This window comes from Brevibacillus sp. FIR094 (genome assembly GCF_050477165.1).
Taxonomy (GTDB): Bacteria; Bacillota; Bacilli; order Brevibacillales; family Brevibacillaceae; genus Brevibacillus.
On record NZ_JBEAES010000005.1, the window covers coordinates 114,604 to 229,946 of the forward strand.

Below are 115,343 nucleotides of genomic sequence, written 5' to 3' on the forward strand. Positions count from 1 at the left end.
TGACCTCCGCAGCTTCGTTTACAGGCTGCAGCGATGTCATGGCGAACAAATAGGCGGGATTCCCTGTTGGATCGGTCACGCGCTCTACGAATATTTTGTAATTCATATCGTTCTCTTTGTAGTCCGATATGGTGCTTGTTTGCTCCACATAATCTCCGTATAGCAAATCCGCTTGAAAAGCTTTCACCCGTTCAAGAAATAATCGGTTCGTGTAGCGGGATACATCCGCGCCTTGCGGTGTCCGGACCTGTGTTATGGTTCCGTGCACCAAAACGCTAGGATAACGCTCATGGTATTCGGTGGGACTCTTGAATCGCGGGACGACCTCATACTCTTTTTTGACAAGTTGCTGATTCTCCAGTCGATTTTCCTCTCTGAGATTGGAGACACTCCTCCCGATCCGCTGCGGAAACCATTGCTTATCGATCAGGATCCCTTCCATGACAATCTGTTGCCCCGCTTTCACAAAGGTATCGGGGAAGAAGGGGTTATCGGCGCTTACATCCCCCACATCCATGACCGTGTACAGCGGAACGACAATCGACTTGCCGGAAAGAGCAGGGGTGGCGTCCGAGTGCTCCAGACGGACCTCCATCTCGAAATCGTCCGTGTATTTCAAATGGCCTCTATCATCCAATCGAGCAAACCAGGCATTCGTCTTTTGATAAAACTCCTGTTCATTCCTGACTTCATCCTGAGAAGTCCCGGCATGAGTCAACTCGTTTTGCCAATAGGATTGAAGGGCTTCCGTCACCTTTTCTACCTTTTGATGCACATAATACTGCTCGAAAAATACGGTTTGTCCGATAAAAATGCTCGCGATCACAAACAGGCATAATCCCGTCGTGAGCAGAAACAGCTTGAGTACAATGCTTGTTCTCATGGCATGTCCTCGAATTTGTAACCGGAACGAACAACAGTGACGATATGCTTCGCATGCTCTCCCAGCTTGGAACGTAAATTGCGAATATGGCTACTGAGCGTACGATCCTCGCCGTCAAAGTCGTAACCCCAGATTTTTGAAAGGAGCTGTTCTCTGGAGAGGATGATGCCTTTGTTTTTCATCAAGTAGGCCAAAATTTCGAATTCCGTGTGCGTCAGGCTATAGTTCTTTCCCTCAATTGAAACGGTTCGGGACGGCAAGTGAATCGTAATGCCGCCGCCGGACAACATATCCCCCGGTTCTTGGATTTTCCGATTTTCCAGCAACCGTTTGGCGCGTGCCAGCAGGATGGGAGGACTGCACGGTTTTACCACATAATCGTCCGCCCCGAGTTCGAATCCAAGCAACGTATCATCCTCATCTGCACGAGCTGTTAACATCAAAATGGGGACGTTGGAAACTTTGCGAATGCGTCTACATACTGACCACCCGTCCAATTCCGGCAACATAATGTCCAGAATGATCAAATGAACTTCATGCTCTTGAAATAACGTCAGCGCCTGACTCCCGTCCCCCGCTTCCAGCACTTCGTAGCCTTCGTCCATCAAGTATTCCTTCGTAATCTCTCGCAAAACCTGCTGGTCTTCCACAATCAGTATCGTTTTCTTCATGCTAATGCCCTCTCGTCCTCTATCTCTCCAAAAGATATTTTTTAGAATGTTATCATGACTTTGGGGTCGTCACAATATGGGCAGTATTGCAAAGGGTCGTAGAGGACGCCATTTTTCATAAAAATTTTCCTCGATCAGCATCTCGAATGAATCTTTTACTAATCAGTCTAAAACTTTATTATCTCTGCACAGCGGGGCGTTATCCATGAAATAGGAAAAGCAGTCGGTTCAATTGACCGACTGCCTCCTTTGTTTTTTCAATTTGTGCTTCATATTCGTTGACGATGAAGAAAAATGGAGTGCAAAGACATGAAGAACTTGAATTTATTAGCGCTTTGTGATTAATATGCTTGATGTAACGTCGTTAAATCCGTGGGGAACCAAATCGGGAATCGTGGTGCCCTCGTATAAACCTAAGCAGTAACCTTGATACCTGTCCCTAATGTAATGATTGCCAATACGAACGTTGTTAAAGCGCTTATTAACTAGACTACATCTTTCATTTTAAATTCGATATTTTTTCGGGTTTGGGCGCACAACAAAAGCCAAATCCTGTCATCTAACAAGATTTGGCTCGTTTCTACTATAAATCTACTATCTACATACTTTCCACCAAATGATAAAACCAGCATGCCCCACGAGTTGGACAGTCCTCTTCATCGCTTACTTCTCAATTTTGTAATAGCGATCCCCCGTCTTCGGATTGTAATATACACGACGCTTTTCCTGTGTTACCGGATCGATCGTCACTTCATTCGTCGACTCAAATCCGGGCGGAACGATTTCTCCGTGGTCTTGGTGCAGTCGCTTGTCCTTGATTTTCGAAATGATTAGCAAGGTGATGAAAAGCAAGATCTGAAAAACAATGTAATAAACGACATAAATCATTCATTACACCTTTTCAACGACAACTGCTGTACCGTATGCGACAACTTCCCCCATATTTCCCATATTTCCAGAGTCGTAACGACACATTACCACAGCGTTAGCTCCCATGGCAGTTGCGTTTTTAATCATGCGGTCAAGCGCTTGTTTGCGCGCGTCCTCCAGGAGCACCGTGTATTCCTTAATTTCTCCGCCAACTACTGAACGAAGACCTGCCATGATGTCTCCCCCAATTCCGCGTGCTCGAACGATCAAACCGAATGTGGTTCCTTTTACTTCAACGACACGATATCCTGGAATGTTTTCTGTAGTTACAACTATCATTTGCTTCTCCTACTTTCTATGTTTTATTTTTCAAGATCACATGTAACACGATGTCAGCGCTAAAATGACTAATAATCGCAGCTTCTAAACCGTATCGCCAATATAAGAAGCCAAACAAGATGCCCAAGATACCGTTTAGCAACAACGTCCATATAGTGACCACGTTGCCTTTCCCGTACGTCATGTAATTGGTTGGGAGATGGGATGCAGCGAAAACAATGGCGGCGACACAGATGCCCAGCCAATAGGAAATTCCCATCCATCCCATCTTCTGTGCCAAAAATACGACAACAGTCATAACCCCTAGACGCATGAGCACTTCTTCGCAAACCCCTCCGTAAAAAGACGAGAGGAAGCCGAAGAACCGTGATGAAATCGGTTCTTTACCCATTATTGTGGTCATGTGTGGTTGAAAGAAATAACGGTCCACCCATTTTACCAAGAGGCCTACCGCGACACCTGAACTAATAGATACCGCCCAAAACGTCCAGAAGGAAAAAGGCAGCTTCGCTCCGGACACCCAGTGATCGAGAATCGAGAGGCGAAGACCAGTGGAAGGCATGAGCCATAAGCCTATAGCAGTCGCCAGAGCCAGAAATACACAACTCTGAATGCTAATAATCGCAACCATGACGGAAATAGGCGGGACTTTGTTAGTAGAATAGATGGCGGCTTGCAGCTGTACATGTTGGCGAATCGTGTTGGATTGAATAGGTATAGCGCATAGAGCGCACAGTACACTAACCAACCAGATCAGCCAAAAATGTTCCATTTCTACGCCTCCTCTTTAGATTTCTGATCGTTCTAAAAAGTACCAGCCCATAAAGAAAAATACAATGTTGAGTGTAAAGACACCTGCGAGGCCAGGTAAACCTGTGATGACTGCTTGCGACAGAGTTGAGTTTTCTTGAATGATCATCATCGCAGCATTTGACAATCCACCTGGAGATACCATATCCAAAAATTTTCCTAGAAATTGTGGAACAGTGAAGATCAGGATATTGAATACCAGCGAGGCTCCACCGGCACCAACCGCATTGTTAAAAAAGCTGGAGGCGCACAGAGTTGTGGTGACGACAAGAAATAGATTCGGTATGTACATTAACGTACCTATCCATACATGAGTCCAATCTAGTTTTCCGAAAAGAATCTCTGTATAGTAGGCAGTTATCCCCATCCCGATCAGCATGCTTACAATTGTCAAAGTGTAGTAGGTAATCGCTTTGGCTAGATAGTATTTGGCTCGACTGATGGGCTTGACGAATACCATGGATGCTACCCCAGAGGCTTTCTCTCCGGCTATCGATCCCATGACGATAAGGATAAGCACAAACGTGCCGAGTGAGCTAAATTTGCTAATCGCCGTCGAGAGTACTTCCGGAGCAGACGGGGTTGGAATTTTGATGACTGCCCCTTCCGGCAGCCCAGTGGAATTGGCCAATATATCAGGAAGCATTTTCATTGTAATCGGTTGTGTAATCATTAAAGCAATAAACACAATCGGGACAATGAGAATCTTGTAGGTTTTGACCAATTCATTAAATTCTTTTCTGATCATTGGGTGGGAAGTCATCAGTTATTCACAACCTTTAGGAAAATGTCTTCGAGGGTCGATGCGGACAAGCGATAGTACGCTAGTGTCCCGCCAGATTCTAGAAGAATGTGAGGCAGGAGTGCCTTGGCCTTTTCCATGTCATCGGTAAGGACTTTGTAAATCTCTCCATCTAGGTTCCATTCCCTGATCCAGGTTTGCCCATTCAATACATCGGTCAAATCGATGTCCTGCTGATCAAGCTTGAACTCAATCAGTGGCTCCACATGGTTTGCTCGCAGCTGATCTAAACTGGACGCAAGCACCACTGTACCGTCCTTGATGATGACGATATGGTCGGCGATTCTTTCGATGTCATCCAAAATGTGGGTCGACATGAAGACAGTCATATGTTGCTTCAACTTTTCTATTAGCAATAAGACGTCATATCTGCCCATGGGGTCGAGCGCAGAAACTGGCTCGTCCAAGACGAGTAGCTTAGGGTTGTGGATGAGCGCCTGGGCAATCCCCAGACGCTGTTTCATCCCTCCGCTGTAACCGCTAATTGGGCGGTTCCTCGCCTCATTGATACCGCATAATTCCAAGAGTTCATCTGTCCGCTGCGCAATTGTGCGCTTGTCCAATCCATAAAGTCTACCCACCCAATGCATCCACTCGGTCGCTGTCATGTAGTTGTAAAAGGCTGGGATTTGTGGACAATACCCTACTTCACTTGTGACTTTATTGCGGTCAGTCACGACGTCGTAGCCTACTACTCTCACTTTTCCTCCGGTCGGTGCAGCCAATCCGGTTAGGATGCGGATGGTCGTCGTTTTCCCGGCACCATTCCCCCCAAGAAAACCGACACAACCGATGCCATCGACGGAAAAGGTTACGTTCTTTAACGCTTTATGGTCTTTATATTCCTTTGTGAGGCCTTCACATTCAATAACTCGCAAAGAATGTCAACCCTTTCCTCGGTTCTCTTGAGCTAGTCTTTTCTGCCTACAAAGAAATACACGATCGGACCCAAGGTGTTTATAAAGATAATGCCGAGAGCCCACGGCCATTTTTTTCCACCTGCAACGCGGTATGCTTCGCGTCGAGCCAAATCAATTAAAGCAATAACTGCTAGTATCAATTGAATAGCAATGATAGGTGCAAGAAGCTGAATATCGAACGGCATGGATAAAACCTCCAATTTTTATAGTTATTTTAAAGTTTATCATTATTTTGATAATTTTCCCACCCGCCGCCATCAAATGAGGTGACGGATGGGCTTTCATTTTTTTATTGTAAAGCTTGTTCAGGCAATTTTAGTTGGCCGCTTCTGATAAAGTAATCGAGTACTTTACCAAAAACTTCTTCGTCGATTTCCGCGCATTCAATGTCGTTTTGGCGCAGCAAGCGAGTCGTTTTATTACCTACATAGACTACACTGCCTCTGCTTGTGTGGCCGTCTGTGAACAGGTTGCCGAGCGGAGCAGCTGAGTTGGCCTCGTTTCCTTTTTCTTTCGCATCTTCTTGCACCGCTTCAATCCACTCATCCATGGTGACTCGTTCCAAAACAAATCCTCTGTTTTGAATCGCTGAAATCAGGTCTTCGTAATCGGTTGCGTTCGGGTTGAGCAAGTGGAAGTTTTCGCTCAAGCTCTGCTCGGTCATAGAGAGATGAACGATTCCTTTACTTGCAAAATCAACTGGCATCATGTCCAGATCGCCGCTCATGTCAGGAGCTTTGCCCAAATCGATAATCCCTGCTGCAATTCTCCACATCAGGTCGTCCTTCTGGCATGCTCCTGTTTCGCTGTCCCCAGTCATCCGTCCGCAACGGTAGATCGCCGCTGGAATGCCGCGTTCACGTGCGAGATTGACGAGATGCTCGGCTACCCACTTGCTCTGTGTATAACCGGAAGTGAGGACGCGACTGTTCTCTGGCATGTCCTCTTCGCGGAAGGCCATGGATTCTTCCGTTTCTTCGGATGCAAACGTGAAAATTGTTGAGACGAAATGCACAGGCTTGGTCTTTTTGGCTACAGCGAGGCGGAGGATTTCCTCAGTCCCTTTAACGTTTGCTTTCTTCAAGGCTGCGTACGGATAGACAAAGTTAACGAGAGCGCCGTTGTGGTAGAGCACATCCACTTTTTCCGCCAGCTCGGAGAACTGATCGTCGGACAGATTGAGTCGTGGCTGTGCCAAATCTCCGATTACGGGAATGATCCGATGCGCCTGCTCCTCATTCCATAACTCGTATAGCTCTAATGTTTTGCGTAGTCGTGCAATTCCTTCCTCTTCGTCAGAAGCTCGAACGAGGCAGTAAATGTCAGCGTTTGTCATCTGTAGCAGGTCACGCAACAAGAAAGCACCTAGGAAACCAGTGGCTCCTGTCAACAATGCTGCTTGGAACTGGCTTGGATCACCCACGTACGGATGTTCAGGCTGAATCGCTGGATCGAGTACGACTTCATCCTTGAGATCCTTTGCGTCGATGTCATGGGAAACAGCAGAAAGACCGTGTTTGAGAATTTCCTCGATGGTCTTTGCCATACCCGCAATTGTCGGGGTCTCGAACAGGATGCGCAGTGGTACCTCAAGCTGCAGCTCTTCGCGAATCTTGAAGATAAGCTGGGTAGCGAGCAATGAGTGACCGCCAACTTCAAAGAAGTTGTCGTGCACGCCGATTTTGTCCATTTCCAGTACGGCGACCCAGTGCGTATGCAACATGATCTCGACTGGCGTTTGCGGTGCTACGTATTCGACGCCTGATTCCGAGCGGTCGTATTCCGGCTTCGGTAGCGCTTTGCGATCCAGTTTACCGTTCGGTGTCTTCGGTAAGCTCTCCAAGATCATAAAGTGTTGCGGGATCATATAGGCTGGAAGCTTGTCAGTCAGGAAGTGGTTCAGGTCATTAGACGTACTTGTGTGATTCTCTTCGAACACGATGTACGCTACTAGACGTTTGTCTCCTTCTCTGTCTTCACGAGCGACCAGCACGACTTCCTTGACATCAGGGTGGCGTCTCAGGACAGATTCGATTTCGCCCAACTCGATGCGGTACCCGCGGATTTTGACCTGGTAATCAACACGCCCCATAAACTGAAGATTCCCATCTGGCAAGTAGCGTACGAGATCGCCAGTCCGGTACATTCTCTCCCCTGGCTCACGGAATGGATTTTGCACAAAGCGTTCCTTGGTCAGATCGGGGCGGTGGAGATAGCCGCGTGCTAAGCCTGAGCCACTGAGGTACAATTCTCCCGGCACGCCTACCGGAACAGGTTTGCGATGGCTATCTAATACAAATACTTGTGTATTGAACTGCGGTCGTCCGATTAGTGGTTCGCTGATGGCTCCTTTTTTCACGATGGAATGTGTTGAGTAAACGGTGTCCTCTGTCGGTCCGTAGAGATTAAAGACTTTTTCTACGTTTTCAAAGGTATACAATTCCTGCGCCAGCTTGTTAGAAAGTGGCTCACCGCATAGGTTCATGACGCGCACCGATGCTGGAATAGCATTCATACGCACAAGCTCCATCGCTGCTGACGGAACTGTATTGATCAATGTCACCTGATTGGCTGCTGGTAAGGCTGGCAATTGTAATGCATTTTCCGCCATGATCACTTTGCCACCCATGGTCAGTGTGGCGAACATTTCGTAGACAGACAAGTCAAAGCAGATTGACGTAGAGAACAGTACGCCACTCATCTCCTCTGGTGTGAATGTGTCGTGTGCCCACGATAGGAAGTAGATGACACTGCGATGTTCGAGTGCTACACCTTTTGGATTGCCTGTTGAACCTGAGGTGTAGATGACATAAATCAAATTGTCGGAAGTCCCAAGCTTGGTCGGGTTCTCCTCGCTTTCGTCGGCAACTGCTTCCCAATCACTATCTAGGCAGATCACTTTGGCGTGGTGCTCAGGCAGAGTTGGTAGCAGATTTTCTTGCGTTAATAGGACTGGAACCTGTGAATGCTCGATGATGTAGGCAATGCGGTCTGCCGGATAGCTTGGGTCGATTGGCACATAGGCGCCGCCAGCTTTCATTATGGCCAAAAGTCCAATCATCATCTCGGTTGTCCGCTGTGCGCAGACACCGACGAGCACTTCGGGTCCTACTCCTTGCTTGCGCAAATAATGAGCCAGCTTGTTCGCTTGTCTGTTCAATTCACTGTAGGTAATCGTTTGATCTCCTACGATGAGAGCGATGTTGTCCGGGGCTTTCGCCACCATGTCCTCAATCATTTCATAAACGCATTTTTCTTTCGAATATGGCGCTTCTGTACGATTCCATTCGGTAATGAGTCGTTGCTCCTCTTCCTCACGCATGAGCGGTAGCAAGGTGATTGACTGATCCGGGTTGGCAATGATTTCTTGCAGAAGCTTGTGGAAATGATCAAACATTCGAACGATCGTACTATGATCAAACAACGCCTTGTTGTACTCCAAGGTAGCGATGAGACCGTCTGATGTCTCCACCATGGTCACCGTCAAATCGAACTTCGAGGTGACAGCTTCCGCGCCGACGTCAAAGCTGCTTATCTGAATTTCATCGACAGGATCTACCTGCATCGGGATGTTTTGCAGAATAAACATCACCTGGAATAGTGGCGAGTAGCTCATGCTACGCTCCAGCTGCAGTTCATCTAACAGTTTTTCAAATGGAACGTCTTGGTGTGCATAAGCTCCCAGAGCAGTCTCACGAACGCGCGCAAGCAATTCGCGGAAGCTTGGTTGACCTGACATATCTGTGCGTAAGACGAGTGTATTGATAAAGTAACCGATCAACTGCTCCGTCTCTTGTTTATTACGTCCCGCAATCGGAGTTCCGACGAGAATATCTTCTTGATTCGTATAGCGGTACAACAGAGTTTGGAAGGCTGCAACCAATGTCATGAAGAGTGTTGTCGTTTCTTTTCCGCTTAGATTACGCAATGCTTCCAAGAGGTCGGCTCCAAACTGAATGGTGAGCTTCTCTCCTTCGTATGTCTGTACAGGTGGGCGTGGTCGATCTGTTGGCAGTTGCAGTAATGGTTCGCTGCCCTTGAGTTTTTCTCTCCAGTACTCGAGCTGTCCATCAAGAACCTCTCCACTTAACCATTCACGCTGCCAGACGGCAAAATCTGCATATTGGATCGGCAATTCCGTAAGTGGCGATGCCAATCCTTGACTAAACGCTTTGTAATTGGTCATTAATTCGCTCATCAAAATTCCCATCGACCAACCGTCTGCAGCAATGTGGTGCATCACGAACAGGAACACAAAGTCTTTTTCGTCAAGCTGAACCAGATTTGCACGGAGCAACGGACCTTTGGTCAGGTCAAATGGCTCGAGTGTGGCCTGCTCGGCAAGGCGTTTGACTTCTGCTTCCCTTTCAGCAGGGGCCATAGCTCGCAGATCGGTTTGGTTCATTACCCAATCGTCCTGAGGGTGAACCACTTGAACAGGTCGTCCGTCATGAACCTCAAAGCGAGTACGCAAGCTCTCGTGACGATGTATGATGGCTTTCAAGCTTTCTTCCCACGCGAATGTGTTGAGGTCTCCTTGGATACGTAGGAAGGATGGGATATTGTTGACAGAGCTTCCTTGCGTGAACTGCTCCAGGAACCACAAACGCTGCTGGGTAAATGACAATGGAAGCGGTTCTTTGCGAGATACTTTCACAATCGGCGGAGCCATCTTGATGGATGTTTGTTTGGTGAGCATAACCAGCTGTTCACTAAGCCCTTCGACTGTTGGGTATTCAAACAACGTTCGAATTTGCAGCTCTACCCCAAAGATTTCCCGCAGGCGAGAAACTGTCTGCGTTGCGAGTAGGGAGTGTCCGCCTAATTCGAAAAAGTTGTCGTGTACGCCCACTTTCTCTATGGAGAGGATTTCAGAAAAAACGTTGGCGACCATTTCTTCCACTGGTGTACGTGGAGCGACATATATGGCTGTAAGCTGGGCCCAATCGGGCGTAGGTAATGCTTTGCGGTCAATTTTTCCGTTGACCGTAAGGCGAATTTCCGCAAGCCACATGAAATGCGTCGGGATCATGTACTCGGGAAGTTTCTCTTTGAGCCAGAGCTTGATTTCGTCTGTGGCCGTCTCCTGCTCCAAAGCATTGGTCAGATACGCTACCAATCGTTTGTCACCAGGTCTAGCTTCTCGCGCAATAACGACTGCTTCTTTGATTGCTTCATGTTGTCTCAATGCCTCTGCAATTTCGCCTAACTCGATACGGAACCCACGGATTTTTACCTGATCGTCGACACGACCGATGTAGTCCACGTTGCCATCTGGCAGATAACGAACGAGGTCGCCTGTTCGATAGAGTCGTTCTCCCGGTTGACCGAATGGATTCGGAATAAAACGCTCTGCTGTAAGCTCTGGACGATTCCAATAACCACGCGACAGACTCTCGCCACCAATGTACAGCTCTCCCGGAACACCGATAGGAACTGGCTGGAGATTTCGATCTAACACGTACAGCTTGGTATTCGGGAATGGACGACCAATAGTCAGGGCATTGTCAGCGTCTGTTAAAAGAGCGATGACCGTACCAACTGTTGCTTCCGTCGGTCCGTAGCAGTTATAAAATTTTCGTCCTTTTGCATAGTGGGCAACCAGTTCACGGCTGCATGCGTCTCCTCCCACCTCAAGGCAGACTAGATCCGGGTACTCTTCAACTGGTAGTGACGCGAGTACCGAAGATGCCATCGATACCTTGCTGATGCGACGTTCACGAAGGGTGCGAACGAGGTCTGGGCCTGGTAGCAGAGACTCACGATCTTCGATGACTAACGTTCCTCCAGAGAGCAGAGCCTGTAGCATCTCAGAAATGGAAACGTCGAAACCAAATGACGTAAATTGCAGGACACGGCTGGACTCGTTTATTTCGAAGTAGTTCATGTAAGCCTGAACCATATTCATCACACTGCGATGTTCAACAGCTACCCCTTTTGGCAACCCAGTGGTACCGGATGTGTAGATGACATAGGCGAGATTAGTTGCTACGACACCGCTTTGTGCGTTTTCTACGGAAATCTGCTCGTAGAACAGTTCTTCTTCATCCAAGCAGATGACTTTCGCGTTCGTTTTTGTGAATGGCTCTGCAAGTCTCTCTTGTGTTAACACGACAGCTGCTTGTGAATCTTCCAAGATGAAGGCCATTCTTTCTTCAGGATGAGCTGGATCGATCGGGACATAGGCTGCTCCCGCTTTTAATACACCAAGAATGCCAACGATCATTTCCATGGAGCGTTCCACGCAGATCGTAACCGTCGTATCAGGTTGCACGCCTTGAGCGAGAAGCAGATGCGCTAACTGGTTGGCTCTTTGGTTCAGCTCCGCATAAGTCATGTCTTGTTGTTTATACTCAAGGGCAATATGTTCAGGAGTTTTCGCGACTTGTTGTTCAAATGCCTGATGGATGCAAAGTTCGCGTGGATACTCCTTCTCCGTGCGATTCCAACCGATGAGTACTTGCTCGCGCTCGACATCGTCTATCAATGTCACGTCACCAAGATGCATCTCTGGAGTCTTGCTCATAGTGACCATCAGTTGGGTAATTTGGTTCAAGACCCTGTCGATCATCGTGTCATCAAAACGGTTTTGTTCATACTTGAGCTTGATGGCCACTTGCTTGCCTGGCGCTGCCACCAAGGTAAGTGGATAATTCGTTTGTTCGACTGCTGCTACGTCGTGGATTTCCAAAGAAACACTGGACGAAGCTGAACTGGACTCTTCTGTTTCTTGCACTGTTGCTTGTACAGCCGGATAGTTCTCGAATACGAGTATCGATTCAAACAGCGCAGATCCACGCGGCAATTCGCTCCATCCTTGGATGTCGAACAGCGGAGTGTATTCATATTGGCGTATCTCTAACTGTCTATGCTGCAAGTCTCTCAGCCACTCTAGCACCGTCGCGTTCGGCTGCAAGGATATCCGAACAGGTAAGGTATTGATGAAGGAGCCTACAATCGTCTCAACATTGGAGAGGTCTGCCGGACGACCTGAACCTGTCGCACCAAAAATGACTTCCTCTTCCCCGCTGTAGCTTCCCAGAATCCAGCCCCACGCCGCTTGTACCACGGTATTGAGTGTTAACTGGTGTTCGCGTACGAATTTTTGCAAGTGCTCGCTTGTCTCTTCTGACAGGAGGACGCTCTTCTCTTCGTATTGCTTCGGCCCCGCGGTGACTACTGCTTTGCTCATTCCCAAGCTGGTTGGCTCGTGGAAGCCTTTTAGTTGGTTTATCCAGAAGCGCTTGGCTTCCTGCATATCCTGACGTTTCAACCAAGCAATGTACTGGGAAAACGGCTGAGGATGTCCAAGTTTAACTTCTTGGCCTTCGCTGATCGCCGCATAATAGGCAAATAGTTCATTCAATACCAAAGGAACACTCCAACCATCAAGGAGAACGTGATGGAAGCTCCAAACGAAACGATACCTTTCTTCTCCTGTTCGGAAGACAACCCATCGTGACAAAGGTACATGTGTAATATCGAAGCTTCGTCTACGGTCTTCCTCTAGAAAAGCGATAAACATCTCATCCTGTACATCCGAATGCAGATGGCGCCAATCTTCCTGACGAAGAGAAACTCTAACCTCTTTGCGTACAATTTGGTGTGCTTGATTCAAACCTTCCCAGACGAAGTGAGTTCTTAGAATGGAATGGCGGTCCATCACTTTTTGCCATGCTTGCTCGAATACCGGCACATTCAGGTTTTTGAAATCAATCGCAAATTGGACGACGTAATCCCCGCTGTCGCTTGCATACAGGGAGTGGAACAGCATCCCCTGTTGGAGCGGAGAAAGTGTATAGATATCCTCGATGTGTCGGTCAGAGCCGATATGCTTGTCGATGCTCTTCTGATCCAATTCAGCCAGAGGAAAATCAGATGGGGAGTAACCGCCAGCTTCCTCAGTTGCACAATGGGCTATAATCTCACGAAGCGCATCCATGAAGTCCTTCGCGACTGCTGTAATCGTGCTCTCTAGATGAATCTTCTCACTGTATCGCCAAGTCATATGCAGTTGTTCCCCTGCAACGACACCATTTACGTCGATCAGGTGGTGTCGCCCCGCGTCCGAACTCAGGTTGGAACCGCTGGACTCAGGTGCCCCGCCAAATAAGGAATCGCCATCGACAATTTGATCGATTTTGCCCATGTAGTTAAACAGCACTTGTGATTGAATGCGGGCAATTTCATCGACAATATTCTGATCTCCATGGAGGTAACGAAGAACGCCATAACCAAGCCCTTTGTTTGGGATCGCACGCAGTTCTTCTTTGGTCGTCAAAAGTGCTTTTCCTACGGAGAATGTTTCGTCCCATTGAAGATGCACCGGATACATGCTGGTGAACCAGCCGATGGTACGGGACAGATCGATTCTCTCTGACAACTCTTCACGGCCATGCCCTTCTACGTTTACGAAAACAGAACGATTACCCGTCCATCGAGTAAGTGACTTCGCCAAAGCGGTTAGCAGGACGTCGTTGATCTGGGTGCGGTAAGCCTGCGGGACGTTTTGCAGTAGTGCTTTGGTTTCTTCTTTGGTCAATGTAGCGCTGACGGACTTTGTCGTTGCTTCTGTATTTTCACCAGCCTCTGTCACGTCCACAGGTAGTTGTGCTGAATCGACAGAGGATTTGCTCATCCAGTATCTTTTTTCGTTTTCCAAAGCATCTGAATTCGCGTAGCGCTCCAGTTCATCAGCCCATACTTTGTAAGATGTCGTTTTCGCAGGTAGTTTCACCTCTTGCCCTGCGGCAATTTGTTGATAGGCGTTTTGCAAGTCCTCGAGAATGATGCGCCACGATACCCCGTCTATGACTAAGTGATGGGCGACGATCAATAGACGATTGCGTTGGTCTTGACCCAAATCGAAATAAATGGACTGAACTACATGCCCTTCAAACAAATTCAGACTTGCCTGCGTCTCATCTGCAATCTTTTCGATGGCCTTGAACTGCTCATCTGGTGTAAGGTGGGACAGATTTTCGATCCGGAATGGAATCGCATCACTTGGCGCATCCATCTCTTGCTCCCAGCCGAGTTCTGTCTGTGTATAGCGCATGCGTAAAGCATCATGCTGAATGAGTAAGTGCCCTACCGCTTGTTTCAGTGCTTCCTGATCAATGCCTGCCTGGATGGAGAGCAGCACGGATTGATTCCAGTGATGTCTGTTCTCCAATGGAAGCTGGAAGAACCACTTCTGAATTGGCAAGAGTGGCAATTCGCCGATAATAGGACCTTGCTCAGCAAGGATCGCTTCTTTTTCCTCTACGACCTCTGCTAATTCAGCAATAGTTTGGTACTCGAATAATTGCTTCGGAGTGAGCCTTAGACCTGATTGATTCGCACGTGACACAATCTGGATACTGAGAATCGAATCACCGCCCAGCTCGAAGAAATTATCGTGTATGCCAACTTGATCAATACCGAGAACTTCTTTCCATATAGCGGCAAGCTGTTGCTCCTTCTCTGTAGTTGGTGAGACAAATTGTCCTTCCAACTCAGGACGATTGAAATCGGGTGCAGGCAAATTTTTACGATCTACCTTGCCGTTTGGTGTAAGCGGCAGATAATTTAACGGGATGAAAAACGCAGGAACCATGTAATCAGGCAGTACTTCCTTTAGTGCTTTGCGGATGTCACTTGTGGCAATCTCCGTGTCCTCTTCTAAAACAAGGTAGGAAGTAAGACGTTTCGTTCCTTGTTGATCCGTGCAGACAGTGACCACTGCTTCTTTTACCGCAGGATGTGCGAGAATGGCTGTTTCTACTTCCCCCAGTTCGACGCGGAATCCGCGAATACTCGTCTGATCATCTGCACGACCGATGAACTCAATGTTGCTGTCCGCCAGGTAGCGCACCAAATCCCCTGTACGATAGAGACGTGCTCCTTCTATTCCGCTAAAAGGATGAGTGACAAAGCGCTCTTGTGTCAGTTCGGGACGGTTCAGGTAGCCGCGCGCCAAGGAACTTCCACCAATGTATAGCTCACCAGTGACTCCTACGGGAACAGGCTGCATACGCGCATCGAGAATATAGATTTGCACGTTGTCAATCGGACGTCCAATGGATGGTGCAAAGCTTTGTCCTGCCCCTATCGGAACGATACCAGCTGTTGCTACGACTGCGTTCTCGGTTGGGCCGTATTGGTTCACCAGCGTAAACGGCAGATTCACACTTGAATAGTGATGGAGCTTGTCTCCTCCTGTCAGCATGTAACGAAGCTTGGTATGGCTCGGCCAATCCAGAGCCAGCAAGCTCTCTGTTAAAGGCGTCGGCAAAAAGCTGAGGGTGATCTCTGAATGGATGAGCCAATCACGGAGTTTATCCGGTACGAGACGGATTTCCTCTTCTGGCAAATAAAGTGTGGACCCTTTTGTTAAATAAGGCCAAATTTCCCATACAGAGGCGTCAAATGCTGTCCCTGAGATCTGCGATGCTCGATCTGCGGACGTGACATTATATACTCGTTGATGCCAAGAAATTAGATTGAGAAGCGCGGCGTGCTCGATCTCAACCCCTTTTGGCGTACCTGTCGAACCAGAGGTGTAGATGACATAAGCAAGCTGGTTCGTCGTAGTCATCAAGTTCATGGGAGTTGTCGTACTTTCTTGGGCGATCGACTCCCAATCTGAGTCTAGGCAAATCAATTGGCTCGTACCCGCAGGGAGTTTTTCTGCGAGACTGGCTTGTGTAAGTACAATCGACATGCCTGCATCCTGCATCATGAAGGCGAGGCGATCCTTGGGATACGCTGGGTCCATTGGTACGTAGGTACCGCCAGCTTTCATGATAGCCAGTTGACCGATCAGCATCTCGATAGAGCGCTCAACGCAGATCCCTACCAGATTTTCCTGACCGATTCCCTGTTTCTGCAGATAATGCGCCAGTTGATTCGCTTTGGTATTCAATTCCGCATAGGTAATAGATTGGTCGCGTGTGAGAACAGCCGGCTGGTTGGGCATTTCATACGCGATCTGATCCACCAGTTCATGCACGCAATGCTCCTTGGAGTAGGCAACTTCGGTGTTGTTCCATTCAGTTACTACCTGCTGCTGCTCCGTTTCTCCCATCAGTTGTAGAGCGGTGATGGCTTGATTTGCGTTGGAAGCAACGGCTTTGAGCAGCTGTGTAAAGTGTTCGATCATTCTTTCTACTGTGTTCTGATTAAAGAGAGATGTGTTGTACTCGAATGTAGCGGACAGGCCTTCTGCCGTTTCAGCCATCGTCAAAGTGAGATCAAACTTGGTTGTCTCTACCTGTTGACTACCTTTTGGTGGCAAAATGCGAATCCCTTCAAGTGCTTCTACCTGAACCGGAATATTTTGCAGAACGAACATCACTTGGAACAATGGTGAGTAACTGAGACTGCGCTCTAATTGCAGCTCGTCTACGAGCTTTTCAAAGGGGAGATCTTGATGAGAATAGGCTCCCAAGGCTGTTTCCCGCACAAGGCTTAGTACCTCTCTAAAGCTAGGGTCGCCTGACAAATCTGTTCGCATGGCCAATGTGTTGATGAAAAATCCAATTAATCCTTCTGTCTCTTGGTGACCGCGTCCTGCTACAGGAGTACCGACGAGAATGTCATCCTGTCCCGTATATCGATACAGGAATACTTGGAATGCGGCGAGCAACGTCATAAACAACGTCGTACCTTCGCGTTTGCTCAAAGAAAGCAGGTTCGTCATCAATTCTTTGTCATACATCAGTGTGATGCTGTTTCCTTCATAGGACTGAACAGCAGGACGCGGACGATCTGTCGGCAAAGCGAGTAACGGTTCTGCTCCGCCCAGCTTTGCACGCCAGTAGGACAGTTGTTTTTCCAATACGTCACCTGTAAGCCATTCGCGCTGCCATGCCGCATAATCTGCGTATTGTATAGGCAGGTTGGTAAGTTGCGGTACTTCTGATTTGCTAAATGCCTCATAGCAGGTAAATAACTCGCTGAGTAGAACACCCGCTGACCAACCATCAGCGATGATATGGTGTACGTTCAGCAGAAAGATAAAATCCTGCTCTCCTGTTTGAATAATCGTCGCACGCATGAGCGGCCCTGTGACGAGGTCAAACGGCTTTTTCGCATCTTCTTTGGTCAAGCGTTGTCCTTCGTCGTCTCGTCTATCATCTGGCAGCTCTCGTATATCCATTCTGCTCAGTTTCCAATCAACCTCTGGATGAATCACCTGAACAGCTTCTCCGTTAATGTCGGTGAACGTTGTACGCAAGCTTTCGTGACGGCAGATAATCATTTGCAAACTTTGCTCGAGGGCTTCAATGTTTAGCTCTCCTTGCAAGCGAACGGCAGTTGGGATGTTGTAGAGCGCACTGTTTGGCATCAAGCGGTCAAAGAACCATAAACGCTGCTGTGCAAACGAGAGCGGCAAATGTCGATCTCGTGCAACGGGTACGAGCGGAATACTGGAGAGTCCAGATTTGTCCTCGTTCATGGTTACAATCAATTCGCTGAGTCTGTTGACTGTCGAATGTTCAAATAAAGCACGGAGCGGTAAATCTACGCGAAACGCTTCTTTTAAGCGGGAGATGGTTTGCGTAGCCAAAAGAGAATGGCCTCCAAGCTCAAAGAAATCGTCGTAGCTACCGACTCGTTCTACCGAGAGAACCTGCGACCAGATGTTGGCTACCAGCTCCTCTGTAGGAGTACGGGGGGCAACATAAATACGCTGTGTGGAAAGTTGTCCCCAATCTGGTACTGGTAGTGTTCGTCGGTCTACTTTTCCATTAACCGTGAGTGGAATCGTCTCTAGCCATACAAAGCCTGCTGGTATCATGTATTCAGGTAACGATTCTTTCAGGAAAAGAACGAGCTCCTCCGCGGTTGGCATATCTCTCTTTGCTACCAGATAAGCGGCCAAGCGTTTGCCTCCCGCTTTTTCATCACGGACGATGACCACAGCTTCATAGACGGCAGGATGCTGTCTGAGCGAATTTTCAATTTCCCCCAATTCAATACGGAAACCGCGAATTTTGACTTGATCATCCATACGTCCAAGGAATTCGAGGTTTCCGTCTTCCAGATATCGAACCAGGTCACCCGTCCGATACAGTAGCTCTCCTTCTTTTCCGAACGGATGAGTGATAAAGCGCTCCTCTGTTTGTTCTGGACGATTCCAGTAGCCGCGAGCCAAGCCTTTTCCTCCGATATACAGTTCACCTGGTACGCCGATAGGCACGGGCTGCCTATTTGCATCCAAAACGTACATCGTCGCGTTGGCAATTGGACGACCGATTGGCGGATTGCTCATTCCAGCCTGGCAACGCATCATCGTGGAGCAGACCGTTGCTTCCGTTGGACCGTAGCAGTTGAAGAACTGGCGATTCGCCGCATAGCGTGCCACAAGTTCACGGCTTGGAGCTTCTCCGCCCACAATCAAGGTGCAAAGGTCAGGCAGGTCAGCTTCAGGTAGTGCTGCCAGTACGGAAGAAACCATGGATACGGTGGTAATGCGTTGTTCTTGCAAAACCTGGATCAGTTCAGGGCCTGGCAAAAGGGACTCTCGATCCTCTATGACTAGCGTCGCACCAGCGAGTAAGGCCATCACAATCTCAGACACCGATACGTCGAAGCTAAACGAGGTAAATTGCAGGACACGACTCGTTGGCTGAATATCAAACGCATGGATCAAGGCGTGAGCCATGTTTATCACACTGTGGTGCTCTACCATAACCCCTTTTGGCTGTCCTGTTGAACCAGACGTATAAATTACGTAGGCAAGGTTATGTTCTGTGACCTTGCAAGCAACGGTAACGATAGGTTCATTCGTTACATGATTGCTGTCTATACAAATGACATTCGCCTGTGTTGCTGGCAAGATATCCACAAGAGACTGCTGGGTCAGCAAAACATTTGTTTGTGAATCCTCGATCATATAGTCGATGCGCTCTTGCGGGTATGCCGGGTCAATTGGTACGTAGGCAGCTCCCGATTTTAAAACACCGAGTATACCGATGATCATCTCGGGGGAACGATGCACGCATATGCCGACGAGTGTATCTGGTTTTACCCCTTTACTTATGAGCTGATGGGCCAGTTGGTTTGCACGCTCGTTTAGTTCCTTGTAGGTTAGTTCTACGTTTTTATAGGTAACGGCAATTGCATCTGGTGATTTCTCCACTTGTTGTTCAAACGCCTGATGAACGCACAGTCCGCTCGGATATTCCTCCGCCGTCTGGTTCCACTGAACGAGGACCTGTTCACGTTCGTTTTCGCTGATCAGCGAAAGGTCAGCAATCCGTTGCTTGGCGTTTTTGGAGATGGAGATTAGTAGTGAATGAAGCTGATCAAGAACTCGCTCAATAGATGAAAGCTCAAACTGACTCTCATCAAATTTGACTTTGATATCGATTGTTTTGCCTGAAGCTGCAACCAAGGTAAACGGATAATTGGTTTGCTCCTCGGATTGTACATCTACGATCGAAAGCTCACTCTCTCCACTACCACCGCTAGAATTACCGACAGGCGTATTTTCAAAGACGAGAATACTCTCAAACAGAGATTGTCCACGCGGCAAGTCGCTCCAGCCTTGGATTTCCACTAATGGGGTATATTCGTACTGGCGGAAGTCGGCTTGCTGTTGTTGCAGAGATTTGAGCCAATTGATTACGCTCTCCTCCGCTTTTACCTGCACGCGGACAGGGAGCGTATTAATAAACAGACCGATCATCGTCTCGACTCCAGGCAAATCGGCAGGACGTCCGGATACAGTGGCACCGAAAATAATGTCGTCCTGTCCACTGTAGCGATTCAACAGGAGTGCCCATGCGCCTTGTACAATCGTGTTGACCGTCAGGCGATGTTGACGAGCCAATGTCTGTAATGATTTGGAGATTGCCTCGGAAACGGTCAGATCTAGCTCCCGATAATTTTTCTGATCCAGGTACGGGTTTTTGTACGCTCGACCGAATGAAAGTGGCGTGGTTTCCGTAAAGCCGTGTAGATTCGTGCGCCAAAACGCCTCCGCTTGATTCAAGTCCTGCTTTTTCAGCCAGACGATGTAGTCACGGTAAGATTTAACCGGAGGAAGTTGTACAGGCTGCCCTTTGCATAGCATGTTGTACGCCGCAAACACTTCCCCGAAGACTAGCGGCATACTCCATCCGTCTATCAGCACGTGGTGTAACGTCCACGAAAAATGAAAGGTATTCCTATTTAAATGGAATAGATTTAATCTCATCAACGGCGCTTCTTCGATATTGAAACCACGTTTGCGATCATCTTTGGTAAAGGTATGAAGAAACGATTCTTGTTCGGAGGAGGAAAGATGAATAATGTCATGTTCCACCAGGGAAACCTTCAGCTCTTTCAAGACAACCTGGACGTATTCTTTTACTTTACCGCCAATAAACCTGGTGCGAAAAATAGCGTGTCTGTCTACGAGGCATTGCCATGCCTGTTCGAATAACGGAATGTTCAAGGGACCTTGCAGCTTCAAACCCATCTGTACGATATAGGCTCCAGACTCTGGTTCCAACAAGCTGTGGAAAATGAGTCCTTGCTGCAAAGGAGTAACGGGATAATACGTTTCAATGTTATTCATCTTCTCCTGCCCACTCCCATAAAAAATTTGCCATAGAGGCGCCGTGTTTGACGCCTCTATGCATTTCGTATTCATTACTTGTCTTGGATGAGATCAAGTAAGTCGGCAATCTCTTCATCATCCCAACCGAATTCGGACAGATCACTTGTAGTTGGTGTTGCGGTCTTCTCCGTCTGACCTAGCTCGATCAATTGACGTAGCGCGTTTACGTAGTAATCCGCCAAATCTTTGACCGTTTCTTTGAGATAAATCTCTTCACTGAAGGCGATCGTGACAATCAATTGTCCCCCAACGACGGAGCTACCGAAATCCAGTAGGTGCTGACGTTCTGAGTTACGATTAAAGTTGTCGCCTCTTGCTTCGTTTGCAAAGCCAAACAAGGATTCTGTGTCATCGACTGCCTGATCAAGCTGACCGAGGTAATTGAAGCTAATCTCTGCTTTTGGCAAAGACTTGAACTTTTCAGTCATTTTTTCGTTCAGGTAGCGGAGAATTCCATAGCCGATCCCCTTGTTCGGAATGCTACGCAGTTGTTCTTTGGTCGTTTCTAGCGCTTCTTTGAGAGAGGTAGTTCCCCTCGTATCCAAGAGGATGGTATACATGCTCGTGAACCAGCCCAAGGTACGGGACAGATCGACATCGTCGAAGAGCTCTTCACGTCCGTGTCCTTCTAAATGGACGAGGGAGGTTTGATTTCCAGTCCAGACGAAGATCGCTTCTGCCAATGCGGTGAGCAAGACGTCATTGATCTGAGTTTGGTAGATCGAAGGCAATTCCTGTAAGAGCACTTTGGTTTCTTCCTGCGTAAGTGCAACAGAAACCATCTTAGCGGTAAGCTCTCGGTTCTTCCCGTTCTCATAATCTTTTGGCAGCGCGTTTACTTCTGTATCGAGGCTGCTTAGCCAATAATCGGCTTCCTCTTGCAGGCTGTCCGATTGAGCGTACTCCTTCAATTTTTCAGCCCAATACTTGTAGGAGCTGGTCTTTGGCGGCAGTTGCACCTGCTTGCCATACAGCAGTTGGGTGCTGGCCTTACTCAAGTCTTCCGTGATGATGCGCCAAGACACACCATCGACTGCCAAGTGGTGTATGACGATTAGCAAGCGTCCTTCCAGTTCACTGCCCAAATCGAAGTAAACGGCACGGAGCAACGGACCCTCCGAGAGATGCAAGCTTGCCTGTGCTTCCTCCGAGATTTCCTCAATTCGCTTCACTTGCTTTTCATACGGCAAATGACCCAATTCCTCTACGGTAAATGGAATGATATCAGTCCACTCATCGTTGATTTGCTTCCATTTTCCATCTTGATGGTAGAAGCGGAGGCGGAGGGCATCATGATGTCCGAGCAGGTGATAGAAAGCTTGTCTCAAAATTTCTGGATCGATCGGTTTGACAGTGAAAAGTACAGATTGGTTCCAGTGGTTGCGATCTGCCAATTTTTGCTCGAAGAACCAGCGCTGAATCGGCAGGAGTGGTACTTCCCCTGTGACAATGCTTTGCTCGGCGAAAATGTTAACCGACTCCCCGATCGCATGTGTCAACTCGGCAATCGACTGATTTTCGAACAAGAGCTTTGGTGACAAGCGGATTCCAGATTGGGCTGCGCGGGCCACAATCTGAATGCTTAGAATCGAATCACCACCGAGTTCGAAGAAGTTATCGTGAATGCCGACTTGCTCTACTCCTAGAACCTTTTTCCATATTTCGGCCAATACTCTCTCGACAAACGTGTCTGGTGCAACGAACTCTCCATTACTCACTCTGTATTCCGGTATAGGTAATGCACGACGGTCTACTTTGCCATTTGGAGTGAGTGGCAGAGCATCCATGATTACGAATGCGGCTGGTACCATGTACTCCGGCAGTACTTCTTTGAGGTAGCTGTCGAAGTTGCCAGCTAGATCCTCTCCCCCTACTTCTAGCACGACGTACGCGGCCAGTCGTTTCACACCTGGCACATCTTCACGGGCAAGAACTATCGTTTCTTTGACAGAAGGGTGAGTGTACAGGGCGGTTTCAATCTCGCCCAGCTCGACACGGAAACCACGGATACTCACCTGATCGTCGGCACGACCGATAAACTCGATGTTGCCGTCCGGCAGATAGCGGACAAGGTCTCCTGTGCGGTACATTTTTGCCCCTCGAATGTGAGCGAACGGATTTTCGACGAAGCGTTCTTGTGTTAGATCAGGACGTTTTAAATACCCGCGACCCATGCTGTTTCCTGCGATGTACAGTTCGCCTGCAACACCGATCGGCACCGGTTGCAGCTTTGCATCAAGAACGTATACTTGCACATTGGCGATTGGTCGTCCGATTGTTGGTGCAGCTATCTGACCAGCTTGTACAGGAACGATGCCTGCTGTAGCTACGACCGCATTTTCCGTTGGCCCATACTGATTTACCAATGTAAATGGCAGATGAGCCGATGGATAGTGATGCAGTTTGTCACCGCCTGTCAGCATGTAGCGCAAATCTGAATCGGTCGGCCATTCAACAGACATCAAGCTCTCTGCTAATGGCGTTGGCAGGAAGCTGATGGTGATTCCTGAGTCGACGAGCCAATCACGCAGTTTTTCTGGTAAGAGACGAATCTCTTCTTGTGGCAGATACAACGAAGCTCCAGCCGTCAGATACGGCCAGATTTCCCAGACAGCAGCATCGAAGGCTGTTCCGGCGATTTGTGATGCTTTATCTTCTGGTGTGACGTTGTAAGCGTGCTGGTGCCAATAGATGAGATTCAATAGAGCGCGTTGCTCGATTTCCACTCCTTTTGGTGTTCCGGTAGAACCGGAGGTGTAAATGACATAAGCGAGATTGTTCGTTGTCGTCGTGATTTCGGGTGATTCCGTGCTCTCACTGGCAATCAAATCCCAATCGATATCGAGACAAATAAACGTTGCTTCACCTGTTGGCAATGCTTCAAGCAAGCGCTCTTGGGTCAATACGATGGGCATGTTCGTGTCATCCATCATGAAGGCAAGGCGCTCCTTTGGATAAGATGGATCCATCGGAACAAATGCGCCGCCTGCTTTGAGAATCCCTAGTTGGCCGATAAGCATCTCGACGGACCGTTCGACGCAAATACCAATGAGAGTCTCTGACGTAACCCCCTGTTGTTGCAAGTAGTTCGCCAGTTGATTCGCTTTCGAATCCAGCTCTGCGTAGGTGAGCGAGCCTTCCTTAGAGGCGACTGCCAGTTGATTCGGCATTTTCCTTGTCATTTCGGCGACTAGCTCGTGTACTGTCTTTTCATATGTGTAATTTGCAGCTGTGTTGTTCCACGCAGTTATAAGCTGTTCACGTTCATCCGGACGAAGCAATGGTAGAGCCATGATCGATCGATCAGGTTGGGCGGCGATTCCCTCCAGTACATGATGGAAATGATTTACCATTCGCTCCATCGTTGTTTGATCGAACAAATCTGTATTGTAATCAAACGTAGCGATCAGGCCGTTTGGCGTTTCTGCCATAGTCAAGCTGATGTCGTATTTGGACATCACTTCTTGGCTTTGGCTTTCAAACGGAGCAATCTGAATGCCCTCCAGTTCATGCGTCTGCATTGTGAAGTTTTGCAGAGCGAACATGACTTGATAGAGCGGCGAATAGCTTAGGCTACGTTCCAACTCCAGTTCATCTATTAACTTTTCAAAGGGCAGGTCTTGATGGGTATATGCTTCCAGTGCAGACTCGCGCACTCTTGCCAATAGTTCACGGAAGGTTGGAGCGCCAGACATATCGGTTCTCATCGCCAGCGTGTTGATGAAGAAGCCAATTAATGACTCTGTTTCTTGTCTATTGCGTCCAGCAACCGGACTTCCGACGATAATGTCGTCTTGACCGCTGTAGCGATGAAGCAGGATTTGGAATGCCGCGAGCAAGGTCATAAAGAGCGTGGCGCCTTCTTGTCGGCTGAGCGTGTGTAATTTTTCCACAAGCTCAGTTGGGAAACTCGTCGTGTATAAGGCTCCATGATATGTCTGTACAGGTGGACGCGGACGGTCTGTCGGTAAGGCCAATAGTGGCTCACTGCCACTCAGTTTGGCTTTCCAGTATGCGAGTTGTTGCTCCAGCGCCTCTCCTTGTAGCCATTCACGCTGCCAAGCTGCAAAGTCTGCATACTGTAGTGGCATATCGGTGAGTTGCGGCGTCTCTTCCTTGCAGAGCGCTTCATAAATCGCAACCAGCTCTCGTATGAAAATGTTCATCGACCAGCCGTCAGATACGATATGGTGCATATTTAGCAGGAAGACGAAATTCTCTTCGCCAATCTGGATGATCGTGGCCCGCAGTAACGGTCCTGTACTCAGGTCAAATGGCTTGGTTGCCTCTTCTCTCTCTAGGCGATGTACCTGGGTGTCACGCTCTTCTTCTGGCAGATCACGCAAATCAATCTTGCCCATGTTCCACGCGATTTCTGGGTGAATGACTTGTATCGCTTCCCCGTTGATGTCAGTGAAGGTTGTTCGCAAGCTCTCGTGTCGTTCGATGATCATCTGCAAACTGCGTTCCCATGCATGTATGTTGAGTTGTCCTTGCATCCGCATGGCAGACGGGATGTTGTACAATGCGCTGTTCGGCATTAAGCGATCCAGGAACCACAAGCGTTGTTGTGCAAATGAGAGCGGTAGATGCTGGTCGCGAGAAACGGGTGCGAGTGGAATGCTGGCAACCTTTGATTTGGCTTCCAGTAGTCCGGTTAACTTTTCGCTCATTTGTGCCACGCTAGGATTTTCGAACAAGGCACGGAGTGGTACTTCCACACCAAATGTTTCTTTCAGGCGGGAAACAGTTTGGGTAGCTAAGAGCGAATGTCCACCCAGTTGAAAGAAGTCATCGTGGATTCCAATACCCTCAACGGAAAGAACCTGCGACCAAATATGGGCAACGATTTCCTCTGTCGGTGTACGCGGTGCCACATATTCCTCCTCTGTCTCCCCTTGTCCCCAATCCGGTGCTGGAAGGGCGCGGCGATTTGCTTTCCCATTGACCGTGAGTGGAATCTCTGCCATCCATACGTAACCTGTAGGAACCATGTACTCCGGTAGGGTCTCTTTCAGGTAGTGGATAAGCTCAGCATCACCCGCTTGTTGTTCGTTTGTTGCAACGAGATAAGCCGCCAAACGCTTGTCTCCTTCTCGATCCTCACGCACAATAACGACGACATTTTGAACGCCTGGATGCTGTCTGAGTCTATTCTCGATTTCGCCCAGCTCGATTCGATAACCACGAATTTTGACTTGGTCGTCGATTCGTCCGAGGAATTCGAGCTCCCCGTCTTCCTTATAGCGAACCAGGTCCCCAGTCCGGTAGAGGTGTTCTCCTTCCTTGCCGAACAGATGATTAATAAAGCGTTCTTTCGTAAGCTCAGGACGATTCCAGTACCCTCTGGCTATTCCTTTTCCACCGATGTACAGTTCGCCTGGTACACCTATTGCCACAGGTTGCTGGTATGCATCCAGTACATACACTTCCACATTGGCGATAGGTCGGCCGATTGATGGATTTTGGCCGTTATTCTCACAACGTACGAGAGTAGCCGTGACGGTTGTTTCTGTTGGCCCGTAGCAGTTAAAGAACTGGCGATCCGTGGCGTGACGGGCAACAAGCTCACGACTTAACGCTTCCCCACCGACAATCAGAGTCTTCAGGTCTGGCAAATCTGCTTGTGGCAAGGCCGATGCTACAGAGAAAGCCATTGTCACAGTCGTAATGCGTTGTTCCTGCAGGACTTGGATCAACTCCGGACCAGGTAAAAGTGATTCGCGATCCTCAATGACGAGCGTGGCACCAGCGAGTAGGGCCATAGCGATCTCGGAGACAGAAACATCAAAGCTAAATGATGTGAATTGCAAAACCCGGCTCGTCGGATCGATTTGGAACGTATGGATTAGGGCATGTGTCAAGTTGATAACAGAGTGGTGCTCGACCATTACTCCTTTAGGCAATCCGGTTGATCCAGACGTATAGATGACGTAGGCGAGATGATGCTCATTGACGCCGCTATCCACGTTTGTGGTAGGCTCATCTGCCAGTTCATCGCTATCAAGGCAAATGACCTGTTTAGAATGAACTGGTAACATGTCTTTCAGCGATACTTGCGTCAACAAAATGTTCGCTTGCGAATCTTCGATCATGTAGGCAATGCGATCTTGCGGATGCGCTGGATCAATAGGCACATATGCAGCGCCTGCTTTCATCACACCGAGGAAAGCGATGATCATCTCAAAAGAACGCTCGACGCAAATGCCAACTAGCTTATCCGGTTGTACACCGCGTGCAATCAGCCTGTGTGCCAACTGATTTGCACGGTTGTTTAGCTCGGCATAGGTCAACTCCATCTTTTTGTAGACGAGTGCAATAGCATCAGGTGTCTTTTCCACTTGTTTCTCAAATGCCTGATGTATGCAAAGCTGGGTCGGATAATCCACGCTTGTGTCATTCCATTCGACTACTACCTGCTGGAGCTCGCTTTCACTGATCATCGACACCTCTGCGAGGCACTGTTCAGGTTTTGCCATCATGGATTCGAGCAAGTATGACATCTGGTGCAGGACACGTTCGATATTTTCAGACGCGAATCGGCTTTGGTCGTATTTGATCTTAAGGATGAACTCTTTACCCGGACCGCAAACGACGGTGATTGGATAATTCGTTTGTTCCATCGTCTCCACGTCAGATAACTGCAGCTGATTATGTTCATCTTTTACCGATTCACCAATCGGGTAGTTCTCAAAAATGAAGATGCTCTCGAACAGGGCAACATTACGCGCTAGTTCACTCCAGCCTTGGATGTCAACCAACGGTGTGTACTCAAACTGGCGAAGTTCGACTTGATGTTCTTGAATCTCGCGTAGCCATTCCCGCACCGATTTGTTCGCATCGATCAAAACACGAATTGGCAGGGTGTTGATGAAGAGACCTACCATTCCCTCTACGGTAGGCAGATCAGCCGGACGACCGGAAACTGTTGCACCGAAGACGACATCATCCGTTGCGCCGTATCGGCTCAGGATGAGAGCCCATGCCCCTTGGACAAGCGTATTTAATGTCAACTGATGTGTACGGACAAAGGCTTGCAAACGCGAAGTCATTTCTGCCGATAAACGAATTTCTTTCTCTTCGTACACTTTCGGCAGATTTTCCCTGCCGCCTGAGTGGTTACTCATCGCTAATGGTGTAGACTCGTGGAAGTCTTTAAGCTGTTCACGCCAAAAATGTTCGGCAGCTTCCAAGTCTTGGCGCTGTACCCAATCGATGTACGCAGAGAATGGTTGGACGAAGTTGTACGAAACCTCTCTATCTTCTGCTATGGACACATAAGCACTAAACCAGTCTTTTAGTACAATGGGGACACTCCAACCATCAAGCAATACATGATGAAAACTCCAAGTGAAGCGGTAAATTCCATCACGTAAGTGGAACAGTGTCCAACGCATGAGTGGTGGTGAAGCAATCTCGAAATTCCGTCTACGGTCAGCTTCTAGATAGTGAGCCAGCTCCGTTTTTTGCTGCTCCGTCGTCAAATGACGAAGGTCGATCTTTTCTACAGATGCTTTTACTTGTTTGCGTACAATCTGATGAGCCTCTAAACCTTCCCAAACAAAGTAGGTACGTAGAATCGGATGACGATCCACTACCTTTTGCCACGCCTGCTCAAACGCATCGACGTGCAAGCCCTCCATCGTCATGGCAAAGTGAACAATATAGTCTCCCCCCTCTTGCTCGTACAGGGAGTGGAACAGCATGCCACCTTGCAATGGACTGAGTGGATAGACGTTTTCGATCAGGCGATCCTGTCCCAGATGCTTATCGATAGTACGTTGATCCATTCGCGCTAGAGGGAAGTCAGATGGCGTATAGCCGCCTGCTTCTTCGGACTGGCAGTGCGCAATGATCTCGCGCAAAGCTTCCAGATAGTTGCAAGCAAGCTCTTGAATCGTGCTTTCCTCGTGAATGTTTTCGCTATATATCCATGTGACATGGAGTTGTTCTCCGGTTATGACACTATTTACATCAATCAGGTGTTGACGTATGGTGTCTTTCCCTAGATTGGAGCCTCTTGATTCTTGCGCCATGCCAAATCTCGATTCGGCTTGAACGATCTGATCAAACTGTCCGAGGTAGTTGAAGCTGATTTCTGGTTTCGGCTTTTCACCTAGGAATTTTTTCAACTCCTCATCCTGACTGAGGTATCGGAAAATGCCGTATCCGACACCTTTCTTTGGAATGTGACGAAGCTGTTCCTTGACTGCTTTTAAAGCGTCACCCCACGGCTTCGAAGGTTCAATCGAAAGCTGTACCGGGTACATGCTCGTAAACCAGCCAACCGTGCGAGATAAGTCTGCTCCTTCGATAATTTCCTCGCGTCCGTGCCCTTCCAGATGAACGGAAACGATCTTTTCACCTGTCCAACGATTCATTGCTTTAGTTAAAGCGGAAAGCAACACATCATTGATTTGCAGGCGGTAAGGCGAAAGCGTATCTTGCAACAACGCGCGAGTTTCTTCAATGGTAAGCGCAAGACTGACTTGTTTGGAGGTTGCATCTGTGTTTTGACTTGGCTCGAAGGCACGGTCAATTGGAAGTGGACTCACTTCATTGCTCAGGCCCAACCAGAACGCTTTTTCTGGCTCGAACGCTTCGGAATTCGCATAGGATTGCAATTGTTCTGCCCATGACTTGAATGAAGTCGTCTTCGCTGGGAATTGCACCTCTTGATCGTTTACAAGTTGCTCGTAAGCAGTTTGCAGATCCTCTAGCAAAATGCGCCAGGACACACCGTCTATCACCAGATGGTGGGCAACAATCAGCAGACGACCAGGTTGGTCCGCTCCAAGATGGAAGTAGACAGCTTGGAAAACGGGTCCCTCACTCACATGTAGACTTGATTGCACCTCGCTTGCGATTTGTTCCAGACGATCGGCGTGTTCTGCTTCTAGAACAGCGGACAGGTCCACACTACGGAATGGAATGGTCTCAGGACGTCCCTCCATATGTTGGGTCCAGCCTTGCTCCGTTTGGTTATAACGCATACGTAATGCGTCATGATGTGTGAGCAAACTCTCGATGACACGCTCTAGAACAGTCAGGTCAACGGGTTGTTGAACCGTCAAAAGCAAGGATTGGTTCCAATGATGGATCGACGGTTGTTCAGTCGTGAAGAACCACGATTGAATTGGCGTGAGCGGCACCTCTCCCGTCAAAACGCCTTGTTCTGCTTGGATTTTTCCTGTTTGTATGCCGCCAGTCGCTGCTACGACACTTGCCAGCTCCGCGATGGTTTGATTTTTCAAGAGCTGTTTCGGTGTCAAGCGAATTCCAGCCTGATTGGCTCGAGAAACAATTTGGATACTCAAGATGGAGTCTCCACCCAGTTCGAAAAAGTTGTCATAAATACCAATCTTGTCAATGGCTAGCACTTTTTTCCATATGTCTGCAAGCGTAGCCTCAATAGCAGTTGTCGGAGCTGCAAAACCGGCTTCTGTTTCTCTGTGTAATAAATCAGGAACAGGCAATGCTTGTCGATCTATCTTACCGTTTGGGGTCAGCGGCAGGTTACCCATGATCACAAATGCAGCTGGCACCATATACTCAGGCAGCTTTTCCTTTAGATAGCTACGGAAGTCACTTGCTTGAATCTCTTGTTGTTCTCCAAGTACGACGTAGGCAGCGAGTCGTTTTACGCCCGGAATATCCTCACGTACGAGTACGATGGTTTCATTTACCGCTGGATGCGTGTACAGAGCCGTTTCAATTTCACCCAGTTCGACCCTGAATCCTCGAATGCTCACCTGATCGTCTGCACGACCAATGAAATCTATGTTTCCATCTGGCAGATAACGAACCAGGTCTCCAGTTCGGTACATGCGCGCTCCCGGTTTTTGTGAGTATGGATTGGCTACGAACCTCTCTTTGGTTAGATCAGGGCGGTTCAGATAGCCCCGCGCCAAGCTGTCTCCTGCGATATAGAGCTCTCCGGCTACACCAATCGGCACTGGTTTTCGCTTTTCATCAAGGACGTATACCTGAACATTGTCTATTGGACAACCGATTGATGGTGCGAATACATGAGTAGCTTCTGTCGGAACGATACCTGCTGTGGCGACAACCGCGTTTTCAGTTGGACCGTATTGGTTCACAAGAGTAAACGGCATTGTGGCTGGTGGGTAATCATGTAGCTTGTCGCCCCCTGTGAGCATGTAGCGGAGCTTCGTATTGATAGGCCATTCCAAGGTAAGCAATCTTTCCGCCAATGGCGTTGGCAAAAAGGTGATCGTGATACCCGATACAACAAGCCAATCTCTGAGTTCCTCAGGTACAAGACGAATTTCTTCAGATGGGAGATAAAGTGTTGCTCCCTTTGTTAGGTACGGCCAGATTTCCCAAACAGATGCATCAAAGGCGGTTCCTGCGATTTGGGAAGCTCGATCATTTGAATTTACGCTGTACGACCGCTGGTGCCAGGAAATGAGATTTAACAAGGCGGCATGTTCGATCTCTACCCCTTTTGGCGTTCCAGTAGAGCCAGACGTATAGATGACATACGCTAGATTCTCCGTTGTCATTGCCATGTTCGGTGCCTGACTGCTCTCTTCCGAAATGATAGGCCAATCACGATCCAAACAGATGAATGATGCAGTTCCTTCCGGCAATCGCCCTAACAGTCGTTCTTGGGTTAAGACAACTGGCATATTAGCATCTTTCATCATGAAAGCCAGACGCTCTTGTGGATACGCCGTGTCCATTGGGACATAAGCACCGCCAGCTTTGAGTATTCCCAATTGACCGATGAGCATATCAATGGAACGTTCTACGCAGATACCGACAAGTGTTTCGGAGGATACTCCCTGTTTTTGCAGGTAGTTCGCTACCTGATTCGCTTTGGCATTCAGTTCTGCATAGGTGATCTGCCCTTCTTCGGAAACAACTGCTAATTGATTTGGCAACTCTTGTGCAATCCGTGCAACCCTTTCATGCACGCATGTTTCACGTTCAAAAGGTACATTCGTATCATTCCATTGAAGGAGAAGTTGCTCCTTTTCCCTATCGCTCAAGAGAGGTATGGCTGTGATCGGTTGTATCGGATTTACTGAAATTGCCTCCAGCAGGTTGGCAAAATGGTTCCCCATGCGCTCGATCGTTGCTGGATCAAAAAGATCGGTGTTGTACTCGAATGTTGCGATAAGTCCATCAGGTGCTTCTACGGTGGTCAAGGTGATGTCAAACTTAGCGCTTACGCCCTCCTGACCTCTGTGGAAGGGCTCGATGCGAATCTGTGACAATTCTTGTACTTCCATCGGGATGTTTTGCAGTACGAACATCACTTGGAACAACGGTGAGTAGCTTAGGCTTCGTTCCAGCTCCAGTTCATCTACCAGTTTTTCAAACGGCAGGTCTTGATGCGCATAAGCTTCCAGTGCGGTCTCGCGTACTTTTGCAAGCAAGTCTCGGAAAGTTGGTTCCCCAGACATATCCGTACGCATTACCAAGGTGTTAATGAAGAAACCAATAAGTGACTCCATTTCCTGTCGATTACGTCCTGCAACCGGACTTCCGACGAGGATGTCTTTTTGACCACTGTAGCGATAGAGCAGGGTCTGAAAGCCAGCTAGCAAGGTCATGAATAAGGTTGATCCCTCTTCACGACTGAGCGCTTTTAGATCGGCAAGCAGTTTTTCTGGAAGCCGAATCGTATGCATCGCCCCATTATGGCTCTGTACCGCAGGGCGTGGACGATCTGTCGGCAATCTCAGAAGTGGTTCTGCATCGCCTAATTGATTTTTCCAGTACGCCAATTGTTGCTCCAATACCCCACCTTGTAACCAATTTCGCTGCCATGTGGCATAGTCTGCATATTGCAGCGGCATTTCGGTAAGCTGTGGTGTTTCTCCAGCAGATAACGCTTCGTAGATAGAGACTAACTCACCCATGAATACACTCATGGACCAGCCATCCGCAATGATGTGGTGTAAATTGAACAAAAATACATACGCTTGTTCATCCATACCAATCAGTTTTGCGCGCAATAACGGGCCTTGGTTCAGATGAAACGATTGTTCTGCATCTTCTATGGCGAGACGCAATGCTTCCAGTTCTCGCTCTTCTTCATTCAAGTCTCGTAGGTCGATTCGTCCCAGGTTCCACTCGATCTTCGGGTGAATGACTTGAACTGCTTCTCCATTGATATCGGAAAAAGTTGTTCGCAAGCTCTCATGACGTTGGATGATCATCTTGAGACTGCGTTCCCACGCCTCGACGTCTAGCTCACCATTCAGACGAACAGCAGATGGGATGTTGTATACGGAACTGTCTGGCAACAGCTTGTCTAAAAACCACAAGCGTTGTTGCGCAAACGAGAGCGGCAAGCGTTCATCACGCGACACAGGCACGAGCGGAATGTCAATGAGACCCGCTTCCCCTTGTAACAATGCCGAAATTTTTTCGCTAATCGCAGCCGTTGTCGGATAATCAAACAGCGTACGAAGCGGCATGTCTACGCCAAAAGCTTGACGCATACGGGAAATCGCTTGGGTAGCTAGGAGGGAATGTCCCCCTCGTTCAAAGAAATCGTCGTGAATCCCGACTTGCTCAACGGAAAGCACCTGTGTCCAAATGTTAGCCACTATTTCTTCTGTTGGTGTGCGAGGTGCGACATACTCTTGTTGTATGGTTAAAAGTCCCCAATCCGGTGTAGGCAGTGCCCGGTGGTCTACTTTCCCGTTGACCGTAAGCGGAATAGCCTCCATCCAGACTATGCCTGCTGGTATCATGTAATCTGGCAATGTCTCTTTCAGATAGAGAGCGAGCTCCTCTGTAGCTGGCTTCTCTTCACCCATTGCAATCAGATAAGCAGCCAAACGATTTTCTCGTACGGTAATGATCGCTTCCCGAATCGCATCGTGCTTTCTCATTGCGTTTTCGATTTCGCCTAATTCGATGCGGAAGCCGCGAATTTTCACCTGATTATCGATACGTCCGAGGAATTCGAGGTTACCGTCTTGCAGATAGCGCACCTGATCGCCTGTGCGATAAAGACGTTCGCCTTCCGTTCCAAACGGATGAGCGATAAAGCGTTCCGCTGTAAGCTCTGGACGATTCCAGTAACCGCGTGCCAAGCCTTTTCCACCAATGTACAGCTCACCTGGTACGCCTATAGGGACAGGCTTCAGATTGGCATCTAGTACGTAGATGGTCGCATTGGCGATGGGGCGGCCAATTGGCGTGTTCGTCAGATTCGTATCCATCAGCATGAACGTGGTGCCGACGGTTGCCTCCGTTGGTCCGTAGCAATTGAAAAATTGACGATGATTTGCATAGCGAGTGATGAGCTCATAGCTTGGCGCTTCGCCACCGATCACTAATGTTTTCAGATCAGGTAGGTCGGCGTCAGGTAATGCCGCAAGTACAGCGGGCACCGTCATCACTGTTGTGATTTGTTTTTCTTGCATGACAGAGATGAGTTCAGGGCCTGGCAAGAGCATTTCCCGATCCTCGATGACTAAGGTCGCACCCGAAATCAATGCCATGACGATCTCAGCTACAGATACGTCGAAGCTGAACGAACATAACTGCAAGACACGGCTAGACGGCTGGACTTGGAACAAGTCGATCAGGTAATAGGCCATATTCATCGCACTATGGTGTTCGACCATTACGCCTTTGGGCAAGCCAGTGGAACCAGATGTGTAAATGACATAAGCAAGATTTTGTTCTGTCATCCCAGTTACTGCATCGTCTACAGGTTTATTCTCCAGAACATTACTATCAAGGCAAATTACTTGAGCCTTCGTTGTAAGCAAATGGTTTGCCAGAGATTGCTGGGTCAACACGATGTTTGCCTGCGAATCCTCGATCATGTAAGCAATACGCTCTAGCGGATGTGCCGGGTCGATAGGAACATAGGCGGCACCTGCTTTCATGACACCGAGAATCCCGATGATCATCTCAGGAGAGCGCTCGATGCAAATACCGACGAGTGTATCTGGTTGCACGCCTTGGGCAAGGAGATTATGCGCCAATTGGTTCGCTCGCTGGTTCAGTTCGGCATACGTCATTTCCATCTCTTTGTACATGAGTCCGATCGCATCTGGCGTCTTTTTTACTTGGTGCTCAAAGGCTTGATGAATGCAAAGCCCGGTTGGATAATCCACCTTCGTTTCGTTCCACTCGACCAAAACCTGCTCTTGTTCGATCCCGCTAATCATGCGCACATCAGCCAGAAGTTGATCAGGATTTGCTGTCATCGATTGGAGTAGGAGATTCATTTGCTCTAGGACACGTTCGATACGTACATGATCGAATCGGCTTTGATCAAAAACGATTTTGAGGACAAATTCTTTGCCAGGCCCACATACTACGGTAAGTGGATAGTTTGTTTGCTCCGCAGAGTCAATATCAGAAATCTGAATACGGTTGTCCACTTCTTTTACAGACTCGTCAATCGGGTAGTTCTCAAAGATAAAAATACTTTCGAACAGAGAGGTGTTACGCTCGAATTCGCTCCAACTCTGGATGTCAACCAGCGGCGTGTACTCATATTGGCGAATCTCCAATTGCATTTCTTGCAATTCACGCAACCATTCCCGAACGGTTTTGCTTGGATCGAGTGTGATTCGAACTGGAAGCGTATTGATGAACAGACCAACCATATTTTCTACACCGTGCAAATCGGCTGGACGTCCTGAACCAGTTGCTCCGAATACGACATCTGCTTCACCACTGTACGCTCCGAGGATCATGCCCCACGCACTTTGTATGAAGGTGTTCAGCGTTACCTGATGCTGACGGGCAAATGATTGCAGATGTTCGGTAAACTCGGGCGAGAATCGGATAAGGCGCTCGTCGTATGTTTTTGGTTCACCAATGGATTGGAGAGCTTGTCCGAGATTGATTTGTGTCGGCCCGTATATCCCTTTCAAATGGTTGCGCCAGAAGCGTTCCGCAGCTTGCAAGTCTTGACGCTGGATCCACGCAACATACTGGGAAAAAGGCTGTACAGCCCCAAGCTGAATGTCTCTGCCATCTGCTAGCGCTAGATAAGCGGCAAACCAGTCTTTCAGGACGAGCGGCAAGCTCCAACCGTCCAGTAATACGTGGTGGAAGCTCCAGATAAAGCGATACGCTTCGTTGCTCATCCTGAACAAAGTCAAACGCATGAGAGGTGGTTCTGTCATCGAGAAGTTCCGCCTACGATCCTCTTCCAAAAATGCATCTAACGTTGCTTTCTGCCTATCAGTCGGTACATGTCGCAGATCTCTTTCATCAACTGTCACCCGTACGTGCTTGCGGACAATTTGATGTGGATTGACTACTCCATTCCAGATAAAGGAGGTACGCAGAATAGAATGACGATCGATGACTTTTTGCCATGCTTGTTGGAGTGCATCGACTTGCAAATGATGGAGCGTCATGGAGAATTGAACTACATAGTCTCCGCCCTCTTGTTCGTACATTGAATGGAAAAGCATTCCTTCCTGCAACGGCGTCAGTGGATATATGTTCTCGATGGCGTGATCTCTACCCACATAGGTGTCGAGTGTACGCTGATCCAGACGAGATAACGGGAAGTCAGAAGGAGTATAGCCCCCCGCTTCTTCGGAGCGGCAATGTGCCATAATCTCACGCAAGGCGTCCATATAATCACGAGCAACTGCTTCCACCGTATTTTTCTCGTGGATGTTTTCGTTGTAAAACCAAGTGATATGCAGTTGTTCTCCGGAAATGACGCTGTTGACATCGATTAAATGCGCGCGAATGGAATCAGGTGCAAGATTCGAGCCTCTCGATTCAGCAGCCATGCCAAACGTAGCGTTTGACGAAACTACCTGATCAAACTGGCCGAGGTAGTTGAAGCTGATCTCTGGCTTCATTCGAGACTTCAACTGCTCTTTCAGCTCGTCATCCTGACTTAAGTAGTGCAGAATACCATAGCCGATTCCATTTTGCGGAATGGCTCGAAGCTGTTCTTTGACCGCTTTCAGCAATTCACTCCACGGTTTCGTCTGATCAAGTGTTAGCTGTACAGGATACATACTCGTGAACCAGCCAACGGTGCGGGATAAATCTGCTCCTTCCAAAATATCCTCGCGTCCATGCCCCTCGAGATGGAACGATAACGTCTGCTCCCCTGTCCAACGGTGCATCGCTTTTGTTAAGGCAGTGAGTAATACATCGTTTATTTTCAAACGGTAAGGAGAAAGTGTTTCCTGCAACAGGGCACGAGTTTCTCCTGTATTTAAAGAGAATGTTACTTGTTTGGTTGTCGCTTCCGTGTTCTGACTCGGCTCATAAAAGTGATCAATCGGGATCGGGCTTACCTCATGATCTTGTTTGAGCCAGTACTCTTTTTCTTGCTGGATGGCGTCCGAATTGGCATACTCGACTAATTGCTCTGCCCACATCTTGAACGAAGTCGTCTTTGCTGGCATTTGTACGTCTTGGCCGTTTGCTATTTGATCATAGGTATGTTGCAGGTCCTCCAGCAAAATACGCCACGATACACCATCAACAACTAGGTGGTGAATGACGAGCAACAGTCGGCCAGCTTGCTCTTCGCCCATGTGAAAGTACACAGCTTGTACGACGGGACCTTTTGTGATACTTAGGCTCGCTTGTATTTCTTGGGAGATTTCCTCCAGCCTGGACTCCTGTTCCTGTTTCGTGAGGTTAGATAGATTCACGCTACGGAATGGAACGTTCTCTTCAAGACCTTCCATCATTTGTGTCCACATAGCGTCATGATGTGAAAAGCGCATTCGCAACGCATCATGATGGGCCAGTAGGCTTTCGATTGTTTGCTCCAGCACAACAAGGTCTACTGGTTGCTGAACAGTCAGAAGTAACGACTGATTCCAGTGGTGCAGCGACGGTTGATTGGAGTCAAAGAACCATTTTTGGATGGGAGTGAGCGGTACAATTCCAGTAACAGTGCCCTGCTCATTTTTCCATGTTGTATCTGTTGTTTGGCTCAAATCAGTAACAACGCGTAGCAATTCTGCAATGGTTTGATTTTCAAAAAGTTGCTTGGGTGTGAAACGAATTCCGGAATGATTGGCCCTTGCGACAATCTGGATACTGAGAATGGAGTCGCCGCCCAATTCGAAAAAGTTGTCGTAGATGCCGATGTTCGCAACACCCAGTACACTTTTCCAGATTTCCGCCAATTTCATTTCCAGTTCCGTTGCAGGTGCTACATAACCGCTATCCGCCTCATTTCGGGAATAGTCAGGGATTGGTAGCGCCCGGCGATCCACTTTTCCGTTTGGTGTCAGCGGGAAGCTGTCCAACTTCACGAAGGCGGATGGGATCATGTACTCTGGCAACTTATCCTTGAGATAGGATCGCATCTCGATGTGATTAACCTCTTTTTCTTCTGCAAAAACGAGGTAGGCGGCTAGGCGCTTATCTCCAGGAGTCTCCTCTCTCACCATGAGTAATGTTTCTTTTACAGCCGGGTGGCTCTGCAACACCGTCTCGATTTCGCTTAGCTCAATGCGGAAGCCGCGGATTTTTACCTGGTTGTCGATCCGACCGATAAACTCAATCGTGCCATCAGACAAATAACGAACCAAGTCACCAGTACGGTACAGGCGAGAACCTCCTTGTGGGTCAAACGGATTCTCCACAAACCGTTCTGCGGTTAACTCCGGATTGTTCAAATAGCCAAGAGCGAGACCATCTCCGCCGATATATAATTCGCCTGCTGCACCCAGAGGGACAGGTTGTTGATGTTTGTCCAATACGTACACCGTAGTATTGCTGATCGGTTGGCCGATTGGGAAGGAGTTGACGCCTTCTGGAAGCTCCGTGACGGGATTGCAGCAAGTAAACGTCGTGTTTTCCGTCGGGCCATATCCGTTTATCACCGTGATACCGTCAAGCAAAAGTACCTTGCGTACATGTGACGCGGAGACAACATCCCCACCGACAAGTAGTTGGCGCACACCGCGCAAGTACTCCACTTTGTGGTCAACCATGACCGTAAACAGACCAGCCGTCAGCCAAAGTGTCGTCACCTTGTGATTCTGAATCGTCTCTCCCAGTTCATCGAGTGACGGCTGATGTGGCGGCATCAACACCAGCTTCGCTCCGTTTAACAGCGCCCCCCAAATTTCAAAGGTAGCAGCATCAAACGATATGGTAGAGGATTGCAGAAATACGTCCTCTTCCGTAATGGTCACGTAGTTCGTGTTTTTGATCAGGCGAACAATCCCGCGATGGACGACCAGGACTCCTTTTGGTGTACCGGTTGAACCAGATGTGTAAATGACGTAGGCGAGGCTGTCAGCGGTTATCTCTACTTGGGGTGCAAGTGTGCTTTCTTTTGTCCATTTTTCCCCAGCATGGTCGAGAGAGAGAATGGTAAGCTCTCGTTCTTGCCAATTTTCAGACAAATGCTCCTGAGTCAATAAAATGGAAATCTGGGCATCTGCCAGCATGAAAGCAAGGCGCTCTTGCGGATACGCAGGGTCGAGTGGCACATACGCTCCACCTGCTTTGAGAATCCCGAGCATACCAACAAACATATCTAACGAACGCTCTACGCAAAGTCCGACAAAAGTACCCGTTTCTACTCCTTGCTTTTGCAAGTAGTTGGCAAGCTGATTGGCTTTTGCCTCCAACTCGGCGTAGGTCAACTGTTCTTCCCCCGCAACGATAGCGATACGATCTGGATATTGGGCCGCTGTTTCGGCAAACAGTTGTGAAACGGTTTTATCCCGAGGATAGTCGCTCGTTGTGTTGTTAAGCTCTACCACCTGTTGATTTCGTTCGCTCTCCCTCAAAAGATCAAGTTTTTCAATCGACTGTTCTGGTTGGGCGATGATAGCCTCAAGTAGATTTTGCAAATGTCCAGTCATTCGCTCTATCGTCGATCTGTCAAACAAGTCTGTATTGTACTCAAAGGAAGCCACAAGTCCGTCTGACTGCTCTCTCATTGTCAATGTGAGGTCAAACTTGGAAGTCGTCAAATGTCGCTCAGAATCCAATGGTGTGAGCTCAATGCCAGACGTTACTGCTTCCTCCAGCGGGAAGTTTTGCAGGACAAACATGACCTGGAACAACTGCGAGTAGCTGAGGCTACGCTCTAGCTGTAGCTCATCGACCAATTTTTCAAAAGGTAAATCTTGATGTGCATATGCCTCCAAAGCAGTTTCGCGAACGCGTGCCAGTAATTCTGTAAATGTTCCGTCTCCTGTTACGTTGGTTCGGAGTACCAAAGTATTGACGAAGAACCCAATCAAATTCTCAGTTTCTTGACGATTGCGTCCAGCTACGGGACTTCCCACAACGATGTCTTCTTGACCACTATAGCGGTATAAAAGGATTTGGAATGCAGCCAGCAACGTCATAAACAAGGTAGAATTGGACTCCTGGCTAAGTACTTTCAATTTACCGAGCAAGTCCGCAGAAAAGGTCTTGGTGTAAATGGCTCCTTTATAGGATTGCACAGCAGGGCGCGAACGGTCTGTCGGCAGTGCGAGAAGTGGTTCTGCTCCACTCAGTTTTTCTTTCCAATAAGTAACCTGTTGTTCTAAGATTTCGCCTTCCAGCCATTCACGCTGCCATGAGGCAAAATCCGCATATTGAATCGGCAGCTCTGCTAGCTCTAGTGTTTCTTGTTTACTGAAGGCTTCATAATTGGCAAGCAATTCGCGATAGAATATGCCCATCGACCAACCATCAGAGATGATGTGGTGCATGTTGATCAAGAAGACATATGCGTGATCATCTGTTTGGATCATCGTCGCGCGTATCAGGGGTCCTTGTCCAAGAGAAAAAGCTCGGGCCGTCTCGGCTTCAGCCAATTGCTCTATCTTTTGTTCTTTCTTTTCAGCTGATAGATCGCATAAGTCCAGAATGTCCATTTTCCAGTCCATATGCGGATGAATCACTTGTATGGATTGTCCGTCTATTTCCTGGAATGTGGTACGCAAGCTTTCGTGCCGCAAAATGATCGCCTGTAAGCTCTTCTCCCATGCCACTACGTCGAGTTCGCCTTGCAAGCGAAGGGCAGATGGGATGTTGTACATCGGACTTTCTGGCATGAATTGATCAAAGAACCACAATCGCTGTTGGGCAAAAGACAACGGCAGATTACTCTGTCTTGACACAGGCTGAATCGATCCACCTATCGCTTTTCTCTCTCCCGAATGAAGTGCTGCTCCCTGTTCACTCCATGCTGCAATGGTCGGATGTTCAAAAATGGAGCGCACCGTCTGCTCTATTCCAAACGCCTCTCGTAGGCGTGAAATGACTCGTGTCGCCAAGAGTGAATGTCCACCCAGCTCGAAAAAGTTATCGTGAATCCCCACTTTTTCGACTACAAGCACCTGCGACCATATGTTGGCAATCAGCTCTTCTACCTGATTGCGCGGTTCCATGTAGCCTTTTTCGGAAGCTGGATTTGTCCATTCCGGTTCCGGCAGTTGTTTGCGATCGATTTTACCATTTGCTGTCAAAGGCATCGCATCAAGGAAAATATAAAATGATGGCCTCATGAATTCTGGTAACTTCGTTGTTGTCCATTCACGCAAATCAGAAGTTTCGAGCGTGTTATCTCCTGAAACGGTAAGATACGCCGTTAAATGCTTCTCGCCCGGCTTCATCTCACGGACCATGACGACAACTTCGTTCACAGACGGATGCAAGCCGAGTGCTGCTTCCACCTCACCTAATTCGATGCGGAAGCCGCGAATTTTTACCTGATTGTCGATGCGACCGATAAACTCAATCGTGCCATCAGGCAAATAACGAACCAAGTCACCGGTACGGTATAAGCGAGAACCTCCTTGTGCATCAAACGGATTCTCCACAAAACGTTCTGCGCTTAACTCCGGATTGTTCAAATAGCCAAGAGCGAGACCATCTCCACCTATATATAATTCGCCTGCTGCACCCAGAGGGACAGGTTGTTGATGTTTGTCCAATACGTACACCGTAGTATTGCTGATCGGTCGGCCGATCGGGAAGGAACTGACGCCTTCTGGAAGCACCGTGATGGGATTGCAGCATGTAAACGTCGTGTTTTCCGTCGGGCCATATCCGTTTATCACCGTGATACTGTCAAGGGAAAGTACCTTGCGTACATGTGATGCGGAGACAACATCCCCACCAACAAGTAGTTGGCGCACGCCACGCAAGTACTCCACCTTGTGGTCAACCATGACCGTAAACAGACCAGCCGTCAGCCAAAGTGTCGTCACCTTGTGATTCTGAATCGCCTCTCCCAGTTCATCGAGTGAAGGTTGATGTGGCGGCATCAACACCAGCTTCGCTCCGTTTAACAGCGCACCCCAAATTTCAAAGGTAGCAGCATCAAACGATACGGTAGAGGCTTGCAAGAACACGTCCTCTTCCGTAATGGTCACGTAGTTCGTGTTTTTGATCAGGCGAACAATCCCGCGATGGGGAACCAGCACTCCTTTTGGTGTACCGGTTGAACCCGATGTGTAAATGACGTAGGCAAGACTGTCGGCGGCAATCTCTACTTGGGGAGCAAGTGTGCTTTCTTTTGTCCATTTTTCCTCAGCATGGTCGAGATAGAGCATGGTAAGCTCTTGTTCTTGCCACTTTTCAGACAAATGTTCCTGTGTCAATAAATTGGAAATCTGAGCATCTGCCACCATGAAAGCAAGGCGCTCTTGCGGATACGCAGGGTCAAGTGGCACATACGCTCCACCTGCTTTGAGAATCCCGAGCATACCAACGAGCATATCTAATGAGCGTTCTACGCAAAGCCCGACAAACGTACCCGTTTCTACTCCTTGCTTTTGCAAGTAGTTCGCAAGCTGATTGGCTTTTGCCTCCAGCTCGGCGTAGGTCAACTGTTCTTCCCCCGCAACAATGGCGATACGATCTGGGTATTGGGCCGCTGTTTCGGCAAACAGTTGTGGAACGGTTTTATCCCGAGGATAGTCGCTCATGGTATGGTTTAGCCCAACTAGTAGATGCAGTCTTTCTTCTTGACTGAGAAAAGAGATAGAGGACAGACGTTGTTTCGGATTCTCGACGATTGCTACAAGAATGGATGCCATTTGGTCAAGTGTCCGTTCGATTGCCGCCTGCTCAAAGCGGTCTGTCCTATATATCATTTTGATGCTAAATTGCTCGCCCGGAATCCCGACAATCGTGAGCGGATTATCGACTTCTTGGAAGTGCTGTACCTGAGAGATGGAAAATCCGAACTCCTTCTCGTCCCCTTCTCCCAGCGGATAGTTCTCAAATACGAAAATACTTTCAAACAGTGGTAGTCCACGGGGTACATCCGTCCAGCCCTGGATGTCTACCAATGGAGAGTATTCATATTGTCGGACTCTAGATTGCTGGTCCTGTAACTCTTTGAACCACTGATCCAACGTTTGCTCAGGATCGATGTTCGTTTTCATCGGCAACGTGTTGATAAACATTCCGATCATCTGCTCTACACCTGGCAGATCACTTGGACGCCCGGAACCAGTTACCCCGTATACCACGCTTTCTTCTCCGCTCAAACGGCTGAGGAGAATGGCCCATGCCCCTTGCACGATGGTATTGATCGTAACCTTATAAGTTCGAGCTAATTTTAAGAGGTCTTTCGAGACTTCATTAGTCAAGGCTCGAGTCGATTCATGTACCCCTTTTTCCTGCTCTGAACCTCTTAAGGGAGAAGATTCAAAGGGAAGAGGCGTGGGACTCTCGACGGACGCTAGGAACTCGCGCCAGAACTTTTCGGACACCGTCTTGTCCTGACGGCGAAGCCAGGAGATATAATCTTTGAATGGCTTTGGCTGTGGAAGTCTCAAGTCCTTGCCTTGGCAGTACGCTTCATAGAAATCGAGGACTTCTTGAAAAAGAATCGGGCTGCTCCATCCATCCAAGAGCAAATGGTGGAAGGTCCAGATGAACTGGTGCACATCTTTGGCCTTTTTGATGACAGTGACTCGCATGAGTGGGGCTTCGCTCAAGTCGAAGCCCTCCTCTTTTTCTTGTTGCAAAAACGATGTCAGCATGGTTTCTTGCTCTTCACTGGTGTGATGTGACCAGTCATCCTGTTGTATGGAAAAAGGAACACTTTCGAAGACGACCTGAAGCGGCTTCTCTACCTCTTCCCAAAGGAATCCAGTACGCAAAATGGAATGTCTTTGAACCACTTTATTCCAGGCTTTTTCAAAGTTGACGATATCGAGCTCGCCTGTAAGAATGGCAATGTTCTGCACCATATAAGCTGAACCCTCAGAGTACAGCGAATGGAACAACATCCCTTCTTGCAGCGGGGATAAGGTGTATAGATCAGTAAAATCCCCCATTGGATTAATTCCCCTTTCTTTTCTTCAGCTTGGAGAGAACCTTGTTTAACGCCGCCTGACTCAAGTCTGCATCCTCGAAGTCTTCGACTCTATAGCTTTGTTTCTCCGCTTGTATCAGTGAACGCAGGATTTCCGTGAAATGATGGGCGAAAGTCTCGACGCTCGCTTCGCTATGCAATGTCTCGCTGTATAGGAAGCTTAGGTTCAGCTTGCCTCCTGTGACTGCCCCTACCACATCAATCAGATGAGCCCGTCTATTGTCTGGACTGATGTTGGATCCTCTTTCTCCTGCCGCAAATCCAAACAGGGAATCTCCATCTCCCGCCTGATTGAATTGTCCCAGATAGTTGAAGCTAATCGGTGGCTGCGGAATAGCCGCTAGCTTTTCGAACACTTCGCTATCTTTCGTCAGGTAGCGCAGGATGCCGTATCCAAGGCCTTTGTTAGGAATTTGTTGAAGCTTCTCTTTGACTCTTTCCAGCGCATTTTCCTGAGACATGCTCTGATCCAGTCGAATCAGGAGTGGATACATAGACGTAAACCAGCCGACCGTGCGGGAGAGATCGACCTCCGCGAACAATTCTTCTCGACCGTGACCTTCTAGGTTGACTAGTAGGGCTTGTTCTCCCGTCCATTTGGCGTGTGCAAATGCTAACGCGGTTAATAGAACATCATTGATTTGCGCGCGGTAACGGGACGGTACTTTTTGCAGCAGGGTTTCTGTCTCTTCTTCCTCCATTGAAATCGTAATCGTCCGGCAGTTTCCTTCTGTGTTCAACTCAGTATCATCGAGTGGCGTTGTAATGGACATCATCTCGTCTGCTGCAGCTGTCCAGTACTCCTTTTCAGCGACAATACGTTCAGAAGATGCGTACTCATTCATTTTTACTGCCCATGCCTTGTAGGAGGTTGTTTTTGCTGGCAATTGAATCTCTGTTCCCTCAGCAGCCTGCCTATATGCCGTTTGCAAGTCTTCGATCAGAACTCGCCACGATACACCGTCTACCGCCAAATGGTGAATGACAATCAATAAACGGCCCGGTCGATCATAGCCGAGATCGAAATACACGATCTTCATGAGCGGTCCGTTTTCCAAATCTAGGCTCGCTTGTGCTTGGTGTGAAAGTTTTTCGATTCTTCTCATGTGCTGAGCTGGCGAGATCATGCTCAGATCCTCCACGATGAGCAACACTTCCGATTCGACTTCTGCGTGTGTTTGCTTCCACTGTCCATCTGTGTAGGTATAACGCAGACGGAGCGCGTCGTGGTGAGTAAGCAGGTGGGTAATGGCTTGCTCCAGATGCTCTACGTCCAGTTGTTCGTTCACTTGCAGGAGCATCGATTGGTTCCAGTGATGTGGTGTTGGTTGCTCTTGCTCGAAGAACCATTTTTGGATCGGCAATAGTGGAGCTTCACCTGTCACCATTCCTTGCTCTGCTTCCATTTTCGTGCTTTGGCCTGCAACCTTTGCCAACTCTGCAATCGTTTGATGGTCAAAAAGATTCTTCGGAGTTAGATGGATGCCAGCTTTGTTTGCACGCGCGACGATTTGAATGCTGAGAATGGAGTCGCCCCCAAGCTCAAAAAAGTTATCGTGAATGCCGATGCGATCCATTCGCAGAACGGCGCACCAGATCTCCGTCAGTCTTTGTTCGACTAGACTGGTAGCCTGTGTAAACGAATCAACAGTTTGGCTGCGATCATAGACAGGGACTGGAAGTGCTTTTCTGTCTACTTTTCCGTTTGGCGTAAGCGGCAATTCATCCAGCATGACGAAAGCAGATGGCACCATATAGTCCGGAACATGTGCTTTGAAGTGATGGCGCAGTTCGGCTGTGTCAACCTCTTGTTCGGCTTCCTTGACCGCATAAGCAACGAGCTGTTTCTTGCCTGGTTCATCTTCGCGGACAATGACTATGGATGCGGCAAGAGCTGGATGTTTAGCTAAAACGGACTCTACTTCACTCAGCTCAATGCGGAATCCACGGATTTTTACCTGATTGTCCATTCGGCCGATGAACTCGATCAGACCCTCTGGCAGGTAACGAACCAAGTCACCAGTCCGATAGAGTCGTGCCTGCGGATCGGTTGAGAACGGGTTTGGTACAAAGCGCTCTTCCGTCAAATCAGGACGATTCAAATATCCTTTTGCCAGACCATCTCCGCCGATGTACAGTTCACCTGTTACACCAATCGGGACGAGCTGCATTGTGCTATCCAGTACATACACAGTCGTATTCTTGATGGGACGGCCAATCGGGAAAGAACTGATCGTCTCTGGCAACTCCGTGACCGGATAGCAGCAGGTGAATGTCGTGTTTTCCGTTGGACCGTATCCATTGATAATCGTTACTCCCTCGATTTCCAACGCTTTTCTTACGTGGGGAACCGAAACGACATCTCCACCAACGAGCAGTTGCCGAACCCCCGTCAGGTACTCTTTATGATGATCCACCATCAATGTGAACAGTCCCGCCGTCAACCAAAGCGTCGTAACCTGGTGAGTCTGAATGGCTTGACCCAGTTGTTCCAGGGAAGGCAGATCAGGCGGCATCAGCACCAGCTTTGCCCCATTCAGCAAGCTACCCCACATCTCAAAAGTCGCCGCATCGAAAGATACTGTCGATGCTTGCAGGAAAACATCCTGATCGGTGATCGTCACGTAGTCGGTTTCTTTGACGAGACGGACAATGCCGCGATGGATGACAAGCGTTCCTTTTGGCAACCCGGTAGAACCAGAGGTGTAAATCACGTAAGCGAGACTTTCCGCTGTGGTTTCAATGTCAGGTGCCAGTTCGCTTTCTTCAGCAATCATCGCCCAGTCGCGATCCAGACAAATCACGGTATGCTCTCCCGATGGGACTGACGGTAGAAGTTGCTCCTGCGTGAGCAAAACAGTGACTTGTGCGTCGTCCATCATGTATGCCAGACGTTCTTTCGGATAATCCGAATCGAGCGGTACATACGCCCCACCAGCTTTGAGAATCCCGAGCACCCCAATCAGCATTTCGAGAGAACGCTTCACGCAGATACCGACGAGTGAGCCTGAGCGAACGCCTTGTTTTTGCAGGTAGTTGGCCACTAGGTTGGCTCGTGTCTCTAACTGGGAGTAGGTGAGACTCTGATCTCCCGATACCACTGCAATGGAATTCGGGTAAAGCATTGCGGTCTGCTGGAACAATTCATCCACGCGTTGATCCCGTGGGTAAGCCGTCGTGGTGTCGTTCCAATCCACCAGCAGTTGCTCCCGTTCTGCCTGAGGTAAAAACTGCAAGTGGGTAATAGTCTGCTCCGGCATCTGAACGATGGCTTCGAGTAAGTGATGGAAGTGCTGTGACATACGCACAATCGTCGTTTCATCAAACAGCGCTGTATTGTACTCAAATGTTGCGATCAATCCGTCTTGTTTTTCCGCCATCGTCAACGTTAGGTCAAACTTGGCCGTGACGAGGTGTTTGTCCATATCGAATTCCGACACGCGAATGCCAGCTTTTTCGTCTAAATCTAGCTGGAAGTTCTGGAGGACAAACATCACTTGGAACAGCGGCGAGTAGCTGAGACTACGCTCTAACGCCAGTTCATCGACCAGTTTTTCAAAAGGAAGATCTTGGTGGGCATAGGCTTCTAGCGCCGTCTCTTTCACTCTTGCCAGTAAGTCACGGAATGGTGGGTCCCCTGACATGTTCGTGCGGAGCACCAATGTATTAATAAAGAACCCAATCAATTGTTCCGTCTCTTGTCTGTTGCGTCCTGCGACAGGGCTTCCGACGAGGATGTCTTCCTGTCCACTGTAGCGGTGGAGCAAAGTTTGGAAGGCAGCCAGCAAGGTCATGAACAGCGTCGATTCTTCTTTACGGCTAAGTGTTTGTAATTTGTCGAGTAGTTCACCTGCGAGCGTCGTTGAGTAAATCGCTCCCTCGTACGTTTGTACAGCAGGACGTGAACGGTCTGTCGGCAAGGCGAGAAGTGGTTCAGCACCACTTAATTTTTCACTCCAGTAAGAAAGCTGTTCGTCTAAAACCGAACCTTGGAGCCACTCGCGTTGCCAAGCTGCGTAGTCAGCATACTGCACAGGTAAATCACCCAATGCTGGTATGGCGTTTTGGCTAATCGCTTCGTAGGAGGTGAACCATTCGCGAATGAATACACCCATCGACCAACCGTCAGAAATGATGTGATGCATGTTCAGAAGGAAGACTGTTTCTTGCTCGCTTATACGAATCAAGGTGGCACGGAACAACGGACCTTCGCTCAGCTTGAATGGCGTAGCTGCCTCTATTCCTGCCAAACGCTGTGTTTCTGCTTCTCTCTCGTCCGCTGGTAACTCACGCAAGTCGATGACACGTAGAGACTTTTCTTGGTAAGGGTGAATCATTTGCACAGCTTGCCCATCCTCGTGGCTAAAGGTTGTCCGCAAGCTTTCATGGCGCTGGATCAGTACCTGCAAGCTCTTGTTCCAAGCCTCGATATCCAGATCCCCGTGTAATCGCATCGCTGACGGGATGTTATACAAGGCGCTGTCTGGCATCAGACGATCCAGGAACCACAGGCGCTGCTGCGCAAAGGACAATGGCAGATGACCTTCTCGTGAAACTGGTACGATCGAAGCTCCTGTTGTTTCTTGCAAAAAGCTTCCGAGTGCTTCGGACAGTTCTGCAACGATCGGATTTTCGAAAAGCGTACGGATAGGTACTTCTCCTGCAAACATGTCACGAAGACGGGAAATGACCCGTGTCGCTAAGAGAGAATGCCCGCCTAGCTCGAAGAAGTTGTCATGAATCCCGACCTTTTCGATACCGAGCACTTGTGACCAGATCGTGGCGACCTGCTCCTCCTTTTGGTTGCGTGGCGCTACATACTCTTGTCTAGAAGCTATCTGCCCCCACTCCGGCTCTGGCAGTTGCTTCCGGTCGATCTTGCCGTTCGGTGTGAGTGGCATAACGTCCAGCCAGACAAAGACAGATGGAACCATAAACTCCGGCAATTTTGCTTTTGCCCAGACGGCTAAGTCAGTGGCTTCTTCCCTACTGTCCTCTTTTGTCGTCACATACGCCGCCAGACGTTTGTCACCCAGCTTGTCTTCTCTTGCCGTCACCACGGCTTCCTTGACAGCTGGATGGGTTCGAAGGACAGCCTCCAGCTCTCCCAACTCGATCCGATAGCCACGAATTTTCACCTGATGGTCAATGCGTCCCAAATACTCGATTTGTCCATCTGGGAGATAGCGGACCAAGTCGCCGGTGCTGTACATCCGTGCATGCGGGTCAGCGTGGAATGGATTGGATAAGAATCGTTCTGCTGTTAGCTCTGGACGATTCAGGTACCCACGAGCCAATCCTTCACCACCAAGATACAGTTCCCCAGGTAAGCCCATCGGTACAGGTTGCAGGTTGGCATCGAGAATATACGCTTGTGTGTTGGACAACGGACGGCCAATCGTTGGTTCTGACGTGGCGCCTTTGGTGACCTGTACATACGTGGAGTAGGTCGTGTCTTCAGATGGACCATAAAGATTAAAGACTTTTTCCACATGCCCCAGTGCATATAGACTTTGCACCAATGTGTTTGGTAGCGGCTCTCCAGCTAGGTTGACCACTCGTACGGTCGACGGGATTGCGTTCATCCGCACCAGTTCTTTTGCCGCAGAGGGAACGGTATTGATTACTGTCACTTCGTTGACTGCTGGCAAACTCGGTACATGCAAGGCGTTGTCAGCCAAGATGACTTTCCCGCCGTAGCTTAAGGTCACGAATATTTCATAGACAGATAGATCGAAGCAGATGGAAGTGGAAGCGAGCACCCCACTCATTTCTTCCGCCGAAAAGACGGTTTTCGCCCAAGCGATGAAGGCAATAACACTACTGTGCTGAATGGCTACCCCTTTAGGAAGACCTGTCGAGCCAGAGGTGTAAATGACATAAGAAAGGTTAGTCGGTACCGCCAAATTTGGCAGATTCTCTTCGCTTTGCTCTGCGATAGTCTCCCAGTCACGATCTAAGCAGATCACTTGAGCTGTATGTTCGGGCAGCATCGATAGCAAGCTGCCTTGTGTCAACAGGATCGCCGCTTGCGAATCCCCCAGCGTATAGCCGATTCTCTCTTGTGGATACGCGGGATCAATCGGTACGTACGCGCCACCAGCTTTAAGAATACCCATCATCGCTACGATCATTTCAGTTGTACGTTCCATGAGAACAGCGACCAAGACCTCTGGGCCTATCCCTTTCGCCCGCAGATAGTGAGCCAACTGGTTTGCTCGGCGGTTCATCTCCGCGTACGTCAGTCTTTCTTCTCCGACGATTAAAGCCTCCGCATCTGGTGTTGCGACTACTTGTGCTTCAAATAGCTGGTGTATCGTGGTGTCACGAGCATAATCCGTTTCCGTTGCGTTCCATTCCACTAACAGCTTGTGGCGTTCCTCGTCCGTAATAAATGAAAGTGTAGTCAGCGGCTGTTCCGCTTGAGCAGTTAGGGCATGTAGCACCTGAGACATCTGTTCCAATACTTTCACAATCACTTCCGTATCAAAACGTCCTTGCTCATAGATCAATTTGAGAACAAGCTGATCGCCAGGAGCCGCCACCAATGTCAATGGGTAATTGGTTTGCTCCACTGCTTGGACTTCACTCAGCGACACTTCCGAATCTGACTCCTCGCTGGTGCTATTCAAGTAGTTCTCAAAAACGAGAATACTGTCAAACAACGATTGTCCATGTGGAACCTGGCTCCAGCCTTGGATGTCTACAAGTGGTGTGTATTCGTACTGGCGGATGTCTAATTGAGTCTTTTGCAATTGTTGTAACCATTCCTGTATCGTTTGGCTTGAGTCAAACAGGACACGGACAGGTAACGTATTAATAAAGAGTCCTACCATGTTTTCCACTCCTGGCAGCTCTGCTGGTCGACCAGAAACTGTCGTTCCAAAGACAACATCGTCTGATCCGCTGTAACCGCTCAGGATGAGTGCCCATGCCCCTTGCACCAACGTATTTAGGGTCAACTGCTGCTTGCGGGCAAAAGCTTGCAGATGGGCCGTTACTTCCTTGGATAAGTAAACAGTTCGATCTCTGTAGACTTTAGGTTGTATGGCATGACTGCCTGCTTTTCCCATAGCAAGTGGTGTTGACTCGTAGAAGCCTTTTAACTGCTCGCGCCAATAGCGCTCTGCAACTTGTTTATCTTGCTTATTGAGCCATGCGATATAGCGACTAAATGGTTGGACTGCTTCTACTTTTTCTTCTTCGCCTTTATAGATCGCATGATAACTTGCCTGCCAATCTTGCAAGACAAGTGGCATACTCCAGCCATCTAGCAAGATATGATGGAAGCTCCATAAGAAGCGATACGTATTTTCGTTCGTGCGAAACAATGTCCAACGCATCAATGGCGCCTGATTAAACGGGAAGTTTCGCACCCGGTCTTTTTCCATGTACGATTGGATTTCAGCTTCCTGCTTATCGACAGCCACATGGCGTAGGTCGATTTTTTCTACGCTTACTTTTACTGGTTTTCGAACGAGTTGATGCGGTTGTTCCAAGCCCTCCCAGATAAAGGAGGTACGAAGAATCGAATGTCGGTCAACTATTTTCTGCCATGCTTGCTCGAATGCTTCCAAGCTAATATCTCGCACTGTCATGAGGAACTGTACAACATAATCGCCACCCTCTTGTTCATACAGGGAGTGGAACAGCATCCCCTCTTGCAGTGGAGTCAGCGAGTATACACTTTCGATTTGACGATCCGAAGCAATGTATTTGTCGATAGACTGCTGATTTAGATTAGCCAGCGGGAAGTCTGACGGTGTATAGCCCATTTCTTCTGCCGATTGAGTGTAAGACATAATCTCCCGCAGTGCTTCCATGTAATCATCAGCAACGGCAGCAATCGTCTGTTCGTCATGGATGTTTTCGTTGTACAACCAGGTGACGTGTAGCTGATCCCCTGTAACCGCACTAATGATATCTAGCAAGTTCTCTCGAATCGCATCAGGGGCAAGATTGGCTCCACTGCATTCAGGCGCTATGCCAAACGTAGAGGAAACCGCCACGGACTGATCAAATTGCCCAAGGTAGTTGAAGCTGACTTGCGGTTTCGGTTGGGCGTTCAGTTGGCATTGTAGTTCAAGATCATCACGTAGATAGCGCAAAATTCCATAGCCAACACCCTTATTTGGAATCTGGCGGAGCTGTTCTTTGACTGCCTTTAGCGTATGCCCCCAAGATTTTTCTCGCTCGATAGAAAGCTGTATCGGGTACATACTTGTGAACCAGCCAACCGTATGGGATAAATCTGCCCCTTCGATAATTTCCTCGCGTCCATGTCCTTCCAGAAGTACGGCCATCGTCTCTTTTCCTGTCCATCGATTCAGCGCTTTTGCTAAGGAAGCAAGCAATACGTCGTTGATTTGCAGACGGTAGGAAGAGAGCGTTTCGTGAAGTAAGTTGCGCGTCTCTTCGGCAGTTAGTGTAAGCGTAATCTGTTTCGTGAATGCCTCAGTGTTTTGAGCTGGCTCATACGTACGGTCGACAGGAAGTGGATCCACTTCATACGTTTGATTTGCCCAAAAGACTTTTTCCTTTTCGAGCACATCAGAGTTGGCATAAACGTGTAATTGTTCAGCCCATGCCTTAAACGAGGTCGTTTTTAATGGGAATTTCACCGCCTGACCATTTACAGCTTGCTCATAGGCCAACTGCAAGTCTTCCAGCAAAATGCGCCAGGATACCCCATCGACTACCAAGTGATGAATAACCAACAGGAGTCGTCCCGCGCGTTCTTTTCCAAGGTGGAAGTACACTGCTCGGAACAATGGGCCTTCTGTGATGTTGAGACTTGCCTGCTTCTCGCCTGCAACTTCTTCCAATCGCGCGAATTGTTCCTCTGGTGAGATACCAGACAAATCAACCAAATGGAAAGGTACAGGTTCGTCCAAGCCCTCGATGTGTTGTGACCATAAACCGTTGTTGTTGGTATAACGCATGCGCAATGCATCATGGTGTGCAAGCAGCTCGGTAATGGCACACTCCAATGCGTTCGTATCAACCGGTTCCTCGACTGTCAACAAGAAGGATTGATTCCAGTGATGGATAGACGGTTGATTTGCGACAAAGAACCACTTCTGGATTGGCGTAAGCAACACATTTCCGGTCACGATGCCTTGCTCCGCCAGTTGAATAGCGTTTTCCCCGTTTCCAGTTGTTGAAACGAGAGCTGCTAGTTCAGCGATTGTTTGGTTTTCAAAGATCTGTTTAGGTGTAAGACGAATCCCTGCTTGGTTAGCCCGAGAGACGATTTGAATACTCAGGATCGAGTCTCCCCCGAGTTCGAAGAAATTGGAGTTGATACTCACTTCTTCGATTCTGAGAACGTCTTGCCAAATCTCAGACAATTTGCGCTCGATAAAGGTATGTGGTGCAACATACTGCCCATCACTTGTGTTTGCATAGTCAGGTTTTGGCAGGGCCCGACGGTCTACTTTCCCGTTTGGCGTAAGCGGCATTTCATCCAGCATGACAAAAGCAGATGGCACCATATAGTCCGGAACATATGCTTTAAAGTGTTGGCGCAGTTCGGCAGTGTCAACCTCATGCTCGGCTTGCTTGACTGCATAAGCGACGAGTTGTTTCTTGCCCGGTTCATCTTCGCGGACAATGACTACGGATGCGGCAAGAGCAGGGTGTTTGGCTAATACTGCCTCTACTTCACTCAGCTCAATGCGGAATCCACGGATTTTTACCTGATGATCCATTCGGCCGATGAATTCGATCAAACCCTCTGGCAGGTAACGAACCAAGTCACCAGTCCGATAGAGTCGTGCCTGCGGATCGGTTGAGAACGGGTTTGGTACAAAGCGCTCTTCCGTCAAATCAGGACGATTCAAATATCCTTTCGCCAGACCATCTCCGCCGATGTACAGTTCACCTGTTACGCCAATCGGGACGGGCTGCATTTTGCTATCCAATACGTACACGGTCGTATTCTTAATAGGACGGCCAATCGAGAAAGAACTGATTGTCTCTGGCAACTCCGTGACCGGATAGCAGCAGGTGAATGTCGTGTTTTCCGTTGGACCGTACCCGTTGATAATCGTGATCCCTTCGATTTCTAAAGCTTTTCTAACGTGAGGGACCGAGACGACATCTCCTCCAACGAGCAATTGCCGAACCCCCGTCAGGTACTCTTTGTGATGATCCACCATCAGTGTGAACAATCCCGCCGTCAGCCAAAGCGTCGTAACCTGGTGCGTCTGAATGGCTTGTCCCAGTTCTTCCAGGGAAGGTAGATCAGGCGGCATCAGCACCAGCTTTGCCCCATTTAGCAAGCTGCCCCAAATCTCAAAGGTTGCCGCATCGAATGATACTGTCGATGCTTGCAGGAAAACATCCTGCTCGGTGATCGTCACGTAGTCGTTTTCTTTGACGAGACGGACAATGCCTCGATGGATGACAAGCGTTCCTTTTGGCAACCCGGTAGAACCAGAGGTGTAGATCACGTAAGCGAGACTTTCCGCTGTGGTTTCAATGTCAGGTGCCAGTTCACTTTCTTCGTCAATCATCACCCAGTCGCGATCCAGACAAATCACGGTATGCTTTCCCGATGGGAATGCCGGCAGAAGTTGCTCCTGCGTGAGCAAAACAGTGACTTGAGCGTCGTCCATCATGTATGCCAGACGTTCTTTCGGATAATCCGAATCGAGCGGTACATACGCCCCACCAGATTTGAGAATCCCGAGCACCCCAATCAGCATCTCGAGAGAACGCTTCACGCAGATACCGACAAGTGCACCTGGGCGAACGCCTTGTTTTTGCAGGTAGTTAGCCACTTGGTTGGCTCGTGTCTCTAACTGGGAATAGGTGAGACTCTGGTCTCCCGATACGACTGCAATGTGATTCGGGTAAAGCATCGCGGTTTGCTGGAACAATTGATCCACGCATTGATCCCGTGGGTAAGCCGTCGTGGTGTCATTCCATTCCACCAGCAGTTGCTCCCGTTCTGCCTGCGATAAAAACTGCAAGTGGGTAATGGTCTGCTCCGGCATCTGGACGATGGCTTCGAGTAAGTGATGGAAGTGCTGTGACATGCGCACAATCGTCGTCTCATCAAACAGCGCTGTATTGTACTCAAAGGTTGCGATCAATCCGTTTGGTCTTTCCGCCATCGTCAACGTCAGGTCGAACTTGGCCGTGACGAGGTGTTTGTCCATATCGAATTCCGATACGCGAATGCCAGCCTTTTCATCCAATTCTAGCTGGAAGTTTTGGAGGACAAACATCACTTGGAACAGCGGCGAGTAGCTGAGACTACGCTCTAGCGCCAGTTCATCGACCAGTTTTTCAAACGGAAGATCCTGATGGGCATAAGCTTCTAGCGCTGTTTCTTTCACTCTTGCCAGTAAGTCACGGAATGTTGGGTCCCCTGACATATCCGTACGTAGCACCAGTGTATTAATGAAGAAACCGATAAGCGATTCGGTCTCCTCCCGATTTCGTCCTGCAACTGGGCTTCCGACGAGGATATCTTCCTGTCCACTGTAGCGATAAAGCAAAGTTTGGAAGGCAGCCAGCAAGGTCATGAACAGCGTCGATCCTTCTTCACGGCTGAGCATACTCAATTTTGCTAACAGTTCAGCTGAGAGCGTAAAGGTATACATCGCGCCATCATGACTTTGAACAGATGGACGCGGACGATCTGTCGGTAAAACCAGTAGTGGTTCGGCATCGACTAGCTGTTCTTTCCAGTACGCTAGCTGTTGCGTAAGCACATCTTCTTCCATCCACTTTCGTTGCCATACAGCGTAATCGGCGTACTGCAGTGTCAGATCGGCTAAAATAGGTTCTTTGCCGTGAACAAATGCTTCGTATAGTTCTCTCATCTCTTTGATGAAAATACCGATAGACCAGCCATCGAAAATAATATGGTGCATGTTAAATAAGAAGACGGCCTCTTGCTCGCTTATGCGAATCAAGGTCGTACGGAACAACGGACCTTCGCTCAGCTTGAATGGCGTAGCTGCCTCTCTTCCTGCCAAGCGCTGTGTTTCTGCTTCTCTTTCGTCCGTTGGTAGCTCCCGCAAGTCGATTACATGTACCGACTGCTCTTGGTATGGGTGAATGATTTGTACGGCTTGGCCATCTACGTGACCAAAGGTTGTCCGCAAGCTTTCGTGGCGCTGGATCAGTACCTGCAAGCTCTTGTTCCAAGCCTCCATATTCAGGTCCCCGTGCAATCGCATCGCTGACGGGATGTTGTACAAGGCGCTGTCTGGCATCAGACGATCTAGGAACCACAGGCGTTGCTGCGCGAAGGACAATGGCAGATGACCTTCCCGTGAAACAGGTACGATCGAAGCTCCTGTTGTATCTTGCAAAAAGCTTCCAAGTGCTTCGGACAGTTCTGCAACGGTCGGATTTTCGAAAAGCGTACGGATAGGTACTTCTCCTGCAAACATGTCACGAAGACGGGAAACAACCCGTGTGGCTAAGAGAGAATGTCCGCCTAGCTCGAAGAAGTTGTCATGAATCCCGACTTTTTCGATGCCAAGCACTTGCGACCAGATCGTGGCAACCAGCGCCTCCGTTTGGTTGCTTGGCGCTACATACTCTTTTGTAGAAGCCATCTGCCCCCACTCCGGCTCTGGCAGTTGCTTCCGGTCAATCTTTCCATTCGGTGTGAGCGGCATAGCGTCCAGCCAGACAAAGACGGATGGAACCATAAACTCTGGCAATTTTGCTTTTGCCCAGACCGCTAAGTCAGTGGCCTCTTCGCTACTTTCGTCTTTTGTCGTCACATACGCCGCCAGACGTTTGTCACCCAGCTTGTCTTCTCGTGCCATCACTACGGCTTCCTTGACAGCCGGATGGATGCGAAGGACAGCCTCCAACTCTCCCAACTCGATCCGATAGCCACGAATCTTCACCTGATGATCAATCCGGCCCAAATACTCGATTTGTCCATCTGGGAGATAGCGCACCAAGTCGCCGGTGCCGTACATCCGTGCATACGGGTCAGCGTGGAATGGATTGGACAAGAATCGTTCTGCTGTCAGCTCGGGACGATTTAGGTACCCGCGAGCCAATCCGTCACCGCCAAGATACAGTTCCCCAGGTAAGCCCAACGGTACAGGTTGTAAGTTGGCATCGAGAATATACGCTTGTGTGTTGGACAAAGGACGACCAATTGTCGGTTCTGACGTCGCGCCTTTGGTGACCTCTACAAAAGTAGAGTATGTCGTATCTTCAGACGGACCGTACAGATTAAAGACTTTTTCCACATGCTCCAATGCATATAGACTTTGCACCAATGTGTTGGGCAGTGGCTCTCCAGCTAAGTTGACCACTCGTACCGTCGACGGAATCGCGTTCATCCGCACGAGTTCTTTTGCCGCAGAGGGAACGGTATTGATTACTGTCACTTCGTTGGCTGCTGGCAGGTTCGGTATATGCAAGGCGTTGTCAGCCAAGATGACTTTCCCGCCGTAGCTTACGGTGACGAATATTTCATAGACAGATAGATCGAAGCAGATAGAAGTCGAGGCGAGCACCCCACTCATTTCTTCCGCCGAAAAGACGGTTTTCGCCCAAGCGATGAAGGCAATAACACTACTGTGCTGAATGGCTACCCCTTTAGGAAGACCTGTCGAGCCAGAGGTGTAAATGACATAGGAAAGGTTCGTTGGCTCTACCTGATTAAGCAAGTTCTCTTCGCTTTGCTCTGCAATAAGCTCCCAGTCACGATCCAGGCAGATCACTTGTGCCGAATGTTCAGGCAGCATGGATAGCAGGCTTCCTTGGGTCAGCAGGATCGCCGCTTGCGAATCCTGCAGCGTATAGCCGATTCTCTCTTGTGGATAGGCGGGATCAATCGGTACGTACGCGCCGCCAGCTTTGAGAATACCCATCATCGCTACGATCATCTCAGTCGTACGTTCCATGAGAACAGCGACCAAGACCTCTGAACCGATCCCTTGCGCCCGCAGATAGTTAGCCAACTGGTTTGCTCGTCGGTTTAACTCCGCGTACGTCAGTCTCTCTTCTCCGACGATTAAAGCCTCAGCATCCGGTGTTGCGACTACTTGCGCTTCAAATAGCTGGTGCATCACCGCGTCACGCGCATAATCCGTTTCCGTTGCGTTCCATTCCACTAACAGCTTTTGACGTTCTTCGTCTGTGATGAATGAAATGGCAGAGAGATGATCCGTAGGCTGAGCCATCATTGACTCTAATACTTTGATCAATTGAGCCAACACCTGATCCATGGTGATCTGCTCGAATCGATTTGTTTCATAAATCAGCTTGAGCAATAGCTCTTCGCCAGGTGCCGCCACCAATGTTAATGGATAGTTCGTCTGCTCAACTGCTTTGATTGTGTTTAACGACATGTCTGTATCATCCTGTGTTTTTGTACCAGACATGTAGTTCTCGAAAACGAGTATGCTGTCAAACAACGCCTGTCCAAGCGGCACTTCGCTCCAGCTTTGAATGTCAACGAGTGGTGTGAACTCGTACTGACGTATCGCACTCTGTTCCTGTTGGATGTTCTGCAGCCAGTCGATCAGCGTCATTTGTTCCGAGAAAAGCACGCGAACAGGCAGCGTGTTGATAAACAGACCCACCATGGAGTCCACTCCACGCAAATCTGTAGGACGTCCCAGATTGGTTGTCCCAAATACCACTTCCGACTCACCTGCGTAACGACTTAATATCAACGCCCACGCACCTTGGACCAGCGTATTCATCGTCAGTTGATGCCTACGGGCAAAAGCTTGCAGACTCGCAGTTGTTTCCTTCGATAAAAGAATAATATGATCCGCGTATTCTTTTTGTTGTACAGCCCTTCCACCCGGTTTCCCCATGCTAAGAGGAGTTGGTGTACGGAAGCCACGCAGATGTTTTCGCCAATACTGCTCTGATGCCTCAAGACTCTGCTGCTTTAACCAGGCAATATAAGAGGAAAACGGAGGAGCGACAGGCAATTTAGCTTCGCTACCATCAACAGATGCCTGATAATAGGCCAACCAATCGTTTAGGACGATCGGTGTACTCCAACCATCCAACAACATATGGTGAAAGCTCCAAACGAGCTGACTGGTTTTCGAATCGAGACGAATCAAGGACCAACGCATCAATGGCGGATGAGCGAGATCAAAGCCTAGCTTGCGATCTTGTTCGAGATAGGTTTGCAAGTTCGCTTCTTGCTTTTCTTTCGTTACGTGACTCCAATCCAGTTGTTCGACATGTGCTTTTACTTTTGTATGAACAACCTGATGCGGTTTTTCTAATCCGCTCCATAAGAAGGAGGTTCGGAGGATGGCATGACGCTCGACAACTTTTTGCCATGCTTCTGAAAACATCGCCACATTCAAGTGATCCAAATTCACGACCAGTTGAACGACGTAGTCCCCGCCTTCTTGCTCATAAAGAGAGTGGAAGAGCATCCCCTCTTGTAACGGGGTGAGCGTGTAAATGTTCTCGATCAGACGATTGTTTCCGATGAACTTGTCGAGGCTTTTTTGATCCAACTCCGCCAACGGGAAATCGGAAGATGTATAGCCACCTGCCTCTTCAGAGCGACAATGGGCAATAATCGCTTGCAATGATTGCACATAGACACGAGCTAGCTCTTCAATCGTTTGTTGTTCGTACATATCGCCGCTGTATGTCCAAGTCATTTCTAACTGATCTCCCGCCACCATGCTCTGGAAATCAAGTTTATGGAGTCGGGCTTCATCCTTGCTCAGATTGGACGCTGACCAGTTCGGAATGATCTGGAACAAGGAAGCATCAGCCGTTTGATCCTGATCAAATTGTCCTAAATAATTGAAGCTAATCTCAGGTTGTAGATAAGCTTGCAGAGTATTTATTGTTTGTTCATCTTTGCTTAAATAACGATGAATGCCGTAGCCAATCCCTTTGTCAGGAATCGAGCGCAATTGTTCTTTGACTGATTTTATCAGGGAACTCCAAGGCGTCTGTGGCTCCATTTCCAACAAGACTGGATACATGCTTGTGAACCAGCCTACTGTACGGGAAATGTCCACGCCATCGATGATCTCTTCACGCCCGTGTCCCTCAACTGAAACATAGAGTGTCTGTTGCCCCGTCCAGTCGTTATAGGCTCGGATCAAAGCACTGAGTAACACGTCGTTAATCTGAGTACGGTAAGCGGCTGGTACCTCCTGCAACAAAGCACGTGTCTCGTCAGTGCCCAGCTTTACCTTTACTTGAACGGCCAGACTTTCTGTGTTCTTTCCATTCGGGTGGTCAACAGGCAGGTTTACTACATGACTGGTATCCAGATTCGCCCAGTATTCGTCGACTACGCTTTGTTCAGCGTACTGTGTCAACTGTTCCGACCATCGCTTGAAAGAAGTCGTCTTCTGAGGCAATTTCAGCTGTTGCAACTCTGTCAATTGTTGATAAGCCGTTTGCAAGTCTTCCAGAATAATTCGCCAAGAAACACCATCGACAGCGAGATGATGAATCGCAATGAACAGAAGCTGTTTGTCCCCGCATTGGAAGTATGCAGCACGAAGCAATGGTCCTTTTTCGATATCCAGACTTGCTTGTAGCTCGTCTGCGATGGCTTGCATTTGTTCCTCTATTTCCGTTTCAAGTACAGCCGTCAAATCTACTACCTGAAACACGTCCTCATCCGAAACGACATCATGATATTGCTCCCATTTTCCGTTGACGTTCCGAAAACGCAGACGCAATGCATCATGGTGAACAAGAATCGTCGCAAAAGCTTTTGCTAATAAACTCGCATCCATTTCTTCACGCACAGCAAGCATGACGGATTGATTCCAGTAGTTTACATGGCAAATTTCCTGCTCAAAGAACCACGTCTGAATGGGTGTCAGAGGCAATTCACCTGTAACAACACCCTGCTCCATATCCACTTGTGGTGCATCCTCAAGAACAACGACACTTGCGGCCAATTCTGCCAATGTTTGAGAGTCAAACAAGTGCTTTGGTGTAAATCTGATACCCGCCTGATTGGCACGCGACACAATCTGAATAGTCAAAATCGAGTCGCCACCCAGTTCGAAAAAGTTATCGTGAATCCCGATTGAATCTACACCTAGAACTCCTTGCCAGATTTCGGCCAGCCTCTGTTCGATTTCCGTTTGCGGGGCAACAAAGCTCTCTTCCCATTGAGCTCGCAAGGCATCGGGTATCGGCAAAGCACGGCGATCTACTTTTCCGTTTGGAGTGAGTGGCAGAGCATCCATCCGTATGATGACAGATGGCACCATGTAGTCTGGAAGTCTATCTTTTAAAGACTGACGCAATTCATTCGTCTGTACCTCTTCTCCCTCATGAAGCACGGCATAAGCCACCAGTCGTTTCACTCCAGGCGTCAAATCTTCCCTGACGATCACCACTGCTTCCGAAACAGCTGCATGTGCATACAAAGCCGACTCTATTTCCCCGAGCTCAACCCTGAATCCGCGAATGCTTACTTGATCATCGGCCCGTCCAATAAACTCCAAATTGCCATCTACCAAATATCGAACCAAGTCGCCAGTTCGATACATCCGTGCCCCTTCATCTGTAGAGAACGGATTGGGTACAAAACTGGCTTCCGTCAGGTCAGGACGGTTCAGATAGCCGCGTGCCAAGCTTTTCCCCGCGATGTAAAGTTCCCCGACAACTCCCACAGGCACAGCCTTTTTGCTTGCGTCGAGTACATAGACAGATACGTTGTCAATGGGCCGTCCAATGGAAGGAGCCGCTTCTCGTGCTTCCTGCACAGGCACGATGCCAGCAGTAGCAACGACTGTATTTTCTGTTGGGCCATACTGGTTTACCAGCGTAAACGGTACATTCGCAGACGGGTACTGGTGCAAAGTATCACCACCCGTCAATATGTAGCGCAATGCTGATTCTGCTGGCCAATTCAAAGTAAGCAGGCTCTCTGCCAAAGGCGTTGGTAAAAAGCTGATCGTGATGCCTGATTCGACTAACCAATTACGCAGTTTTTCTGGTACGAGACGAATCTCTTCCGGTGGCAGGCAAATCGTAGCCCCCACCGTCAAATACGGCCAAATCTCCCACACGGAAGCATCAAAAGCTGTACCAGCTATTTGCGATGCACGGTCCGCAGCGATTACCTTGTACGCTCGTTGATGCCAATTGACTAGATTCAAGAGTGATCCGTGTTCGATCTCCACTCCCTTTGGCGTTCCTGTAGATCCTGACGTATAGATGACATAGGCGAGTTGATCTGCTTTGGTCGCAACCGCTGGCGCAACCGAACTCATCTTAGCCATTACATGCCAATCTCGATCCAAGCAAAGGATTGTTGCAGCGCCTTCTGGTAATGAATCTACCAACCGCTCTTGGGTTAAGACCAGAGACATCTGTGAGTTCTTGATCATAAAAGCGAGTCGTTCTTGCGGGTATGCAGGGTCCATCGGCACATAAGCAGCACCTGCTTTGAGAATCGCGAGTTGACCGATCAACATCTCGATGGAACGCTCCACGCAGATTCCTACCAAGTCTTCCGATCCAATCCCTTGTTTTCGCAAGACATGAGCGAGCTGATTGGCCTTCGCATCCAGGTCTGCATAGGTGATTGCACCTTGCTCACCCGAAACGGCAATCTGATCAGGCAACTTTTGTGCCATCTGTGCAACACGTTCGTGCACGCAAAGATCGCGGGAATAATCAACCTCAGTATCATTCCAACCGACGAGTAGCTGATCTCGCTCCCCATCGCCTAACAGTTCAACTTCCGTTATTTTCTGCGCTGGATTGGTCGCAATAGCTTGCAAAAGATTGCGGAAATGCTTTGCCATGCGCTCAATCGTCGTACGATCAAATAAATCTGTACTGTATTCAAACACACCCTTGAATCCGTAATCCTCGTCTTCAATCATGGTGAGAGTCAAATCAAATTTGGTCGTCTTGTTGAGATTGACTTCATTAGGTGTAATGGATATCGTCTCGCCTTTCCGTACACCCGTTGACATTCCCTGTACGGAGAAAAGTACCTGGAATAGCGGCGAGTAGCTGAGACTGCGCTCAATTTGTAATTCATCGACTAATTTTTCAAAAGGAATATCCTGATTGGCAAACGCATCAAATGCCGTCTCACGGACACGTCGCAACAGCTCAACGAATGTAGGGTCATTAGACAGGTCCGTACGAAGAACCAGCATGTTGACAAAGAATCCGATTAGGTTTTCTATTTCCTGACGATTACGTCCCGCAACAGGTGTACCGATCAGAATATCTGTGGTATGCGTATAGCGGTACATGAAGTGCTTGAATGCCGCTAAAAGCGTCATGAAAATTGTCGCGCCTTCTTGTCGCCCAAGGTCGCGTAGCTTTTGCCCCACTTCACTCGGCACGTAGAAAGAATAATTGTCACCGCGATAGCTTTGTACGACTGTACGTGGACGATCAGTTGGAAGTGGCAAAAGCGGTTCACTCTGCCCCAGCTTCTTTTTCCAATAGCTGAGCTGCTGCTCCCAAACATTGTCTTGCCAGTTCTCTCGTTGCCAGATTGCGTAATCGCGATATTGAATGGGTACATCGGCAAGCGGTACGTCTTCTTCTTTGACTAAGGCTTCATACACTGCACTTAGCTCGTTCACCAATACATCCATAGACCAACCGTCTGAGATGATGTGATGCATATTCATCCAGAGAACAGACTCTTGTTCCTCCAGTCGGATCAGCGCTGCCCGCATCAACGGCCATTGATCCAATTGGAAAGGAGTCGCACCATCTTCTTCCACGATGCTCTTCCAGATAGCCTCTTTTTCCGCTGCTGGCATGTCGCGCAGGTCAGTGACAGGAAGTGACAAATGCACATGTGTATGAATCACTTGGACCGCTCGTCCTTCAATGTCCTTAACCGTTGTTCGAAGTGATTCATGTCGGTTGATGATTTCATTCAAAGCACGTTCCATTGCATTCGTATTGACCGCTCCACGCAGATGGAATCCGACCGGAATGTTGTACATCGCGCTATTCGGGATCAGTTGATCAAGGAACCAAAGACGTTGTTGCGCGAAAGACAGTGGCAACTCTTGAGAACTGTCCAATGAAAGCGGTTTGATCGGGCTTTGCTTTATCGGCTCCGCACCTTGGCGAGTGAATTGAATACGTTCCGCCAATTCTGCTACCGTCTGATAGGTAAAAATCTCACGCATCTGAAGCTGCGTCTGAAATAGTTTGGATGTACGGGACAGCAATTGTGTCGCTAAAAGCGAATGCCCTCCCAATTCGAAAAAGTTATCGTGGATCCCGATTCGTGATACTCCAAGAACCTCCTCCCAAATCCGGGCGAGCAATTCCTCAATTGGATTACGCGGCGCACTGTGCGCGTTGCCTGTTTGCACATTGCCGTCTGGTAGCGGCAAAGCTTTGCGATCAATTTTGCCGCTCGAGGTCAGCGGGAACTCTTCCATTTGAATAAAATGAGACGGAACCATGTAATCTGGCAGCGTTTGTCGAAGCAGTGTACGTAAGGAGGCAACCGTCCACACCTGATCTGCTATGATATAGGCGCATAGATACGCTTGATGGTTATGATCTGTGTGTGCCACTACTACTACATCGCGAATCGATTTTTCTTCGATCAACCGGCTACGAATTTCGTTCAACTCAATCCGAAAGCCACGAATTTTCACTTGATGGTCGATGCGTCCGAGGTATTCGATGTTTCCATCCTTGCGATAACGAGCCAGGTCGCCTGTTCGGTACATTCGTTTGCCTGCTTCAAATGGATGGGGAACAAACTTTTCGTTCGTCAATTCTTCATTATTTAGATATCCTCTCGCCAATCCAGCTCCGGCAATACATAATTCACCAGGAACTCCGATTGGCTGAAATTGTCCATATTGATTGAGGATATGCATTTGATAGTTGGACAATGGCTTTCCAATAGGCACAGGATTTTCTATCAAGTCTGCCGTGAGTGAGAAGCTGGAAGCATAAATGGTAGCTTCTGTCGGACCATAGATGTTCTCCACTTTCACTTCTGGCAATACGTTATATACTTTTGGCGCTAGATCATTCGGCATGGCTTCCCCGGCAGCCATGATGTATCGCAGTCGGTTATCCTCTTTTCGCCCCTCGAGATACTCTACAAACGGAATGAGCATAGATGGAACAAAATTGACATGCGTTACGTCATAATTTACAACAGATTCCCAAATTTTGTCAGATTCTTTCTCCGCGCCAGGTTCGAGAATCACCAGTCTGCCACTGCCGAGAATCCAGCCGAAGATTTCTGCGACGGATACGTCGAAGGTATAGGTCGTTTTTAACAAATACGCATCTTTTTCTTGTAGCGGATATTTCTCTTGCAGTGCGAAGATTTGATTCAATAGACTCGCATGCTCGATCATGACGCCTTTCGGTTTGCCTGTCGAACCCGATGTATAGATGACGTATGCAAGATTACTGGTTTGGGCTACATTCGCAAGATTTCCCGATACTCCCCGATAAAGCTCATCCGCCTCTAGATCAAAGATCCGATCAGCAAAATCAATTGTCTCTAAAAAGCGTTTTTTTGTAAGAAGTAGCACACTTCCGCTATCCTGTAAAATGTATTCGATGCGTTCCTTCGGATGAGCCGGGTCGATTGGTAAATAGGCTCCGCCTGCTTTAAAAATCGCAAGAATGGCAATGATCATTTCCGCTGAGCGTTCTGTGAGCAAGCTGACAATACTTTCTGGTCCGACCCCTTTTGCACGTAAAAATGTAGCAAGTTGGTTTGCCTTTTCGTTTAGCTCACGATAAGTAAGCTTTTGCTCTCCCATGATCAGCGCAATGAGGTGTGGTTGTTTCTCAGCACGCTCTTCAAAAATTTGGTGAATCAGATAATCAACAGGATAATGGCGATATGTATCATTAAAAGTATGGAGCTGAAGGTGCTTCTCTTCGGAATGTACCACTTCTAGATTTTTCAGAAGGATATCCGGTGTATTTGTCACTTGCGTCATGATCGTTGTAAGTTGTTGATTGAAGTGGTGGAGTTGCTCTTCCGTAAATACGGATGCATTGTATAGATACGTAACAGTGAGGGTATCGTCTGAGGTGACCATTATGTTTAGGTCGTAGTTGGTTTGTTCAAAAGCATGCAGATTTGTGAGATTGAATTCTTGGTTATATTGGTTCAGACGGGTCAAAAGCTCTGCGCCCATCGGATAGTTTTGGAACAGAATAATATGATCGATCAGTTGTTGATTTTTCTGAATGTCCGCGAGGGATAGATAATGATATTTTTCCAGCGAGCCCGACTCTTCTTGTACTTGCTTCACCAGATCAGAAAACGTTTGATTGTCTCTCACCTGAACACGGATAGGTACGGTATTGATGAAAAGTCCAACCATCTGCTCGACGTTCGGTATATCGATTGGACGGCCAGAGACAACCGATCCGAATACAACATCATCAGTATTGCTTTGGCGCTGCAGCATGAGACCCCAGATTGTACGAAAGAGATTGTTTACAGTTACTTGCAATTGTCTTGCGATTTGATTCAAGTCGCTCGTCAACGTCTGACCTATTGTGAAGACCAGCTCTGCTTGATTATATTTGATTCCGGTACCTTGCTTTTGAATAAATGTGCTCTGCTCATAGCCACTTAAATACCGTGACCAGTTGACTTTTGCCTCTTCTGTATCCTGTTCCCCTAACCAGCTTATGTACTTGCTGTACGGATAAACTTGGCCGAGATTTACTGGTCGTTCGTCTTTTAATTGTTGATAGATTTGGAAAAAGTCATGTAACACAATCGGAATGCACCAGCCGTCGAGCAAAATGTGATGGTGGCTCCAGATCAGTGTATACGCATCAGAAGCAGTTTGGACAAGAGTGAGGCGAATGAGCACATCTTTTGCCAAATCAAAATTTTTCTGACGTTCTCTTTTTGCAAAGTCCTCCAAAAAGACGGCTTGCTCGCCTTCAGAAAGGTGTGTGATATTTATTACCTGAACGTTTGTCTTTCTTTCCTTGAGTACAATTTGTCGCGGCTTTTGAACCTTCTCAAGGATAAAGACGGTTCGGAGAATATCGTGTCGCTCGATCAGCGCGTTTAAGCTAAGTTCGAGAATAGCTGGATCGATGAGCCCTCTTATGGTAAAGCGCAATTGTTCAAAATAGGACTCTGTTCCTTCGTCCAGGAGGGAATGAAATAACATTCCCTCTTGCATGGGAGATAACGGATATATATTGGCGATCTTTTTACTTGACACGTCTACTCTCCTCCTGAGTTACATATACTTATAAATCGCCTATCAAGTCCATAATGTCATCGAGTTCTTCCAGAGAGAGCTTCTTGTCCACAAAATCACTCGGTGTTAACTCAGAATCTTTCTTTTGTATACAATGTAAAATAATAGCGTTCAAATGAAATTGATAGAGTTCCATGAGCTTGTCTATCGTCGTTTTGTGATACTCATGGCGATTGTAATTCATATAGGTAACCAGCTCTCCACCAACAATCTTGGCATAGATATCTAACGGGTGCATGCGTTCGGCATGAGGTCCTAGCACTCTACCCTCTGGTAGATTCGATGGCGTGAACAGATCATTGTCCAGATCGGCATCGTACTGTCCCAGATAATTGAACACAACCTCGGGTTGGAGTGTGAAATGGATGCCTCGTTTGTGCTCGGTATCTGTAAGATGCTTTAAGATGGAATACCCGATTCCTTTAGAAGGAATGGCACGCATCATTTCTTTGACCAGCTTGATCTGCTCCGCCAATTGGCCCGATTTGGTAGCAGGTAGGACGACCGGGAAAAGTGAAGTGAACCAACCTACCGTACGGGAGACATTCAAGCCTTTGACAATCTCTTCACGTCCATGCCCTTCCAAAAAGACCCTAACATCGTTTGTCCCTGTCCATTCCTGCATCGCCATTCCCAAGGCAGTCAACAGGATCTCTTGCGTTTCCGTTTGGTAGGCGTGATTTGTATGGCGCAGTAATTTTTCAGTCTCCATTTTGGAGAAGTGAACCGATGTTGTTATCGTCTCCATTTCGGTCTGGTAAATGGTCTCTTGATCCTTTGGCAATGGACGGGTTGGAGTGGATTCGACTTTTTCCCAATAAGCTAGTTCGTTTACAAGCTTCTTGCTATTGGCTACGTTTTTTAGCTCTTTCGCCCATTTTTGATAAGAATGTGTTTTTTCCGGTAACGCGATTGGATTACCTGAGGCTACTTGTTGATAGGCGGTTCGGAAGTCTTCCAGAATAATGCGCCAGGAAACCTCGTCAACAACCAGATGGTGAATCGCAAAAAATAGATGGTCACCTACTCTTGTCTTAAAGAGCGCTACTTGAACCAGGGGTCCCTCCTGTAATTTCATACTGGCATGCAGGCGGTTTACTTCTTCTTCCACTTTGTTTTGAGCGTCCAGCTCTTCTGTAAAATCAAACACTTGGAATACAAACAGATTACTATCATCGCCCCGATTAAACTGGACAAATCCCTCATCCGATTCGCTAAAACTCATGCGCAGGGCATCATGATGAAGCACAAGTGCATGTAGAGACTCCATCAGTCGTTCGCTATGGAAGCCCTCTTGGCTGAAAATCATCACTGCTTGATTCCAGTGATGTCTGCTTGATCTAATCCGTTCAAAGAAGTAGTGCTGGATTGGTGTAAGTAAGACAGGCCCTGTTACGAGGCCCTGATCGATCGTGATCCTCGCGGAAATGACAAAAGGTGCCATTCGTTCGATCGTCGGATATTTAAACAGATGATTGACTTCCATCATGAGATTCATCCGTTGCAGACGAGACGCGATCTGCAAACCTTTGATCGAATCTCCACCAAGCTCGAAAAAGCTGTCTTGAATCCCTACCCTCTCGATGCCAAGTACTTCTCCACAAATTCCGGCAAGAATCTTCTCCATTTCAGAGCGCGGTGCTACGTATTCCACTTCGCTTCCCACACTTCCGTCCGGTTCGGGCAGGGCCTTACGATCCAGCTTACCGTTGGATGTAAGCGGAAACTCCTTCATGAGAACGAAGTGGGCAGGTATCATATATTCTGGCAATTCACGGCGAAGCAGGTCGCGCAATTGACTGACTGACCATTCCTTCATTGAAAGCAGATAGGCGCACAAGTATGCCTGATTGTTCTGGTCGGTTCGGGCCATAACCACCGCATCATGAATGGTCTCTTCCTGAATCAGTTTGCTACGAATTTCATCCAACTCGATGCGATATCCACGAATTTTTACCTGATGGTCCATCCGTCCGAGATACTCGATATTGCCATCCTCACGATAGCGTGCCAGGTCGCCTGTGCGATAGATACGCTTACCAGCCTCTAATGGATGGGCAACAAATTTTTCCGCTGTCAGCTCTTCGTTATTCAAATACCCTCTCGCCAAGCTGATTCCGGCAATACATAGTTCGCCCGGAACGCCTATTGGCTGCAATTGTCCGTACTGATTGACGATATGCATTCGATAGTTCGGCAGTGGCTTTCCGATGGGGACAGGATTCTCCAGTGAGTCTTTTGCGAGCGAATAACGCGAAGCATATATCGTCGCTTCTGTTGGCCCGTAGATGTTTTCCAATTTCACCTCCGGCAGTACTTCATATACTTTTGGCACGAGATCATCCGGCATCGCTTCCCCGCAAGCAAGGATGTACCGCAATCGGTTGGCTTCGTTTCGCCCCTCCAGATATTCGACGAACGGATTCAACATGGATGGCACGAAATTGATGTGAGTTATGCCTTCTTGGACTACCGCTTGCCATATTTCTTTGGGATTCTTTTCCGCCTCTGGCTCGAGAATCACCAGTCTGCCATTCCCAGGAATCCACCCGAAAATTTCCGCTACAGAGATATCAAAAATGTAGGTCGTCTTCAGCAGGATTGCATCTTCACATATAAGCGGATATTCATCCTGCATGGCATGGAGTACATTGAGCAGCCCCTCGTGTTCAATCATCACGCCTTTGGGCTTCCCGGTTGATCCCGATGTGTACATGACATACACGAGGTCATCCGGCTTGTTATTCAGCGGTAGATTACTTGTATCTGGGGAAAAGCTACTCTCGCTGTTCAAATCAATAACAACCGCTGTAAAGCTTACTTTTTCAACGAAACGGGACTGTGCTATCACCATCTTGGCGCCGCTATCTGTGAAAATGTAGGAAATTCTGTCAGTTGGACTGCTCGGATCGATCGGTAGATAGGCTCCACCTGCTTTCAATACGGCGAAAATGGCTACTATCATCTCGAAGGATCGTTCCGATATAAGCATCACTAGATCGTCTGGTTTCACCCCTTTTGTGCGGAGGGTATGTGCCAGTTGATTTGCTCGTTCGTTCAGCTCTCGATACGTCATGCACTGTTTGTGGAGTACCAATGCGATCTTGTCAGGTGTAGCAGTAGCCCATTCTTCTAGCAACTGCATGATCAATTTGCTGGGATATATTTTGGATGTATCGTTTACCCCTAGAAACAAATCGAGGCGTTGCCCTTGAGTCATGAGTTCAAACGCTTTAACTTGCTGCTCCAAACCGTGAACAGCTTGCAATAGAAGGTGTTCAAACTGCGCAATCATACGTTGGATCATGCTTTCATCAAACAACCGTGTGTTGTATTCAAAAACAATGTGCAGCTCGTTCTTCCGCTCCTCTGCTTCTAGTGTCAGGTCGAACTTGCTAATCCTGTTGTTGATATGGCGCATGTGGTTTTCCAACCCAGTCTCCGGTGAGCTTTGCATCATGAACATCACATCAAACAGGGGATGACGATTCCCGTCGCGTTTTGCGCCAGAGCCTTCGAGAATTTTATCAAAGGGAACGTACTGGTTTTGCAAAGCAGACAAAAGCTCTTGCTTTACCTGTTGCAGGTTATGTAAAAAGCTTGCTTCATGGTCAATTGAGAGTAGGAGTGGCAAGGTATTAACGAACATTCCAAGTATCTCTCGCGTATCTGGATGCTGTCTTCCATCAGTTACAGTACCGAGTATGACTTGCTTGCTGTCGTTATTCATTTTGGATAGCCAGACAGATGCGATGGTGAGCATCAGCATATAGAGGGTGACATCATGTTTTGTTGCTGTGGTCTTGAGTTTTCTAGTGAGTTCTTTGTTTGCGCGATACGTGATCGTAGCTCCATCAAATGTCAGTTGCGGCGGACGTTTTCGTGTAGGAAGTTGGACAACGGGAAGCTCGCCCTCTAGAAGGGTTTTCCAGTAAACCGCTTGCTGTTTGTATTCGTTGCTTGAATGCCACTCATTTTGCCATCGTGCAAACGACTTATAGGTATTCTTTAAAGGGAGAAGCTGCTGTCCTTCGAGTAAAGTCTGTAATTCCTGTAACAAAATCGACTTGGATAAACCATCCATGAGGATGTGATGAGAGTCGAGCCAGAGAACCTGTTTGTCAGGAGTTTCAATGATTCCGGCCCGGAGTAATGGCGCTTTCGCCAGATCGAATGGCTTAATGTGCTCTGCAAGTAGGCTGAGTAGCACCTCTTCTGTACCCGTTTGACGGACAAATGACAGCTCGGAGAATGTGACAATTCGTTTTACAATTTCGTCTTGATACATGTGATACGTGCTTCGTAATCCTTCGTGGCGCATCACCAGTTGCTGCAAGGCCACCTGGATGTGCTCCACATCTACGGATTTGGGAAAGTCAACAGTGAATGTCACATTGTAAGCGATCGACTCAACATCCTGCTGCTGGATGATGTACATTCGTTTCTCCACTGCGGATGTTTCGTATTCCTGTTGTTCGATTAGCTCTTGCAATGGGTGTATGTTCGTCTGCTCTTGCTCTGTGAGCAAACGTTTCAATTGGCGAATCGTTGGATGCTTAAAAAGCTGGTCATATCTCAAATCGAATCCGATATTCTTGATCTGGGAAATGAGCTGCATGGCCTTGATCGAGTCCCCACCACATTCAAGAAAATGGTCGTCGATTCCCACCTGCAAAATTCCGAACACGTTGCTCCATACCTGAGCCAATTGTTGTTCAAGCTCATCAGTAGGCGCGACATAATAGTCCCTCAGCAGTTCCTCATCTTCCCGTACATCTGGCAATGCCCGCCTGTCCACCTTTCCATTCGTGGTGAGCGGTAGAGTCTCCATGTGAACAAAGTGCGTCGGGATCATGTAATCAGGAAGATCATTTCCGAGCCATTCCCTCAACTCGTGAAAAGGGATTTCATCAGGAGCAACATAATAGCCAACTAAGTATTTGCGGCCATCCTCCCGTTCTTTGGCGATAACGGTTGCCATTTCGATCAATGAATGATTCATGAGGAAAGGTTCAATTTCTCCTGGCTCGATCCGATATCCGCGAATTTTAACCAAATTGTCGAGACGACCCAAAAACTCGATGTTCCCGTCAGGCAACCAGCGTGCTCTGTCTCCCGTACGGTACATGCGCTCGCCCGCCTGCGGATGAATGATGTATTTCTCAGCGGTTAAATCTGGTCGGTTCACATATCCTCGTCCCAACCCTTCACCGAGGATAAATACCTCACCTACTACCCCAATCGGTTGTAATGCCAGCTTCTCGTCCAAAATGAAGAGGTAAGTATGAGCGATAGGCTTGCCAATCGGAATGCTCTGGTATTGCTTGTCCACCTCAAAAATAGTAGCAGCAATTGTGCACTCTGTCGGTCCATACATGTTGTAAAGCTTATAAGCACCGCGCCGATCAACCTTTTTTAACACATCCCCGCCTGTTAGCATCGCTCGAAAAGAACGATTATCCATCTGCATGAACTGTTCAGCTGCTCCTGTCGGAAAAAAGCTGATCGTAATACCTTCTTGGTTGCAATAATCATTCAAGGCAATCAGATCATACTTCAGTGCAGTTGGCACGATGTGTAAGGAAGCGCCAGTGAGCAGATAAGGGAATATTTCCAATGTAGACCCATCAAATGAAAAACTGGAATAGACAAGGGCTTTGTCTTCAGGCCTTAATTCAAAATACTGGCTATGCCATTCGCAAAAATTTACCAAGTTGCGATGCTCGATCATTACGCCCTTGGCCAAACCTGTAGATCCCGATGTATACATGACATAGACGAGATCTGTTGATCGATTGACGTGCGGTAGATTTTCTTTTCTGTCAGTGAAGCTACCAGGGTCACACACGTCGATCACTTCTACTTCGCAGATATTTTTCGCCTTCTCAATAAGGGGAGTCTGTGTCAATAAAACGGGTGCGCTACTGTCGTTTAGCATATAATCAATTCGTTCATTCGGATAATCCAGATCGATAGGAAGATATGCTCCTCCGGCCTTTAGAACGGCGAGAATACTCACTAGCATGTCCAGTGATCTGTCCATCATGAGCGCCACTTTATCGTCAGGCTTAACTCCTTTAGCACAAAGGTAATGGGCTAACTGATTGGCTCGCTCATTAAGCTGTTTGTATGTCAGGGACTGATCTTGACAAATAACTGCTAGACTGTCCGGTGAGACTTCGACTTGTCGTTCAAACAACTGATGGTAGGTTCTATCGCTCTGTATCTCAACTTTTGTTTGTTCTCCACAATAACGCTTTAATGCCAGCAGCTCTTTTACGGTGGTCATATTCAGGTTTTTGTAGAATTCTCGGTCTTTTTTGTAGTGAATCGATCCACCGGATGGTTGCGGAAATGGTGTGATCCGCCCACTTATAAAATTCTCCCACTCTCGGATGAACAGATCTTCAATCACCTGGTTCGCTTTGTTGTAACAATCAATCAGTGTATCTTCGTCTTCAAAAGCAATCTCTTCCTGAACAAGGATATTGCCCGTATCTACGTTCTCGTCGATAAGGTGTAGCGTAACCCCTTTTGGTGTCTCATCCCAAATGCTCCAGAAAACAGGGTCTCTCCCCTTATTCCAGGGCAAGAGCGATGTATGAAGATTGATAATGCGCCCTTCGAAACGGGAAACGATTTCCTTACCGAGAATATAACCGTATGCGTAACTGATAATATAGTCGATTTGTTCGAAATATTCCGTATGTTGATCCCATTTTTTCTTGCATACAATGACTTCGTGGTTTCTTGATTCCAAGTACTGCACAATCTTGTTTTCTTTGCTCATGAATGTTGTTAGGAATAATATTCTCAAAAAAACATCACCAGCATTTCTCATAATTTCGTTGACAAAAAGTTGACTTCGATTGAAAATTGTTTTAGATGGAATTGGTTCCACTTTTTTACTTTTTGTTACATGATTTTACATATAACTCAAAAATATGGTTTTCTGCAAGTGGTTGTATGTAAATTTTTTTATTTTTTGTGCCCAACAATTAGAGTAAAGAATGCCAAAAGGCAATACTCTGCTGGTTTTGAGGGATGAAAGGAGGTTTTTTATAGTACTGGTAAAAAGTGACAATTTTAGACAGTTTCCATTTTCAATGCTTCACCTCTTTCAACATGACATATCGCTCTGATATGAAATTGCCTCTGTGTATTGGGGAAGGGAAAGTTATGCCCTCATCTCAGTATTTCACCTTCACCAGTCAAGGAATTTCCTTCTCCATCTCCCGTTGTTTCTGCCCATTTTTGAAATAAACACATCGTATTTACAAGACCTTAATATTCTGAATTGGATAAAAAGTTAGTATAGGAGCTGTACACTCAATCGGAGTCACAGAAAAGTCTAGAAAAGGGGATTTTTTATGGAGCCTGCAATCGTAATTAAGGATCTCAAAAAATCGTTCGGAGACAAAAAAGTTCTCGATGGCATTTCTCTCTCGATTCCCAAAGGTAAAATTTTTGGTCTACTTGGACCTAATGGAGCTGGAAAAACAACCTCCCTACGAATCCTGTCCTGCCTCATTGAGCCTACGTCAGGAGAAGTCTCCATCCTCGGTCATCAAATCAGCAAGAATAAAGAAGAGATTCGCAAAAAAATTGGTTGTGTAACAGAATCTCCCGGGGTGTATGACAAGCTTTCTTTGTTGGACAACCTGGAATTCTTCGCCTCCTGCTACCAGATTCCCAAAGCCAAGCGTGCTTCACGCATCGAGTATTTGCTTCGCCAGTTCGATTTGTGGGACAGGAGAAACGATCCTGCTGGCAGATTGTCAAAAGGAATGAAACAAAAACTGTCGATTGTTTGCGCGATTTTACACGACCCCGAAGTGCTTTTCTTAGACGAGGTCACAGCCAATCTCGATCCTGTCAGTACTCGGAAGCTAAAAGATCTGATTCGCGAGTGGGCTGCGTCTGGAAAAACGATCATCTTTTGTTCACATATCCTGGCAGAAATTGATGAGTTATGTCATGAATTCGCCATCATTAAGGGTGAAGTGATCCGTTTAACCACCCCACAGAAGTTCCGTGAAGAGTGGACCACCTACAATGTGCTTCTTGACGTAGGAGCGGATTCTCAGAAGTCGGAACAGATTATTAAAGCCTCCGAGGAAGTTGAGTCGTATAAGCGCACCGAAGATCAGTTCCACCTGAGGGTAGCCAATCCGAAGACCTCGAACCCACAGCTGATCAAAAAGCTGGTCGCAGCAGATATTACGGTCAATTACATAGCACCCATCTCCGTGTCACTGGAGGACTCCTATCTCAGCCTGTTGAATCAAGAAAAGGAGGCGATCTAGGATGCCAGGATTTGTTATTCTCCGGGAATGGAAAGAGCTTTTCGCTGCCCGCTCTGTTTTGATTACGAATCTTGCTGCACCATTCGTTATATTGGTTGTCGCTCTGATCACCACTGTATTTGCTCAAAATGGTAAGATGGAGTTCATTCTTAACCTGATGAAATTGACCAATCCCCTCCTGAACATGGCAGGTGCAGATGGTCATATTGCCATAGCCCGCTTCTATTTCCTCTTGTTCCTGATCGTACCGGCGATGATCCCCTTAACATTTGCCACGACGAGCATCATCATGGAAAAAATGACAGGAACATTGGAAAGCGTGCTGGTCACCCCAATTTCCACCAAGGAGTTTTTGCTTGGTAAGGTCCTAGCTTACTCCTTACCTTCCATCGCTCTGACCTGGGTTGTCCAGCTCATCTTTCTAGGGTTTATCTTTGCAACCTTTGACAATGCTAGCGAGTATTTTTCCATCGTATTTATCCTCGTGATGATGCTGCTGGTCCCATTTATTTCGATCATCAGCGTATCCATGAGCGTCATTGTTTCCTCGAAAGTTGACAACGTCGCAGCAGCCCAACAATTTGGTGCCTTACTGGTTCTGCCGATCATCGGACTTGCTGTCAGTCAGGTCATTTTCCTCTCCATGATGAGCAATCCTGTAATCTATCTGGGATTGGTCACGCTTTGTGCGGTGGTTGCCCTGATCTTGTTCCAGATTAGTATTAAGATGTTTGATCGCGAGCATATCATCAGCAAGTGGAAATAACCGAAAGGTATAAAAAATAACCACCTTATGGAATCGTTGTTGTCACACGATCCATAAGGTGGTTTTACTATTTGGGTAGTGTTTTTAGCCAATAATCGTTTTTAGGGTTTGGGTCATTGTGTGCCAGTCTTCTTCTTGCATGATCGTATCCAAAGGTCTCTTCAATTCCATGAGTACATCATCTACATAATGCTCACGTCTCATCCCCACGAGGACGCTGTGTACCTCTTGAGTGGCGCGCATCGTTCTAATCGCTGTTTGGCTGAGGTTATCTGTTGTCATTAAATGCGGTTTCACCCTCGTCAGCTCTTTCGAGATATCCAGTGAACGCTGGTAGTCTTTGGGGGCGTAGTAGCTGTTCAAGGCTTCAGCTGTCTCCATGAGAGCTGCCTTGTAGGTATCCAGCCATTGCTCCGCCTGGTCGTCCAAGCCCTCATGTTTTTTAATCGTATTGCGAATATCTTCAATGACCGGCTCAAACAAGAAGCTTCTCACATTTTGCACATTTGTGGCAGAGTATAGCTTTTTCCAGTATTTGCGCAGTGTAGCTCCAGATGATATTTTTTTCTTCAGCTCTTTCACATCTTCTTTCTCCATGTTAAGCAATGGCAAGACGCGATAGACGATCTGATCCTCTACATCATCTACACGATTGAGACAATCCTTGATTCGACGAGTGGCTTCTTTTTCGTCAATGACCGTACTCTGATCTAGTTGGATGTTCGTCAGGCGGAAAATTTTTTCCTTGGCTGTCACATCTAGCGTTCGGTTGGTCATTACACCAAGTCCTTTTTCCTTGGCAAATAACAAGGCACTCTTACCTTGCGCATGGCTTTTTTCCAGCATCGCACCGGATTCGTACATGTTCATTGGAAACTGGATGACGCGAAAATGGTGATTCGGCGTAATCTTCTCTGCAATCTCCCAGAGGGTATCCAGCGCAACAAAATCAAATTCCTTGACATTGCTGACAAACGAATTGGCACTGACTCCATAGCATTGAATCCGACCTGACTCTACTTCTTTTTCCAGATGTCGAAAAGCCTTCTCAATTCGCTCTACTAATTCCACATGCGCTTCCTGTTGTTTGATCTTTTTCATTTTTGCCCATAGCAAATACCACTCTGGATTGTGCAGCATGTAGCAATCAATCGTGTCTACTTGCAAGCGCTGCAGGCTACGTGTCAGCTGGTCTTGAAGGTATTCTGGGTGGATACATATTGACATTCCGTCATATACCGTCGTGAAGTCTTGATACGGTTTACCTTGCTCTGTCCTCTTCATCGTCTCGTCGGAATCTTCTCCTTGGACGATACCGGCCTTGGACACGATGACAAGCTCTTCCCGCTTTATTTTTTCTTCACTGATCAGTTGCTTCAGCACATGTCCGATGACTTTCTCAGCGCTACCATTTGTATACATACTACTCGTGTCAATCAGGTTAATTCCTTCGAGCAGTGCCTTACGGAGTGCCTGCTGGTACTGCTCATCCTGTTCATCAATCCGGTACGTTCCGAATCCAACCTGACTGATCGACACATCGAAGCTGCCAAATTGCTTATAGAAAAGATGGGGATTGGCCTGTGCTAGGCGCTGTGTCCCCTCTCGCGTTGCTTTTCCTGTCATCATCCTATCCCCCTGTACCCTGCAAGATAATTTTGAAGAGTTGACCCGACAATAGTAAGGACTTGGTCCTGTTGTGAATGGATGAAAAAATGGTCCCCTTCCAGTATGTGCGTTTGAAAAGAAGCGTTCGTGTGATCTCTCCAGGCTTCAATATGGGTTACGGAAAAATCGGGGTCCTGCCAACCGCCAATGGCCGTCAGTCCGAACTCCAACGGTTCCTCGTCTTGATAGCGATACGTCTCGCATATCGTGAAATCGGCCCGAAGCGTAGGGAGAAGCATGTTCAGAATCTCCTTGTCCTCAAAAATTTCCTTTGGCGTGCCATTCATTGTTCGTACGCCCTCCAGAAACTCTTGATCTGGGAGATGATGGATGGCTTCGCCCGGATCTGGCAGATGCGGGGCATGATATCCGGATGCAAACAGATGTTGCGGCTTGAGGTTGTAATGTTTGCGTAAATATCTGGCCAACTCAAAGCTGACCAGCGTTCCCATGCTATGTCCAAAAAAGGCAAACGGTCGATTCAGATAGGGAAGTAGCGCTTCTGCCATTTCACGAATCATTACAGACAAATCCGTGTAGCAAGGCTCTAAAAAGCGGTTACTTCTGCCTGGTAGCTGCACAGGACAAACGCCAATCTGAACGGGTAGCTTTTTTTGCCAATCCCGATAAATACCAGCATGACCACCAGCATAGTGAAAGCAAAATAATAGCACTTCTGCCTCCGCCGTCATTTTTGCTGAGAGTAGCCATCGGTTCTGGGAAACGTACATCTTTTGCATAGGTATCCTCCTCAATATTACTTAGGGAACAATGCGAATTTTTGCACCATCTTTTAATTGTGATTGTCCTTTGATAACTACTTGGTCTCCAGGTTTCACGCCTGAGCCGATAAGCGTCTTCTCCGTTCCTTTTGAAGAGATTGAGATTTCTTTTTCAGCTACTCTTTCTCCATTCACGACGTAGGCTACCGATTTCCCATTTCGCTCCAGGATGGCATCTGTCGGTATGAGAATACCTGCTTGTCCTTTGATTGAAGACACTTCCGCCTTCATTCCGGGAAGTAGCGTACCTTTTGGATTTGGCACTTCTATTTCCACGGGGAAAAGCTTAGATTGCTCAGAAGCCTTTAGTCCCACGTAGGCAATACTGCCATTGACCTTGATATTTTGAGAGGGTACCTGCAAATTTAGTTGTGTTCCTTTTCGAAAGCTTGCCAACGCTTTTTCTGACACATTCACCTTCACAATCATCGGGTCAAGGTTAATGACCGTTGCAATAGGCTTTTGGGGGTTGAGCGTATCACCTTCTTGGACTTGGATATCGGTGACAATGCCGTCTACTGTCGATTTGATCAGTGTGTTTTCCAACGCATTTCTGGAAATATCCACTTCAACCTTTCCTTGTTGCACATTTGCTTGCGTGACTCGTCCATTTTTATCGGCTGTATTCACTTGCGTCCGAGCATTAATTAAAGCGATTTGCGCCTGATCTAGCTGGCTTTGATACTGGTTTTTTGCTTGCAGATATGCGTTCTCTGCATTCTCAAGCTCACTTTTGGACATAGCTTTCTCTTCAAACAGCTTTTTAGCGCGGTCGTAATTTGCTTGCGCCAGCGTCAATCCTTGTGCAATCGTACGCTGGGCATTCGCATAGGTTTGCTCAGCCTGCTTCAGTTGACTATTTGCCAATTCGCTGGACGTTCCCATTTTGTTGGAATGCTCTAAATTTGCGTTGGCGACTGCTAATGCCGCCTCAGCATGACGCAGTTTCAATTGCGCTTCGGTTTGATCCAGCTTGCCGATGACTTGCCCTTTTTTTACTGTGTCCCCTTTTTTCACTAGGATTTGCGAGACGGTCCCGGTAGTTTTGCCGTAAATACTCACATCCGTGTTTGCGAATACCTCCGCCAGTAACCTGTCGGATTCTTTTAGTTCTCCTTCTACTACTTCCTCTACTTGAACATCAACGGAATTCTCCACTTTAATGGTTTCAATCTCCGTACTGGACTGGCTTTCGAGTTGTGTTCTTCCTTCATTAGAATTGGTCTTTTCTGCGGATTGAGAATTGCATCCCGAGATCATCGTCAAGCCTATAAGACATGCCACACCTGAGCTGACTAGCTTCGTCTTCTTCATTTTTAGTAGATTCCTCCCTCTGCCTTACCCGGACTTTTTCATATCGCGTAAACTTCTCAGCACAGAAATAAACATATCCTCACTTGGCTCGATCTCCGCTTCTTTGGTATCAGGGGCAAAAAACTCTTTTTTGATCCGATACAGTAATTCATACCCGATAGGAACCACGATTAAGGTCAAGATCGTCGAAGTAACGAGTCCACCAATGACCACAATCGCCAAGCTTTTGGTCATCAAGGCTCCTTCAGAAAAGCCGAGGTAAAGTGGCAAGAGCGCGCTGACTGTCGCAACTGCTGTCATAATAATGGGGCGTAATCGGGTAACGCCAGCTTCGACAACTGCCTCACGCATAGAAGTCCCTTCCAGTCTTCGATGCTGGATATTGTCCACATACACGATTGCGTTGGTAACAACAATTCCGACCAGCATCAAAAAGCCGATAAGTGCCGTTATATCGAGAACGGTATCCGAAATGAACAGGCCAAATAATCCGCCGATCACAGCAAGTGGCAGGGACAGTAGAATCGCGAGCGGAGCCGTAGCATTGCCAAAAGTGATAAGCATGACAATATAGACGATAAAAATCGCTGCACCAATGGCTAAGAGCATATCTTTAAAGCTTTTTTCCATGTCGCTTGAGACACCTTCAGATGACAATGTAACGCCAGCAGGCAATTTTTCCGCTTGCAGCATCGCAAACAGGAAATTACTCGCTCCTCCTTTGTTATCACTCGTGATATCTGCTGTAATTTGTACGAATTGTTTTTCGTCCTTGCGCATGATTTGTGATTGAACTTTTTCTTGGTCAATCTCGGCAAAGTCCACCAAACGCACTTGCTGCTTGCTTGGCGTTTGAATGTAGATATTGTTCAGTTCCTCAAGCGATTTCGCATGGTTTTCTCCGAGTCCAAAGAAAAGACTATAGTCTTTGTCGTCGACTTTGATCTTGCCAATTTGGGTATCCGAGACCAGGAGGTTGACCTCTTGAGCCACCTGTACTGGAGAAACTCCCAATTCCGAGGCTTTGTCTCTATCAACTTTGATGACAACTTCATTTTTGAAATCGTTCAAATTGTCTTTCACGTTAGTCAACAGAGGACTTACTTTCAAGTTTGATTTGACAATTTCGCTTGCCTCTTTCAAACGATCCAGATCTGGCCCGTACAGAATCACCTTAAACTTGTTGGTATCGCTGCTACCAGGTTTAGTCAAGGCCATTTCAGATCCTAGTGGAATCATTGGTTTGACGATTCCCTCAAATTTCTTGATGGCTTGGTCGAGGTTCACATCTGGCCCTGTTTTGATTATTAAGAGGGCTTGGTTCGATTGGCGTATTTCCGCTTCATTTTCAGAGCCAAGATTGATTTCTATGTACTCTACTTCAGGCTGCTCCAGCAATTTACTTTCGACCTGGGCAACCGTTTGATCGAGACCATCTAGTTGAGTACCTTTTGGCATCGTTACTTGCGCGAATATGTACTTCGCTTCCGGATCAGGAAACAATCCGTATTTCATATACGGGAGAAGCGCTAGACTTGCGACAAATAGAACAAGTGACAGAAATCCGATAGCGGGCTTGCGGTTGAGTGCCCAGTGAAGTAGCTTCCTGTACGTGTCAGACCCTTTACCATGTTCATATTCCTTGATATTGTGGTCTTTTAGGATCATCAGCTTGGCTAACAGTGGAACAATCGTCACGGCTACTAATAGTGAGGCAAACAACGAGCAAACGACGGTTAGTGCAAATGGGCGGAATACTTCCCCGATCATCCCTCCAACAAACACAATGGGTAAAAAGACGGCAGTTGTCGTAAAAGTCGATGAGGTAATGGCATGTAGCATTTCGTGGGTGGCAATTTGAATCAAGTTTTCCTTGCGTTCTTTGTTCAATTGCAAATGGCGGAAAATATTCTCGATAACGACGATACTGTCATCCACAACTCGTCCTACAGCCACTGCCATCCCGAACAGTGTAATCATATTGAGAGTGATGCCCATAAAGGACATGAAAATTAGACTTACTAGGATGGATGTTGGGATAGAGACTAGGACGATGAGGGTTGCCTTTACATGACGCAAAAACAGTAAGATGACTATAGAAGCCATAATAGCTCCGAGCAAGCCTTCCTTGAGCATGCCGTTAATCGAATTCTTGATATCGACAGAGGTGTCATAAATCGTGGTAAAGGTTAACTTCGGGTACTCTTCTTTTAAAAGGGATAGTTTTTCATTGATGGCATCACCGGTTTCTACCGCATTGGCATCACGTGTTTTGTAAATATTGATGTTAATTCCATTCTGGCCGTTGAAGCGGCTGATCGAATTAATGACCTGATCAAAATTAACTTCTGCGATATCGCCAAGCCTAACGTAGGTAAGCCCAGCTTTGGGGTCACTTGGAAGGAATATCTTGGTGTTACGAATATCTTCTACATTGAGGTAACGGCTCACCACGCGAATGATGCGCTCTTCCCCATCCTCGGTGATCGTACCGATTGGCAGAGCTACGTGATTGTCAAGTAAAAGCTGTTTCAACTGCAACGGAGAGATTCCGTAGTAGTTTAGCGCATCTATGTTTGGCAGAATTTTCATTTCTTTGAATTGTCCGCCTATTGTCGATACTTTATCAACACTTTCAATACCTTCTAACTCTTTGATCACGGTTTCTTTTACATCGTTGTCAAAATGGTCTAGTCCACTCTCCTTGTCCTGTCCTGTCACAAACAGATAATAGACGGGTTGATTGCTGAAGCCCTGAATCATAACTTGCGGTCTGCTTACTTTGCTAGGAAGCGCGATACTGGAGATTTTTCTTTCCAGCTCGTCCCTGACAGCTTGTACATCTGAACCAGTCTCCAAATAGACCTGTAGCGTGGAACTATTATTGCTTGAGTATGACTCCACTGCCTTAACGCCTGTTACATGCCCAACTTCACGTTCCAATGGCTTCGTTACATCATCGAGAACATCTTCTGGTGATGCACCCGGATAAGTAGTATTGACTAGAAGCACAGGGAAAGTGATATCCGGCATGTTCTCTACCTTGAGAGACATGGCGGCAATGATTCCACTGACTACGACAAGCAGGCTCATAATAATAATAGCTGTTGAGTTTCTGAGAGAAAAATTCGTTAGAAAACGCAAGGCATGCCCCCCTCATTCCTAATAAATTCCATTCTCTATATTACGCCTCATTTTTTCGGTATTCAATAAATTTCCATAAAAATTAAAATTTGTTTTATATTTCACTTTTTGACTAAACGGAAAGAAGACCAAAAACCACCTTACGACGGCGTTTTTGATCTACTGACTCGAAAAATCTCTCGAAATGTCGAACAATTGTATGGTTCTACACTCACAACGGTATCATGTGCGAAGCGTTTTTATTTAATGAAACCATGAAGGATGATATCCCCTATCGCGTGAGCAATCATTGCGTACTCCAGCCCACGCTTCCAGTAGAGGTAACCGAATAGTATTCCTGCCACCCCGTTAAGAGCGATCGTGCGAACGAACAACAACGGGGTAATCTCACCAAAATAAACAGCTGCAGCAGGGAGATGACCAAGCCCGAATATAAGGGCTGCCCCAATGATGCCTGCCCAGTACATCCATGGCTTAGGGGAGGATTTACGTCCCAATAGCTTACTCAAAATCCACACGATCATTGTCATCATGAACAAACGAACCATGACTTCCTCGTATACTCCGCCTTGAATGGCTGTCAGCATACCTGCCCAAACCGACACTTCTAAGTCTTGGGCCTTTTCGGCCAGAATTGGCAGTAATGGTTGGAAAACGGCGAGTTCCAGTAGGAGGAGAAGAGCTGTTGCTACAAATCCAAAGATGACTGCTTGAATGATTCCCTTTTTGTTGAAGGATTCTCCACCCGTTTTATATAACCACTTCCGAAGGACGGGGGCATCCAGCCCTACCTTGACTGCGAAGGTCAATCCAATCCACGAAAACAGAAATGCCATGATGCTTCCCTGCAAGACGAAAATTGCCATTGCAATTGGTATCGGGAGAGGAATCACGGATAATGCATCCCCGCTAATTGCCAGCATATAGGGAATAGCTGAGATAAAACCGATAGCGCTCACCAATGATAACAGAATTGCTATTTTCAAGTTTTTCATTCTACTTTCCCCTTCCTGTTTTTTTGTAATAGTAATGGCTACTTCCGAAAGAAATCAGAATTGTCACCAAGACAATGATCAACATCAAGATATAATGAATGGTTGTTGGCAAAAATGAGGTGAGAATGATGAGGATTCCTCCGATGAAGAACACACGGGAACTCAATAGGTGGGTATTTTTCCAAACCTCTTCGCTGGCGAGTGTCCATGGCGTGCGTATTCCAATCAAATAGTTATGTCGAAAACGAGGCATAAAATTCCCTATCGTTACAAAGAGAATTCCTAAAATAAGCGTGACAAATATCCCAATATTTAACATATATCCATATCCATATGCGATGATCACGCCATGAATGACGAGAAGTACGATCATTAACGTATTCAAGATTGTATCGTGACTGCTTTGGAACTTTCGGTAGTACTGTTTTTGTCTGCGAACAGCCACGAAAATAAATAGCATCACAAATGGAATAAAGGATACACCCACAAGTTTAGGCGCAAAACCATTCGGTTCGCCACTTGGTCCCCAATGAATTACCATCTGATCTGGCATGGAGGGATAACAAACTACGCCCAAGATAACGCTGATGAAAAAAAATAATATAGACAAATTGGATTTATTCATGTGATTACCTCACTTTCTAACGGAATTGGATAAACCATTTTAATAAGTCTTGAAAAACGGTCGTATTAAGTGAGTAGTAGATGTTTTGCCCTTTTCGTTCGTCGTAAACCATTTGTGCCTGTTTCAACAAATTAAGATGGTGGGAGATGCTGGGCTTTGTCATTTGAAAATGGTCGGCTATTTCTCCAGCCGTCATGTCTTTCTCCCTCAACAGGTCAAGAATCTTTCTTCTTGTGGGATCAGAGAGTGCCTTAAATGCGTAATTCATTGACATAATCAATCGATCCTACTTTCATCCATCATTTTTAGATATTTAGGAATTTATCTAAATATTGGGTAGAGAAATACCTTGTGCTAGCTCGTAAGACACCACTAGATGGAGGGAGTTTTAGGATAATTCGTGTAGTTTAGGATTTCTAGAAGTGTGCGTTAGGTTGCTTTGCGAATCATTCATCCTTTTATTGATTCTACCAAAAATACTAAATTCCTCCAATCACTCAAAATTTTTTTCGGCTTGATGAAATTTGATGGAAAGCACACGTAACGTCAAATTAAAGTGTCGTTGCATGAGGAGATTCCATTTCATCGGTCAATTACATAGCACTTTTCGAAGTATGTATAATGTCGAGTGACATAAGCATTTTCTGGCAACAAGCAGTTCGTATCCTTGGTTATACCACTCGACGTGAATCAATCTAAGCGAGCAAACTCTTCATGTATTTGCCACTGACTTTCATGAACACAATTTGTCAATTACGATTCGAAACGTGAATATCTAAATGTATGCCAAATTTCATTATCATCCTTAATGGTAAGATAGATTTGCCCCGCTCCATAATCCGCCATGCTACGTATACTTTGCCAGGGGTATATTCGCCTACATATTTACCATAATAATCGCTATCAAATGTTAATCTTCTATCCGATATCTCAAAGGATACCGATGTCCCTGTCGTTGCAATACATTTGACATTTACTTTATCTACTGCTGGCTGTTGATAGGTTTGATCATTTTGAGTTTGTATTGGGCTTTGCTGTCTAACAACTTCTAAATCCTTTTTTAATCCGTCATTTTTTTTCGTACATGCTGACAAGCCTTCTTGTACTTCCGCCAAACGTCGCTCTAATCTGGCAATGTGTCTCAGTAATTCGTAATCGTTGTAGTGTCTGCCTTCGCCCGCCGAAATTGGATAATAACCCTCTTGTGGATACCACCCGTACATAAATTCCCTCCTCCATTGGCTTTAATACACTTTACGTTATGGATTTTCCGCCTATTCGTTCGCCTATTTTTCCATAAATTGGTTTTTGGCTGGCCGCTGTTCTTATTGTACAAACGTTTCCGTTAGATTTATGTCATAACGGGGTAAGGCATCTTCAATATGTTGACTTATCGCTTATCAAACTCCATTCCGTATTTATGGAAGATGGCCGTGTATTTATTCTCGAATATGGTCCATCGCTTTTCTGTTCCGTACTTTTCCTGCAAAGCCTTCCAATAATGTTTAGCCGCTACTACATCATTGGATTGTAAGAGCAAATGAAAGCTTTCTTCGCTCAGATGTAAAAATGGACCTGAAGTGTAATAATCAACAATCGATCTGGCACTAGTCATCGTATCAAAGAAATGAATAACCTCTTCGAATCCACTTAGCAGCGTTTTTCTAACATCATCCATATTCGTATCAGGAGTGATTGAAAATCGATCCGGAGCAGACTCAACAATTTCACCAATTCTTGCTCTGAAGTGACACTCCGCTTCTTGGGGTGCTGTTAGAATCTCTCTCGATTGTATTTGTGCCAACTCCGCTGCATAAATACCGCAGTTCACATAAAACATGACATTGTCCGCTGAATTGCCAGCAGATTTTTGAAAGTTGAACATGTAGATGAGGTTTTCTGTACTCTTATGGAAATTCAAACTCTTCTTTGCGAAGCCACGCTTGGAAAGGAACGGCTTTATGTCCTGTTTAATCATATCGTTAAAGAGCTGCTGCAACATAATCCCTCCTAGAAGTTTACGATAGATTTTTTGTTTCAAATATGTATTTGTTAAAGGATTCTGCTGGCGTTGTTCCGCCAAAAATCACGAGGGCTTACGCCAAGGCCAAGCGAGGTCGAGCAGAGAAGCGACGGCAACTCCAGCAGTGTACCGCACAAGGTCTGCAGTCAAAAATCCTTTTCCTAATACCAACGCCCCAATCGTTGTCTGCCGGAGGTAATTAATCCAACCGGCCTGATACAATTGGCTGCCCTCGATCGCAAAGCAAAACGCGAGGCTGCACCACAGCGCGAAAGAAATCTTTTTATGAGCAAAACAAGTGCGAAAGCCGAAGTAGATCATGCACGCCCATAAAGCATCGCCAAAATGCTCAGCTACAAAGACAGGCAAGACATCGGCGAAAGCCCTGGACGCTAAGCCCAAAGCCATGACAACAAAAACGGCCACGATATAAGTGACTCTCTCTTTCCATCGACACGCGGAGCGCTGGTTACATATGCTCACAGGTATCGTCCGGTAGTACTTCCATTCGGCTTTGTTCATACACCATCAATCTTCCTCTTATATTTATCAATTTTTTTCACAGTCTAACATTTTATTTTTGAGTCTCAAACATTATTTTCAGTGAACAACAAGAGTGAGCTACATTCTCGCCACTACATTTTTTCTTCGCTAACACTACTCACAGAACTGATTGTCAGAAGAAGATATAAACCGGCTGCAAGCATGCGGCCGGTTTATGTTGAGTCGTGTCAAGCAGGGTTCAGTTTTCGTATCGAATGCGGTTATTATTCCAACACCGTTTCAAACTTGCCGAACCATGCGCTCCAGCCATACTTGGCGCCTTCGAGTCCGTGAACATTTGAGAATCCAGTTTGTTCGAGATGAAGGTTAACCTTTCCGTCCCCTAAATCTTGCAGCGTCCAGGTGACCGTATGCCGTTCGGCTCCAGAAGCCCAAGAATAGGACAACCGGTGCGGTGCTTCCACGACAAGCACTTCGCCGTCAACGATTCCATCCCAATATTCGGATGGCTGATGGCGAAACTGAAAACGATGCCCCACGACGGGTTTAAAATCATTTTCGGTGATCCACTTTGCCAACTTGCCTGAATCAGTTAAAGCGGACCAAGCCTTCTCGATCGTTGTCGTGTACTGAAAATCCAAGGATAATGTTAAACTCATTCTTCTTCCTCCTCTAATAGTTGGTTCAAGCGCAACATATTCATAGTCCAGTACTTGCTGTAGAAAGCCACCCAATCTTGAATTTCTTTGAGTGGTGAGGCGTTGAGTCTAAATCGCGTTTCTCTGCCGACTTTTCGATCAAGTACCAGTCCGGCCTCTTTGAGAATCGTCAAATGCTTGGATACCGCTGTACGGCCCATTTGAAACTGTGGCGTTAACTCATGAAGTGGCAACTCGCCTGCCTCTGCTAACAGATGAATCAGTCGGCGCCTAGTTGGATCCGCAATCGCGACAAATACATCCCGCAACTGGTTGTTCTCGCTCACAACACCCGCTCCTAAATATTATTAACAAGGGACAGCCGTTAATGTTTTCGGACCTAACCCCTACAGGCGATGCCCCCTAAATGGACGACTATTCGTGTCTCATTGATTATAGGACACCATTTGGTGTTGTGTAAACTTATACTGTCGTTTCAGCTTTGTGCGTGAACTATTGGTATTATGCCCCACTTGTCTTCTTGAAATAGAATCTCCCCTTTCCAAAATGATTAGTTGCTAATTAAACACTATTTGGTGACGCTTTTAATTTTAGGACACCATTTGGTGTCGTGTCAACAAGGTTTTAAATTCCATATGAAAACTGTCAATGGAAGGGTAAGCGCAGTTAAAATGCAAAAAGGCAGCCATTATGGGCTGCCTCCAGCTCTTCTATCCATAAAACACTTTCGGACAGTCAATTAAGCGTAAGGAAGAATCTAATTTCTCCACTACTCTTCTTCTGCTGTACTTAAAACTTCATGAATGTAATCGTAAATTTTGTAAAGCTGTCTTTCTCACTCTCGACTTTAATCAAGGCATGATGTGCTTCAATAATCGCTTTGACTAGCGCCAATCCAATCCCAGTCGAATCATGCTTTTTAGAACCTGTTGCTTTGTAAAATCGATCAAAAATATGCCATAATTCCTCAGGTGCAATTCCTTCTCCAAAGTCTTGAATGACCAACTCCGTATAGATAGGCGTATCTTTTACTTGAATCATGATTGCACTTGTAGGTTTGGAATGCTCGATCGCATTTTTCAGCAGGTTTAACAAAGCTTCCTGCATCCATAGTTTATCGTGGACAACGACGATTTCCTTGGGCGCCTGCAAGTCAATCACTATATGCTTTTCACTGATCATACTAGCCAAGCGATCCAGAACTTCCTCGACGGTCTCCACCAAATTGGCTGGCTCTTTATCAAATGAAATAGCTCTGGCGTCGATTTTCGCTACCTTTAACAAATTTTGAATTAAGACATTCATTCTGGCGATTTGAACTTCATTATTTTGCAGGAGTTGAACTTGCTGCTGACGAGGCAGCTCTGCATTCAACAACATTTCATTGTAGATGGATATCGTTGAAAGAGGCGTTTTTAATTGATGGGAGATATCTTGCAGCATTTGTGCTAAAAACTCTTTCTCTTCTAGAAGATCCTGCATGCTTTTTCGAATAATATCTTTCATGGAGCGAAAGGAAGCTGCTAGTTTGGCGAGATCCCCTTCTTTATTTTCATTGATGACTACCGTGTAGTCCCCATCAATTATTTTTTTTGCTGCGGAAGTAAGTTGTCTAATTTTATGGAAAACAATCTTGTATTGCATGTAGCTTGCCCCGAGTAGCACCAATCCGAAACAACTCAATCCCCAATAAATCAATTGATTATGACTGGAAATTTGTTTATTTAAGAGGGGAAAAAGCTCTGACTCTAAATTTTCATGTACTCCATATTGTCTAAAGATCTCTCTTCCTTTTTCCTGATACTCACTTGAATTCGATGCGTGACTCGTTAAGACTTTCATAATTTCCGCTTCATTCTCGGGATTTTGTTCAACCAGTCTAGCTGTAATCTCACCCCAGGTTGTAATGGAGTCACTTTTCAAAGCATCGTAAAACAGTTGATGTGTACTACACTGGTAAATGGTAAACAGAGATAACAGAACGGCCAGTATCGTCATATACCCTTTCAATTCGGTATTCTTCATCATCTTACTCTTTACTCACATCCTTATTCCATCGGTAACCCAATCCTCTTTGGGTGACGATAAACTGTGGATTTTTGGGGTCATCTTCCACTTTATCTCGTAGACGCTTAATGTAGACTGATAGCGTGTTTACATCAAAAAAAGCATCTTCTCCTTCCGATACTTGCATCAGGAGATCATCTCTTTTTAGTGCCTTATGGGCGTTCATCATAAAAGTTAAAAGAAGCTTGTATTCAAGATTGGTTAATGGAATGCTTTCATGATTTTTGTAAGCCTTGACTAGATTCGTATCTATTTTTATATTTTCAGATGCTAAGGTGATAGAAGAAGCTTCCAACCGACCACGTTTGCGCAATTGTACTTTCACTCTGGACATGAATTCCTTAACTCGGAAGGGTTTTGTTATATAATCGTCCCCGCCAATATCCAGGCCCATTACTACATTTGCTTCTTCATCCAAGGCCGTTAAGAAAATAATAACCGATGAATCGTTTTGTTTTTTGAAATGCAGACATAAATCATAGCCGTTTCCATCTGGAAGACCGACATCTAGGATAGCCAAATCAAAAGTATGCTGATCAAACTGCTGTTTCGCTTCTTTTATACTAGAGGCTCTGACCACCTCATAGCCCTCATTTCTCAATGAGAATTCGATGGCTAGACCAAGCGCCTCATCATCTTCTACAAGCAATATTTTATTCAAGGTTGTCCTCTCCCTATCCGCATTCCATTTCAGTCATGGACCAATCAGAATAGCCCGACTATAAAATAGCCAGGCCCATTCTACTATTGTTCTCTGATCACATCGATGATATTATCTTTTTGGATTTTTCTCAGTGGGTTCAGAACAGATAAAAAGCTGATGAACAAAGCTGAAACAAACGTAATGAGACAAGCTTGGTAGGGGATCGTCCATTCGACCCTCAAGACACCGGAAGCCGCCAAATAGATAATATAGGAAAGTATACACCCGAAAAAGATCCCTTGCAAACTTCCAGAAACACCGTAAATCAGCGTTTCATAGATGATCATTTTTTTCAAATTCCTTTGTGACATGCCTATGGATTTTAACGCAGCCAGTTCTTTTCGTCTGATGATGATGCTGATCGTAATCGTATTAAGGATATTGAGACTGCCAATCAACGAAATGACAGTGATAAAACTGTATACCAGCACTTTTATGACGAGCTCCGAATCTTTCTTCACTTTATTCTCTTCGATGCGATTCACGATGGTAATGTCGTGTTTTTTTCCAATAGACTCCTTGATATGAGCAACAGTTGTAAGAGATTGAGTTTTATCCTTCAAATCGATTTCAAAACGGCGGTCCTGTCCTTTCACTCCGGATACATTTTCAACCGACTTCAATAGCTTCAAAATTTGCTGTCTTTCTGCTGAAAAATCATCATTATCTGGTTGCAGAGTGATGGAAAGATCTGATTTCGTGGATAAATCCTTCACATATTGGTGTGCAAGTGCGATATCCATCATAGACGAGAAAGTAATAAACAATACACTGGATATAATGATGGATAGGATCGTAATGGTATAACGATTTTTATTTCTTTTGACATTTTTCAAAGCTAGGCTCAAGGGGAAAGATAACGGCTTTTTCAACGCGTTATTCTTGTGTTTTTTGAGCGCCTCTTTTTTAATGGACAGCCTGCTGCTGATGGCCAGCAGTGGGGATATTCTGCCCGCAAAAAAAGCCGGGTAATAACTGGATGCTAATACAGCCGCCAGTGTAATGATCGAACTGATGAATAAAATCCACCAATCGATATGAAAGAACGAAACATATGTACGATCTTCTAAAATGAGCGAGAAAATGGATTGGAGAGCAGCAACCGCCAATATGCTACATACAAGCCCAATCGGTATAGCAATGACAGCCAGCACAGCAGCTTCTCTCATCACGATTTGTCTAATTTGCTTTCGCGTAGCACCGATGCTTCGGAGCAAGCCGAACTGCTTCATTCGCTCTACGACGCTGATTTGAAAAGCGTTGTAAATCACCACAACGGTCGCGGTCACAACAATACTGACGGCGATGATGAGCACGGCCAAAATCGATTGATTCGATTCCGGTTTCAAAACTTTGATCAATCGCTCATTGATCACAAGATTCTCGTCTTCCGTAAGTGATTTCATCTCCTCTAAAACCTCTTTAAAGTCCGCATTCTCGTTGATTTCGGCTAGGATCCTACCCTCTCCCATGGCAAAATCATGCTTATAGGTTAGGAAACGGCCCACTTTATTTTCCTGAGTGAACGCGCGATTATCCAGTAAACCAATCAGTTGATAGGTTTGACCATCGAATGCAAATGAGTCGCCGATCTGAAGATCCTTTTTCAAGTAAGGAAGCGTCCATGAATCGACTGCTGCTTCATGCTCATTGGCTGGTAATCTGCCATCAACGAGACTGTAGGTTAAAAACTCCAAGGCGCGATGATTAGCGAAATTCTTTTGAACAGAAACCTCTCCAACCGGAACGATGACGCCCTGAGACATCAAACCAAACGAAGCAATTTGAGGATTATATTTGATTTTGTTTACGAGTGCTTCATCGTAATTTGAAATACCGAGATGAAATGAAGACCCGTTTAACTTCTTGATGCTCTCAATTTGTGATAGTTGTGATCCTTTCATATAAAGGCCGACTGTGGAAATTAACGCTACAGAGAGTATGATTCCGATCAAAGTCAAAATCGTTCGTTTCATATTCCCCTTTAAATACTTGCTGCTTAATTGTTTATAGCTGCTGATCAAAATCATTCTCCTCCAGTCTTTTGGCTAATTCGCAGCAAGCCGTTGATCTGAAATGATCGTACCGTCTTCTATCGTGATGATCCGGTCAGAAGCCGAAGCAATCGCAAGATCGTGCGTAATCAAGACAATGGTTTGATTGTATTTCCTGGCAGTCAATCGTAATAAATCCATGACTTCCTTCGTATTTCGCGTATCCAAATTACCTGTGGGCTCATCCGCTAAAATCAAGTGCGGACGATTCATTAAGGCCCTACCGATAGAGACTCGTTGCTGTTGACCCCCCGATAATTCGGAAGGCAAGTGGTCTTTTCGTTCATGGAGACCCAGGATTTCAATCAGTTCATCCAAATACGTCATATCTATCGGTTCATCATCCAATAACATGGGCAACGCGATATTTTCCTGCACATTCAATACCGGGATCAAATTAAAAAACTGAAAAATAAACCCGACTTTTCTTCTTCTGAATATGGAAAGTTCATCATCTGTATAATCGTAAATATTATGATCCCCAATGAATACTTGTCCTGAAGTTGGACGATCCAACCCGCCTAAAATATGCAGCAGTGTACTTTTACCAGAGCCGGAAACACCAACGATGGAAACAAACTCACCTTGTTCGATAGAAAGGTGAATCCCTTTTAACGCATCTACCCTGCTATTTCCTTCCCCATAACTTTTTACTACGTTTTCCATCCGTACAACTTCCATACAGTTCATCCTCTCATCACTCAAACTCAATCTTGTACGTCTACGAAATTTACTTTGTTTGCGCTATCTGCATAAACGGTCTCGATTTCCTGTAAGACTTGGTTTACCTTATCTTTCTTTTTATAATCGAAGCCGCCATTTTTAAACTGGATCAAGGAGAGCGTTGACTCTGCTTCGGTTAATTGGTTGTAGGTCTGGTCGTCAGCGATAACAAGATCCGCTTGTGGGATATACCCGATCCACATCTGATGGTTCACATACTCTACAGGTACCATCTGACCGTTCAAATCGATTTGGTTACTCTTCATTTCTGCATCATTTAGAGAGTAAAACAAATTTTGACCATTCGATAATTCTTTTATGCTAGTAACAGGGTCTGTAATAATGCTTGTACTGTTTGGGTCTTGTCTAGCTCTGAGAATCCCCTTTTTGATGAATTGCTCAGCTGTGGATCGAGTAACAACCGAATATTTGATTTCTCTTGTTTCAAATTCTTTACCTAGTTCTTTTTGATCTTCCTCTGCCAATTTCGTCATTTTTGTCGTTGTAACCAATTTCATTTTGTAGTCAATCGTCTGTTTGGTGTTATCTTTATACAACTCTTTGACCTGATACGCATCCTTTTCTGTACCAATAACAAGAACGCCATCGACCGCTTGCGATGGACCTTCTACAAAGCGGTTTACTCCGAATCCAATCCCTGCAAAGATGACAATAACCAACAAGAAACCTATTACTTTCATCATCGTAACTGCTCCCTTATAAACTATTTATGTCTGGATTATAGACGAGATTTTCATGTAATTGAATGACTCTTGTCTAACGATTTGACGGTCTTTCTTACAATTTAGTAAGAATGTAGCCAAACTAAACCTTGGGTTTTCTCCCGCAGGGTAAACAAAAAAAAGACTGCTTCACCAGCAAGAAGCCGAAGCAGTCTTTTCTCTTATACAGATGTAGTTGTGCTTTCTTCTCTTTCAAGTAATACATTTCTCATTTCAAGCATCACTGCTGGTCCCTGTGGCAAGACGAAGTTAGGCTGCGTGGTACCAGATGCTACTTCATAAGCCATAGCTTCTACTGGATTCACAACGATGTGACCGTCCTCTCGGAGCTGGTTTACATTTCGCTGAACCACATTTTTCGTCCACATGAGGCGATTCATATTTGGAAAAAACATAACGGGTTTTGGATGCGCTAGAATAGTGGAGGTTAGCAAGTTTGAGGCAATTCCGTTTGCAGCTTGTCCAATTACATTTGCCGTTGCTGGCAAAACAGCGAACAAATCTGCCCAACGCGCTAACTCAACATGATTCATTTTTTTCTCAAGACCAGGCTCTTCATCTATAAAGATCTCGTCACAGTAAAACAAAATCGAAGACGGCGGGATCAGCGTTGCGGCCTGTTCTGTCATCACTACTTTTACTTCTTTGAACAGGGCTCGAAACATACTAAGATAAGCAGACACTCCCATAACGGCAATTGAGCCTGATATTCCGACCAAAAGTTTCTTCTCCTTCAGAAATGGATCGTGTATCATCTCTCGATTTCTCCTCTTTTAGGCCAACAGGAATGGCTGATCCCATAGCGGCTCTTGATTACTACTTGCAGAAAGTAGAGCAAGACCAATACCGGCTGCACCTTCAAGTGCACCTGCCTTATTGAGCCCTACTTTTCCATCACCAGTTGGTTCTATATCTTGATAGCCAAAAGGAAGCGACGGATTAAAATTATCTACTAGGCACTTAGCTAAATACTCGATATGTGGTTGATAGCGCTCGTCATCTGTTATCGTTGCCATTCTAAGCGTCATTTGCAAAAGTCCTGCTTTTCCATGACAAAACGTATCTGCGTACAGATTCCAATCGCTTTCTGATCTCTTGAAAACATCGTCGTAAGCTTGAATAGCCAGATGACAATAAGATGAATCTTGCAAAGCTTCACCCGCTAGATAGAGTGAACGAGCTACCCCTGGTGTACCATAGCACCATGCATCACGTCGAAACGGCTGTTGGGAAAGCACTTCTTCCCCTATCTCTTCTTCTAATTTCACTCTACCTCTCCACATAATCCCATGAGCGTCGTTTTCCTTCCACCGCACCAACCATTCTGCTATGTTACGTATGGCCTCCCTCTGACCAGGTACTTCTACTCCTTCTTTCAAAGCAAGTGACAATAAGGCGAGTGGTCCAGGAATCCCATGAGCAAGACCTACGTTAAAATTGCCTTTCGGATACATCTCTTTATCAATGTCTAAATACTGCATCTCTTGAGTCAAGTACCACCCTGGTATTTTTCTACCATCTTCATAATCTCTTGGCTGGCTTACATATACGAAATATCGCAAAACATCCAGTAAGGCAGAGTGGAGAGCATCGATTTGTTTACTTGCTAGTAAGTATCGTCCAATGCCTGCTACACCATTAATAGCATCATAGATATGAGGATTACTTCCCCCTCTTTTTTTATCAAGGACATACTCGTCTTGAAGTATGACAGCTGTTCTTGTAGCGAGCAATTGATCCAGTTGTCCAAGAAAACGTTGGTAATGCACACGATTGCGTGAAGCTACCAGCGTAGCGAAGCAAATACCTGCTACTCCGCCACACATAGATTCATTTGAAATCCCTACTGCCTTAATTTTTTCTTGAAGAGCAAGAAGATGTTCGTGAGCAATAATATTCCAACCTTTATCAGGGAAATGTCGATCCAGCTCAGCAAAAAAGAGGATCGTACCTGGATATCCATGAGAAAGAGTAGCAGCCCCCCAAGGATGTTGATGAATCGGTCCTGCGACACTTATGTTATTTTTGTCCATTACGACTTTTTCTACCTGAATGGGATCTCGCAAACACGCGGCTACCTTGAGTGCAGTAGATAAAACCTTTGTTCGTAACTCTTCATTGTTAATTCCTTTCCATGCATGCTTACTCGTTCCCACTGTCTTATTTGTCTTCATACTTTCCCTCCCTCTCTTTTACATTTGTCCGACCATCTGTCTTGTCGATTCATCCGTTTCTTCCAGATAAAAAGAAGCCTGCATATGAAAAAGAGATGCATAAACGCCGTCTTCTGCGATTAGTTCCTTATGAGTACCCGTTTCAATGATCTCTCCTTGTTTTAGGACAAGAATCTGGTTGGCATATCGAACAGTTGAAAATCGATGGGAAATAAATAATCCCATTTTATTCTGGGTCAATTCACGGAATCGAGTGAATACTTCTTGCTCTGCTTGAGGGTCTAGTGCTGCTGTCGGCTCGTCAAGAATGTATAAATCCGCATCGCGCATGTAAGCACGAGAGATGGCAATACGTTGCCACTGTCCCCCTGAAATCTGATACCCATCCGCAAACCATTTGCCAAGCTGTGTATGAAATTGCTGCGGAAAACGTTTAATCATTTCATCTGCTCCGGCCAGTTTGCTTGCATCGATTATTGCTTCTTCATCATCAGCTTTTAGATAGTTACCAAAGCCAATGTTTTCACTGACTGCCATCTCATATTTAATAAAATCTTGAAACAAGGCGCTAATTTTTTGACGCCATTCATTCTCCTCATAGTGGTTAATTGGCTTACCATCAAACAAAATTTCGCCTTCTGTCGGTTGATACAATTGCGTAATTAATTTTACGATGGTCGATTTTCCTGAGCCGTTCTCTCCTACTAATGCTAGCGTTTCCCCTGGGCGAATGGCGAAGCTTACATTCCGTAACGCGTAGGCATTGACACCTTGATATTTGAACGAGACATTGCGAAACTCTAAACCAGACACGTTCTTCTCAAAAGGATCATTTTCTGCTATTGCTATTCTTTTCTCATCTGGTACAGCTAGAAATGTAAATAACTGACTAATGTACAGATTGTTTTGATACATGTTAAAGATTGTTTGCATAAGATCTGTGGAGGTAGTTTGGGTGTAAGAAATTGCTTGGATAAACGCGATTAAGCTACCTACTGCTATCGTACCTAATATCGTTTCCCACACGACATACGACTGCATCGATACTACAGCAATAAGTGACAGGGCTTGAAACCCTAGCGCCACTTTTGTTCTTTTTATCACCATTGCCTTGTCTTGATTAAAAAATCGCTCGTAATATTTGCGATATCTATCGACCAGAAATGGGCCAAGTTGAAAGGTTTTTAGTTCTTTTACTGATGAATCGCTAGTCAATAAATTCATCAGATAATATTGCTTGCGACGATCAGAAGCTCGGTTGTGGTCAATCATAAATTCCTCTTGTCCTAATCGAATAAATGAGAAAGTAGAACAAATAGGTAGTAAGAGCAAAAATAGTGCTAGCCACCACTTCCAAGTGATCAGCATAGCGGAAACAGATAGTAATACAATCACATTACTAATAATACTTATCACCTGTTGAAATAACTGATAGGGGCGAAAAGTGGAATCTTGCTTTGCCCGTTGAAGCTGGTCATAGATTCCTGCATCCTCAAAACTTGAATAAGGAAGTCGCGTAGCTTTATTCATGATCAACAGGTTTACATGATTGGATAGCAGTTCTTGATATAACGTTTTATAGACCAGATCAACATGTTTGAGAATATCGCGGATCACGGCGAGAAACGCGAACAGACCAAACGCGATGATAAGCGGAACGATTGCCCCACCCGCAGAGATGGCGACTGCCGCATTAATTAATGATTGCGTGGCAATAATCACTCCTACAGGAATCAAGCTACTCAGAATCGTCAATATCATAACAATCGCAAAGTAACGAGGATTCGTTTGATACAGTAAACGAAAAACACTCGGCCAATGAGAGAAGGAAGCGAATACATTTCGAATCGTTTCTAATCGATTGCTGTTTTCCTTAAATGGAGTCACCAACATTCTCCCTCCAGTGAAGCTGGCTGTGTAAAGTATGGCGTACAAAGGCCATCGCTTTTTCCTCCAGCTCTCGCCTTACTCCAAATAAGCGATTGCAATGCAAATGGATCAAGCTACCCATGATCATCGATGGGGAACTCCAAAGAGAATGGTTTTGTTCACCTTCAGCTACAAGCCTCCCGAAATCTTCCATTACATCCGCTCTCAAGGCCATCGCTTCACAAATGGCTTCCCCACTTGGATGTCTGCGCAATCCTTGCCAATCGTTCCGTGGATCAGCCAGAGTAAGCAATGGTTTACGCCATTTTCGGAATTCTTCTCTCTCGGCATCCTTTTTCACACGCATTTCCATCCAAGCCAGTTGCTGTTCAAAACTAAGTCCGAATCTAGTCATCATGTCAATAATGCTAATCGTAGCCAAAACATAGTCAGGTAGATTCGTTTGACGGAACCGCAATAACCTCAAAAGATTTGCAGTCGTCTGACTATCTTTGGCAAATACTCGTTCCGCATCACCCATGATCGATGGTCCACCGTATCTTTCTACTTCGCGATCATATGTATCAATAACCATTCTTTGAATGAATCCTTCTCGCTGACACTCTTGAATCCAAGGGTAAAGTTCTGGAATAATCTCCTGCATAAGCTTTTCGGGCTTGCCGTGAAAACGGAGGCGAATATGATGGTCCGGGTCTATGTATCGCATGAAAAACCATTCGTCTGCCGCTCCCTTTTTTACCATGGAATCCGCAAACGCACGGATCTGATCAACGATAAATTCATCCTGTCTCTGGTGGCCTCCATACAGTTTTAAAAACAGCCAATCACTTCCAGGCATTTTTATGTATTGCTCCTTAGATAGAACATTTTCATTTCTATAGGAGGGGATATTTTTTTTCTTCTCAATAGGTGATCTTCTCAGTATTGGAACCACACATTCCATCGAAAAATGCCCTTCTGGTCCAGTGACCCAATACTCTTCTCTACCTCCGATTTTTTCACGGAGTTGAATGCTTCTTGACTTGAACAATTCTGTACGCAACTCTTCTACGTGATAAGGATTATCCAAATCTAACAAAATACGGTTGTCACCGAAAGCCATGTACACATATCTTGGTAGATCCCACGCCATTCTCCATGTAGCAAATGCCTCATTCCAGATCTTGTCTTCTTTCGGATCTCCCTTCAGCCCTAGAGAATCTGGTGTCACCTTCCATATGGCAGGCGATAAGATGGTTTTTCCATAGCGAACACGTGGCAGATACGGCGAAGCATCCATATTCCCCCAAGAGAATGGGCTCCAAAGACGTACATTTTCCATAGAGACTTCACGCAAGAAACGATAAATATTTGGAGCATTCTTGAAATTAAGCATATTATCCGACGAAAAAATTAGTTTCTTTCCATGTGTACGGGATCTCAGATAGAAATGCTCTATATTGGCACCTACCACAATATCCTCAAGTTGAAGCGAATGTAGAGTCTTCTCTGAGCAATTCGTACCAATGGCCAGTTCATATTGGCTAAGGGATGGGTGGAGTACGATATTGGCATGACGTCCAGCGGATGAAAGATAATTGGCATCAACAAAGATCACATCTTCATACTGTTCCTGTGCCTGATTATGAATCTGTTCATGTTTCGCTAGCGCTTCTGGTCCAAGTATATCGAGGAATCTTCCAAATGATTGACCCACCTTAGCTGAACCAGGCATGGGTGCTACCTCTAGCAGATATTCTCCTTGATCGATTGCTTCCTGTGAGAGTGCGATTACCTCTACATACAATTCCGCGGAATCTGGTGCGTATCTCGTATCAACTGGCTCTGTATCTAGCTGATCGAGAATATCATTCGTAATTTCTATTTCCCTCGTTTTTGTTGCAATCGCATGAACTACTTTTCTCATCAAACTAGCTTCGCGCTTATCGGAATACTTGAGAGGGGATACTTGCTCTCTTCGACTGCTTTGTGGAAACATATATCCTGCTGGAGCCCCTAAACCAATCTCATCGCTAAGAAGCTCCAAAACGGGGACTTCTCTTGACGTTCCGTATTTTTCCAAAAAGTCCTTATGATAGCTTCTTAGATGGGCTGCTCCTCGCTGTGGTAAGGACAGGCGCCACAGACATTCCACCGCTTTTGCTACTTCTTCACCTATATTCTTATGTAAAGATACATTGTGATTACCTACATGGAGGTCTACTTGTACGGGCATCATGCTAGATTCAAGAACCTTCATCCGCGCAATCAAGTCTTGAAAGTCTAGTTTACCCGTTCCTATAGGAAGTCCGTCGTATTGGTTCATTTTTGTTTGAATAGCAGCTAATTCCAAGTATGTATCCTGTACGCCATCAAGTAGCGCAAGGCGCTCCATCACATAAGCAAATGGAGTGGCTACTGTGAGTGGTGGACGTAATTCGCTAATCAAAAACTCTTGAGAAAATAATTGCCATAGGAGTCCGGTTACTTTCTGTTCCCCCGCCTCAGGGTACTTTTCCATCAACTTAGCAATTAATTGTTCAAATAGGATCGGCTGTTTTGCCAGATCAAACACGGCGTGCACCACTTCTGTAGCACGGATAGAAATCCTCTCTTTTTGTTTACCATCTAACCGATTCATTTGACCGTATTCAGTGGTAAAAGCAAGCTCCATTCGCCCGCCTACCTGCACCGAAGCGTGATTTCGTTGTACTTTCAACTGTTTTACTACATCAAGTCGTTGCTCAATTCTCTGAATGATTGCAAGCAACCATTCCATGTCTGGACGTGTACGTTTTTGGTGAAAAAGTGAGTCTTTCAACAAAACATTTGTCTTGTCAGTGAATGAGCCCACAGCTACACCAGCGAATAAGCCATATGGAGTGGAACGGGTACTCATCCTTAACAAAAAACGAACAAAACTAGATAATGCCTGCTTGGTCTTTCGAGAAGTAGGATCGCCTTCTAGATTCGGCAATGCTTCGTACAGCGATGGACTAGAGATGAGAATAGCTTCTCGTACCTTCTCGTCCTTCGCATATTCCTTTATAGCAGCCAGATAATCACTGGTTTGATTTAATTCATAGAAGATATCTATTGGATACAGTGGTACCCGTAGCATAAAAAAGTCAGCTGAGGCAAACAGGTTTCCCTCCTTCTTGTCCTCTGGGTAGCGAGTAGTCAGCTCCCTCTCTAACATTTGCTTGGCCATTCATACCCCTCTTTCCCATACATGAAGTGAGACTATAAAGGAAGAACATCGCTTATCGCGATGCTCTTCCAGTGTCAAACTAAATTTTAGCAGCAGTTGCTTTGGCACCAAGTAACTGAGCAGAATGTAGTGCAAATGAGGTCGCTCACTACTGAATCCGATTGTACTTGATTTACCTCTTTTACTTGAACATCCAAATCAAACAGATCTTTTTGCATTTTTTGTTCCTCCTCTAATTTTATTATTCGTAGCCAGAACTTCACGCGCGTATGTAAGTATTTGGTTACGCTTACAATATTAAAATAGAAATTATTCCCAGTAAAGGATATTTTTTAAAATTTCTCAGAGTTTTCACATTTTTTTACCCGTAACGTTTTTAAAACAGAAAAAACCATATCTCATTGAAAAAACTCCAATGAAAATGGCTTGTCTCTCGTAATAAAGAAATCGCCTCAAGTATTTACTATAGGGAAGCAAAAGAACAGTATTTAACAACAAATACTGTTCTTTGCTTTACATATTCAGATTGCGCTTTTAGTTGAGGTCGAAACGATCTGCATTCATTACCTTCACCCATGCCGCTATGAAGTCACACACAAACTTTTCTTTGTTATCGTCTTGCGCATAGACTTCTGCAATAGCACGCAGAACAGAGTTTGAACCGAACACGAGGTCAACAGCAGTCGCTGTACGTAAGACTTCACCAGTTTTACGATCACGGCCTTCAAATACGCCTCCGTCTACAGGCTTCCACTGGACTCCCATGTCTAGCAAGTTAACGAAGAAGTCGTTCGTGAGTGTGCCTACACGATCCGTGAATACACCGTGTCGTGTGCCATCGTGGTTGGTACCAATAACACGCATACCGCCAACGAGTGCAGTCATTTCTGGTGCAGTAAGGTTTAATAGCTGTGCTTTGTCTACCAGGAGCTCTGCAGGACTTACACGATACTGCTTCTTTTGATAGTTCCGGAAACCATCAGCGATTGGCTCGAGCACAGCAAAGCTTTCTTCATCTGTCTGCTCTTGTGTTGCATCGCCTCGTCCAGGAGCGAAAGGAACCGTTACATCAAAGCCAGCATCTTGTGCAGCTTTTTCGACTGCGGCACTACCGCCGAGTACAATCAAATCAGCCATGCTAACTTTTTTACCAAAGTCCTCTTGAATGACTCCTAGGATCGTAAGCACTTTTTCAAGTTTTTTAGGCTCATTCACTTCCCACTCCTTCTGTGGAGCAAGACGAATACGAGCACCATTTGCGCCGCCACGCATGTCCGAGCCACGGAAGGTACAAGCGGAAGCCCAAGCCGTTGTTACCAGTTCGCTGACGGTAAGTCCCGAGTCTAAGATCCGTGTTTTCAGATCTGCTACATCGGCATCTGTTAATTCATAATCAACAGCGGGTACAGGATCTTGCCAGATAAAATCTTCTGCTGGAACTTCTGGGCCCAAATATCTTGAGCGAGGTCCCATGTCACGATGTGTGAGTTTGAACCATGCACTTGCAAATGCATCTGCAAACTCCTCTGGATTTTCATAGAAACGACGAGAAATCTTTTCGTAAGCTGGATCCATACGCAAGGCCATATCCGCAGTGGTCATCATCGTTGGAACGCGAACGGATGCATCTTCTGCATCTGGTGCAAGATGCTCATCAGCAGGATTTACAGCAGCCCATTGGTGTGCACCTGCAGGGCTCTTGGTCAGCTCCCATTCATAGCCGAACAATAGTTCAAAGAAACCATTATCCCATTGTGTCGGATTCGCAGTCCAGGCACCTTCAATACCACTACTGATGGCGTCGCTACCTTTACCGGAACCATGTGTGCTCTGCCATCCTAAGCCCATTGCTTCTAAAGGAGCGGCTTCCGGCTCTGGGCCAACAAGAGCAGCATCTCCTGCGCCATGAGCCTTACCAAATGTATGACCACCTGCCACGAGTGCAACGGTTTCTTCATCGTTCATTCCCATGCGTTTGAAGGTTTCGCGAATGTCCCGAGCACTTGCAAGCGGATCAGGATTTCCATTCGGACCTTCGGGGTTCACATAAATCAGCCCCATCTGAACAGCAGCAAGCGGATTCTCGAGCTCACGATCACCGGAGTAACGCTTATCTCCTAGCCATTCCTTTTCAGCACCCCAGTAAATATCTTCTTCTGGATGCCAAACGTCCGCACGTCCGCCTCCAAAACCGCTTGTCTTCCCACCCATGGACTCAATCGCAGCATTACCTGCTAAAATAAGCAAATCCGCCCAAGAGATCTTGTTTCCATATTTTTGCTTGATTGGCCATAGCAGTCGACGAGCTTTATCAAGGTTGGCATTGTCTGGCCAGCTGTTAAGAGGAGCAAAACGCTGTGTGCCAGTTCCAGCACCGCCACGTCCATCGCCTGTACGATATGTACCAGCGGAGTGCCACGCCATACGGATAAATAATGGCCCGTAATGTCCGTAGTCGGCAGGCCACCAATCTTGGCTGTTTGTCATAAGATCATAAAGATCCTGTTTTAGAGCCTGATAGTCCAACTTTTTGAACTCTTCTGCATAATTGAACGCTTCGCCCATAGGGTTAGATTTTCTGTCATGCTGATGCAGGATGTTCAAGTTCAACTGGTTGGGCCACCAGTGTTTATTCGACGTAGCACTAGGGTTGTGATTCGTAGTGCTACCGTGCGAAAACGGGCACTTTCCAGTGTTAGCGGTTGCCATAGAGTCCATTTGCACCTCTCCTGTCACTTTAAATTAAGTATTAAATAATAATACTTCTAATTAATTTATATAGCAGTTAACAAGAGAAATCAACATCTTTTTGCTCTTTTCATTTTCACAATAAAATATATGAACTCTTTCATTTCCGATTTTATGCTGATTCTAACGTATGCATGGACCATGTAGATTATGATTTTGTCACCAGCTCCTTAGCCTCTTTTCCTGGTGGGTACAGCTTGCGGTCAAGCTCCATTGTTCGGAAAGAAAACAAAAAGCCCACTATTCTCTCCCCGTAACGGGATGTGTGGGCATTTTGTGTGTAATTGTTTCGACTTCGCTTCCTTGTTTATATTGATTATGTCCTCCTGCCATCTGATCAAAAAGAATGATCCAAGCACTTGGAGTCAGGACTTGGAATTCTCAGTCAATAGAGTCCGGAGAAATCACTTCCCATTTTCCAAACAGTGTGAAACCCGCTGCTTTAGCCAAGGCAGTAGACGCATGGTTGTCCAGTTGGCATCGGTACTGCGGTTCGAATCCCTGACCATTGGCGTATTTGCAGATAGAGCGCACTACTTTTCGTGCGTGCCCTTTTCCTCTAAAGGACGTCAGCGTCAGTACACCGAGATCCGCAATTTGCGAACCCGCCTTCCATGGATACATACTTGCGGCGCAGACCAGGCGATTTTGCTCAAAAGAGCCGAACACCACCCAGTGATCCAATTCCACGTAAGCGTCATCCAAATCTTGTTCCGAGGCGGAGGACTCGAACTCGGAGAAAACAACTTCATCTTCCTCTGTTAACCGGCGCAAGTCACCTTCAAGGTTTTCTTGTAGCATTACGTTCATATCCGCTTCAGAAAAATAAAAAAGATAATCTGCGCCATGCAGGGTGACTCCCGCTTCATTCAATTTCTGGCGAAAGATCGACTCAGATAGGTCTTGTTGTTGGGATAGGCCTACCTTATTGGCCAGCGCTGGTGTCAGAACCGTCATGACCCGGCCATCGGAGGTTTCCAGCACCATGACCCTACTGTCTTCGTCAAGATCAGGGTTGATGGCAACAGTAAAGAATTCATCGGTATAAAGGAGGTTACCGGTCAAAAATTGCTCGCGCCAAAAGTCAGTGATCGTATGTGAAAATACAGGCATACGGTTTATTTTATTTGTTTGATTTGTCATTATGTTCACTTCCTTATACGTTAGACTCATCAAAAACACGAAGCATAACAGTTTCTACAAACGCAAGTTACCTCGTTGTGTTGAGAAGAAAGAAGATTCCTCATCATTTTCGTAGTACAAGCTGAATGACATGGGCTAATCCATTGTACGCTTTACCTGCCACACGCTCTTGTTCACCATAGAAGAAATGGATCACTTCATGACCTTCGCACCAAGCAAGGATATCTTTGGGATCATATAACATTTCAAGTTCTGGAGGGCCGCCCGTACCATACTTTACTTGTTCCTTGGAGAAGACCTCAAGCATGAGAATTCCTTTGGGCTTTATCGCCTTTTTCATTTTATTAAGAACCAAGGTCTGCGCATCTTTATAAAAATGGCCATCTATTATAATGGCGGCGTCATATTCCTCCGGCGGGACCTCTTCCTCCAAAAGGTCAATTTTTTGGGTATGTACGTCAACGCCATGCTTCCGAGCTAGTTTTTTCGTTTTCTGCAATCCGCTCTCCGCGTAGTCAATCGCTGTCACTTCATGATTTCTTTTTGCTAAAAAAACTGCATTCCGACCTTCACCCTCTGCAAAAGCGATCACTTTTTGATCTTGTTCTAACCGAAAAGCCTGTTGTTGAATAAAAACGTTTGGTTCTTCTCCGTAATAATATTCTTCCGAATGAAACCTCTCATTCCAAATATTCCCCATATTCACCAACCTCCTTTGATTAAATATTGCCAGATGCAACCATGATGGTAGATTTCTGTTGCATGGGTGCAGAGAAAGCCTTGGCTATTTTATTTGACTATTATAGAGTTATTATATCCATGATATCTTCGTAATGGGTGGTGTGTCAAGGTCAATGACAGATCGGCATCACCTACAAAATAGCCTTTTTTTGAACGCACCTCTTGACCATAGGTCTGACCTAAGGTGTATGGTTAAGATATTCCACCACATCCCTAGGGAGTAACGTTTATGAAGAGTGAAATCACCATTAGCGAATTAGCCAAGCTTATGAATGTGTCAGTTCATCAGATTCGTTATTTTGAAGAGAAAGGAGTTCTTCTACCTGCTTACGTAGATAACAATCAGTACAGGATGTACAGCATGGATCAAGTTTACCAGCTAGCCCATATTCTGTTGCTGCGCAAATTGGGAGTGCCTGTCCAGTCGATTAAAGAATGCATGACTTCCTTTTCTGCTGATCAATACGGGAAGCTACTCAATCATTCTTTGAGAGAAATACATACAGAGATACTTCGACTTCAAGAACTTCAGCATTTCATAAACAGAGTATTGCATGAACAAAAGAATTTTATTTCGCACTCCAATGACTACCAAGTAAAGTGGCGCGAAACCACCTATTTGGCACGATGGATGGAAATGGGTTCACAAATGACGCTAAGCGCCAAACTGTTGGCTGAACAGGCCAAGTCTGTCCCGAACTTGTTCGAATCAGACATTCATTTTATCGAGGATGGTTCCGGTACGATTACGTTATACACGGAAACAGAAGCGCCTGGCGACTATTCATTGCCCAATGGCAAATATCTTTCTACCCAGAAGCTGATCCATGAAGATGATGAGCTAGAACAAGTGATTGAACAGTTTTACGCCTATGCTGCAACACAGCCTTATGATATCCAGGGACCCTTAATCCTCATTGAAAGATCTTACTTATCGCTTTTTAGTCCAAGCCAACTGCACTATGAACTACAAGCTTTGATCGAACCGACTCAAAACCCTTACGAAGCTCAATGACGGCGATCTCGCCCTCTTTTTCGAAAAATTATTTGATCATGTTCCTACAGATCCTGCGAGTCAACGAATGGTCGCGCTACAAGAGGGAGAAGTTATCGGGACGATATCCATCAAGTGGAAAACCGAATTTGCTAGTAGACAAATATTTCCTGCATGGAAGAACTTCTATCGTTTTGGCAAATGGAATCTGATGAAAATGTTCATCGGGTTATCTTTCTTAGACCATGAACCACAGGCTGGAGAATGCTATATTGCGAGAAAGCAGCTTCCTATCCCATATATTATTCAAAGAGAAAACATGGAACTACATGGTAAAGAGATTGAAATGAATCATGACAAAGGGCGAATCGTCTCTACTAGACATCCGCCCTTTCGAAAGTATCGCCTCTACCCACTAATTCACTTCACATGAAAATCTGATTAGTCGGCAGCTCTGCTACAGTTCTTCTTCTATGATTTGCTGCCGTTTTAATGGTTGTTTACGAGACTCTTCATTATCTATAGAGAACTTCCTAAATCAGCTCTCCTGCCTGAAAACATCCCCTAAGCAAATTCTACCCCTAGGGTAATCTCAAGTCTTTTTGATTGGAAGATGAGTTTTATTAAGGATCCCCCGTGATCAGGATCTTTGCTCATACAGCTTAACGATTTCGATGATGGCGTTTACAGCGTGCACCATGGTGTCAACGGAGACATACTCGAACCGCCCGTGGTAGTTTTCCCCGCCTGTGAAAATATTCGGTGTTGGCAAACCCATGTAGGATAGCTGGGAGCCATCTGTACCACCGCGTATCGGCTGAATAATCGGCACGATTCCGAGGTTTTCTAGTGCTTGTGTAGCGATGTCAACTACTTCCATTACAGGCTCGATCTTTTCCCGCATGTTGAAGTATTCGTCTTTGATTTCGAGCTCAATTCGCTTCTCTCCGTATTTTTGCTGTAATTCTTCTACGATGCAAGCTAGTTCGGACTTTCTCTCCTGAAACCGATTGCGATCGTGGTCCCGGATCAAATAACGCAGCTGAGTTTGTTCGACGTCACCTTGAATGGAAGACAGATGATAGAAGCCTTCGTAGCCTTCCGTCTCCTCAGGAGATTCATCAGCTGGCAGCCTTCCATGCAGCTCCATGGCTATTTTAGCAGCGTTGACCATTTTACCTTTGGCCGAGCCGGGGTGAACGTTCTTCCCTTTGCAAGTAATGATGGCCGATGCAGCGTTAAAGCTCTCGTACTCGATCCCGCCAAGAGCACCGCCATCCATCGTATAGGCATACACTGCGTCGAAGGCGGACACATCAAACTTGTCTGGGCCTCTGCCGATTTCCTCGTCCGGGGTGAAAGCTACTCTCACTTTCCCGTGTTTTAGTTCTGGATGTCGAATCAGATAAGCCATAGCGGTCATGATTTCGGCAATACCGGCTTTATCATCAGCCCCAAGTAATGTGGTACCATCTGTCGTGATAACGTGTGGCCTTCGTAGCCAGCCAACTCTGGAAACTCACGTGGCGAAAGGACAATATTCAGTGCTTCACTCAAGACAATATCTTGTCCGTTATACTTTTCAATGACTTGCGGCTTCACACCAGCACCAGTAAAATCGGTAGCCGTATCCATATGAGCAAGAAAACCGATTGTTGGAATCTCTTTATCTGTATTGGACGGTAGCGTTGCCATTACATAACCGTTCGAATCTATCGTAACTTCCTGCATACCTATGGCTTTCAGCTCGTCTACGAGCATTTGCGCCAGCACTAGCTGCCCTGGTGTTGAGGGGCAAGTTTCGCTGTTCTCATCGGATTGTGTATCAACTTGTGCGTAAGAGATGAATCTTTTCATGATTTCCGTTTTCATGGTCTTATCTCAACTCCAGTACAATTAGTCAAACCTATTTAAGAAAGAGGCAATCTCGTGACAAATTCTACCACGATCCCCGTCTATTCTTCAATCCGCAAGTCATATTGCACTGCTGTCTCCGCTTATTTATTCTTCCTCATGGTCAAGAAATGCCTCCAGCTCATCCAGCTTGCTCGACCAGAAGTGACGATATGACGCCAGCCATTGATCGACTTCTTGGAGAGGTTCAGGCTGTATCGAATAGATGCTTTTTTGTGCAACTGATCGCACAGTAACCAAACCTGCTTCCCGCATGATTCGCAAATGTTTGGAAACACCCGGTTGACTTAATACTTTATTTTACAGTCTACAACTTTATTTTTACGGAACAGAAGTAATCTCCATCCTCATAAAAATTGGTTTTGGAATGGCTGTGAAAAATAAAACAGCGACGCTCCAGACCAGAAAATACAGTCTTAGACTCACCGCTGTTTTGATTGAAATAGCTAGCCTCGTTCGTTGAAGAAGTGACATACTATCCAGTCACTTATTCCCCATTCAAATGATAGATGAGTTGCACAACGCCAGAGGAGAACGTTTTTGTATTCACCAATTTTACATTCACCCTTTGCTTTATATCCATAAACAGCGGTTTTCCTTCTCCTAAAATAACAGGGTGAACAGATAATCGAAATTCATCTACAAGCTCTAAATTGATAAACGTTGTAATAAGACTAGCTCCACCATATAGCCAGATGTCTTTACCAGGCTTATTCTTTAATTGATTGACTACTTCAAGAATATTATCGTTGATGAATATTGCTTTATTATCAGTCCCTTTTTGTGTCTTGGAAAACACATATTTTTCTTTACGATGAACCAATCCCCAAATCTCTTTTTCCTGATCCGTATGTTCCATTTCTGGTGTAAATTGTCCCCATAAATCATAACTTTTTCTTCCATAAAGAATCGTGTCGATTTGATGTAAGAAATGAACAAAGCCCATTTCAGCGTCCATTATGCACCAATCAACTTCCCCATTTTTCCCTTCAATAAAACCATCTAAGGTAACGGCTAAATCTAAAATGATTCTTCGTTTCATAAATAGTGACTCCTTTCGTTGATCATCTACTCCCATTTTAGACCTTTAAATATGTCACCTTGTGTCTTATTTATAAATGAAGGATTATCACTATGAGCAACCTTTCATGTCCATGCATCGGGCAACAAATGTCCTTCTGCTACCAGCTTTGAGTTGCCTTCCAAGTAAACGGATTCGGCAGCATAATCTGTGAGATGGTAAGATATTTTAAGTGGTCCCCCTCGAGTAAGCAGGTTTACAGAGGTGTCTACATGACCTAAAATACCGGCAATGATTGCTGTAGCAGTCGATCCGGAACCGCACGCATAGGTCTCTGCCTCTACTCCACGCTCATAGGTTCTGATGCTAAGCGTTTGCCTATCAATTAGTTCCACAAAATTTACATTGGTACCATTGGGAAACTGCTGCTGATTATTTCTGACCATTCGTCCCCATTCTCTGAGTTGGTTGTCCGCTATCCCGAAAACATTTTCGACAAACCAGACCGTGTGGGGAACTCCGACAACACCGTAGTGGTAGACACCGCTCGGTCCGTCCCACTCATATGGTTGATTCAGCTTCAGTGCTTGCAATTGAACGTCGGGGAACTTGACCTTCACGCCGTTCTGATTGAGCTCTGCCTGATAGATGCCGGCCATCGTTTCGAAACTCATCTTTGTCTTGGCTGCTCCGATGTGGTAAGCAAAGCGCGATATGCACCTTGCACCGTTGCCGCACATTTCTCCTTCACTGCCATCTGCGTTAAAATACCTCATCTTAAAATCGGCGATGTTGGAGTTCTCCAGCAGCATGAACCCATCCGCACCGATTGAAGTGCCTCGCCTGCATACATTTTGGACAAAGGTTGAAAGCGCAACCTCGTTCAACAGGCCATCGCGATTGTCTACTACAATAAAGTCGTTGCCACAGCCATTCATTTTTTTAAACGGGATTCCAAGATCAAACATTTCGTTCCTCCTTTTATCCGATGATGTAAGAAGGATCGATTGCAGCGAATGATTGATAGAGATGGCAAGCGACCGATTGCCCTTCTATTTCACGAAGCTTTGGCAACTCGACTTTGCATATTTCCATGCTGGAACGGCAGCGAGGATGGAATTTACATCCCTTCGGCGGATTAGACGGAGACGGGAGATCTCCCGACAACACAATTTGCTCTCGCGTATCATCAGGATCGGTAATGGGTTTGGCTGAAAGCAATGCCTGTGTATAGGGATGCAGCGGTCTTCCAAACAGTTTTTCTTTCTCAGCATACTCGATGATTTCACCTAAATACATGACCGCCACTTTATCGGCAATGTGCTCAACTACGCTCAAATCATGCGAAATGAAGACATAGGTCAAGGAAAATTGTTCTTGTAGATCCTGCAGCAAATTAAGAATCTGCGATTGAATCGACACATCTAGTGCGGACACAGGCTCATCTGCGATAATCAGCTTTGGCCGAAGAATCAGGGCGCGGGCGATGCCAATTCGTTGTCTTTGCCCTCCGGAAAATTCGTGAGGATAGCGAGAGAGATGCTGCTTGCTCATGCCGACAATCTCAATCGTTTCTTCCAGTAGCGCTTGTCGCTGCTCTCGGGGAATACAGTGCGAAATCAGCGGCTCCGTCAAGATGTGCCCGATCGTTAGTTTCGGGTTCAATGTTTCAAATGGATTTTGGAAAACCATTTGCATATTTCGCCTTACTGCACGCATTTCATTTTTGTTCATTTTTCCTATTTCGTTGCCTTGGAAACGAATTTCGCCTTGGACCGGCTCCAGCAAACGCAGTATACATTTTCCCAATGTAGACTTTCCGCAGCCTGACTCACCGACAATCCCCAGCGTTTCTCCTTCATAGACGCTCACATCAATCCCGTTTAGAGCATGAACATAATGCGGTTGTTGAAACCACCCTTTTTTCATGCGAAACAGCTTGCGCAGACCTTTCACTTCCAGGATTGGCGTCGTCATCCACTTACCACCGAGCTTTCCTGTTCATGATCCTTGTCTTGGGTAAATAACCAGCATCGACAAGAAGAATGCTGATCCACTGGACGGAGCACAGGATTCCTCTCCCAACATATTGCCATCACTCTATCGCATCGCGGGGCAAACCGGCATCCATTGGGTTTGTTTTCCGGTGCGGGCACACTGCCTTTTATGCTGTGAAGCCTCTTTGCACGTTGCCTTGGTGTCGATTGGAGCAAACCTACGGTGTACGGGTGCTTCGGATTGCGCAGCAACGACCTTACGTCCGCTGTTTCAATCGCTTGTCCCGCATACATCACCATGACGCGGTCGCACACTTCAGCGACGACCCCTAAATCATGCGTAATCATGATCACTGACATGCCGATATCCCTTCTGATTTTTTTGATCAGATTCAAGATTTGCGCTTGAATTGTCACATCTAATGCGGTCGTCGGTTCATCAGCGATCAGTAATGACGGATTGCATGCGATCGCCATGGCAATCATCACCCGCTGCCTCATTCCTCCTGACAAACGGTGCGGGTAATCCCTGTAAATCTCTTCCGCTCGGGAGATGCCCACAACGGTAAGCAAATCCAGTACCCGTCGCTTTACTGCCACTTTGCTTTCACCCTCATGCTCGTGCAGTACCTCACTGATTTGTCTGCCGATCGTCAACACCGGATTTAACGAATGCATCGGTTCTTGAAAAATCATCGCCATTTCCTTGCCTCTGAGACTGCGCATCTCGGCTTCACTCAGTCCAAGCACTTCTTTCCCGTTGAATAGAATGCTTCCAGTCAAAGTAGCATTATTGTCCAGCAGTCGCATGAGCGAGAGTGAAGTGACACTCTTGCCGCAGCCCGACTCGCCGACAATTCCCAGCGTCTCCCCTCTTTTCACATGTAAATCAAGCTGATCAACAACCGTAATCGTCCCCGACTCTTTCGAGAACCGGGTTGTCAGCCCTGTCACTTCCAATACATTGTCCATAAATGGAATCCCCTCTCCCATCCTCTTATTGCCCTTTTACTTTTGCGTACGAGGATCAAAAATGTCACGCAAGGAATCTCCCAGCCGGTTTACTGCCAACACGACAATGGTGATGGCCAATCCCGGGTATGTCGCAAGCCACCAGGCATCGGTCAAATAATCTTTTCCTTCATTCAACATGGTCCCCCATTCGGGAGTCGGCGGCTGCGCGCCTAAGCCGATAAAACCCAATGCGGCCGTATCGAGAATCGCTCCCCCGACGAACAGTGTCATGTATACGAACAATACATTCGTAATATTGGGGAGAACCTGAAAAAGAATGATCCACCAGCTCGGCGTCCCGATCGATCTGCTGGCTTCCACATATCCAGAAGACATGATGACGAGCGTCGCTGCCCTGATCAGACGCGCAAAGCTGGGAATCGAAGAAATGCCGATTGCGATCATCGCATTGGTTTGACTCGGTCCAAGCGCCGCGACAATCGCCAAAGCCAAAATGATCCCCGGCAAGGCGAGCAAAATATCCATAATCCGCATGAGCAGGTGATCAATGAATCCTCCCACATACGCACTGATGACACCAATCATCGTTCCAGCCGCAACTGTGATGCCGACCGCCATGACAGCAACCACAAGCGTAACGCGCGTTCCGTATAAAATACGGGAAAACAAATCGCGGCCGATCGCATCCGTTCCGAGAACATGCTTGGCAGACGGGCCTTGCAAAAAGGCTTCGTAGTTACTTTCAGTAGGGTCATAAGGGGCGATCCAAGGCCCGACGATTCCGATCACAGAAATGAGTAATAGCACCACCAAGCTTAGTTTTGCCGCTCGCTGTTTCTTGATTTTTCCCCAAAATGCAAGCTTGGGAAAAATCGGGGATTTGGCTTGCGTCGCCCCATGTGCAACGGTTTTGTTCACCTCATTCAAGTTACCGCCCCTCCTTAACCGTAATGAGGTCGACACGCGGATCAATCAAACCATAGAGGAGATCGACCATCATATTTACCACGACATAGACGAAGCCCATAAGTAGTACAATGCCCTGAATCATCGGAAAATCACGGGATGAAATCGCACGGATAGCCAATGTGCCGATTCCAGGCCAGTTGAACACTTGTTCGATGATAACCGCCCCGCCCAACAGAGTCGCGATTTGCAAGCCTACCACCGTAACAACAGGAATCATGACATTGCACAAGGCGTGTCGGAATAGGATGATCGACTCCCTCAATCCCTTGGCTCGTGCCGTTCGAATGTACTCATGGGAAAGCACTTCGACCATACCTGAACGCGTCAGTCGGCTGATCATCGCGGAAGACAAAACGCCCAAGGTACAAGCAGGCAAAACAAGATCCTTCCATCCCGTACCGCCCGCGATTGGAAACCAGCCTAATTGAACGGAAAATAACATGATTACGATTAACCCCAGCCAGAAGCTCGGCAGCGATAATCCGATCGAAGCTGCCGCCATGAGCATAAAGTCCAAGAGCGTATTCTTGTATTTTGCAGCGATTATTCCCATCGTTAAGCCAATCACGACCGCGATGCCAATCCCAGCGAAGGCTAGCTTGGCCGTTGCCGGAAACCGTTCCATTATTTCCACGATGACAGGTCTTTCTGTTTGTAAGGAAGTCCCGAAATCTCCTTGGATTACTTTTTCCATGTAGGTCAGGTACTGATGAGGAAGGGGCTGATTTAGCCCCATTTGTTCACGTAACTGTTCCACTTGTGCTTTTGTAGCCTTTTCCCCTAACATGATCCGTACCGGATCTCCAGGAATAAAATGAACGAGCGCAAACGAAAAGATGGAAATGCCGAGGAGGACAATCACTCCCGATAGCATCCGATTCAACAAATACTGTTTCATGATTCGTTCACTCCTCTCTTCCAGAATGCGTATTCATTGCTTACGGCTAAACTCGCTTGGGAGTTTGGCGATAGGAGCCCATCATTCGAATAACCTTTTGACTTCCGTCTCGTATAAAGCGTACGGTTTGATCCGCCCCTTCAACATTCGCGAGAAAAACGTCTTCGTCGATCGCTTTTAAAGAGAATGAGTCCGAATGATCGACCGTTACGATCAGCGTGCCTGCCTC

General features: G+C 46.6%; 47 protein-coding genes and 2 pseudogenes (2 of these 49 only partly in view). 3 read left to right on the forward strand and 46 right to left on the reverse strand.

What is annotated here, in order from left to right; genetic code table 11:
- From ACQ5DJ_RS05850 to ACQ5DJ_RS05905, 12 genes are all read right to left on the reverse strand, one after another.
- Positions 1–883: the start of a sensor histidine kinase gene (locus ACQ5DJ_RS05850; RefSeq protein WP_429841607.1), read on the reverse strand. Its footprint begins 941 nt before the window's first position; only the first 883 of its 1,824 coding nucleotides appear in the window; the start codon lies at positions 881–883; its stop codon lies beyond the left edge, outside the window.
- Positions 880–1,554, reverse strand: a complete 675-nt coding sequence (locus ACQ5DJ_RS05855) for a response regulator transcription factor (RefSeq protein WP_429841608.1) — start codon at positions 1,552–1,554, stop codon at positions 880–882. The genes ACQ5DJ_RS05850 and ACQ5DJ_RS05855 overlap by 4 nt, the downstream gene beginning before the upstream one ends.
- A 663-nt stretch (positions 1,555–2,217) precedes the next feature.
- Positions 2,218–2,442 carry a hypothetical protein gene (locus ACQ5DJ_RS05860; RefSeq protein ID WP_429841609.1) on the reverse strand — a complete coding sequence of 75 codons (225 nt, stop codon included), beginning with the start codon at positions 2,440–2,442 and terminating at the stop codon, positions 2,218–2,220.
- Between the two features lie 3 nt (positions 2,443–2,445).
- Positions 2,446–2,763, reverse strand: a complete 318-nt coding sequence (locus ACQ5DJ_RS05865) for a heavy metal-binding domain-containing protein (protein ID WP_007729137.1) — start codon at positions 2,761–2,763, stop codon at positions 2,446–2,448.
- Between the two features lie 16 nt (positions 2,764–2,779).
- Complete coding sequence (locus ACQ5DJ_RS05870) at positions 2,780–3,535, reverse strand: CPBP family glutamic-type intramembrane protease (protein ID WP_429841610.1); 756 nt, start codon at positions 3,533–3,535, stop codon at positions 2,780–2,782.
- Positions 3,536–3,550: 15 nt separating this feature from the next.
- The gene (locus tag ACQ5DJ_RS05875; protein ID WP_429841611.1) at positions 3,551–4,336 is read right to left on the reverse strand and encodes an ABC transporter permease; all 786 of its coding nucleotides are present in this window, start codon (positions 4,334–4,336) and stop codon (positions 3,551–3,553) included.
- Complete coding sequence (locus ACQ5DJ_RS05880; protein WP_429841612.1) at positions 4,336–5,253, reverse strand: ABC transporter ATP-binding protein; 918 nt, start codon at positions 5,251–5,253, stop codon at positions 4,336–4,338. The genes ACQ5DJ_RS05875 and ACQ5DJ_RS05880 overlap by 1 nt, the downstream gene beginning before the upstream one ends.
- A 32-nt stretch (positions 5,254–5,285) precedes the next feature.
- Positions 5,286–5,480, reverse strand: coding sequence for a PLD nuclease N-terminal domain-containing protein (locus tag ACQ5DJ_RS05885; RefSeq protein WP_007729128.1), 195 nt, complete (start codon positions 5,478–5,480; stop codon positions 5,286–5,288).
- A 104-nt stretch (positions 5,481–5,584) separates the two neighbouring features.
- The gene (gene lgrD / locus ACQ5DJ_RS05890) at positions 5,585–20,845 is read right to left on the reverse strand and encodes a linear gramicidin non-ribosomal peptide synthetase LgrD (RefSeq protein WP_429841613.1); all 15,261 of its coding nucleotides are present in this window, start codon (positions 20,843–20,845) and stop codon (positions 5,585–5,587) included.
- Positions 20,846–20,919: 74 nt separating this feature from the next.
- Positions 20,920–44,133 carry a linear gramicidin non-ribosomal peptide synthetase LgrC gene (gene lgrC / locus ACQ5DJ_RS05895; protein ID WP_429841614.1) on the reverse strand — a complete coding sequence of 7,738 codons (23,214 nt, stop codon included), beginning with the start codon at positions 44,131–44,133 and terminating at the stop codon, positions 20,920–20,922.
- 4 nt (positions 44,134–44,137) lie between these two features.
- Complete coding sequence (locus ACQ5DJ_RS05900; protein WP_429841615.1) at positions 44,138–67,345, reverse strand: non-ribosomal peptide synthase/polyketide synthase; 23,208 nt, start codon at positions 67,343–67,345, stop codon at positions 44,138–44,140.
- A gap of 28 nt (positions 67,346–67,373) precedes the next feature.
- A complete protein-coding gene (locus tag ACQ5DJ_RS05905) occupies positions 67,374–74,201 on the reverse strand; it encodes an amino acid adenylation domain-containing protein (RefSeq protein ID WP_429841616.1) in 6,828 nt (2,275 codons plus the stop codon).
- A 553-nt stretch (positions 74,202–74,754) separates the two neighbouring features.
- Between ACQ5DJ_RS05905 and ACQ5DJ_RS05910 the strand changes: the two genes are divergently transcribed.
- Together ACQ5DJ_RS05910 and ACQ5DJ_RS05915 are read left to right on the forward strand one after the other, a co-directional pair.
- Complete coding sequence (locus ACQ5DJ_RS05910; RefSeq protein ID WP_429841617.1) at positions 74,755–75,690, forward strand: ABC transporter ATP-binding protein; 936 nt, start codon at positions 74,755–74,757, stop codon at positions 75,688–75,690.
- A 1-nt stretch (position 75,691) separates the two neighbouring features.
- The gene (locus tag ACQ5DJ_RS05915; protein ID WP_429841618.1) at positions 75,692–76,456 is read left to right on the forward strand and encodes an ABC transporter permease; all 765 of its coding nucleotides are present in this window, start codon (positions 75,692–75,694) and stop codon (positions 76,454–76,456) included.
- Between the two features lie 84 nt (positions 76,457–76,540).
- Here the strand turns inward: ACQ5DJ_RS05915 and ACQ5DJ_RS05920 are convergent, their stop codons facing one another.
- From ACQ5DJ_RS05920 to ACQ5DJ_RS06040, 25 genes are all read right to left on the reverse strand, one after another.
- Positions 76,541–78,085: an aldo/keto reductase gene (locus ACQ5DJ_RS05920; RefSeq protein ID WP_429841619.1), complete on the reverse strand. Its 1,545-nt coding sequence runs from the start codon at positions 78,083–78,085 to the stop codon at positions 76,541–76,543.
- On the reverse strand, positions 78,082–78,864 hold the full coding sequence (gene lgrE / locus ACQ5DJ_RS05925; protein ID WP_429841620.1) for a linear gramicidin aldoreductase LgrE: 783 nt from the start codon (positions 78,862–78,864) through the stop codon (positions 78,082–78,084). The genes ACQ5DJ_RS05920 and lgrE overlap by 4 nt, the downstream gene beginning before the upstream one ends.
- Positions 78,865–78,885: 21 nt before the next feature.
- Positions 78,886–80,220, reverse strand: coding sequence for an efflux RND transporter periplasmic adaptor subunit (locus ACQ5DJ_RS05930; protein WP_429841621.1), 1,335 nt, complete (start codon positions 80,218–80,220; stop codon positions 78,886–78,888).
- Positions 80,221–80,244: 24 nt separating this feature from the next.
- A complete protein-coding gene (locus ACQ5DJ_RS05935; RefSeq protein ID WP_429841622.1) occupies positions 80,245–83,364 on the reverse strand; it encodes an efflux RND transporter permease subunit in 3,120 nt (1,039 codons plus the stop codon).
- Positions 83,365–83,603: 239 nt separating this feature from the next.
- Positions 83,604–84,359 (reverse strand): CPBP family intramembrane glutamic endopeptidase, encoded by a 756-nt coding sequence (locus tag ACQ5DJ_RS05940; RefSeq protein ID WP_429841623.1) that lies wholly within the window; start codon positions 84,357–84,359, stop codon positions 83,604–83,606.
- 1 nt (position 84,360) lies between these two features.
- A complete protein-coding gene (locus ACQ5DJ_RS05945) occupies positions 84,361–84,984 on the reverse strand; it encodes an SdpI family protein (protein ID WP_429841624.1) in 624 nt (207 codons plus the stop codon).
- Positions 84,985–85,000: 16 nt separating this feature from the next.
- Positions 85,001–85,258 carry an autorepressor SdpR family transcription factor gene (locus ACQ5DJ_RS05950; protein WP_429841625.1) on the reverse strand — a complete coding sequence of 86 codons (258 nt, stop codon included), beginning with the start codon at positions 85,256–85,258 and terminating at the stop codon, positions 85,001–85,003.
- A 475-nt stretch (positions 85,259–85,733) separates the two neighbouring features.
- The gene (locus tag ACQ5DJ_RS05955) at positions 85,734–86,207 is read right to left on the reverse strand and encodes a hypothetical protein (RefSeq protein WP_429841626.1); all 474 of its coding nucleotides are present in this window, start codon (positions 86,205–86,207) and stop codon (positions 85,734–85,736) included.
- Positions 86,208–86,374: 167 nt separating this feature from the next.
- A complete protein-coding gene (locus tag ACQ5DJ_RS05960) occupies positions 86,375–86,986 on the reverse strand; it encodes a DUF4304 domain-containing protein (protein ID WP_429841627.1) in 612 nt (203 codons plus the stop codon).
- A gap of 84 nt (positions 86,987–87,070) precedes the next feature.
- A complete protein-coding gene (locus ACQ5DJ_RS05965) occupies positions 87,071–87,529 on the reverse strand; it encodes a DUF2809 domain-containing protein (protein WP_429841628.1) in 459 nt (152 codons plus the stop codon).
- A gap of 245 nt (positions 87,530–87,774) precedes the next feature.
- On the reverse strand, positions 87,775–88,170 hold the full coding sequence (locus tag ACQ5DJ_RS05970) for an SRPBCC family protein (RefSeq protein ID WP_429841629.1): 396 nt from the start codon (positions 88,168–88,170) through the stop codon (positions 87,775–87,777).
- Positions 88,167–88,496: an ArsR/SmtB family transcription factor gene (locus ACQ5DJ_RS05975; RefSeq protein ID WP_429841630.1), complete on the reverse strand. Its 330-nt coding sequence runs from the start codon at positions 88,494–88,496 to the stop codon at positions 88,167–88,169. Before ACQ5DJ_RS05975 ends, ACQ5DJ_RS05970 begins: the two co-directional genes overlap by 4 nt.
- Positions 88,497–88,959: 463 nt before the next feature.
- Positions 88,960–90,195: a HAMP domain-containing sensor histidine kinase gene (locus ACQ5DJ_RS05980; protein WP_429841672.1), complete on the reverse strand. Its 1,236-nt coding sequence runs from the start codon at positions 90,193–90,195 to the stop codon at positions 88,960–88,962.
- A 4-nt stretch (positions 90,196–90,199) separates the two neighbouring features.
- On the reverse strand, positions 90,200–90,898 hold the full coding sequence (locus ACQ5DJ_RS05985; protein ID WP_429841631.1) for a response regulator transcription factor: 699 nt from the start codon (positions 90,896–90,898) through the stop codon (positions 90,200–90,202).
- A gap of 83 nt (positions 90,899–90,981) precedes the next feature.
- The gene (locus ACQ5DJ_RS05990; RefSeq protein ID WP_429841632.1) at positions 90,982–92,964 is read right to left on the reverse strand and encodes an ABC transporter permease; all 1,983 of its coding nucleotides are present in this window, start codon (positions 92,962–92,964) and stop codon (positions 90,982–90,984) included.
- A gap of 24 nt (positions 92,965–92,988) precedes the next feature.
- Positions 92,989–93,675 carry an ABC transporter ATP-binding protein gene (locus tag ACQ5DJ_RS05995; protein WP_429841633.1) on the reverse strand — a complete coding sequence of 229 codons (687 nt, stop codon included), beginning with the start codon at positions 93,673–93,675 and terminating at the stop codon, positions 92,989–92,991.
- Between the two features lie 26 nt (positions 93,676–93,701).
- Positions 93,702–94,421 (reverse strand): lipoprotein BA_5634 family protein, encoded by a 720-nt coding sequence (locus ACQ5DJ_RS06000; protein ID WP_429841634.1) that lies wholly within the window; start codon positions 94,419–94,421, stop codon positions 93,702–93,704.
- 200 nt (positions 94,422–94,621) lie between these two features.
- A complete protein-coding gene (locus ACQ5DJ_RS06005) occupies positions 94,622–95,215 on the reverse strand; it encodes a flavoprotein (protein ID WP_429841635.1) in 594 nt (197 codons plus the stop codon).
- Positions 95,216–95,233: 18 nt separating this feature from the next.
- The gene (locus ACQ5DJ_RS06010) at positions 95,234–96,634 is read right to left on the reverse strand and encodes a lanthionine synthetase C family protein (protein WP_429841636.1); all 1,401 of its coding nucleotides are present in this window, start codon (positions 96,632–96,634) and stop codon (positions 95,234–95,236) included.
- 18 nt (positions 96,635–96,652) lie between these two features.
- Positions 96,653–98,521, reverse strand: coding sequence for an ABC transporter ATP-binding protein (locus ACQ5DJ_RS06015; protein WP_429841637.1), 1,869 nt, complete (start codon positions 98,519–98,521; stop codon positions 96,653–96,655).
- On the reverse strand, positions 98,508–101,714 hold the full coding sequence (locus ACQ5DJ_RS06020) for a lantibiotic dehydratase (RefSeq protein WP_429841638.1): 3,207 nt from the start codon (positions 101,712–101,714) through the stop codon (positions 98,508–98,510). The genes ACQ5DJ_RS06015 and ACQ5DJ_RS06020 overlap by 14 nt, the downstream gene beginning before the upstream one ends.
- Positions 101,715–101,800: 86 nt before the next feature.
- The gene (locus ACQ5DJ_RS06025) at positions 101,801–101,932 is read right to left on the reverse strand and encodes an FDLD family class I lanthipeptide (protein ID WP_429841639.1); all 132 of its coding nucleotides are present in this window, start codon (positions 101,930–101,932) and stop codon (positions 101,801–101,803) included.
- A 316-nt stretch (positions 101,933–102,248) separates the two neighbouring features.
- Complete coding sequence (gene katG / locus ACQ5DJ_RS06030) at positions 102,249–104,432, reverse strand: catalase/peroxidase HPI (protein ID WP_429841640.1); 2,184 nt, start codon at positions 104,430–104,432, stop codon at positions 102,249–102,251.
- Between the two features lie 411 nt (positions 104,433–104,843).
- The gene (locus ACQ5DJ_RS06035) at positions 104,844–105,605 is read right to left on the reverse strand and encodes a GNAT family N-acetyltransferase (RefSeq protein ID WP_429841641.1); all 762 of its coding nucleotides are present in this window, start codon (positions 105,603–105,605) and stop codon (positions 104,844–104,846) included.
- Positions 105,606–105,708: 103 nt separating this feature from the next.
- Positions 105,709–106,305, reverse strand: coding sequence for a class I SAM-dependent methyltransferase (locus ACQ5DJ_RS06040; RefSeq protein WP_429841642.1), 597 nt, complete (start codon positions 106,303–106,305; stop codon positions 105,709–105,711).
- A gap of 270 nt (positions 106,306–106,575) precedes the next feature.
- Here ACQ5DJ_RS06040 and ACQ5DJ_RS06045 point away from each other — a divergent pair, with 270 nt between their 5' ends.
- Positions 106,576–107,361: a MerR family transcriptional regulator gene (locus ACQ5DJ_RS06045; RefSeq protein ID WP_429841643.1), complete on the forward strand. Its 786-nt coding sequence runs from the start codon at positions 106,576–106,578 to the stop codon at positions 107,359–107,361.
- 619 nt (positions 107,362–107,980) lie between these two features.
- Here ACQ5DJ_RS06045 and pepT read toward each other — a convergent pair.
- From pepT to ACQ5DJ_RS06090, 9 genes and pseudogenes are all read right to left on the reverse strand, one after another.
- Positions 107,981–109,212 (reverse strand): annotated as a pseudogene (pepT, locus tag ACQ5DJ_RS06050) (peptidase T).
- A 129-nt stretch (positions 109,213–109,341) separates the two neighbouring features.
- Positions 109,342–109,542 (reverse strand): annotated as a pseudogene (locus tag ACQ5DJ_RS06055) (ArsR/SmtB family transcription factor); the annotation flags it as partial.
- Between the two features lie 199 nt (positions 109,543–109,741).
- Positions 109,742–110,296 carry a dihydrofolate reductase family protein gene (locus ACQ5DJ_RS06060; protein ID WP_429841644.1) on the reverse strand — a complete coding sequence of 185 codons (555 nt, stop codon included), beginning with the start codon at positions 110,294–110,296 and terminating at the stop codon, positions 109,742–109,744.
- Between the two features lie 104 nt (positions 110,297–110,400).
- A complete protein-coding gene (gene dapF / locus ACQ5DJ_RS06065; RefSeq protein WP_429841645.1) occupies positions 110,401–111,243 on the reverse strand; it encodes a diaminopimelate epimerase in 843 nt (280 codons plus the stop codon).
- Between the two features lie 13 nt (positions 111,244–111,256).
- On the reverse strand, positions 111,257–112,252 hold the full coding sequence (locus ACQ5DJ_RS06070) for an ABC transporter ATP-binding protein (protein WP_429841646.1): 996 nt from the start codon (positions 112,250–112,252) through the stop codon (positions 111,257–111,259).
- Positions 112,249–113,244 (reverse strand): ABC transporter ATP-binding protein, encoded by a 996-nt coding sequence (locus ACQ5DJ_RS06075; RefSeq protein WP_429841647.1) that lies wholly within the window; start codon positions 113,242–113,244, stop codon positions 112,249–112,251. The genes ACQ5DJ_RS06070 and ACQ5DJ_RS06075 overlap by 4 nt, the downstream gene beginning before the upstream one ends.
- A 36-nt stretch (positions 113,245–113,280) precedes the next feature.
- The gene (locus ACQ5DJ_RS06080) at positions 113,281–114,174 is read right to left on the reverse strand and encodes an ABC transporter permease (RefSeq protein WP_429841648.1); all 894 of its coding nucleotides are present in this window, start codon (positions 114,172–114,174) and stop codon (positions 113,281–113,283) included.
- Position 114,175: 1 nt separating this feature from the next.
- Positions 114,176–115,114, reverse strand: a complete 939-nt coding sequence (gene nikB, locus ACQ5DJ_RS06085) for a nickel ABC transporter permease (RefSeq protein WP_429841649.1) — start codon at positions 115,112–115,114, stop codon at positions 114,176–114,178.
- A 46-nt stretch (positions 115,115–115,160) separates the two neighbouring features.
- Positions 115,161–115,343, reverse strand: the end of a protein-coding gene (locus tag ACQ5DJ_RS06090; RefSeq protein ID WP_429841650.1) for a serine hydrolase domain-containing protein. Its footprint extends 1,119 nt past the window's final position; 183 of the gene's 1,302 nt are visible here — the last part of the coding sequence; its start codon lies beyond the right edge, outside the window; its stop codon occupies positions 115,161–115,163.

What these genes read in the sequence shown, in the direction of transcription:
- dapF (WP_429841645.1), bottom strand. Translation starts at nt 111,243, where the DNA reads ATGTTTGATCTTGGAATCCCGTTTAAAAAAATGAATGGCTGTGGCAAC.
- ACQ5DJ_RS05960 (WP_429841627.1), bottom strand. Translation starts at nt 86,986, where the DNA reads ATGTTGCAGCAGCTCTTTAACGATATGATTAAACAGGACATAAAGCCG.
- ACQ5DJ_RS05955 (WP_429841626.1), bottom strand. Translation starts at nt 86,207, where the DNA reads ATGTACGGGTGGTATCCACAAGAGGGTTATTATCCAATTTCGGCGGGC.
- ACQ5DJ_RS05860 (WP_429841609.1), bottom strand. Translation starts at nt 2,442, where the DNA reads ATGATTTATGTCGTTTATTACATTGTTTTTCAGATCTTGCTTTTCATC.
- lgrD (WP_429841613.1), bottom strand. Translation starts at nt 20,845, where the DNA reads ATGAATAACATTGAAACGTATTATCCCGTTACTCCTTTGCAGCAAGGA.
- ACQ5DJ_RS06075 (WP_429841647.1), bottom strand. Translation starts at nt 113,244, where the DNA reads ATGGACAATGTATTGGAAGTGACAGGGCTGACAACCCGGTTCTCGAAA.
- ACQ5DJ_RS06020 (WP_429841638.1), bottom strand. Translation starts at nt 101,714, where the DNA reads ATGGCCAAGCAAATGTTAGAGAGGGAGCTGACTACTCGCTACCCAGAG.
- katG (WP_429841640.1), bottom strand. Translation starts at nt 104,432, where the DNA reads ATGGACTCTATGGCAACCGCTAACACTGGAAAGTGCCCGTTTTCGCAC.
- ACQ5DJ_RS06040 (WP_429841642.1), bottom strand. Translation starts at nt 106,305, where the DNA reads ATGGGGAATATTTGGAATGAGAGGTTTCATTCGGAAGAATATTATTAC.
- lgrC (WP_429841614.1), bottom strand. Translation starts at nt 44,133, where the DNA reads ATGGGGGATTTTACTGATCTATACACCTTATCCCCGCTGCAAGAAGGG.
- ACQ5DJ_RS05875 (WP_429841611.1), bottom strand. Translation starts at nt 4,336, where the DNA reads ATGACTTCCCACCCAATGATCAGAAAAGAATTTAATGAATTGGTCAAA.
- ACQ5DJ_RS05930 (WP_429841621.1), bottom strand. Translation starts at nt 80,220, where the DNA reads ATGAAGAAGACGAAGCTAGTCAGCTCAGGTGTGGCATGTCTTATAGGC.
- ACQ5DJ_RS05915 (WP_429841618.1), top strand. Translation starts at nt 75,692, where the DNA reads ATGCCAGGATTTGTTATTCTCCGGGAATGGAAAGAGCTTTTCGCTGCC.
- ACQ5DJ_RS06000 (WP_429841634.1), bottom strand. Translation starts at nt 94,421, where the DNA reads ATGATGAAAGTAATAGGTTTCTTGTTGGTTATTGTCATCTTTGCAGGG.
- ACQ5DJ_RS05965 (WP_429841628.1), bottom strand. Translation starts at nt 87,529, where the DNA reads ATGAACAAAGCCGAATGGAAGTACTACCGGACGATACCTGTGAGCATA.
- ACQ5DJ_RS05865 (WP_007729137.1), bottom strand. Translation starts at nt 2,763, where the DNA reads ATGATAGTTGTAACTACAGAAAACATTCCAGGATATCGTGTCGTTGAA.
- ACQ5DJ_RS05940 (WP_429841623.1), bottom strand. Translation starts at nt 84,359, where the DNA reads ATGAAAAACTTGAAAATAGCAATTCTGTTATCATTGGTGAGCGCTATC.
- ACQ5DJ_RS05870 (WP_429841610.1), bottom strand. Translation starts at nt 3,535, where the DNA reads ATGGAACATTTTTGGCTGATCTGGTTGGTTAGTGTACTGTGCGCTCTA.
- lgrE (WP_429841620.1), bottom strand. Translation starts at nt 78,864, where the DNA reads ATGCAAAAGATGTACGTTTCCCAGAACCGATGGCTACTCTCAGCAAAA.
- ACQ5DJ_RS06070 (WP_429841646.1), bottom strand. Translation starts at nt 112,252, where the DNA reads ATGACGACGCCAATCCTGGAAGTGAAAGGTCTGCGCAAGCTGTTTCGC.
- ACQ5DJ_RS05995 (WP_429841633.1), bottom strand. Translation starts at nt 93,675, where the DNA reads ATGGAAGTTGTACGGATGGAAAACGTAGTAAAAAGTTATGGGGAAGGA.
- ACQ5DJ_RS05950 (WP_429841625.1), bottom strand. Translation starts at nt 85,258, where the DNA reads ATGTCAATGAATTACGCATTTAAGGCACTCTCTGATCCCACAAGAAGA.
- ACQ5DJ_RS06025 (WP_429841639.1), bottom strand. Translation starts at nt 101,932, where the DNA reads ATGCAAAAAGATCTGTTTGATTTGGATGTTCAAGTAAAAGAGGTAAAT.
- ACQ5DJ_RS06010 (WP_429841636.1), bottom strand. Translation starts at nt 96,634, where the DNA reads ATGAAGACAAATAAGACAGTGGGAACGAGTAAGCATGCATGGAAAGGA.
- ACQ5DJ_RS06035 (WP_429841641.1), bottom strand. Translation starts at nt 105,605, where the DNA reads ATGACAAATCAAACAAATAAAATAAACCGTATGCCTGTATTTTCACAT.
- ACQ5DJ_RS06045 (WP_429841643.1), top strand. Translation starts at nt 106,576, where the DNA reads ATGAAGAGTGAAATCACCATTAGCGAATTAGCCAAGCTTATGAATGTG.
- ACQ5DJ_RS05970 (WP_429841629.1), bottom strand. Translation starts at nt 88,170, where the DNA reads ATGAGTTTAACATTATCCTTGGATTTTCAGTACACGACAACGATCGAG.
- ACQ5DJ_RS05920 (WP_429841619.1), bottom strand. Translation starts at nt 78,085, where the DNA reads ATGATGACAGGAAAAGCAACGCGAGAGGGGACACAGCGCCTAGCACAG.
- ACQ5DJ_RS05910 (WP_429841617.1), top strand. Translation starts at nt 74,755, where the DNA reads ATGGAGCCTGCAATCGTAATTAAGGATCTCAAAAAATCGTTCGGAGAC.
- ACQ5DJ_RS05945 (WP_429841624.1), bottom strand. Translation starts at nt 84,984, where the DNA reads ATGAATAAATCCAATTTGTCTATATTATTTTTTTTCATCAGCGTTATC.
- nikB (WP_429841649.1), bottom strand. Translation starts at nt 115,114, where the DNA reads ATGAAACAGTATTTGTTGAATCGGATGCTATCGGGAGTGATTGTCCTC.
- ACQ5DJ_RS05885 (WP_007729128.1), bottom strand. Translation starts at nt 5,480, where the DNA reads ATGCCGTTCGATATTCAGCTTCTTGCACCTATCATTGCTATTCAATTG.
- ACQ5DJ_RS06005 (WP_429841635.1), bottom strand. Translation starts at nt 95,215, where the DNA reads ATGATACACGATCCATTTCTGAAGGAGAAGAAACTTTTGGTCGGAATA.
- ACQ5DJ_RS05980 (WP_429841672.1), bottom strand. Translation starts at nt 90,195, where the DNA reads ATGAAGAATACCGAATTGAAAGGGTATATGACGATACTGGCCGTTCTG.
- ACQ5DJ_RS06060 (WP_429841644.1), bottom strand. Translation starts at nt 110,296, where the DNA reads ATGAAACGAAGAATCATTTTAGATTTAGCCGTTACCTTAGATGGTTTT.
- ACQ5DJ_RS05855 (WP_429841608.1), bottom strand. Translation starts at nt 1,554, where the DNA reads ATGAAGAAAACGATACTGATTGTGGAAGACCAGCAGGTTTTGCGAGAG.